This window comes from Vibrio sp. ED004, assembly GCF_023206395.1.
Classification (GTDB): domain Bacteria; phylum Pseudomonadota; class Gammaproteobacteria; order Enterobacterales; family Vibrionaceae; genus Vibrio.
In genome coordinates this window covers 2422024-2537366 of the sequence record NZ_CP066149.1, presented here as the reverse complement: position 1 = coordinate 2537366, position 115343 = coordinate 2422024, and the positions used below count along the sequence as shown (strand labels likewise).

Genomic DNA, 115343 nt, shown 5'->3' with positions numbered 1-115343 from the left:
GTCTCCTAAACCACACGTTGGCTCTAACCCATATTTACTTAGCGCCACATGAAGGAAGTCACAGCCAGAACCATTGATTACATGCGTTTTGATTCCACTTGCTTTTACAGATCGCATTAGATTTGTTAGCAATACAGCATGGCCCGGCGCCCATGGTCGTAAACCTGTTCCTACAGGATTTGGATCATAAATCGTCTTGGCTATATCCACAGGTAAGCGCTCACGAATTTTTTGGGCGGCGAGTAAGCTTGCTAAATGAATAATGACATCTGGACGAATCTCTTCTAACTGTTTAGTTGTTTCTTCTACATCCATTAAGTTCATTTTTACTGGTTCAACGACCGGATACGTTGAACCGTCATTTGAATAAAACGCGTTATCTTTAACGCTATTCGCTTTAAATGTGATGTAGTCTTCACGAATGTCGCCGAGATATAACTCTACACCAGGTAACGCACCAACTAAATGAGAAGCAAAAACACCAACACCACCAACACCTGTAATCAATACTCTTTTATTGCTCATAACTTATTCCTCAGTAGCTAAATTGGATAGCGAGATCCTTATCCATAGAAAAAATGACGATCCATATCGACGTAATCATTGTCTTAATATCTTCGAGTCATAGCGACTAAATGCAAGATTTCTAACTAGGAAATCCAACCCGTCAGCAACAAAAAAAGCAGGCTATGACAGCCTGCTTTTTAAAAAGTACAGAATTCGTTACGCTGGATTATTTGCGTGATAATCTTCAACGAAACGATTGAATGCTGTATTGATCTCTTTAAATGCTTCAAAAGCATTGTCTGGTGTGAATGCTTTGTATTTCCATTCAATACCGAACGTTCTTTCGATGATCTCTACCGTCAAATCCGTCGCAACCATAGTGCCATCTTCACGAATTTCTTTGAAACCTTCAGCAACATTACCAGCTCGGTTTACTTCAACCATCTCTTCAAGGCTGGTCCCTTCTGGAACAATCACCTCAACACCGTTTGCATTAACCCTTGCTGGGTAGCAGCCCGGTAAACCTTGTGGTGCTGGGACATTCATGACTTCATTAGTATCAAACAAAATAGCTCGAGCTATCGCTACGCCATGTGCTGCAGTCTGCTCTTGATCTGAAAGCCCAACTTCCGCAGGCCACGTATTCTCATCAATCATCAGTGGGAAGATATCGTTTTCAAAATCAAGCTCTGCCGTGACATTACGGCCTAGCACAGCCACATCAATGTAATAAGGGATATTTTGATTCGTACCCACAAACATTAACGGCATAATCAATGAATGATGCCCTGCTAAATGGATACGAACATCACTTTGTTCAACGCCGTATTTTCGAGAGATGATACGCTTTAACGCTGGCTCACCTAAAGCAAAATCACCGAGGCCACAAGTAGGGGCAAGGCCACGAGACTTTAGCGCTACATGTAAGAAATCACAGCCAGAACCGTTGATAACTTTTGTCTCTTCTAAGCCTGCAGCATGAAGTGATTTCATCAGGTTTACGAGCAACACGGCATGTCCAGGAGCCCATGGACGTAACCCAGTACCGACAGGGTTGGCATCATAAATAGTTTTTGCTATCTCAAGAGGAACAGCTGTTCGAATCTTTCCTGCCGCCAATAAGCTAGCAAGATGAATCACTACATCAGGTTTGATCTCATGCAATTGTGACGTTGTCGACTCCACATCCATTAGATCCATCACGACAGGAGTCACGTTAGGGTATGGTTTTTCAGGATTAGACCACATCGCATTATCTTTAATGCAGCAAGCCTTATGCTTAATGAAATTCTCGCGAATATCTCCCAAGAACAAATCAACACCCGGCAATGCAGCCACCAAATGCGCAGCAAATACACCTACGCCACCAACACCTGTAATTAGTACTCTTTTATTGCTCATAGGAACCTCTCTAACCTGGAACTCTAACGTTATGCAATCGACACCAAATCGGTGTATTTCGCGTTGGATTCAATCTATAAACTTATGATGGATTTAGCGACTAAAGGCGACGTTTCCAAATTGGAAATTGCGTTGAATTATAATATTTGTCGCTTCTATCTCATTGTTTAAATTTTATTTATTTCAAATGAAGAATAGCGCTATGATGAAACAGTCGAATTTGGAGAAGTTTAAAATGAACCTCAACTTAGATCTTCAAAACATCATCGTACTAAAAAAAATGTATGAGCTGCGCAACGTAAAACTGGTTGCTGAAGAGCTTGGAAAAACATCAGGGGCAATCAGCAAAAACCTAACAAAACTAAAGTCTCAGCTTGATGACCCTTTATTTATCCAAACAAAACAAGGCTTTGAACCCACAGCGTTTGTTGAAGCAAACATGGATAACTTTGAGAATATTTTGAGTTATGCGGATTCTATTAAACACCGTGAATTCGCTCCTCAATCATTACGAGAGCCGGTCCATATTTATGCCAATACACTGTTTTGGGATAGGTTTGGCGACAAACTGTACCTGGCATTAATTCAAGACGCGCCGAATGCAAAGTTTTCTTTCCTTCGCTGGGACAACAGCGCCAAAAACAACATGATTGATGGAGAAAAATCTGTCGCGATCCATAGCTTCGATGACGCACTTCCTCAATCTATTGCCCAAAGAGAAATCGGCGAAGATAAAGCGGTATTTTTCGTTAGAGAAGATCACCCCGCGCAAGATATAAAAGCGCTAGTCAAATATCCAATGGTCGTACTAAAGACACCTGGATGGAACGATCATAGATACCATATGCTAGAGAGACTCAGCAATGTTGGCTACCACATTGAGCCGAAGGTTGAAGTTGAACACCCAGTAATGAGTCATAAAATCGTTCTCCAATCCGATCATTTCGGGTTAACCATGACTGACAACGTTCCAAAAGGCTGCCGAGTTATCGACTTACCTAACGTTCAAGGGTTTGATATCACCTATGTTATGAGCTGTAGGCGTGCACAGAAAAACGATCCTCTAAACCAATGGTTGTTTAACACCATATCGTCGGTTTTAAAATAAGCCGATCTTCCCGAAAACCTAAGAAACCAGAATGGTAAATCTTGGGTTTCCTGTTTCTAAACCGAACTCTTCCCTTAATCTTGGTGCGCTGAAAATCCATTTCTGTATATCAACACCAAAGATTAAGAGGAAGTTTCGATGAAGATCTCCAAGACAGCTCTCATTATGTCCACTTTTTTTACGGGTAGCGTAGTTGCTGGCGCAATTGCACTTCCCGAAGTGGCAACGTTTGATAGTGTTTCTTCGGCAGGGATTGCCAACTCAACGAATCGCACGGATGCCTCTGCCATGATCACCAGCCCTGCAGGTTTATCTGCCATAGAAGACCTAAGCCTATCTATTGGTATCCAGTACCTTGATGCAGCTTCTGCGCATGATGGTGACCTTTATGGTGAACATACGACAACTCGAGGGAAAAAACGCACGGTACTACCCAGTGCAGCCATAGCTCAGCGCCTAACAGACAAGATTGTATTAGGTGCGTCATTGCACGGTGAAGGCGGCCTTGGAATGAAATACAACAATGGCTTAATGGGAGGGGGAATATATAGGGAACAATCTGTAGAGATCGCAAACTTACATCTAGGTGCAGCCTATCAACTGAATGAAAAGCTGTCTTTAGGTGGAGCTCTCATTGTACAAAACTTAAGTGCAGAACTTGATATTCCATTAATCATGAACAGCGACGACGATTCAACACGCGCCTCCTTTATGCTGTCTGCAATGTACGATTTCAGCCCTTCCACGTACTTAGCTATCAATTACAAACACGCCACAGAGCACAAACTAAAGCTCAATATTGATGACTACAGATTCAATAAAGAATTCAAATGGCCAAGTATATTAACGGTTGGATTAAGTCATCAAATTGATGAGCAATGGGGAGTAAAATTGCAGACTGGCTTTGAAGAGTGGAAAGCGTACGGCAAGGCTGATGACCGTACCATGAAGAATACCTACCATTTAGGTGGCGCGGTAAACTACACCCAAGGCTCATGGAAGTATCAAGTGGGTGCTCGATACGATAGTAAAGCGATGAATGACTACGATGCAAAACCAGACCTACCACTGGTAGACCAATGGGCTATTGGAGCTGGCTTGGAATACACTCTCACAAACAAACATAGAATTGGCCTAGCCTATGAGTATCGTGATTTGGGAACCCCTGATGTGACTTACTCATTTACTGGTGGCAACGATTACGTGGGCAAAATGACCACACATAGACTGCACTTCCTTAGCCTGTCTTACGCATTTTAAACAAGTCAAAAGGCAAACTAATAAGCATTAACCCGCCAGGAATATTTGAGCAACGCCGATTCTATTCACAGAGATAGGCGCATGCCATTTCTTCTTCAGAGCACAACAGCAACTGTTGTGCTCAAAGAAAAACTTTACTCCATTTTCCCTAATACGTAATCTTCATCGCTACTTACTACCGCGCCGTGCTTCAGGAAGTTCTTACCCAGAATCATGCTGTACTCGAAGCGTGAACGATCTTGAAGGTTAACTCTCACCTTCTTCTCTAGGTCGCCTAGCTTAACGTTCATTTCGACGACAGGGCGAATGTTCACCTTTTCGCCTTTCTTCGCTTTAATACGCATCACATCAATCACTGGCTTGGTAAACTCTTGTTTATCGCCTTGATTGTTTTGATAAGTAAAGGTCACCATGTCTTGGCCATCTTTCTTGAATCGCTTGATGTTCACCGCGTTCATAGAGCTAACGTCAGCACCGGTATCTAGCTTGGCAGGGAATGTCATGCCGTTCACTTCAACCACTTCAATGTGCCCGACTTTAAACAAAGGCTCGGCTTTCAATAGATAATCAGAACGCGTGTTCACGTAAACACCCTCTTTCGCCATCTTCTTACCAAGGATGAAGTAGGCCTCTTTTTCATTGCTGTCTAACACATCAATCGCGAAGTCTTGTTGGCGAACTTTGCCAGAAACCGAGAACTCACCGCTTACAACCGGGCGAGTATCTTCCCCTACTTTCAGCTTTTTAATAATTGGCTTGGTCACCTTCTGCTTTTCGCCATTGACGTCAGTTAGGTAGAACTCAACAGATTCATCTTTGCCCTTGCCAATAATCTCAAAACTATCGACCTTCAACAGAGGTGTATTTACCGTGAAAGAAGCCACAGCCTTAAGTGGGAAGTTGTCGATGGTAATATCTTCTTCCGGCGAAATGATCAACGGTTCACTGGCCTCAGCCACATCACTAAAGCTCTCTGAGCCTTCTGAAAGAATATTCTCAGCATTGGTATCAATCATGAAGAGTTCGCTGGCGGTGTTGGTTCCCAACCTAAGCTGTGAGCTACTGCTTGAACGGTCACGTAAGTACACGAGAACATCTTTAGTCGTATTCTCATCAAGTTGAACAGGTACATACACTAATGGTCTCTTGTTTCCACTTACGCTTAACATGCGCACCAATGGCAATGTCATCTCTTTCTGCTTGCCATCGTTATCGAACATATCAAACGTCACTTCGTTGTTCTTTTTGTCTACGTCGATATTTTTTGCATGCAAAATACTGTAGCGGTTCTTTAAAGAGAAAGTCGCGTTCATCGCCATACCCGAGATAGACACTACCTCTTTACGGCCAACCACTGTTGCGTTCTCTTGCTCTTGCAAATAGTCGTAGCCAGCAAACACTAACGCGTTATCTGCAAGGAAGGTTTTGCCGATCAATACAGGCGCAGAGAAGTGGCTTCTGTCTGTCAGGTTAACGTCGGTTTTTAGCTCTTGGTCTGCAATGGTCAGAGACATTTTAATCGTCGGGCGAAGCAAAGGCGTGCTGCTGGTACGGCTGCGAATCATGCTGACACGCTCTAATGGCGCCTCAATCAATACCATCTCACCCGTACGTGGGTTTTGAACCTTGAAAGAGACCACCGCTTCATATTTTGCAAAGGTGCTGCCTTCCCAATCATCGTAATCAACATCGCTATTGTTCAACACATCTTCGGTTAACGCCGCCATCAACTCTTTGTCTTTAAGATTCTTATAATTGGCATTCGTGCTCTTCACATGAATGTCTTCCGCATGCATAGAGGTGGTTTCTGCACCGGTGTCGATTTTGCCAATGAAAGGAACGTCTTTTAGCCCTTGAACGCTCGATAGGTACACATTCTCAGTGCGGCCTAATACCGCCTTACCATCGAGTTCATAAGTCGGATTTTGCGTGGTGTGTGAAGTATCTGTAGCCAAAGAATATTGTGAAAAAAGTAGAGTGCTTAAAAGAGTTAGAGCCAAAGGTATCTTTTTCATTAGTTGGTCCGTTGTGATCAGTTCACTAATAATACTGGCGAATAGGCAAGAAGTTCCCCACCAGCGATGGTTCTCACATAACGTTTACGCTATGACTTTTTCAATGACAAACCGATGACTTTGCGCTGCATTCGCTTATCGATTATTGACTAATGGATACCCAATAACCTTTCAATACTCGGCGTTCTATTGAAGAAATGAATACAAAAAAGACCAACGACGAGCGCTGACCTTAGCTATTCAAAACACACCTGAAGCGAGTTTAACTTGCTAAAACACAAACGGTTCTAGATAAACATAGCACTAAAAAGTCCCGACCGTTTTCTTTGCACAGACAGCACGAGCTTTTTCTGCACCCTCACCTTTATTTTTATTAAAACATTGGCGGTAAGATTCGACGTATCGCTCAAATAGTACTTTGGCTTCAGGTTGTGGTTTAGAGAGCAGTTGATTAACGAACTTTCTCGAACCGACCTCGAAATGCTGAGTATCGATTGGGGTATTCCAGTCTCCTCCCCAGATCATGAAACCATGATGTGCAAAAAGCTCGACCACATCTTCCGCCATGCCTCGGCGCTCAATGTCATTGCGAGCACGAAAGCGAGTTCTGTTTACATAGCTGGTTGCCGATTGTGGTGGCTTGACCGTAATGGTCCCGTTGCTATCGAACGCTAAGAAAGGGTTTTGAACTGGATTGATGTCGATTGCCACACCGTAAGCATGCTTCGACCAACCTCCTCCGCCTGTGATAGGCCGAGCATTAAACGCACTGCTGTTGTTCGCTTCCATCGAGGCGTTATCATCACCGTTGAACTCTCGCATTAGGCGCGCAGAATGCAGTGGGAAGTTACGCTGTTTGAGTTCTAAAAAGATTTGTTCAACAGAAGGGGCGATAACATCAAGCACGATCATGCTCCCCTGTTGCGTTTCGCCCTTAAAGTTAACGAAATCAAAGTCCACTTTGGATAGTCGGTCACAGCCAACAGGCGCTCCACTATTCAATACCTTGTTCTTTTTCATCATGTCGCATTGCCACTGAGAAACAGGCGCAACTTGGCCGTAACTCGCCGCACTGATCAAGGTTGCCAGCAAACCAACAATTAAACGTTTCATATCAAGGCTCAAAAACAGTAAGAGTAAAAAAACAAGAGATGGAAAGTAACACACTCAACCTAACAGAGCGCATACTTTGCTAATGCATTTTCTTCCAATAAACGATTTCGCGAATTCGACCATTCTGATCCTTATCAGCTTTTCCGCCAATCTCAGTAAGTTCAGGCAAGCACGACAATATTGGAGCGTGATACGCAATCAACATCAATATGAATGCGTCATAAATATCATCTATCGCGACATCTTTACGCTTGGTGTTTGAGATAGCTAACGCCACAACCTCACCCCATTGCGGGGCGAGTTGCTGAATAATCGAAAGCCTTTCCTCTTTGCCCTCTTGAGTTCGCTTAGAAAACGTAAGCGGTTCCCCTTTCAAGGCCGCGAACACCACCTCAGGGTGGGACTCTCTGATCGATAAGTTCGGGTGATCGTCGATGAGTTTATCTAGCTCTCGGATTTTAGGAACAATCCCCCAAGTTTGCTTAGAGAACTTCTTACCAAGCCGCTGCACATTGGCATTACACGCCGCAATGTAATCGGTTTGGTAAACCGCCTCGCGACACGGCACAGGAAACACCGAAGAACCGCGTTTGCTGGTTAGAAAACGCCTTGCTGCTTTGTCGCATAAACGATCTGGAGTTTGCGCGTCACTGAAACCAATCGGCATATCAATAAGTGCCGTAGAACCGACAAGATCACTCGCTAGCTCATCAAGCGCCTTTACCACTTTAAACACAGGGGCCTGATTATCAGAGACAATCCAAGCGATCCATCCCGCCTTACAGCCATCAATTCCGATGTATTTCATTGTTTACTCTACCGTTGTTTAAAGGATTAAATTTGCGGGTAAACCTGGCGCTCAATGCCACTCATTGATTAACAGTCGACTTTTCACACCACGTACCTGCAGACCCATTGCGTCAAACACCTCTTCGAAATCTCGACACTGTGGTGGAATATTGGGTAAAGAAAGTGCTGCTTCAGAAAAGAACTGCTGTTCAAAATGAGCCGAATCACTCCACGCCAATTGCCACCATTCGAGAATACGAGGTTTAGACGCGCGAAGTTTTTCAGCGGTAGGCACTTTGTCACTTTTGCTTAAGTTCTCTTTGCTTGTGGTTGGAAAAAGGTTCCACTTATCGTTATTCGGCCAGTGAGCAAAAGGCAGGCAATGATCAACGTGATACTCATTTTTAAACGACTTTCCACTCCAAACGCTGACAATGTCTGCATGTTCGGCTCTAAGTTGCTCAACTCTTTTGCGTACGTCACGAGTATCGTGGTTTCGGTCAATCCAGACTAAGCAGTCATGATAGGTCTGTAGTGAAATGTTGCGCTGTCGATTTAACTCAAAACGCTGCATCTCCATCACCCATTGATTCACGACTAACGGCTCAATCCAAGAGTGATAGATTCTGAAACATTCCCATAAGCTTTCATCCAGTGTGAAGTAACCAAAGCTTGCTAAGAACTCGCTGTCGATAACTAGTGATTCTCGACTCTTTCGTCGCTGTTGAGGTGGGAGTATCTCAAACAACTTATTCTCTTTGGAACCTTGATAAATAAAGGTCACTGGGCCCGATTTAATGGTGCTGATCGTCTGTGAAAACAACTTCTGCAGTGCTTTGGCTTCATCACCAATAAACAGCGTGCCTATCGCTAAATCATCAGCACTGAGATGCTTTAGCTTGTTCCAGCCATCGTCTTTTACAAAGCCTAGGCCTTTACTCGTGTTGCTATTTTGCTGAATCCCAACGCCTTCTATATCGATATCAATTAGACGCTTAAATTGCCTAACCCAATACAGAGCAACCAAGCCCACTGGTAGAGATATTTTGCCATCGGTTCGATCAATCACAGCACCTGAATGGGCATCTGCGATTCGTAGTAAGGTTCTTAACAATGCCAATTTGTACGTGGCCGACTTATTGTCATTCACAATAATGTGGCGCACCTTGTTTAAGTCACCCGAACCATCATCTTGCAACGTCATCACTACGGTTTGCCACCAAACCTCACTGCGCTTCAATGTGTCTTGGCTGTCATCAACATGACGCACCAATAAAGCACTGTTCTTCGATAAACGCTCAAGCTCTTCAACCGAGACCTCATAGCCCTCTCGGTCGTCATGAAACTCTCCGTGACGTAGCGTAATCACCAACTTGCCATTTGGAGCGAGTAAGTTAGATAACTTTCTGAATGCTCGCTCTCGATATGATGGTGCAAGGTGCATCCACACCGCACTCACCAGTATCAGGTCAAAACGCATTCCGAGGTTTTCAGTACGGCTCAATGATGGGAGTGAATCATCTAACCATGTAACACTTGGCCCAGTATATTCAGAGCCTTGCTCACGTAATGACACACTAGGTTCTATCGCGATGACTTCAGCGCCAGCCTTTTGCATCCATAACGCATCACGACCACTTCCCGCCCCCACATCTAGCACCTTATCGCCCTCTAAAGGCCAATAGGCTTGCCAACTTTTATGCACTGCTTCGAAATCCACAGAGTTGTACTGCTGACATAGTGTGTGAGCATTTTTATCGTAAAAAGGAATCGATGAGGACATATGCGCTAATGGAGTAAGGAGACTAACCCTATAGTAATAGTGACCTTACAGGATTACTAGCGGCACATATCGGTTCAGCCACTCACATCAACATTCACTATTAGTGGCTGTTTTATATCAACATATCTCTACCTAACCATCCCCGAGATAAGTACCTAAAACCAAGTACCAAAAACCAAAAACCATGTTCAAAGGAAAAGTGAAACAAACCAGGTGCAAGGCGACACTCGAACAGAGATAATTACTTTTACAATAATACCCCTAACCTCAATACCCAGCCGATAGACGTTCAATGACTCAATACTTATACATAGACATCCCATTCAACCTACGCCACACCTGTTGGTTTTGTGGTGAACCTTCTAATCACAGCGTTGAGTTTCCTAAAACCGCTTCGCTTTTTGCCAAGGTTGGTCATGCACCGATAGCATTACCAGCGTGTAAAGAGTGCGCGAGTGTGAAATATGCGAAAGACCTAACTTCGATTTGGGCGGTGCGCGACCAGATAAAGCATGCGCTCATTGATAAGTATGCCAAGCACCTAGGTATTGGTGAGAACTGGACTGAGCAAGAGCTGATAGACAGCGAGTTTACAGGCTCGACACTTGGCGGCTTTGGGCGCAGCGCTTGGAAGATGTATCAAATCGCCAAGCAACGAGTCGAGTATCAAGGCTGGCCTTTGTCGGTTGATACCACCGCCATTGAGGCATATGACGAAACCAGTGGCTTTGAATTTGAAGGCACTCGTTATGCTTCAATCCACTCTTGTATCGACTATTTCACCAAGGCTGCAGGCGTAGACAAAGAACTGCTATCGGAGCTGGTCAATATTATTTCATCAGAAAGGTTTAGCTACGCACTGAGAATTGCGAAGCTGAATAAGAATGTCTCTAATACCAAGCGCTTGGCGATCATCGACGAGGTGTTGCAGCAAGAGTCTGAACAACAAGAGATTTTGCTGGAACAGGCTAATGCGATGTTCAATCCAGATATCGAAGAAGTCTCGGTTGCAGGTTCAACAGCTCCAGTGTTTGCGATTCAATGGGCAATCGTAAACAAGGTGGAAGACTTAGCTCTCCTATGTGCGCTTGAAGATGACTATTTTGACTATTTCGAGCACCTTGGTGGCCCTGCGGCTTTCATGTCTTATAATGGTCTGCAACTCTATTTAGAGGCGCGCCAAGATCCTGAATGGGTAGAACAATCCGACCCAAATAAACAGTTTTGGTTACCATGAACCATTACTGGTGAACACGTGTAAGCTCGATATGCGCGTCTAATACCTATTGTTAGTCATTGTTTTATATAAAGATCTAAAAAAAGGCCTCTAGCACAGTTAATTGTTGCAATTCGGTTAAATAGAGTGAAAACTTCAACTATCTAAAACTATTTAATCGCTGCCTCCTTGCAGTGAGTAAGGAGTGAGTTGTGCTTGCTGTTCTTCGTATTATCTTGGCTACGGTGTTTATTATTTTCACCACTCTATGTGCTTTTGTTTACTGCTTGTTTAGCCCCAAGAACCCTAAGCATGTGTACGTTTTCTGTCGCTGGTTCAATCAACTACAAAAGATAGTTGGTGTAAAACTGGTTCAGCGCGGCCTAGAGAATGCGCCAACACCAGAAAAAAGCGTGTATATCTCTAACCACCAAAGCATATTGGACTTTGTCACCGACCCTGGAATGCTAAGACCACGCACCGTTTCTTTAGGAAAGCGCGATTTGTTAGTGGTGCCGTTTTTTGGGCTTCTGTATTGGATCACGGGGAACATTTTGATCAACCGTGAAGACAAGTCGAAAGCGCGCGATACCATTAAACAAGTGGCAGAAGCGATTCATCAACGAGATCTGTCTGTGTGGGTTTACCCTGAAGGAACTCGTAGTAAAGGCCGCGGGCTATTGCCTTTCAAAACGGGCGCTTTCCGAATGGCAATTGAGGCAGGTGTGCCTATCACCCCTATGTGCACGAGCACCACTCACAACAAAATCGACTTTAACCGATTAAACAACGGCATTGTGATTACCGAGATGCTTGAACCTATTGATGTATCTGACTACAAGCTGAGTGAAGCAAGAGAACTGGCGAATCACTGCCATACTTTAATGGCTGAGAAGATTGCGGAGCTTGATGTCGAAGTTGCTAGATTGGAATCACAGCAAAACCCAGAGCTTGATTCTGATCGTTCTTCTACGAGCTAACTCGCAGCGAAAACATTGAGTTATCGCTCAGTTACCCAAAAAGAGACCTTACGATCGCAACTCTCATTGTTCTTGTTTTACTTGCCGACGGTTATCCGCAAAATAAAACGCGGGATACGGCAAAGAACAATGGGAGTAAACGATGGAAGTGATTCACCATGGCGGTAAACATACGGTCACAGGATCTTGTCACGAGCTAAGAGATTCCGGCCAAGCCGTACTTATCGATTGTGGCTTATTTCAAGGTAAAGAGGTTCAAGGTAGAGACAGTCGCCCTCTTGATATCGATTTCGAAACATCCCACCTCAATGCCCTACTGTTAACTCATACTCACATAGACCATATCGGGCGACTGCCTTGGTTGCTTGCCACCGGGTTCAACCAACCGATTTATTGCACTCAAGCCACCGCTGAACTTGCCCCTTTAATGATTGAAGATGGCTTAAAGCTGCAAGGACTAAGCCATAAACAAGCAAAGCTAATACTGAAAAAGCTCCACTCATTGATTGTTCCCAAGCCTTATGGAGAGTGGTTTCCTATCGCTGCCAAACAGCAAAATAACGGAAAGGATCATAGTAGGCCAAATACTCTGTATGTTCGTTTTCAACCTGCTGGGCATATCTTAGGCTCTGCCTATATCGAGATAAAGTTACCTAATTAGCAAGTGGTGGTGTTTTCTGGGGACTTAGGGCCAAGTAATACACCGTTACTGCCTGACCCTATGCCTCCTCAAAAGGCCGACTACCTGTTTATCGAATCGACCTATGGCACTAGCATCCACGATGATATTGCGACACGAGCCGAGCGCCTTAAAGCGATCATCGATCGTTCGCTACTCGATGGTGGTGTCATCTTGATCCCGGCATTCAGTATTGGCCGCACACAAGAACTCCTGTTTGATATTGAGCAATTGATCTTTGAGCATCAACTCAGTGCCAACATTCCTATCATTCTTGATTCACCGATGGCTCTGAAAGTCACCCGATCTTATCGGCGCTTTAAGGAACTCTGGGGCCAAGAGGCAAAACAACGGCTTGAACTGAAACGTCATCCACTGGCATTTGAGCAATGCATAACTGTCGACGGGCATAGGATGCATAAGAAAATCGTCAATAGACTGCGTTCAACTGGTGAGCCTGCCATTGTGGTCGCGGCTTCCGGTATGTGTCAGGGAGGCAGAATCATGAACTACTTATCCGCCTTACTGCCAGATAAACGAACCGATGTGATTTTAGCGGGCTACCAAGCGCACGGCACGCTAGGGAGAGAGCTTCAACAAGGTGAAATGCAGGTATCAATCGACAACAAACAAGTGGAGGTGAATGCTCAAATTCATGGCATGTCTGGCTACTCTGCTCACGCCGACCAAGAAGATCTCAAGCGCTTTATTGCTGGCATTCCTGTGGTACCCAAAGAAGTACATTTGATTCATGGCGAACCAGATACCCAGTCTGAATTCGCTCAAGAGTTGGTAAAACAGGGATTCAATGTTGTTTAAAACAGGCTTTTAACTGGGCACAGCTGCGGATGTCGCGTGCCCTCTTGCTATATCCTTCCTTTAAAGAAGACCTCCTCTTAAAGCTACCAGAACTCTAAATGGAGGTGATATATTCTAACCTACTTATAACATCCACCTAGTTACAGCCATTACTTCCAATCGGCTAAATGAGCAATTTTCGGTCTCTGCCCATTCTTTATCCTTCAAGCAATTCACACTTTTGTATTAATCACTATTTATGCACTTTGCAAAACCCAACCAAAAGCAACCAGTTGCATTTAATTTTAAATAGAACAATTATCGAAATAGCACTAAGCGTTAACAATTCGCTCCCATAACATGCTTTATGTCACAGTAATCCGAATGCGCAGTTAAATAATTTAACACTCAGGTTACAAGTGAAGTATTGTGTTGTTCGAAAAACAATCACAAGTAAAACTAACAGGGAAAATACTCATGCAGTCATTCGTTGATTTTTTGAATGGAATAATCTGGAGTCCAGTACTTATCTATCTATGTTTAGGTGCTGGTTTGTTCTACTCGGTCATGACTCGATTTGTACAAATTCGTCACTTTTTTGAAATGTGGCGTTTGTTACTATCTGGTAAAAGTTCGAATAAAGGTATCTCATCTTTCCAAGCACTTGCTGTTTCGCTATCTGGCCGTGTAGGTACAGGTAACATTGCAGGTGTTGCTGCTGCTATCGGTTTCGGTGGCCCTGGTGCAGTATTCTGGATGTGGGTTGTAGCCTTCTTTGGTGCAGCAACTGCGTTTGCAGAATCTACGCTAGCGCAAATCTACAAAGAAGAAGACGAAGGCCAGTTCCGTGGTGGTCCGGCTTACTACATCGAAAAAGCGATGGGTCAGAAGTGGTACGCATGGATCTTTGCAATCGCGACGATTTTTGCTTGTGGTATTTTACTTCCAGGTGTTCAGTCAAACAGTATCGGTAACGCTGTAGAAGCTGCATTTGGCTCAGGTGCAATGATCGAAACAGCTGTCGGTACATTCAGTTTCGCTAAAATTTTCACTGGTACTGTTGTCGCTATCATCCTTGGTTTCATCATCTTCGGTGGTGTTAAACGTATTGCGAACTTCACGCAAATCGTTGTTCCATTCATGGCATTGGCTTACATCATCATCGCGTTCGTTATCATCCTACTAAACATCAGCCAAGTTCCTGTTGTGTTCTCTATGATTGTTGGTGATGCATTCACACCTATGGCAGGCTTCGGCGCTGCGATTGGTTGGGGTGTTAAACGTGGTGTTTACTCAAACGAAGCGGGTCAAGGTACTGGTCCTCACGCAGCTGCGGCAGCAAGTGTTGATCACCCAGCTCAGCAAGGTTTGGTTCAATCATTCTCTATCTACATCGATACACTGCTAGTTTGTTCTGCTACGGCGTTCATGATCATCATCACTGGTGCTTACAACGTTCACGGTGGCGCAGAAGGCGTATTCCTTGTACAAAACCTAGCAGCAAACGTTGGTGCAAACGGCCCTGTATTTACACAGCTAGCGATTGAAAGCGCACTACCAGGTGTTGGTAAGCCATTCATCGCATTTGCTCTGTTCTTCTTCGCATTTACAACGATTCTTGCTTACTACTACATTGCAGAAACGAATATTGCTTACCTACGTCGTACCATCAAGATCCCTGGCATGATGTTCGTACTTAAGCTTGTTCTTATCACTGCGGTTTTCTATGGCACAGTTAAAACAGCGAACCTTGCATGGGCAATGGGTGACGTTGGTGTTGGCTTGATGGCATGGTTAAACATCGTTGGTATTCTGATCATCTTCTTCATGTCTAAGCCTGCGCTTAAAGCTTTGGCTGACTACGAAGAGCAACAGAGTAAAGGCGTAACCGAGTACACGTTCAACCCTGTAAAACTAGGCATCAAAGGTGCAACTTACTGGGAAGAGAAGTACAAGCGTAAGACGGGTAAGTCGCCAGAAGCTGAAGTGGCAAATAGCAAGCCAGTAGAACAGCCTTCAGCGTAAGGCCTTCAATTACAGCTTTTGAACGATAAGTTGCTCTAGATTCTGTTTTTCTTTAGAGCAAATGCCAAAAAGGGTTAGCCATGGCTAACCCTTTTTTTATATTTCTAAGAAACGCGAGATTATGCAGCGATTTCTTGTGTTGCCATTTGAGGTGCTTTCTTCTCACCGATTGGCAGTACTGTGCGGCCGTATTCGTTGTTGATTACTTGTGCCATTGCGAAGTAAATAGCAGAAGCACCACAGAAGATGCCTTCGAAACCAGCGATAGTGCCGATCAATTGGCTACCTGTGAAATCACGAGCTGCAAGTAGGAAGAACAAGATAGTTAGTGAGCCGAATACTACTTGCTTCGCTACTGGGTAGCATAGAGAACCGATGAACATGAAGCCTGTGAAGATGCCCCATAGAAGTAGGTACCAACCCATGAATGCTGCTGGGCTTGCTGGTAGGCCCATGTAAGGCATTACGATTAGACCAACTAGAGACAACCAGAATAGGCCGTAAGAGGTAAATGCAGTTGTACCGAACGTGTCACCACGTTTGAAACACATTGTGCCAACGATAACTTGGCTTAAACCACCGTAAAAAATACCCATTGCAAGGATCATTGAATCTAGTGGAAAGAAACCTGCGTTGTGGATATTAAGAAGAATAGTGGTCATACCGAAACCCATTAAGCCTAACGGCGCTGGGTTAGCTAGTTTGGTCGACATTGCGAATTTACCTTTATCAAATAGGGGGTTAAAAAAAACCAATAAAAATTGTAAGAAAATTTTAATTGATAAATCGCTTTTGGGGTAATCCAGTTATCGAAAACTAAGGTTGTTGAAATGATCACATGGAAAATTAGTTTCATAACAAGCTGTATTGATTCACAGAAACTATCAATGAGCAGATTCCCTATCACGCTATAAAAAAGATGTGAGTAACGAGATGCGGGATGAGAAAAGCGTCTTTAGATTCAAGTAAGCGGGATACGAGGAGCAGGTCTCGATTGAATCGTCATTCCAGAATCGAGGAACGAGGTATCTGGAATCTCCTCTCAGATATAAACACTTTCGACACACTAGAGAGATTCCCTATCACGTTCAATGGTATGGACTCCCCACCTTAACTGACAGTGTCAGCTAAAGTTACAGGTGCGAACCAAAACAGGAGCCCATACTATGAATAAATTTAACACAATCTCGATTGATTTAGCCAAATCCGTCTTTCAAGTCGCGGTATTTAACCGCCATGGAAAGCGTAAGTTGAACCAAGCTATGTCTAAAAGAAAATGCTAACGGTCATCAGCCAACACCTGGCGCGACCATTTGCATAGAGGCCTGTGCGGCATCTCATTATTGGGGACGAACGTTTCAAAGCCGTGGTCATACCGTCAAAATGATACCTCCCAAAAAGTGAAGCCATATCGCTGTGGTAATAAGAACGATGCTAATGATGCTATCGCGATTTACGAAGCTTCCTTACGCTCCGATATTCATGCGGTACCAGTAAAAACACCTGAGCAGCAAGATATCGCTATGCTGCTGAGTTTAAGACAAAGCTATATAAAACAACGCACAGCAGTAAGTCTACGGATCCGTGGCTATGCAGCGGAATGTGGAATTACCTTCCCACAAGGAGCCAATAAACTGCGAGAACTGCTCCCTCTCGTTATCGAAGATGCAGAGAATGAATTAACACTGACAACTCGATTCGTTTCTCCGAGAATTACATGCTCAGCTACTAAGTCTTGATGAGCCTATCGAGAGAGTTGAATCGCAACTTATAGACTTTGCAAAGCAAATACCCGCTTGCCAGTTATTAATCACTTTACGAGGTGTACGTTGGGTGATTGCAAGTGCCATTTTTCCCGCCTAGGTGACGCTTCGGCCTATAGAAATGGGCGAGGGGCTAGTGCGAGCTTAGGTTTAGTTCCGGCTCATACTGGCAGTGGTGGTAAGAACAAAAACCACGGAATAAGTAAATCAGGTGATAAAACCTTACGCTCTCTTGTCGTTCATGGAGCAAGAGCAGTGGTAGCGAATATCCGAGATAAAGAAGATCGCTTAAGTTGCTGGATACGAAACTTGTTAGAAAGAAAGTCGTTTAACCAAGTAGTTGTCGCCCTTGCTAACAAAACGATCAGAATGGCTTGTGCCATGCTGAAGAGCAATCGGTCTTATAATGAAACGTTACTCGCTTAACAATTGATTTTATAAGGTTAAGGGAGACATCAATCCCCCATGTAAGCAAGTAAATTATGGTAAAGAGTGAGCATAGCAAGCAAGAGAAACTCTGAGAGGGACGAAGGTGATAATACACCACACGCTCGATAAGAACTTTTGCTGAGTGGATTAAGCCATAGAGGTTCGGGGTAGCTCCCCATAAAGAAACCGAATATACGTGCACTTGCGTACCTTTACTCGTTTCCTTGCAATACTAGGGGAGTCCATATACGTTCCTCACTGTAGGGAATGACGGTGGTGTATGTAGATGCGGGTAACGAGATGCGGGATGCGAACAGCGCGTTCAGGTTGAGTAAGCGAGAAAATAAATAGCAAACACGAGTAATAATAGGGCGATCTTTTCGTTACTCGATTACTCGCATCCCGTATCCCGTATCCCGTATCCCGTATCCCGTATCTAGTCTCTCGCTCCTCATCCCTCATTTGTCATCTTAAATTACGCTTGTTGAGCTTTAGAGTCAGACACTTGAGACTGAACTTCTGAAGTAGCGTTTTTACTCTCATCACGCTTGGCTAGCAGTGTTACCACAACCAACTGAGCAACAAGCGCACCTAACACAACCAACGAGCTGCCAGTAAAACCAGCCACTACAAAACTCACTAAAGCTATAGAGCCGTTCATCAATGCGTAAGGCAGCTGTGTCTTAAAGTGCTCAAACTGGTCACACCCGGCACCTGTCGAAGAGAGAATAGTGGTTTCAGAGATCGGTGAGCAGTGATCACCAAACAAGCCACCAGAAAGTACAGCGCCAATCGCTACCAGAAGCGGCGCATCAATCGCGATCGCGGTTGGGATAACCAATGGCATCATGATAGCGAAGGTTCCCCATGAAGAGCCCGTTGCGAATGAGATGATAGCCGACAGTAAAAAGGCTACGGCAGGCACTAACCAGTAAGGGAAACCGCTCTGCGCTTGCTCTGCAATATAAGCGGCCGCACCTAACTCTTTACCAATCGTGCTTAATGCCCACGCCAGTACCAAGATAATCGCTACTGGCATCATGTTACCCATGCCTTTTAGGTATACAGAAACACCATCCGACAGTTTTCTCACACCGTAGTAAGCCATCAACGAGATCAAGGTAATCGCAGCAAAGAAGTAAGCCGAAGATAAAGCCGCTCTGAATGAAGAGCCTGCAACCTTTTGGAATGGGAAGCCTTGTGGGACTAACATGGCACACAGTACCACCAACATCACTAACAACGGAGCCCAAACAAAAGAGGCCTTTGCATTTTTATGCGAGAACGGATTGAGTGATTCGCTATTCACGCCAGAGTTGATTCCCGCCTGGCAATCACGCTCGGCTTTTGCCATCGGGCCGAAATCTAAGCCTTTAAATGAAACCAAAGGAACGATGAAAATCGCTAGGAATGCGTAGAACTGAAAAGGAATCGCACCGATGAAGGCATCCCAGTCAGACATATTGACATTCAAGGCCGTGAACTCTTTTTGAATTAGGCTCATGATGTAAACGCCCCATCCAATGAAAGGAATCAGGATCGCAACTGGCGATGAGGTTGAATCAATAATGAATGCTAGCTTCTGTCTCGAAAGTTTCAGTTTATCGAAAAGAGGACGAAAAACAGGGCCAACGATTAAAGGAGTGCCTAAGTCTGAGAAAAATATAACGATTCCACCAAACCATGCAGAGATTTGAGCTTGGCATTTATTACTTACCCACTGGGTAACACGCTTGGCAAACGCAACGCCACCGCCCGATTTCTCCATCAAGGCAACAAAGCCTCCGATGAACACCAACAGCATAATCACGCCAGCGTTATAGCTGTCGGTAAGTTGAGGGACTAAGTAGCCTTTGACCATGGTTCCAAAGGTATCAAGAGGGTTTAGTTCACTAAACATTCCGGTGAGCATAGCCACACCACTGAGTAAGCCAGCAAAAAGGCCAATCACAACATTCCTTGTCGCCAACGACAACACCAAAGTAATCACAATGGGGATGAGTGACGTGATATCTGTCTGTTCCATAGGTAACCCTTAACCCTAAAATAAAGAATAAGTATAATTTAAAAGTGAATATAAATTCACAATAAACATTTGTACAGGACTTTATTCTCTAAATGAAAAATTAGCATTCAGCTAAGAAGTTTCGCGTTAGATCATCGAGGAGCGCAGAGCAGAAACGCAAAAGCCGAAAGCAATCACTTTCGGCTTTGATTTATCAGTTAAAACACTGAATTATATAATTAATTATTTACAACTGATTTCATCCCAGAACCAATTCGACTGAACAGGACTCTCCCAAACACCTGGACCATTTTTAGCCACGAAGCACTTGCCGTTATGTGTCACTTTGTCACCGTTACTTACTTGGCTAACGCCCGCTTCCCATGTGATAAACACCGATGGGTCAACAACAACAGGTGGCTCAGTTACTGGCGGCTCGGTAACAGGTGGCTCAGTTACTGGCGGCTCGGTAACAGGTGGTTCAACTGGTGTAGGGTCTACCGGAGCAGGATCAGTCATTACGGGTGGTGTTGGCTCACCCGCCACTAATTTCCAAGGGCCGCCATTGGCAGGGTCATCCCCTTGTGTCCACCATTTCGCTTCGTAGGTTGCACCGTTGTGGGTCACTTGATCACCAGCGTTGTAAACCTTAATCGCGTTCCAACCGTTGCCACCAGGATCGGTTCCTGGGTCTACCGGATCAAGCTTATCGACTACCTTTACTTCAGGCCAACTCGCATGAGAGCCATAGAAGTTGGTCACACACTTCTCGTAATCGCCCGACACTAGCGCGGAATAAGCCGTTTGGAACCCAACAAGCTCACATTCAAATGAATAGCCTTCAGGGCGATCTGCGTAGTATTTCCAGTTACCATCCCAGTTGGTGTACAGCACGTCAGTTGTGCCATTGAGGTTCAAGCTTCCGTAAGGTGTTTGCTGCCAACAGGTATTCGCTTCATCTGCCTCTACAGGAATTTCATAGTGCGCCGCTAGCCCTTCCCAGTAACGAATGCGGTTAACTGGTTGGCCTTTGTCTTTATTCTGTTCACCACACTCAATACCACCGTTGATCACGTTGATTGTGGTACCAAAGCCATAGCCAATACCCGCCTCCAGTTCACGTTGAGAAGGCGTCCATGTACGGTCGATAACATGCAGCATGGCAGGTTTAGGCGCTTGCGGTGTTAAGAAGAACCAGATAGCTGAAGCTAAGTTCAACCATGAATCAGCCACTAAGCCCGGATTATTCAATAGTACCGTCGCGTCACCATCGAACATCACCTCAGAGAAGGCACCGTAGTTAAAGTGGTAAGAAAGCTGTTTAGCACCACGACCGAAGTAGCCATGCCCCGCGGCACATGGCCAGCGTGCATTTTGCCAATCGTTCTGACCACAACCAGTGGTGTAGCCTTCTTGCCCTTCTGACCACCCCATTTCACGAACATGCACCAGCGCTTGCTGCCACTCTTCGAGAGCTAATGGGTTATCAGAGGTGTTATCTATCGCGATGTGACCGCCTGTTTCTTGAGAGAAATGAGCAAAAGCGGTGATTATGGATTTCTTACAGATGGCATCAGAATCACGGCCATCAGTGTACTCTCCACAGAACGCAGGGAATTTACCAATCGCAAGTAAGAAACGAGTGTAAGTGTATTCTGGTGCCGCCATCTGAGTAAGGAAATCCCATTCAGATTGAGGGAATACACGCTCAACCCGTTTTACGTTTTCAGGGTTGGAAGGTGAACCGGGTTCAATCGCTTCAACGATGGTGTTCGAACGAGTTTGTAGAGCCTGTGACCAGATCGCGTAAATAGGATCCGAGGTTTTTGCTTGTTCAGCGGCTTGTAATGCCGACTTTTCAACAAGGTAACCATTCGGGTTTTGCGGATCAGGTTGAATGTTCAAAGACGCATGACTTTGTGCTGCCAAAGTGCAGCCCAGTACTGTCGCCAAATATTTGATTTTTAACATGATGGATTCTCTTATCTGTCCTTAATAAGTCCATCAAAGAGTATGTGGCACGTGGGAAATAGCCTAGCTGTTGCGGTATGAATTTATAAAAAGTGCGAGTGATAGTTTTATGTATAGTTAAACGTAACAACACGTCTCATACTTTCTTGAGCTGATATCTAGTTTCCAACCGATTTGGTTTCTAGGTGTTGCTCACAGGCCTTTAATCCAATGGTTCAATGTAATGAAGCTAAAAGAAAAAGCCCCGAACTGAGTTCGAGGCTTAAGATCTTAATCAAAGCTGGTTAAATCTCTAAAAGATTATTCCCACTCGATAGTTGCTGGTGGCTTACCAGAAATATCGTAAACAACACGTGAAATGCCGTTAACTTCGTTGATAATACGGTTAGATACCTTACCTAGGAAGTCGTATGGTAGGTGTGCCCAGTGAGCGGTCATGAAGTCGATAGTTTCTACAGCACGTAGAGATACAACCCAATCGTACTTACGGCCATCGCCCATTACGCCAACTGAACGTACTGGTAGGAAAACCGTGAATGCTTGAGATACTTTGTGGTAAAGGTCAGCAGCGTGAAGCTCTTCAATGAAGATAGCATCTGCGCGACGCAGTAGATCACAGTACTCTTTCTTGATTTCGCCAAGAACACGAACACCTAGACCTGGACCCGGGAATGGGTGGCGGTAAAGCATGTTGTATGGAAGACCAAGCTCTAGACCGATCTTACGTACTTCATCTTTAAACAGCTCACGTAGAGGCTCAACAAGACCCATTTCCATATCATCAGGAAGGCCACCAACGTTGTGGTGAGATTTAATTACGTGTGCTTTACCTGTCTTAGATGCTGCAGACTCGATTACGTCTGGGTAGATAGTACCCTGAGCAAGCCATTTAGCATTAGACAGTTTCTTAGACTCTTCATCGAAGATATCTACGAATACGTGACCGATGATCTTACGCTTAGCTTCTGGTTCAGCTTCGCCTTCCAGAGCTTTAAGGAAACGATCTTCTGCATCTACTTTGATGATGTTTAGGCCGAACTGGTCACCAAACATATCCATAACCTGCTCAGCTTCGTTTAGACGAAGAAGGCCGTTATCAACAAATACACATGTTAGTTTGTCGCCGATAGCGCGGTGAGCAAGCATCGCTACTACAGATGAATCAACACCACCAGAAAGGCCAAGGATAACTTCGTCGTCACCTACTTGTTCTTTAATACGTGCAACTGCATCTTCAATGATTGAAGCTGAAGTCCACAGACCTTCACAACCACATACGTTAAGAACGAAGTTCTCAAGCATTTTCAGGCCGTTTTTAGTGTGCGTTACTTCTGGGTGGAATTGAACACCGAAGTACTTCTTCTCTTCGTTTGCCATTGCAGCGTATGGGCAAGTGTCTGTTTCAGCGATCTTTGTGAAATCAGCTGGAATCTCAACTACTTTGTCGCCGTGGCTCATCCAAACATCTTGAGTAGACTCAAGGTCAGCGAAAAGTGCAGACTCACCAGTAACTTGTACAGCAGCGTAGCCGAACTCACGCTCAGTAGACGTTGCTACTTTACCGCCAAGTTGTTCAGCCATAGTTTGCATGCCGTAGCAGATACCGAATACAGGAACACCTGAATCAAATACGTACTGAGGTGCACGTGGAGAGTTCTCTTCCGTTACACTTTCAGGGCCACCAGATAGGATGATACCGTCTGGATTGAATTCACGAATATCCGCTTCTTCTACGTCCCAGCTCCAAAGTTCACAGTAAACACCGATCTCACGAATACGACGAGCTACTAGCTGTGTGTATTGAGAACCGAAGTCCAGAATGAGAATACGTTGGTCATGAATATTTTTAGTCATTGTAAGCAGTCTTATTGGCTATGTGATAAAACGGAGGCGAGTTTACTCACCTCTGATTAACTCTTCAAGAAATAAAGCAAACGTTTTCGTTGGTTATCTGTAAGTCGATGTTTTGCAAAAATCATACGTTCATCAAAACAGACGGTAGATAGAATACCAATCACAGTAAGTAAGTGTTCAGGAATAGCGTAGGAAAAAAGCTTGAGAACAAGGCAGAATTTTCTGATAAGTAGTTATTCTACAATCAAAAATTCTAACGAAGTTATCGAGTTTTTTAACAAGCTAGGATGACCAGTTATTTACTACGATTGGTATAGTAATGTGCCGACTAAATCAGCACATTATTCAAACGTTTGGACGTATTATTAACCTAAACGGTAGTTAGGTGCTTCTTTCGTGATTTGAACATCGTGTACGTGAGATTCTTTCATGCCCGCACCAGAGATACGAACAAACTCAGCTTTAGTACGCATGTCTTCAACAGTTGCAGAACCCGTTAGGCCCATGCTTGAGCGTAGACCGCCCATCTGTTGGTGAACGATCTCTTTTAGACGACCTTTATATGCGATACGACCTTCAATACCTTCTGGAACAAGCTTGTCTGCAGCGTTGTCAGATTGGAAGTAACGGTCAGAAGAACCTTGAGACATAGCGCCAAGAGAACCCATACCACGGTAAGACTTGTAAGAACGACCGTTGTAAAGAATAACTTCACCCGGTGCTTCTTCAGTACCAGCGAACATTGAACCAACCATCACACAAGACGCGCCAGCAACGATAGCTTTACAGATATCGCCAGAGAAACGGATGCCGCCATCTGCGATTACTGGAATACCGTATTCGTTTGCAACTTCAGCTGCGTCTGCGATTGCTGTTACTTGAGGAACACCAACACCAGTAACGATACGAGTCGTACAGATTGAACCAGGGCCGATACCCACTTTAACTGCACTAACACCTGCTTCGATAAGAGCACGAGCGCCAGCACCCGTTGCTACGTTACCACCGATGATTTGTAGATCAGGGTATGCAGCGCGAGTTTCGCGGATACGGTTAAGTACGCCTTCAGAGTGACCGTGTGAAGAGTCGATAAGTAGAACGTCTACGCCAGCTTCAACAAGAGCAGCAACGCGCTCTTCGTTACCAGCACCAGCACCAACAGCTGCACCTACACGTAGGCTGCCGCGCTCATCTTTACAAGCGTTTGGTTTGCGTTCTGCTTTGTGGAAATCTTTTGCAGTGATCATTCCAGTCAGTTGGAAGTCATCATTTACAACAAGAACTTTTTCAACACGCGCTTCGTGCATTTTCTCTTGAACTTCTTCACGAGTTGCACCTTCTTTAACAGAAGCAAGGCGAGCTTTAGGCGTCATTACTACATCAACTTTCTTAGAAAGGTCAGTAACAAAGCGAACGTCACGGCCAGTAATGATACCAACCAATTCGTTTGTTTCAGTAACAACAGGGAAACCGGCAAAGCCGTGTTTTTGAGTAAGGGCTACAACATCAGCGATTGTCGCGTCAGGGCTTACAGTTACTGGGTGAGAAACCACACCAGCTTCGTAAATTTTAACCTGGCGAACCATTTCAGCTTGCTGCTCGATTGACATATTCTTGTGAATAAAGCCAATACCACCTTCTTGCGCAAGGGCAATTGCTAGGCGTGCTTCCGTAACAGTATCCATCGATGCAGAGATCATTGGGATGTTTAAAGAAATGTTTTTCGTTAACTGAGTGCGAAGATCAGCTGTGTTCGGAAGAACGGTTGAGTGTGCTGGGACGAGTAAAACGTCATCAAAAGTTAAAGCTTCTTTTGCGATTCGTAGCATTTGCAATATCTCACAACAAAGGTGTTAAAAGGAGTAAACCCAACTTTATCGTTTCGCATAATAAAGTGATTTGGATTTGATATTGCAGACGGATTATACGCACGGCGAAATCGCTTGGCTACACATTTTTGTATTTTTAATTTGCATTTACCCCCTTGATATGTATTATATTGCCGCTATCTTCCATACTCACGCCCTGTGAGATTCCAAGAAAGACCTTCCTTGAAGGAAAGATAGTGCTTCTATGACCAATCCAAACATCTTTACTGTTTCTCGCCTCAACTCAGAGGTTCGTCTCCTATTAGAAAACGAAATGGGAATAGTCTGGCTCGTTGGTGAAATCTCAAACTTCTCTTCACCTGTCTCTGGTCACTGGTACCTCACGCTTAAAGACTCTCGCGCTCAAGTCAAGTGCGCCATGTTTCGTGGCAATAACCGACGAGTCACCTTTAAGCCTCAAAACGGCAATCAAGTTTTAGTCAAAGCTCGCCTATCTCTTTATGAGCCACGCGGTGACTACCAACTGATCATCGAAAGCATGCAGCCAGAAGGTGACGGTAAGCTTCAGCAAGAGTTCGAAAAGCTGAAGATGAACCTCGCCGCAGAAGGGCTGTTTGCTCAATCGAGTAAGCAACCGCTTCCTGAGCACCCAAAACGCGTTGGCGTTATCACATCTAAAACCGGTGCGGCGCTGTTTGATATTCTTGATGTCCTGAAAAGACGCGATCCTTCACTGCCTGTGGTGGTTTACCCGACCATGGTTCAAGGGGAGGAAGCGGCTATTCAGATTGCTCAAGCGATTGGCCGTGCCAATGAGCGCAATGAGTGTGATGTGTTGATCGTGGGTCGTGGCGGCGGTTCGTTAGAAGACCTATGGTGCTTCAATAACGAGATCGTAGCTCGCACAATCGCAGCAAGCCAAATCCCGATTATCAGTGCAGTTGGCCACGAGGTTGACGTCACTATCGCCGATTTCGTCGCAGATATGCGCGCTCCAACGCCATCAGCAGCCGCTGAATTGGTTAGCCGTGACAACAGTCATAAAGAGCAAGCTTTTGCCTCTAAACGTGCTCGCTTGGTCAGTGCAATTCGTCATGTGTTAATCAAACAAGCGCAATCAACTCAAACGTTGAAATACCGCTTAGAGAAACAACACCCGAGCTACCAACTGCAAAAACAGAGTCAGCAGCTTGATGACCTAGATATGCGTTTGCGTCGTGGTATGACTCAATACCTAAAGCAGCATGCACAGCGTGTCGAACGCAAGCAGCACCAGCTTCAATTGAACTTACCAGTGAAGCGCCTTAACGAACAGAAACTGCATCTGCAACGTTCAGAGCAAAAGCTATTAGATGCGATGGATAAAACCCTGCTAACCACTCGTCACCAGCTCGCGATGGCTGCCGAGAAATTAGAGACAGTGAGCCCACTGGCAACCCTAAAGCGCGGCTACAGCATTACTCATTCCGCATCGAGCAAAACTGTGTCATCAATTAACGATGTCGAGGTGGGCGAAGTGATTACCACTCAAGTTGAAGATGGTGTGATTGAGTCGCAAGTGACCACAAGAGTTGCTAAGAGCGAGCTTTAAGTTCGACTCGCACGTTTCAAACCAGAAAGCCCTATCAATAATCGACAGGGCTTTTTAGTATCTAACGCTTTCAAAAAACTAACTTATTCCAACCCTACTCAGCAGTAGAAGGTTCCTTCATGGTTAGCATCCCTTCCGTCAAAATAAAGTTGATAATGAAGTCTAAGCCTTGGCTCTCTTTGAGATTGGTGAACACGTAAGGCTTAGTTGGACGCATACGCTGTGTGTCTTGCTCCATCACCTCAAGTGACGCGCCAACATACGGTGCCAAATCGATTTTATTGATAACCAACAGATCAGAGCGTGTAATACCCGGACCACCTTTGCGTGGGATCTTCTCCCCTTCCGCTACATCAATCACATAGATGGTCAGGTCTGCAAGCTCTGGGCTGAAGGTCGCACTCAGGTTATCACCACCACTTTCAACGAATACCACATCAAGGTTCTTGTGTTGTTTTGCTAGCTCTTCGACTGCCGCAAGGTTCATCGACGCATCTTCACGAATCGCAGTATGTGGGCAACCGCCTGTTTCTACACCAATGATGCGATCCGGTTCCAGAGCTTCAGCTCGCGTGAGTATCTTGGCGTCTTCTTGGGTGTAGATGTCGTTGGTTACTACGGCAATGTTTAGCTTGTCGCGAATCGCCTTACACAACACTTCCAAGAGTGCAGTTTTACCAGACCCAACCGGGCCACCGATACCAATTCGAAGTGGTTGCTTATAACTTTCCATTGTCTACTTCCTTATATTCTTTTCTTGCTACCTCGTTCGCGCTGATCGCTACGAACGAAATAGTCTCGTGTATTGTGTTTCGTGCAGTGAGCTCGCTAATGCCATCGAAGGCGAAAAGCTGCCTATCATCCAATCTTCTATCGTGTTTGCTTTCTCAATCACCTCGGGAAAGGTGTTAGTGATATTAATCAGCGCCAACTGCCCATCGGTTTGGCCTAAAGGCACCAGCTTTACACCTGCAGTAACGATATTTTCAAGCCAGCTCCATAGGTAGCCCTGCTTGAGGCTTTCTAAATCAATGTCCCAATGTTGAGCTGCGATACACATACCCAACAATTGGTTTGGGTGACTATCAACAGAATCCACCAGCGAAATATCGATATCTAAGCGCTTCAACAAAGTATTCAATGCATGCCCGCGTTGCTTCTCTTCTGCTCGTAATTCACTGGTTTCACGGCTCGAGTACAAGTAATTACACCAATGCTCAATCTCATCGAGTTCACCTTTTTCTAGAGCATGATAAAGACGCTCTAAGATAGGTAATTCCAAGGTCGCGACACTGGAACTAACAATGGTATTGAGCCACTGTTCCATGCTATCGCGATTGGTCACCCACCCAGCCTCAACCGCCAGCTCTAGCCCTTGCGAATAAGTGAAACCACCAATCGGCAACGACGGGCTGATCAATTGGAACAGACGATAAATCGCGACATTTCCTGTTTTGGTCATACTCTTGCTCTCTGTCTTCTAAAATCGAAAGCTCGAGAGCTTACGCGCCTAACAGTAATAATGCGCTTGCTGAAGCCACGCCTACTGACAACCATTTAGAGTAAACTGCGCGCCCAACAAACGTACCGAAAACCATTAATGCCACAGCAGTGATGCTCATGCCTGTTGCAAATTGAGTTAGGTTATTTGCAGCTTCAACGCCGTGTGCATAACCATGGAAAAACAACATAGCAATAGAAGCGACTAATACGCTGTTTACACGCTTAGTTGAAGGTGAGAATACGTGCCATAGACATAAACTGACGACGAACAGAGAAGCGATGATTGCTGGTTCAACAATCACAGAGAAACCCAAGGCTTGGCCTGCGATAAGCCCAACGACCAATGAAGCCAATCCACCACCAATCAAAGCGGCTTTTATCTTGGTTGAAAACGACAGTGCGCCAATTAATAAGCCGAAAGCGATCAACATGATCAGATGATCCATGCCTGTCACTGGGTGAGTTAAGCCAGACATAAATGAGTGAGACTCATGAACCGAATGCGAACCGTGCCCCGGGTGAGCTAAAGCCAATGTCGATGTTGTTAGAGAAGCTAGTGTGAAAGTGCATAAGCCTGCAGCTGTTTTAAAGTTCATCGCGAGTTCCTTGCGTTTATAGCTATTAATATCGTTGTTATATAAATCTAATATCGTTGTTATATAAATCGTTTAGTGAGCCATCAATGACTCGATTAATGATGGTGATGATGACCGCCCGAGCGACCGCCATAAGCGCCACCTTCAGGTTCAAAAGGTTGTTTTTCGGTCGTCACTGTCGCGCCTAAACCTTCAACCATTTCATCCAAAACATGGTCGTGTTGATAGCGCACCCAGCCAGCTTCGACTTGCAGCGGAACATGTCGATTACCAAGGTGGTAAGCAACACGAGTTAACAGATGCGAGTCATCACAGTAAACAGTCGACACGGTTTCCGGTGCTGCTTTCACTTCAACAGTTAAGCCACACTCACTAGTTAATTGTTCTCCGCCACGCAAGATATGACCTCGTGGTAGAAACAGCCCTGCATCTCGACCATCATCCAATGTCACTTTAAGACGGCTTTTGATGCGGCTATCGATCGGTAGGCTTAGGAAGCCATCTGGAGCCGTGTTCAATTCGGCTTGAATTTGAGTAAGTTCAATCATGCTATTACCTCAATCTCCTTGTGAGATTTATAACTTTCAAAATAAGAGCCTTCAGCCAAGATCTAAAATTGGAGCTTCAGCTAAAGGACTAAAATAAGAGTCTTCAGCCGAGCTATTAAAATAGAAAATACCTTTGAGCCATTGGCAGTTCTTCAGCAGGCTCACACGTAAGCAGTTCACCATCAGCACGCACTTGATAAGTCTGAGAATCGACCTCGATCTTTGGCATCCAGTCGTTAAGCTTCATGTCGGCTTTGCTGATGTTTCGGCAGTTGCTGACTACGCCAATCAAACTCTGTAAGCCCAATTGTTTATCGATGTTCTGTGCTTTGGCTTCCTTGGAAACAAACAACATCGATGTGTTTTGGCACGCCTTGCCATAGCTACCAAACATAGAACGATAGTGAACGGGCTGAGGTGTTGGAATTGAAGCGTTTGGATCACCCATTGGCGCCATAGCGATCATACCGCCTTTTAAAATCACACTCGGTTTCACACCAAAGAAGGCTGGTTTCCACAGCACTAGATCCGCGAGCTTTCCAGCTTCGATGGAGCCGATTTCATGTGCCATGCCGTGCGTAATCGCAGGATTGATGGTGTACTTAGCGACATAACGTCTTAGGCGGAAGTTATCGCTATAGTCGGAATCTTCTTTTAGGCTGCCACGCTGCACTTTCATCTTGTGTGCGGTTTGCCAAGTGCGTGTTACTACCTCGCCTACGCGACCCATTGCTTGTGAATCCGAAGCGATCATCGAGAATGCGCCTAAGTCATGAAGAATGTCTTCTGCGGCAATGGTTTCACGACGAATACGCGATTCAGCGAACGCGACATCTTCAGCAATCGATGGGGACAGGTGATGACACACCATCAACATATCCAAGTGCTCATCGACCGTATTGACGGTGTAAGGTCGTGTCGGGTTGGTAGAAGAAGGCAGAACGTTCGGCTCACCTGCAGCACGAATAATATCCGGAGCATGACCTCCGCCCGCACCTTCGGTGTGGTAGGTATGAATAACACGATCACCGATGGCGCCAAGTGTAGATTCAACAAAACCCGATTCATTTAGCGTATCGGTGTGAATCGCAACTTGTACGTCCATCTCATCGGCAACACTCAAGCAAGTATCAATTGATGCAGGTGTTGTTCCCCAGTCTTCATGCAACTTCAAGCCAACGGCTCCGGCTGCTACTTGCTCACGCAATGCTTCAGGTTGACTCGCATTACCCTTGCCTAGCAAACCAAAGTTCATTGGGAATTGATCGAGTGATTCCAACATACGGTGCATGTTCCACGGACCCGGTGTACATGTGGTTGCGTTAGTCCCCGTATTTGGCCCCGTGCCACCACCTATCATGGTCGTCACACCCGACGCCAACGCTTCTTCAATCTGTTGCGGGCAGATGAAATGAATGTGTGAATCGATACCACCCGCCGTGAGGATCGAACCTTCGCCGGCCAAAATTTCCGTGCCCGGACCGATCACAATATCGACACCTGGTTGAACGTCTGGGTTACCCGCTTTACCCAACGCTTGAACTCGGCCGTCTTTGATGGCGACGTCGGCTTTTACAATTCCCCAGTAGTCCAAAACAATCGCGTTGGTGATCACCAAATCTGGAGTTTCGGCACTTGGACGCTGGCTTTGCCCTTGCCCATCACGAATCACTTTACCGCCGCCGAATTTCACTTCGTCACCGTATTCGGTGTAATCCTTTTCAACTTCTAGCCACAAATCGGTGTCAGCAAGACGCACTCGGTCACCGACTGTTGGCCCAAACATTTCGGCATAAGCCTGTCTGGATATCTTCGCCATGTTCAATCCTTTGTTATTTTATTATTCCGTGAGAGCGCTTAGAGCTTGCCCATCACTTTCCCTTGGAAGCCGTAGATCTCTAACTTACCTGCGTAACGCACCAACTCGACGCTGCGAGACTGACCCGGTTCAAAACGAGTAGCGGTGCCTGCTGGGATATTGAGTCGAAAACCTTTAGTGGCTTCACGGTCAAAGAGCAGCGAAGGGTTTGCTTCATAGAAGTGGTAATGAGAGCCAATTTGAACAGGACGATCGCCAATGTTTTGAACTTTTACGGACGTCGTGTCTCGGCCTTCGTTTAGAGTGATGTCACCGGGAGCGGTTTCTACTTTTCCGGGAACTAAGCCTGAATATTGTTTGGTGGAACCAGCCATATTTCTTCTCCCTACACGATAGGTTCATGAACGGTCACCAACTTGGTGCCATCAGGAAAAGTAGCTTCGACTTGTACATCTGGGATCATGGAAGGAATCCCCTCCATAACGTCATCGACGGTAAGCAGTGTTCGTCCAAAATCCATCAATTCCGAAACGGTTTTACCCTCACGGGCACCTTCAAGAATGGCACTGCTGATCAGCGCAATAGATTCTGGATAGTTGAGTTTTAAGCCTTTCTGTTTACGCTGCTGTGCCAGCATTCCTGCGCAGAAGATAAGTAGCTTATCTTTTTCTCTTGGTGTTAATTCCATTTAGCCGCCCGCTGTTAGTGTTGTTTTCTTATTACTCAGAAACGCATGAGCAATAAGTGGGATTCAATCACAGCAAGCTTGAAAAAATGTACCGAGGGCCGGAAGTCGCCCTCGGTACAAATAGGGCTAATCGCTAAGTCGCCCAAATCCTTGGTAAATCAGGAGTCGTACCACATAAATGAGAGCGAGTTGCTTGCCATATCTGACCAAAGGCTTGGAGGATGTCTTCACTCCAATAACCCAAGGCTCGCACCACAATCAATCCTTCTATCTGCGTCGCACCCAATATTAATGTGGGTTCACTCGACGTTTTTGATGTAACTGATTGCTGTGAAGCTTGCTGTGTAATAGATAAGAGCAAGCTCTGTACCAACTCTAAATCTTGCTTCTCATTTGAGGTGAGATAAAAGGTACCCATCATTGAAAAATCAAGTAACCCCATATTTATCATCAACTTATCACCACCGTGAAAATTAAAACCTTCAGTCAGAAGCCTTTGATTATCAAGGTAGATTTCCGTCTTCCCAACCAGGTGACCACGCTCAAATCCCTCATTCTGTGCAGGCCGCCCAAAACAGTGCATCTCCCAACCCCAAAACTGTGCACCCTTTTCAAGGCGAATTTCAGTGTCTAAACGAACGTGTGCATTGGGGAAAAAGATGTTCTCTTGTGGCATCCATTCCAAGCGCGCACCTTTCTTCACTCGAAGGGTCTGCTTTTGCTTGGCGTACTTGTTGTTAGAACGATAAAACTTGGTCGCACCGGGTGTGGTGATCAGCGTATGAGCACCGCTTTCTACGGTTGCCTCAATATTGAGAGTGTCACCACCCACCACTCCGCCGGGGGGATGGAGTAAGTAGGTGTGACACGTTTCCCCATCAGGATACAGGGGGCGTTGCACCGCAAGCGGACCAGACTGCTGACGATTCTTTAATACGGTTTTGTCACCACGGTCGACAAAAGTGAGGTTTAAGCTCGCTTGCCAACCGTTTCGAATATCTTGTTCGATGGTCTCATTCAGAGATAATGCTTCGACTAAAGAAGCGTTCCTTACTTCATTCGGAGAAAAGAGAGAATTCATACGGTTAGGTACTCCTTAATCAAGGACTCATCGAGCCCCGTCATTTCACCTTCTGCTACCTGACGACCACGGTCGAGAATGCAAAATCGGTCACCGACCTTTCTTGCAAACGGCAGCTTCTGTTCAACAAGCAGAACGGTGAGTCCCATCTTCTCGTTAAGCATACGAATGATGTCACCAATCTCTTGCACGATATTGGGCTGAATACCTTCAGTCGGTTCATCCAAGATCAATAGCTTGGGATTGACTACCAGCGCACGCCCAATCGCGAGTTGCTGCTGTTGACCACCGGATAAGTCGCCACCGCGACGATGCAGCATCTCTTTTAACACTGGGAATATATCGAAGATGAATTCGGGGATCTTTCGGTCGCCCTTTTCGCGAATAGGTAAACCTACTTCTAGATTTTCTTGAACGGTGAGCATTGGGAATATCTGACGACCTTGCGGCACATAACCGATCCCTTGGCGAGAACGATCTTCGGCATCGGTTTTCAGTAGCGACTCGCCCGATAAAGAGATGTCACCACTTTCAACCTTAACCAGCCCCATGATGCATTGCAGCAGGGTAGTTTTACCGACGCCATTGCGCCCCATTAATACCGTGCATTTACCCTCAGGGATCTGCATATCTAAGTCCCACAAGGTGTGGCTCTCACCGTAATATTGATTAACTGATTTAACCTCTAACATCCTATTCTCCGAGATAAACTTGTTTAACTTCAGGGTGAGCCTGCACTTGGTCCATGGTGCCTTCTGCCAACACGTGACCTTGATGGAGCACAGTGACATGGCTAGCAATCGAACGAACGAAATCCATATCGTGTTCAACCACGACCACCGAGTGCTTACCTGCCAATGAATTGAGTAGTTCAGAGGTACGGTCCATCTCTTGGTGAGTCATACCTGCAACGGGCTCATCCACCAGCAACAGCTTGGGGTTTTGCATCAATAACATGCCGATCTCTAACCACTGCTTTTGTCCGTGAGAGAGATTGCCAGCCAAGTTGGCGGCTTCGTCTTTGAGGTGAATCAGCTCTAGTACCGAGGTCAGTTTGTCTTTCTGCTCGTCAGACATCACAGCTGTGAAAGTTGCCCACACCGAGCGATCACCCGCCATCGCTAATTCAAGATTCTGCCACACGGTTAAACATTCAATTACGGTCGGCTTTTGGAACTTACGCCCAACACCTGCATTAGCAATTTCAGCTTCATTCATCTTAAGTAGATTGATGTTCGAACCTAGCCACACTTCACCAGTGTCTGGCTTAGTCTTCCCGGTGATGATGTCCATCATGGTCGTTTTACCGGCACCATTAGGACCAATGATGCATCGCAGTTCGCCCTCTTTGATATAGAGATTGAGATCGTTTATCGCTTGGAAACCATCGAAGCTTTTATTAACGCCTTCTATATACAACAAAACGTTATGACGGGTATCGATGGCGGGATGAACATCGGGTTTAAGGTAATCGAAAACTTCGTCTCGACGAGTGAACGACTGAACCGATTCCTTTACGCTATTGAATGTGGTCATGCGATTACCTCCTTGGCTTTATGCTGATCATCCTTATCTTGTCCTTCGCCTTTTGAAGTCGATGCCTTACGCAGCTGTTGCCATTTTTCGCTAACAAAGCCAATCACACCTTGTGGGAAGTACATAGTCGAGAGAACAAATAGACCACCCAAAGCAAATAACCACACCTCAGGGAACTCAACGGTAAACCAACTCTTGGCGTAGTTGATGATCAGCGCCCCGACAATAGCACCAAACAGAGTGGCACGACCGCCCAAGGCAACCCAAACCACAATCTCAATCGAGTTAAGAGGAGCAAACTCTCCCGGATTAATAATGCCGACTTGGGGAACATATAAAGCACCAGCAATACCCGCGATCACTGCAGACAGAACAAAGACCCACAGCTTGATACCATCGACGTCGTAACCCATAAAGCGTGTGCGTGACTCGGTATCACGAATCGCTAGTGCCACACGCCCTAATCGACTGGTCACTACCATTCGACACGCGATGTAGCTTAGGATGAGCGAGATACCCGTCGCGACAAACAGACCAATCTTGACCGCATCACTCTGCAAGCTCAGGCCGATGATATCTTTAAAATCCGTCAGTCCGTTGTTACCACCAAAGCCCATTTCGTTGCGGAAGAATGCCAACATCAAGGCGTAAGTTAGCGCTTGAGTCATGATCGAAAGGTAAACCCCTGACACACGAGAGCGAAAAGCCAGATAACCGAACAAATAAGCCAATGCGCCCGGCACCAACACCACCATCAGACAAGCAAACCAGAACTGATCAAAGCCCTGCCAGAACCACGGCAATGCTGACCAATCAAGGAACACCATTAAGTCAGGCAGGATTGGATCACCATAAACCCCACGGTCACCGATCTGACGCATCAGATACATGCCCATGGCATAACCGCCAAGCGCAAAGAAAGCTCCGTGGCCTAGGCTCAGTATTCCGAGATAGCCCCATACAAGATCGAGTGCCAGCGCCAACATTGCGTAGCTCAGGTATTTGCCCATCAGTGAGATAGTGAAAGTCTCAACATGAAGCGGATGCCCACTTGGCAACATAGTATTAGCCAGTGGGATAAGAATCACGGCCGCAAGAATGGCAAGGATGGTCAGTTGCCCCCCCTTATCACCACGCATCGCCGAAAGTACAAATGATTTAGACTGCATGATGTTGTCCTTAACCTTCAGCCGCACGACCACGTTGCGGGAACAGTCCGCGTGGGCGTTTTTGAATAAATAGAATGATGAAAACCAGCACTAGAATCTTGGCGAGTACTGCGCCAGCCCATGGCTCTAAGATCTTATTGAACAAGCCAAGACTCAGACCTGCGACTAATGTTCCCCACAAGTTGCCGACTCCGCCGAACACCACCACCATGAAAGAATCGATGATGTACGCTTGCCCCATATTAGGGCCAACGTTAGTCAATTGAGACAGTGCCACACCTGCGACACCCGCCACGCCAGAACCTAAACCAAAGGTCATCGCATCAACTCGTTCAGATCGAATACCCATCGCACGCGCCATGCCACGGTTTTGAGAAACGGCACGAACCTGTAAACCTAGTGGTGTCTTTTTCAAAACCATCAACAAGCCCATAAACACCAAACCACAGAACAAGATGATGTATAAGCGGTTGTAGGTCAGAGACAACATTGGGTTCAATTGAAGTGCGCCAGACATCCATTCAGGTGTGCTTACTGAACGGTTAAGTGGAGAGAAGATAGAGCGAACGGCTTGTTGCAAGATCAAGCTGATACCGAAGGTCGCGAGCAAGGTTTCCAGTGGGCGGCCATAAAGGTGACGAATTACGCTTCGCTCTATCGCAATGCCCACTAAGCCAGACACAATAAATGCCGCCGGAATAGAGAGAATCAACGCTAAACCGATGTGGTTCGGCATTAACAGTTGCAATACATAGGTGGTGTAAGCGCCAATCATGATCAGCTCGCCATGGGCCATGTTGATTACGCCCATCACACCAAAAGTGATCGCCAAGCCTATGCCTGCCAACACCAAGACAGAGCCTAAGCTCAAGCCAAAGAACACAGTCTCAACACCCGAGTAAAGTGCTTGGCTCTGTTGATAATCGTCCATCGCACGCTCTGCCGCTGCCAATATTTTTGGGTCTTGTTCGCTGTTGAGCAATTGATTTAAGGTTTTGAGTACCACTGAATGTTTGAAGTCACCAACTCGGTCAATCGAAGCCACACGATCTTCAACCGTGGCACTCTTATCAAGAGAGGTGAAAATGGCTAGCGACAAGTCCATCAACTCAGCGACTTTGCTCTCTGATTCACTGGTTCTGAGTACAGCTAAACGATCGATAATGTCAGAATCTTTGGTACCGAGCAGATCCACAACCGCTTTATAACGCACGTCTGGGTTACTGCTGTTCAGGCCAATCGAGGCAATTTCTCCACGCAAGATCCCGCGAAGCTTGTTATTCACGCGAACTTTTTTGAACTGTCTAGCATTCTCGATACTGAGACTTGATTCATCCCAAACCGACTGAGCCAAGGTTGCCGTTTTAATGCTTTGAATCAGGTAGAGCTGTTTGTATTGCTCGCTTTGTTTGTCATTAAAGTAATAGAGATTTCCGTTTAACCAGCCATCCAAAATAGGTTTCGACACGTCTCCCGTTTGCGCCTCAATAACCCAATCGATAGCCAATTCTTTATCCGATGTTTTCTTACCAACTAGCGCCTTGGTAAAGCTAGCTTCATCCGTTATTCCAGCAAAAGCCAACTGAGCACTGACTGCCATAAGCAATAGCGCCTTAAATACGTTCAATACGTTTTTCATCCCTGCTTCCTTAATCCACCTAACTAGATATTGTTATTTTTGCTCAGTGGACATGTGGAGAATTATTGTTAGTTGAAACGATGAGCCTTCCGCTTGCTTCACCTCTTAAACAGAGGCGATCTTCCCAAACAAGAAGGCTCAATATTCCTAAATTAACGTTCTAGTTACCGCCAGAACACTTCTTGGTTTCGACGTTAAACGCACCACATGAGAATGGCTTAGACCAACTAGAGAACAGCTTCGCTGATTCAGGTAAATAGCTCGACCAAGCATCACCCGCAACAAGACCCGTGGTTTCCCAAACGATATCGAATTGACCATCGTCTTGGATTTCACCGATCAGGACAGGTTTAGTGATGTGGTGGTTTGGCAGCATGGTTGAGTAACCGCCAGAAAGGTTAGGAACAGACACGCCGATCAAGGCATCTTGTACAGATTCAGGATCGGTTGTGCCCGCGTTGGTTACCGCTTGCGCCCACATGTTGAAGCCAACATAGTGCGCTTCCATTGGATCGTTGGTGACACGCTTTTCACTCTTGATGAATGACTGCCACGTTTCAACAAACTCTTCATTGGCTTCGGTATCAACACTCATGAAGTAGTTCCAAGCCGCTAGATGACCAACCAGTGGTTCAGTATCCATACCTGACAGTTCTTCTTCACCAACAGAGAATGCAATAACTGGAATGTCTTCAGATGAAATGCCTTGAGCGCCAAGCTCTTTGTAGAAAGGTACGTTCGCATCGCCGTTCACAGTAGAAACCACTGCGGTTTTCTTACCTGCTTCGCCGAACTTTTTGATGTCTGAAACAATAGACTGCCAATCAGAGTGACCAAATGGTGTGTAGTTGATCATGATGTCTTCTTCTGCGACACCTTTATCTTTTAGGTAAGCCTCAAGGATCTTGTTGGTCGTGCGTGGGTAAACGTAATCGGTGCCTGCTAGTACCCAACGTTCCACTTCAAGCTCTTCCATCAAGTAATCCACTGCAGGAATCGCCTGTTGGTTTGGCGCAGCGCCAGTGTAGAAAACGTTTTTCGACGACTCTTCACCTTCATACTGAACTGGGTAGAAGAGGATGCTGTTGAGCTCTTCAAATACTGGCAACATGGATTTACGCGATACCGATGTCCAACCACCGAAGACCACATCGACCTTCTCTTTTTCGATCAGCTCACGCGCTTTTTCTGCAAACAGCGGCCAGTTAGATGCTGGGTCAACAACCACAGGCTCTAGCTTTTTACCTAGCAAACCGCCCTTTTTATTCTGCTCTTCGATGAGCATTAGCACGGTATCTTTTAGCGTGGTTTCACTGATCGCCATGGTGCCAGACAGTGAATGTAAAACGCCGACCTTAATGGTCTCGTCAGCCGCAAGCACTGATGCAGAAGAAAATGAAAGTGTTGTACACAGTGCAGCTAGCGATAAATTGAACACCTTGTTCATGATAGTACTCCATAATTGTATTTTTGTTATTCAATTACAGAGTTACAAGAAGAGTGCCAAACTTAAAAATTAACCATTAAAATTGTAAGTTATTGTTTTAATGGAACTAAAAAACCATTCACACCAATAGCGTGCATAGCAATCATGTAACTATGTTTCATACTGGTGCAGCGACGATAAGAATGAACCAAGATGAGACATAACCGAACAATGGATACAAAAAAGGCCCAATACATAGGTATTAAGCCTCTATTAAATAGTATAGATTTCGATACTGAATCTTATCGCTTTCAAGCTAGTCCGCAGCTTGGAATTCGAATTTTACTCTCGACTTAGATTTAAGCTCGTTACAGCCACCATTACAAAAATAGCTCGCAGCACCACAGGCTTGAAGCTTCTCTAACTGACTGTTGCACTCTGGGCAGAACCCAACTTTGGTAAAATGAGCCCGACAACTTTCACAGTGATACTTACCATCCCAGCCTAGCTCTGACTGGCACTTAGGGCAGATATTTTCACTCATTAGCATTTCCTAATTCACTACTATTTTTACAATCTACTACTGCTGAGACTTAGCTTGCTTGATTTGGTACATGTTCTTATCAGCTTGTGCGATCAAAGCTTCTAACGACTCAGGATCTTTTTCGTAAGAAAGCCCTACACTGACCGCAAATTGAGTGTCGTTGATATAAAGAGCCTGTTCCAAGGTTCTTTCTAAGCTTCGATAAAAATTAAGCACGCTTTCTTGATCGTCAAAGCAAGAGAACACCACAAATTCATCACCACCATAACGCCCTATCTTGGCACAGGCTGTTGTCGCCTCATCAAGCACTTTGGCAACCGCTAACAGCACATCATCACCAAAGCTATGACCATAGGTATCGTTGATTGATTTGAATTTATCGACATCAACAAACAAGCACGCCATCACCTTTTGCCCAAAACAGCGCTTGGTTAACACTTGCTCGGCTTCTCTCAATAAGGCTCGACGATTCAAACAGTGTGTCAGAGAGTCGCGGTTGGCAAAGAAGTTGAGTTGATTCTCCAACTCATACTTTTCTAGTGCGACTGAATACAGAGACGCTAATAGCTCTAAGATCTCTAGTTCAAACTCATGCGGCTCAGAAACATATTGGCTGTAAATCGCGAAGGTACCTAGCACATGACCATGTGAAGAGATGATTGGCACTGACCAGCACGCATGAAGATTGGCTTGATTGGTTAAGGCTAAGAAAGGTGCCCAGTTTGGGTGTGTATTAATATTGGAGATCATAACGGCTTTTTTGAGTGCCGCCGCCTCACCACAAGAACCAATCCCGGCACCAATGCCGACTCCTTCTATCTGTTGATTATAAAAATCAGGTAGATTTGGGGCATATTCAAGATGCAGAGTATTTGACTCGGAGTTGAGCAGTAAGATTGAAGCCATACGCTGACCAAAAAGCTGCTCAGTAAGCTGAATGATCTTGTGGTTTAAGTCCTTGCGATCCATCCCAAGGGCAAGCTTCCGAAGCAAACTATTGACTGCTCGGTGGCCTTCTAATAAAAATTGTTGTTCCATTCACTAAAGCTTTCAATTATGTAATTGGGTACAGCCTGTTCTTATGCAAGCTTGTTATTGGTTAATAATAACACACTAAGTTAGTACCACACACAACCGAAGATCATAGGTTGATCTTTCGCTTTATCTATTTTGATCAGCGATCTACCCCAAAAAGAATATTTATATCACCACACACCGAAAGCATAAGTTACATGTGCTGCATTTCAATTTTAAATAGTCATTTGTATTGAAAGTGACATCAAAAAACAAAATAAACAGCACAAGTCATTTCGATCTGTAACCTAAATCATCGAATTACATGCGTCAGCATTTCAATGTGTTGGTCATCTAACTGGGTTAATTTAACCGATAATGCATTAAGCTCTGAGGTGTTATCGATGTGAGTACCACCACACGGAATCGACACCAACGTCTCAGCATCCAGTTGCCATTCCCAGTAACGAGAGTCAGTGAGTGCCTCACCTTCCAGTCTCATTGCGACTGGAGTCGACTGTGCTAGCCAGCCTGAAATCATCTGGTTAATGTCGGCTTCGATACCTTCAAGGTTTGCAAGCATATCTGCAACGTTCAAGCCGCGCTTCTTCAGAGTTTTACCCAAACGATACTTATCAGTACATAGCTCAGGAGTCACAAAGCTGGTCACTTGTGCGTAGCTATTAAAGTCGTAACTTCCGAGCGGATCTTTTCTGTCGGCATCTTTGCGCCAGTAGCTCTCAGCCAATACTTTATTCAACGCTAAGAAAGCAATGTGACCCGCACTGTGACCACGACTCAAGCTTGCTTGATACTCTTTATCTACCGACAACACCACTTCGTCGTTAACATTAATCATAGAAGCAGATACAGGTAGTTGGTGGACAACCACAAACGCCCAACCTTCCGTATCACGCTTAACAGGAATATCTGCTGCGATATGAAGCTTGCCAGTAGATTGTTCTATTGCACCAACAAGGCACTCTTCCACTGAATATTGAACGTCACCAACAGTCACAAAACCTTGGTCTGCCGGGTGATCAGGCCAAATATGACTTACAGGGTGAAAAGGTGTCACATCAGTGATCAGGTAGGTTTTACTGCTGTCGCTTTCTACATACAACGCTTTCGCCGTCAGTTGCCACGCTTGATGACAGAATTGAGTAATGGTTGGCGTGATTGCTTCAGCTTGTGTAATCAAATCGCTAGTGGTCATATTGTTCTTCTTTTGAAATCTAGTCTGATTCGTTAAGCCACAGCGAAACAAAAATGTGTCGTGATGGATTAACGTGAATTTTGCTTAAAAAAATACCCGAGACAGGCTCGGGTATCAAATCTATTGGAAAGGACTATTTACGGCCTTTAACCATGCTCATCATACGCTTACGTTTACGCTCTTGAGAGATTGTCAGCTTGTTAGTCTTAGCTTCAAATGGGTTCTCGCTGTTCTGGAATTGAATGCGAATTGGTGTACCCATAATCTCTAGTGAACGACGGTAGTAGTTCATCAAGAATCGTTTGTATGAATCTGGCAAGTTACGTACTTGGTTACCGTGGATAACGATAATCGGTGGGTTGTAGCCACCAGCGTGCGCGTATTTCAGTTTCACACGACGGCCACGAACCATAGGCGGTTGGTGATCATCAGTTGCCATCTTCATGATACGAGTTAGAACAGAAGTACCAACACGAGTCGTCGCTGACTTGTAAGCTTCTTGAACAGACTCAAACAAGTGGCCAACACCTGTACCGTGAAGTGCAGAGATGAAGTGAATACGTGCGAAATCAACGAAACCTAAACGACGGTCTAGCTCTTTCTTAACGCGCTCTTTAACGTCGTTATCTAGGCCATCCCACTTGTTTACCGCAATCACGATTGAACGACCTGCGTTCAACGCAAAGCCTAACAAGCTTAGATCTTGATCAGAGATGTTTTCACGAGCATCAATAAGCAGTAATACAACGTTCGCATCTTCAATCGCTTTCAGTGTTTTAACTACTGAGAATTTCTCTACTGTTTCGTTGATGTTCTTACGACGACGAACACCCGCAGTATCGATTAGAACGTATTCACGCTCGTCACGCTGCATTGGAATGTAGATAGAGTCACGAGTCGTACCAGGCATATCGTAAACAACCACACGCTCTTCACCAAGAATACGGTTAGTTAGTGTTGATTTGCCTACGTTAGGACGACCAATGATCGCTAGCTTGATTGGTTGATCTTGAAGACGCTTGAATTCTTCTTCAGCTTCTTCTTCTGTAAATTCAACCTGCTCTTCTTCTTCGTCTTCAAACTCAGTTAAATCGCTTACTTCGCCATTTTCCGCTTTTAGCGCTTCTGCGAACGGGTTAAGAGCAAGATCAATCAGCGCTGTTACACCACGACCGTGCGCAGCTGCGATTTGATACATGTCTTCTACGCCTAGTTGCCAGAAGTCAGCACTTGCAGCATCAGGGTCGATACCGTCAACCTTATTTACTACTAGCATTGAAGGCTTTTCTAGCTGACGAAGGTGCTTAGCAATCGCTACGTCAGATGGTGTTAGACCAGCACGGCCATCTACCATAAATAGAACAACATCAGCTTCATCAATCGCCGCTAGCGACTGTTCAGCCATTTTAGTTTCAACACCTTCTTCAGTACCATCGATACCACCAGTGTCAATAACAATAAAGTCATGCTCGCTAAAATGAGCATGGCCGTATTTACGGTCACGCGTTAAGCCAGGGAAATCCGCAACCAATGCATCACGAGTTCGAGTCAATCGGTTAAATAACGTAGATTTACCTACGTTCGGACGCCCTACTAGAGCAACAACAGGTACCATAACAACCTCTACAATTTCTTCTCTAAATGTAGTTATAGGTAAGCACTTGTTCGCAAGTTTAAACTCTTACCTATAACCACACGGTTTATTAATTTTTAACAACAAAACGGCTCCTGGCTGTTACCAACCAGGAGCCGACTGTGAATTATATCACGCTTTTATTGGCTAATCGTCAGTTTCTTTACATCGCCATTGCGAGTCGTCACTAAGTAGCCTTCAGGTAATTCAATTGGTGCAACCGCAAAGCCGCTATCATCGACCAGCTGTTGAGCAACAAACTCACCCGATGAACGATCTAACCAGTGCAGATAACCTTCGGTGTCACCCACGACTACATAACCATTAATAATAGCAGGTGCTGTCAGTAAGCGGTTTTCTAACAATGGAGTGCTCCAAAGTTCAGTACCACTACGCGCATCAACCGCTACCACATGGTCTTTGTCGGTAACAACGAACAAACGACTACCGTCACTTGCTAAATCAATCGCAGACGAGTAGTTACGCTTCCAAACTGGCTTACCAGAACGAAGATCGATAGCGATAAGCTGACCATTGATACCTACGGTATACAGTGTGCCGCCAAGAACAATTGGAGATGCATCAACATCAACCAAGCGATCAATTTCCGTAGCACCTTTTGGCGTACCTACTGGCTGTTGCCAAATAAGCTGACCACGGTCTACGATAGCTGCTGCTAGACGACCATTTGCTGTGCCCCAGAATACACCACCAGAAACCGCAACAGGTGTGCTGTCGCCACGCAGTGTTAGGCTTGGAACTTCAGTGCTGATTGTCCACTTCTGTTCACCGCTTTCTTGGTCTAGTGCGATCATCATGCCGCGACTGGTGTGAATCAGCACCATGTTGCTTTCAGTCGCAGGAGATGCAAGCACCTCACCGTTCACTGATACACGCCACAGTTCTTCACCTGTCGATTCGTCCATCGCGATCACTTCGCCATTTTCAGAACCAACAAACACCTTGCCGTAAGCAGCAGTTAAGCCGCCAGACAAACGAGCCAGTACTTCTTTCTCAAGATCTACTTTCCACAGCTCTTTACCTGTTTCAGGATCAAGCGCCTTAACGAGACCTTCGCGGCTTGCAACAAACACTTTGTCGTAAGCCAATTCAGGCGTTAGTTTTGAAAAGTAGTGACCAACACCATCACCAACCGACGTAGACCATTCCTGTTTAGGAGTGAACTCGCTGTTTACTGTTGGTACTGGAGCCATGATTACGGTGTCTTCTTCACCTGCACAGCCAGCTAGTAGGCCAAGAGCAATCGCACATAACGCCGCTTTTGGAAACATCTTCTTCATTCAAAGCGCCTTATTTAGCTAGGTCGTCAAGTTTGATTTGAAGCGTTTGGCTAGCATCAACAGCTTGCTGTGCTTCTGTATAAGCACTGTATGCTGCGTCAGTGTCGCCTTTACGAAGTGAAATATCACCGCGTAGTTCAGCAACACGGCCTTTCCAAGATTCGTCGGTCATTGCCGCAAGGTCAGTCAATGCTGCGTCAAATTCACCTTGTTCAGCTTTGATGCGTGCAACACGGTAAGTAAGTAGTGGCGCAAGTGCCGCGTCCTTAGTTGCCGATTTTGCCCACTCGAGCTGTTCAAGTGCCGCCGCTAGATCGCCTGCTTGTACTTGTACTTTTGCTAGTTGCATAGCAGCAAGTACTGAGTACTCAGCATCTTTGTTTGCGTCGATGAAAGCTTGAATATCAGATTGAGCATCAACACCCTTAACATCAAGAGCTGAAATTACAGAAGTGTAGCTTTCTGAAGCGGCTTCACGCGCTTCAACTACTGAATCTTGGTAATAGCGCCAGCCAAATAGACCACCTAAACCAATAACCGCACCAAAGATTACGGCTTTACCGTTCTCTTTCCACCAATCTTTAATGGCTTCAACCTGTTGCTCTTCGCTATCGTAAAGTTCCACTTCCTGTCCTCTTTAAATTCTTTAAACGCCAGCATAGTGCTGACGTTAGTATTCATTATGAGCGTTTGCTCAAGGGCTAATTAGATTAGTGCAGCAACTTTCTCTGCAACTTCCGTTTGAGACACGGTTTCTTGCTCGCCGCCAACCAAATCTTTTAGCACTACGGTATTGTCAGCAACTTCGTTCTCACCAAGTACAAGCGCTACAACAGCACCTACTTTGTCAGCACGTTTGAATTGCTTCTTGAAGTTACCACCACCGAAGTGGTTCATCACACGCACGCCTTCAACGGTGTCGCGTAATTGATTCGCTAACTGCATGCCCGCGATCATAGTACCTTCGCCAGCAGCAACTACGTAAACATCAACGCTACGGCGAACTTCTGTTAGCTCTAGCGTTTCCATCATCAGAACCAGACGCTCTAGACCCATTGCGAAACCAACCGCATTGGTTGCTTTGCCGCCTAGTTGCTCAACAAGACCATCGTAACGGCCACCGCCACATACTGTACCTTGTGCACCAAGGCTGTCAGTGATCCACTCAAATACTGTGCGGTTGTAGTAATCTAGGCCGCGTACTAGACGCTCATTAACTTGGTATTCGATACCAACTGCGTCAAGAAGTTCACACAAACCAGCAAAATGTTGCTTCGACTCTTCACCTAAATATTCAGATAGTCGAGGTGCGTCACCTAAGATAGCTTGAACGTCTGGGTTCTTAGTATCTAGTACACGAAGCGGGTTGGTGTGCATGCGACGTTTGCAGTCTTCATCTAGCACATCGATGTGTTGCTCAAGAAATGCCACTAACGCAGTGCGGTAGCTTACGCGATCTTCTTGAGAACCGATTGAGTTCAGCTCTAGGCGAACGTGCTTATCGATACCTAGCTCACGCCATAGACGTGCTGTCATCATGATAAGTTCTGCGTCTACGTCTGGACCGTCTAGGCCAAACACTTCCACACCACATTGGTGGAATTGACGGTAACGACCTTTTTGAGGACGCTCGTGACGGAACATTGGACCCATGTACCATAGGCGCTGTTCATCACGGTTGATAAGGCTGTTTTGAATACATGAACGTACACAACCTGCTGTGCCTTCTGGACGTAGCGTTAGGCTATCGCCATTACGGTCATCAAAGGTGTACATTTCTTTAGAAACAACATCAGTTTCTTCACCAACCGCACGGCTAAATAGGTTCGTTTCTTCAACGATTGGCATACGTACTTCGTTGTAACCGTATGCGCTCACCACGTTTTTAACTGCGCTTTCTACTTTTTGCCACAGTGGTGATTGAGTTGGAAGGCAGTCGTTCATGCCTCGAATTGCTTGGATATTTTTAGCCACAGTATTTATTCCGTAATTTCTCACGACCAGGTGTTAGTGCGAATAGACAATCACACCTCATCGCGTTGTATTAATCTTCTAAGTTTTCTACATCAATGCGATTTGCTTTATCAAGCACTGACGCTTTTGCTCGGATCTTTGCTTCAAGCTTGTCGACAAGGTCATCGTTGTCAAAACGCTCTTTCTGACGCTTACCGTCTTCGTAGAAGGCACTCTTTCGTGCACTACCCGCTAGGCCTAAGTGAGACACTTCAGCTTCACCAGGGCCGTTAACCACACAACCGATGATTGATACATCCATTGGGGTGATAACGTCTTCTAGGCGCTCTTCAAGGGCATTAACAGTGTTAATAACATCGAACTCTTGACGTGAACAGCTCGGGCAAGCAATGAAGTTGATGCCACGCGAGCGAATGCGCAAAGATTTAAGAATATCAAAACCAACTTTGATCTCTTCAACTGGATCAGCGGCTAGTGAGATACGTAGCGTATCGCCGATACCTTCAGAAAGAAGCATACCTAAACCAACAGAAGACTTAACTGCACCAGCACGTGCACCACCAGCTTCGGTAATACCAAGGTGAAGCGGCTGATCAATCTGCTTAGCCAGCAAACGGTAAGAACCGACGGCTAGGAATACGTCAGACGCCTTAACGCTGACTTTAAATTGATCAAAGTTCAGACGGTCTAGGATATCTACGTGACGCATTGCAGATTCAACAAGTGCTTCTGCTGTAGGTTCTGTGTATTTCTCTTGGATCTCTTTTTCAAGAGAGCCGCCGTTAACACCAATACGAATCGGAATATTCATATCGCGTGCACAATCAACAACAGAACGGATACGGCTTTCGTTACCGATGTTACCTGGGTTGATACGCAGACAGTCAACGCCGTACTCTGCCACTTTAAGAGCAATACGGTAGTCGAAGTGAATGTCAGCAACCAAAGGAACAGAAACCTGCTGCTTGATTAGCTTAAAGGCTTCAGCGGCATCCATAGTCGGTACAGATACGCGAACGATATCAGCGCCAACTTTTTCCAAAGCTCGAATTTGAGCAACGGTCGCGGCTACATCTGTTGTTCTTGTGTTGGTCATGGATTGCACAGCAATTGGTGCACCATCACCGATCGGCACATCACCCACATAAATACGGGTTGATTTGCGACGAATAATAGGAGATTCGTGTTGCATATTAACTCTAAGGTAAGGTTATTCTGGCTACTTTGCCTGAAGTATACCCAGAAAGGTCGACAGGTTCACTTGCAAATGTCATTGATACGCCCTCTGGCGCACCTAGAATCACTTTATATGGCGCAGTTCCTGATAGATTTAATGACTGACCTGCTTTTTTGATGCCAGTCGACAGGGTTTTACCTGTTGCATCTTTTACTTGGATCCAGCAATCAGCAGAGAACTGCATCACTAACTCGTTCGCTATAACTTCAGGAGCAGCGTCTGCTTCAACCGCTTCTGGCTCAGCAGCAACTACAGCTGCGGTTTCAGACTCTGTTGCTGAATGTGCGTCAGTCTCATCAGTTTGCGTTAAAGCCTCTGAAGTATCTGCCGCATCACTGATTGCAGTAAGGCCTTCAGTGTCTTCAATAGCAGAAGCAGCGTCGTTTTGTTCCGCTTCAATCACTTCTAAAGAAGCGAATTCAGGATCAAGTGACTCTTCTACGGTAAGCTCTTCTGAGCTTTCAGTATTCACTAGAGATTGAGATAGGGTGTCTTGTTGTTGGTTCTGCCACCACCAAAGTGAAGAGATACCAGCAATCACAGCAAAAATGCTCCAAGTAAGGATCATAATGCGGCTGTTGTGCTTCTCGGTTTTTGTTTTACGAGAGAAGCTCAGCATTTCTTGTTCTTGATGTTGAGCATCACCAGCATGATGAAGCGCGTTCAGTACCACTTTTTCATCAAGATTGACGTATTTCGCGTATGAACGAATGTAGCCACGCATGAACGTTGCGACTTGGTCTGATTCGAATTGGTTTTCTTCAATTTGCTGGATCAACGTAATACGAAGTTTCAGGCGATCTGAAATCTGCTTTTGCGTTAAACCAAGAGATTCGCGCTTATTCTTAAGCAGCGTTCCAGCTTCTAAAGCAGGAGCAATCGTTTCTTGCGTTTGTGTTTCGTGTTCTGTGTTCATAGAGAGTGAACTTCTAAAGTATTATCGCAGGTTGACGAGAGCGGTTTTTATTGTCGTTTAAGCTCAATCTAACAACCCACTTTATGTGGAATTTTTCCTGTTACCTAAATCATCAACCCTTAAAGACGAACGTCACGCATAGTGTTATGGATGACCTTCTCAGGAAGCTAGTTTATCAAGTAGCCAACCTAAATAGACATATTGATGATCAGTAGCAAGCGAGCACTTAAATTAATTTAAGATTAGTTAATCATAAGCTAATGCCATTACAAGGCAAAAACACTTTAAACAAAATTTACCGTCAGCTCATGGTTTTGTCCAAAATTTGACGAAAAATGTAAGAAAGCGTGGGCAAGAAGTCCAAAAATAGAAAAACCATACCCCAGAAAAGCAACAAGCCAGAAGTAAGACTTCTGGCTTGTTTAGGTTCAATTCGCGTTTTATACCGCTTTTACTTCAATCACACCACCGGCAATCAAGTTCGCTTCTGAGGCTGCTTTGATCATTTTGGTACGTTTGGTTCTATCAATCACATCACCGACTAACTGACCACATGCGGCATCAATATCATCACCACGAGTCTTACGAACGGTTACTGTGTAGTTGTATTCCATCAGTGTTTTTTGGAAGCGGTCAATACGAGAGTTGCTTGGCTTCTTGTATGGCGAACCCGGGTAAGGGTTAAATGGAATCAGGTTGATCTTACATGGCGTATCTTTCATTAGCTCAGCAAGTTCACGAGCGTGGTCCATATCGTCATTCACATGATCCAATAGAACGTACTCAACTGTCACTTTACCGCGGTTAGCATTTGAAGATGCAATGTAACGACGAACAGACGCTAGGAAGTCTTGAATATCCCAACGATCGTTGATCGGCATGATTTGGCTACGAAGTTCATCGTTTGGCGCGTGTAGAGAAATAGCCAGTGCCACATCGATGTTGTCAGTCATTTGGTCAAGGCCAGAAACAACACCAGAAGTTGATACGGTTACACGACGCTTAGACAGTGCGAAGCCTAGGTCATCAAGCATGATTTCTAATGATGGCATTAGGTTCTTCATGTTCAATAGAGGCTCGCCCATACCCATCATTACGACGTTAGTAATTGGACGACGACCAGTTTCTTTCTCTAGGCCGATTTCGCGAGATGCACGCCAGATTTGGCCAACAATCTCTGAAACTTTTAGGTTACGGTTAAAGCCTTGTTGAGCTGTAGAGCAGAACTTACATTCAAGTGCACAACCAACCTGTGAAGATACACACAGCGTCGCACGGTCGCCATCTGGGATGTATACCGTTTCAACGTCTTGGTCGCCAACGCTCATCGCCCATTTAATTGTGCCATCTGAAGAGTGTTGAGCTTCAGAAACAACAGGTGCAACAATCTCACAACGACGTTGAAGTTTTTCACGCAGTTTTTTGTTGATGTTGTTCATCTGTTCGAAGTCATCGACACCGAAGTGATAAATCCACTTCATCACTTGCTCTGCTCGAAACGCTTTCTCATTCAGTTCTTCTGTGAAAAATTTACGAAGACCTTTACGATCAAAATCGAGTAGATTGACTTTAGCTGTGGTCATGATGCCTCTCAATGACGGAACAATAATTAAGGGCGCGAATTGTACAGGCTTTACGCAACTTCAACAAGCACTGTAAAACCCTGTGTTTATTAAGACATTCAAACTTAAGCGATTAAAAATTGCACAACTGTATTTATCGACTTGAGATTACCCAATTTAAAGAAAAGATTCCCGATTACTCTCCTCCGTCGCTTTCGGGAATGACGTAAATAATCTCCAACAGCTCGGTAAGATTTACTACGAGATTGTAGCCCCCGCAATTCATCGTCACCAGGTCACTAGCTCCTCAAATCCCGTCATTCCAGAACTGAGGAACGAAGTATCTGGAATCTCCAATAACAAACTCAGATTCCGACTACGCTCCTTCGTCGCTATCGAGAATGACGTAAAAATTTACCCAGTAACTTTCCATTCATAGCCATCAGGTCATGAACTCCTCAAAGCCCGTCATTCCAGAACCGAGGGACGAGGTATCTGGAATCTCCAATAACAAACAGAGATTCCCGATTACGCTCCTTCGTCACTATCGGGAATGACGACTAGGTAAACTGTCTCTAACGTAAAATCCACATACAAAAAAGGCCTCACCGAAGTGAAGCCTTTAGAATGATTTGCTGTGCCGATTATTGAGCTGGACGCGGACAAATTTCAGATTCTGGGAAGAAGAATTCGATTTCGCGAGCTGCAGATTCAGGGCTGTCGCTACCGTGTACTGAGTTGTAACGCATGCTGATTGCGTAATCAGCGCGGATCGTGCCGCACGCCGCTTCTTCTGGGTTAGTTTTACCCATAAGTTCGCGGTAACGAGCGATTGCGTTTTCGCCTTCAAGTACTTGAACCATGATAGGACCAGAAGTCATGAACTCTTTTAACGGACCAAAGAATTCTTTACCTTCATGTTCTGCGTAGAAGCCACTCGCTTGCTCTTCAGTAAGGCGAACCATCTTAGCAGCAATAATTTCTAGGCCTGCTTTTTCGATACGGTGGTAGATTTCACCAACAAGGTTACGCTTAACTGCATCTGGCTTAACAATTGAGAACGTTCTTTCTAGAGCCATAGGGATTCCTTCACTTCATTTTTTTGTTATTAAATACTGAAATTACTGAGATCTTTCGATCTGAGTTTTAGGAATGAGCGACACCGAAATACCGCTCACTCTTATTATTATTTTGCTTGGTCAACAAGAAGACGAGCTAGTGTACGAACGCCCATACCGGTTGCGCCTGCAGCCCATTTGTCACTTGCTGATTTACGGTAAGTACCTGCGCAATCCATGTGAATCCAACCTTTTTTGTAGTCATCTACAAAGTAAGAAAGGAACGCAGCCGCTGTACTTGCACCCGGCGTGTAATCGCCCGTGCTGATGTTTGAAAGATCAGCAAAGTTTGAAGGCAACATGCCACGGTGGAAATCAGCAAGAGGCAGTGGCCATAGGCCTTCTTTCTCTTGGTTTGCCGCCGTTAGCGCTTGGTGAGACAGCTCATCGTCGAAGCTTAATAGTGCGTGGTAGTCGTTACCTAATGCATTTTTAGCGGCGCCAGTTAGCGTTGCACAGTCGATGATAAGCTCAGGGTTTTGTGCACTTGCGTACATCAGACCATCAGCAAGCACCAAGCGGCCTTCCGCATCGGTGTTCATGATTTCAACTGTCTTACCATTTTTGTAAGTAATGATGTCGCCAAGCTTCAATGCACGACCAGAGATCATGTTCTCTGCACAACATAGGATAAGCTTGATGCGCTTGTTCAGACCACGTTCAATCGCAAGACCCAAACCACCAGTGATGGTTGCTGCGCCGCCCATGTCAGCCTTCATCGCTGTCATGAATTGACCTGGTTTGATGCTGTAACCGCCTGAGTCAAACGTAATACCTTTACCGACTAGACAAGCAAACACTGGTGCGTTTTCGTCACCTGTTGGGTTGAAGTCCAGTTGCAGCATTGCTGATGTACGCTCAGAGCCACGACCTACTGCGTAGATGCCTTCCCAACCTTCAGTTAGGAGATCTTTGTCTTTAACGATTTTTGCTTTTACTGTGCCGGCTGGCGCCACTGATTTGATGTATTCAGCTGCCATCGTCGCTAATTGACGAGGAGCCACTTCTTCAGCCGTTTTGTTGATAATGTCACGCGTCCAATCAGTAGCACGGATGCGAGCTTCTAGCTCAGCTTGGTCGGCTTCTGAAAGTGCATCCCATTCCAATGCATTCTTTTTCTTTGGTCCACGGTAGCCTTGGTAAAAAGCCCAAACGCTTTCTAGATCCCAACCTTCACCACGAAGTGAAACGAATGCGATACCTTGTCCGTCAAGCGTACGACCAGCACGTTGAACCGCGCCTAGATCGTGGCCTTCACCAATGTGAATTGTCGCTCCCGCTTCTGAGAACGATAAAATAGCTCTTGCTCCCCACTGAGGCTGGGCAGCTTCTTGACTTAAAAATACTGACATCTGTGTAGACATGATTTCTCCTTGTCACGAACCACTTTGAGTGTGTGATTCTGATTATTTTTTATTAGCGCACTGATGTTAGCATTATGTAGGAGGAAAATGTCATTTTGATAAAAAAACGGACCATAAGGTCCGCTTTTTTTGGTAAGAATTGTTAACTTGGCTGCGTTTTATATTGGAGTGGTTCCAACCCGCGACCAAATCATTAGATGAGAGGATTAATCCATCTCATCCATCCAGCACAAAATAATAGCCTCTAAGATTTTTTCATTCGAGTGGTTAGGCTCGTCATCAAACTCTTCAAGGTCTAGCACCCATTGATGCAGATCGGTAAAACGTACCGTTTTAGGATCAGTATCAGGGTACAAATCACATAGCTCAATTGCGATGTCTCGCGAATCAATCCACTTCAAGCTCATAACACTTCCTTATATTTATTAGCGACGCTTGGTCACCTTTATGATCTATATTCTAGGCCAGTTTTGTTAAACCGTTATATCAGTCATGGCGAAACCACCATGACTGTAGAGAAGTTCTTAGTGATCTTCAGACGCTAGGTTCAATGTGTACTTTGGAATCTCTACTACAAGATCTTCATTAGCCACTTTCGCTTGGCAACCAAGGCGAGATTCCATCTCTAAGCCCCACGCCTTATCTAGCATGTCGTCTTCTAGGTCATCACTCTCTTCTAAAGAATCGAAGCCTTCACGAATCACAACGTGACATGTTGTACATGCACACGATTTTTCACATGCGTGTTCAATACCAATACCGGCCTTCAATGCAACATCAAGAACCGTCTCACCAGTTTTTGCTTCTAAAACAGCGCCTTCTGGACATAGATCTTCGTGAGGTAAAACAATAATCTTTGGCATGTTTATCTATTCTCTAACTATTAAATATTATCGACTGACTGACCTGACAGTGCAGCACGAATTGATTTATCCATACGACGAGAAGCAAAGTCTTGGCTCGCTTTGTCGGTATTCTTAATTTCTACTTCAATGGCATCAGCGCTGTCGCCATTGCGCACTTCGATAAGTGTTTCAATCGCTTGTAGCAGCTGCTGCTTTTCTTGTTCGTTAAGCAGTTCGTCGCCGTCAGCTTGCATCGCAGCAATAAGGCCTTCGATCACGCGATCCGCTTCTACACGCTGTTCAGCAAGAGCACGTGCTTGCATGTCTTCTTTTGCGAACGTCATCGAGTCTTTCAGCATGTTCGCAACTTCATCATCGCTTAGGCCGTAAGAAGGCTTAACTTGGATTTCAGCTTGAACACCCGTGCTCTTCTCCATCGCCGTAACTGATAGCAAGCCATCAGCATCAACTTGGTAAGTCACTCGAATATGCGCCGCGCCAGCAGCCATTGGTGGAATGCCTTTTAGAGCAAAACGAGCCAGTGAACGACAGTCGTCAACCATTTCACGTTCGCCTTGAACGGTATGCACTGTCATTGCAGTTTGACCATCTTTGAACGTGGTAAATTCTTGCGCGCGAGCGACAGGGATCGTGGTATTACGAGGGATGATCTTTTCGACCAAGCCACCCATAGTTTCGATACCGAGCGATAAAGGAATAACGTCCAGAAGTAGCATTTCAGAGTCTGGCTTGTTGCCAACTAGAATGTCCGCTTGAATTGATGCGCCAATCGCAACCACTTCATCAGGGTTAATGCTGGTTAACGGCGTGCGACCAAAGAAGTCACCGACCATTTCACGTACAAGCAATGTACGAGTAGAACCACCCACCATCACGACTTCTAGCACTTCGTCAGCGTCAACTTCTGCATCTTTCAAAGCACGACGGCATGAAAGCAATGTTTTCTTTACAAGTGGCTTTATGATGTCTTCAAACTCTTCACGAGTTAATGAACCAGACCAACCCAGCACGTCAACATCAACACTTTCCGCTTCAGACAAGCCAATCTTTGCTTCTGTTGCTGCATCAAGAAGAATACGGTTCTGTTCTGCCGTAAGCTCTGATAAGCCGATTTGCTCTTGGAAGTGATCAGCGACTAGATGGTCAAAGTCGTCGCCGCCTAGTGCAGAGTCACCGCCTGTTGCTAGAACTTCAAAAACACCTTTAGATAGGCGCAAGATTGAGATATCAAACGTACCGCCACCTAAGTCGTAAACCGCGATAACACCTTCTTTACCTGAATCCAAACCGTAGGCAATCGCTGCCGCAGTGGGTTCATTAAGAAGACGTAACACGTGAAGACCAGCAAGTTGCGCCGCGTCTTTCGTACCTGCACGCTGTGCATCATCAAAGTACGCAGGAACGGTAATCACAGCACCAGATAGTTCGCCACCTAGTGTAGACTCAGCACGTTGACCTAGCGCTCGCAGAATGTCTGCAGATACTTGAATTGGGTTCTTGTTGCCTTGTTCTGTGCGAATCACAGGCAGACCATTATCACTTTCTTCAAACTGATATGGCAGAGACGGGTATCGCTGTTGGATATCTGACAATGAACGACCGATTAATCGCTTCACCGAGATAATGGTATTTTTAGGATCTGTCTGTGCATTTGCACGAGCTTCATCACCAGTCGTATACGACTCTGACGTATAGTGAACAACGGAAGGCAGAATACTGCGACCTTGTTGATCAACGAGCGTGCTCGCCTCACCACTGCGCACTGCCGCAACCAATGAGTTTGTTGTACCTAAATCAATACCCACAGCAAGCTTGTGCTGGTGAGGAGCGGCGCTTTGCCCTGGTTCTGCAATCTGAAGTAGTGCCATGGATGTGTCCTTGTTATACGAACTAGCCGATCAGACGATCTTCAACTAACTCGATTTCATTCTTTAATTTTGCAATAAACTTAAGCTTTCTTACTCGGTCTGCAGCTTCTAACCAAGCTTCGCTGTCGAGTTCTTGTTGGATAGCGCTTAATTGTTGTTTATACATTTTGCTAACCTTTCCTTCAAATGCAAACAATGCATCTTCTGGATCAGAACTGTCGGCGATGTCTTCTAGCTCTTCACGCAATTCCATTTGCTCCATCAGGAACATAGGATCTTGCATGGTCTGCTGCTCGCCGCGAATATCCTCACCATGTTGTACTAACAGGTATTCAGCTCGGCTGATTGGATTCTTCAACACCTGGTACGCATCGTTAATTTGCGCAGCTTTTTGCACGGCTAATAGGCGATCTCGCTCAGAAGCTGTGGCAAATTTATCAGGGTGGAATTGGCGTTGCAGATCTCTAAACTGAGAAGAAAGAAGGCTACCATCCAGTTGAAACTGAAGTGGTAGCCCAAATAATTCGAAATGATTCATCTAACGGTGGTCCTAAGTTTAGGCTCTTTAAATAGAGCCTAATTTTATTCTTCGCTCACTATAAACGCTCAACGATTGAGGCGTTTATACATTGAAGCTCTCACCACAACCACATTCGCCTTTCGCGTTCGGGTTGTTGAATTCAAAACCTTCGTTTAGGCCTTCTTTTACGTAATCAAGCTCAGTACCGTCTAGGTAAACTAGGCTCTTTGGATCAATGATGACCTTAACACCTGAATGCTCGAACACTTCGTCTTCTTCGTTAAGCTCGTCAACGAATTCCAGTACATACGCCATACCCGAACAGCCAGTAGTTTTTACCGCTAAGCGCAACCCGATACCTTTACCTCGGTTATCTAGGAAAGCTTGAACTCGGCTTGCTGCCGTATCTGTCATGGTGATGGCCATACTACAACCTTGTGTTTTATATAAATTGAGAACTCAGGGGGAGCACAAAGGATGCTCCCAAATATTACTTTTTTGAAGTGATTACCTTGTAGAAGCGATTAGTGCTTCTTTTTGTAATCCGCAACTGCTGCTTTGATTGCATCTTCAGCAAGAATTGAACAGTGAACTTTCACTGGTGGCAATTCTAATTCTTCTGCAATTTCAGAGTTTTTGATAGCCGCTGCTTCATCAATGCTTTTACCTTTAACCCACTCAGTTACTAGTGAGCTAGAAGCGATTGCGCTACCGCAACCGTAAGTCTTGAATTTTGCGTCTTCAATAATACCTTCTGCAGATACTTTGATTTGCAGTTTCATTACGTCACCACAAGCCGGTGCGCCAACCATGCCGCTACCTACACTTGGGTCTTCTTTATCAAACGAACCTACGTTACGTGGGTTTTCGTAGTGATCAATTACTTTTTCGCTATATGCCATGATAGTTACCTCGAATCCTCTATTTCCGTGAGATTAGTGATGAGCCCACTCAACAGTGTTCAAATCAATCCCTTCTTTATACATATCCCATAGAGGAGACATGTCGCGTAATTTGTTTACCGCTACACGGATTTGTGCAATCGCGTAGTCGATTTCTTCTTCCGTTGTGAAACGGCCGAATGAGAAACGTACTGAGCTGTGTGCCAGTTCATCGTTCAGACCAAGAGCACGTAGAACGTATGAAGGTTCTAGGCTTGCTGATGTACATGCAGAACCTGATGATACCGCTAGGTCTTTTAGAGACATAAGCAGAGATTCACCTTCAACGAAAGCAAAGCTAACGTTTAGGTTGTGTGGTACACGTTGGTCTAAGTCACCGTTTACTGTTACCGCTTCTAGATCTTGAACACCTTTCAATAGGCGCTCACGAAGTGCTAGTGCGTGATCGTAATCTTTCTGCATGTCTTGCTTAGCAACAGCACAAGCTTCACCCATACCCACGATTTGGTGAGTAGCAAGCGTACCTGAACGGAAACCACGCTCGTGACCGCCGCCGTGCATTTGTGCTTCAAGACGAATACGTGGCTTACGACGAACGTAAAGTGCACCGATACCTTTAGGACCATACATTTTGTGAGCTGAAAGTGAGATTAGGTCAACTTTCATCTCTTGTACGTCTAGTGGGATTTTACCCGCAGACTGAGCCGCATCAACGTGGAAGATGATCTTGCGTGAACGACATAGTTCGCCGATTGCAGAGATATCTTGGATTACACCAATCTCGTTGTTAACGTGCATGATAGAAACTAGAACAGTGTCTTCACGCATTGCAGCTTGTAGCTTGTCTAGATCGATGATGCCGTTTGCTTCTGGCTCAAGGTAAGTTACCTCAAAACCTTCACGCTCTAGTTGGCGACATGGATCAAGAACCGCTTTATGTTCTGTTTTGCACGTAATTACGTGCTTACCTTTCTTCTCGTAAAAGTGCGCTGCACCTTTAATAGCAAGGTTATCTGACTCTGTAGCACCTGAAGTGAAAACAATTTCACGTGGGTCTGCATTTAGTAGGTCAGCGATTTGCTCACGAGCATTATCTACTGCTTCTTCTGCCTGCCAGCCGTAACGGTGTGAACGAGATGCAGGGTTACCGAAGTTACCGTCCATCGTCATGCACTGAACCATTTTCTCAGCAACTCGTGGATCGACTGGGCATGTAGCTGAATAGTCAAAGTAAATAGGCAGTTTCATTTTCTACTCCAATGTAAAAACTGACCGCTAAGAGCGGGCATTAACACCGTGAGGTGCTGCACTAATCGTTGTAGTGCTCGTATTTTTATGTGCAAAACCATTATTAACCGCAAGATCGATATCTTGACGATCAGAAATTTCTAAAACTTCGTTATCTTTCATTAGCTCTCCGAGCGTAATGTCGTTTAAGAAGCTGCTGATTCGGGAGCTTAAATCACGCCATAGAGTGTGAGTTAAACAACGACTACCACCTTGGCAATCTGCTCGACCGTGACACTTAGTCGCATCCACTGATTCATCTACTGCTGCAATCACAGTTCCGACAGCGATATCGCTCGCTTCAGCACCTAAACGGTAACCACCACCAGGGCCGCGAACACTAGCAACTAAGCCAGCTTTACGTAACTTAGAAAAAAGTTGCTCTAAGTAAGATAACGAGATGCCTTGTCGCTCTGAAATGTCAGCCAGAGGAACTGGGCTTTTTTGCGAATGCAGTGCTACATCTAGCATAGCTGTTACCGCATATCTTCCTTTAGATGTAAGTTTCATATCACACCGTATCCACATTGTTTATGTGGTTGGAATCTTCCCATACCCGACTAAATTGGTCAAGTATTTAGTTGACTATTTTAGTCAGGTATTCACCCTTAACTATTGTATGGGCTTTATTTGTCGTTTTTGCTCTTCTCAATCGAAGTCAAAATACCACGAAGTGTGTTGATTTCTTGCAGTTCTGGGCGAGCACGGCTAAATAGACGACGTAACTTGTTCATCACCTGACCCGGCTTATCCTTAGAGATAAATTGGGTATCGATGATCACTTTTTCAAGGTGTTCATAGAACATTTCTAGTTCGTCGTGACGTGGGTATTCATCTTGTTGCTGTGGCTGATATTGGCTAGCCACCATATCAAGGTGTGCAACACGTACTTCGTAGCTTAGTGTCTGTACTGCCATTGCTAGGTTTAGCGAGCTGTATTCTGGGTTAGCTGGAATACATACATGGTAGTGACACTTCTGCAGTTCATCATTAGTTAAGCCAGTGCGCTCACGGCCAAATACTAATGCTACCGGGTGCTTCTGACCTTCAACCGCAAACTTTTCACCACATTCACGAGGCTCAAGCATTGGCCATTCAAGCGTACGAGAACGAGCACTTGAACCCACAACCAAACCACAGTCTCTTACTGCTTCTTCAAGAGTAGAAACAATCGTCGCGTTTTCTGCGATGTCACCTGCACCAGCAGCCAGTGCTAAGGTCTGCTCGTCAACTTCACATTGAGGGTCTACAAGAACTAATTGACTCAAACCCATCACTTTCATTGCGCGAGCTGCTGATCCGATATTTCCCGAATGAGACGTACCAACCAGAACGACTTTTACATTGTCTAACATGCTATATGACACCACTTTAAAAATAATCGCGAGATATTAACACATAGCAAAGTAAAATGGTCAGACCCTTCGCGGAATGTGAAACCAAGAGTTCAAAAAATAACCACTTCCCTTTTGGTAAAACTTTGGTATACTCGCCGCCGCTTTAAATTGTTCTTTAACATCTTGTGGGAAAAACCATATGCATCCAATGCTAAACATTGCGATACGCGCTGCGCGTAAAGCTGGCAACCATATTGCTAAATCTCTAGAAACAACTGATAAGATCGAAACGTCTCTAAAAGGTAACAACGATTACGTTACTAACATTGCTCAAGAAGCTGAGTACATGATCATTGAGACAATCAAAGCATCTTACCCAGAGCACAGCATTATTTCTGAAGAGAAAGGCCTGACTGAAGGTAAAGACTCTGACGTACAATGGATCGTTGACCCACTAGATGGCACCAACAACTTTGTAAAAGGTTTCCCTCACTTCTCTGTATCTATCGCTGTTCGCATGAACGGTCGTACAGAAGTTGCTTGTGTTTATGACCCAATGCTAAACGAGCTATTCACAGCTCAACGTGGCGCTGGCGCTCAACTTAACAACGCTCGTATGCGTGTTACTCAACTTAAAGACCTTCAAGGTACTGTTCTAGCGACTGGTTTCCCATTCAAGCAAAAACAACACTCTGAATCTTTCATGAAGATCATCTCTGGTCTATTCATCGATTGTGCTGACTTCCGTCGTACTGGTTCTCCTGCTCTTGACCTATGTTACCTAGCAGCTGGCCGTGTTGATGGTTACCTAGAACTAGGCCTTAAGCCATGGGATCTAGCAGCTGGCGACCTAATCGCTCGTGAAGCTGGTGCTATCATGACTGACTTTGCTGGCGGTACTGATTACATGACTTCTGGTAATGTTGTTGCTTCAAGCGCACGTGGTGTTAAGTCTATTCTTAAGCACGTTCGTGAAAACGCTAACGAAGGTATGCTGAAGTAATTCAGGCCTTACGTTAAAGCTCCCTGTTTCAAGGGAGAATAGAAATTCCAAAGCCTCGCAATTGCGAGGTTTTTTTGTATCTGCGATACGAGATACGAGATACGAGATACGAGATACGAGATACGAGATACGAGATACGAGATACGAGATACGAGATACGAGATACGAGATACGAGATACGAGATACGAGATACGATCAGAATGTCTCTTATTGAAATGAAGTACAACTCACTTCAACGTTAAATTGTATTGAGCTTCACCATAGAATGCAGACGTAAAAAAACCGCTAGTTGCCTAGCGGTTTTTTTGGTTTAGCGAAAATGGTTAAGCCAAGGCCTAAGGCATTTCGTCAAACTCTTCACCTTCTTTTTCCACTTGTGGTGGCATTAGGTGCTCACGCGTAATACCCAACTTCATAGCCAGTGCAGATGCAACGTAGATAGAAGAGTAAGTACCAACCGTAATACCCAATAGAAGTGCGGTTGCGAAACCGTGAATCATAGCGCCGCCCTGAACGAACAGTGCGATAACTACGAACAACGTAGTACCAGAAGTGATCAATGTACGGCTCAATGTCTGTGTGATTGAGCTGTTCAGTACTTCAGGTGCTTCACCCTTACGCATCTTACGGAAGTTCTCACGGATACGGTCGAATACAACGATGGTATCGTTGAGGGAGTAACCGACGACCGTTAGCAAGGCTGCTACGATGGTAAGGTCTACCTCAATTTGCATTAGAGAGAACACACCAAGTGTGATGATAACATCGTGCGCAAGTGCTAATACCGCACCCGCTGCCAAACGCCATTCAAATCGCACTGATACGTAGATCAAGATACAAATAAGAGAAACTAGGATAGCAAGGCCACCAGCTTCTGTTAATTCGTCACCCACGTTAGGACCAACGAACTCGATACGACGCATTTCAACTTGCTCACCAGTACCGCTCTCAATAGCAGAAAGGATCTGGTTACCAAGTGTTTCGCCCGCTACGCCATCACGTGGACGTAGACGAACCATTACATCACGAGCTGAACCGAAGTTCTGTACCGTTGCATCACCAAAGCCTTCGGCTTCTAGTGCACTACGGATATCAGGAAGGTGTGCTGGTTGTTCAAAGCCAACTTCAATCAGAGTACCGCCAGTAAAATCTAGACCCCAGTTCAACGATTTCGTTGTTAGGGTGAAGATAGCAGTACCAATCATCAAGATAGAAAAAACAAAGGCAACCTTTGACCAACGCATAAAGTCGATCATTTTGTCTGCTTTTAGAATCTGAAACATATTAATTCCTAGCCTTAGATCGACAGTTTTTTAACGCGTTTGCCGCCATACATCAGGTTCACGATACAACGTGTTCCGACAATAGCTGTAAACATTGAAGTCAAGATACCGATAGACAGCGTTACCGCGAAGCCTTTAATCGCACCAGTACCCACAGCAAATAGAATGATTGCTGTCAGTAGTGTGGTGATGTTGGCATCGGCGATTGTGCTGAATGCGTTAGCGTAACCTTGGTGAATCGCTTGTTGTGGACTGCGTCCATCTCGAAGCTCTTCACGTATACGCTCAAAGATAAGTACGTTCGCATCGACCGCCATACCGACCGTTAATACGATACCGGCAATACCCGGCAGGGTCATGGTTGCCCCCGGAATCATCGACATCACACCGATAATCAACACCAAGTTCGCCATTAGCGCAACGTTAGCAATCAGACCAAAGCTACGGTAGTAAAGCAGAGTAAATAGCATTACTGCAGCCATACCCCAAACCATCGCCATGATACCCATATCGATGTTTTGTTGACCCATAGATGGACCAATCGTACGTTCTTCTACAATCGAGATAGGTGCAATTAGAGCACCAGCACGCAGTAGAAGTGCCAAGTTATGAGCTTCAGCCGTTGAGTCGATACCAGTAATACGGAAGTTACGACCAAGTGCAGATTGAATCGTAGCTTGGTTAATAACTTCTTCGTGCTTACTTAAGATCACTCGGCCTTCAGGTGTTTTACGACCGCTGTCTTTGTACTCTGCAAATACCGTTGCCATTAGCTTACCGATATTCTGACGAGAGAACGCTGACATCTTGCTACCACCTTCGCTATCTAGCGAGATGTTAACTTGAGGACGACCATATTCATCAACACTTGAACTTGCATCCGTAATACTTGAACCGCCTAGGATAACGCGCTTCTTAAGTACCACAGGACGACCATCACGATCTTGCTTGATTTCACTACCTGCAGGGGAACGACCAGAAGCGGCAGCGGCTAAATCAGCACTGCTATCTACTTCACGGAACTCAAGTGTCGCCGTCGCACCAAGAATTTCTTTAGCACGAGCCGTGTCTTGAACACCAGGCAATTCCACTACGATACGGCTAGCGCCTTGACGTTGAACCAAAGGCTCAGCAACACCAAGTTCGTTCACACGGTTACGTAGAATGGTAATGTTTTGCTCTACCGCATAGTTGCGGATTTCTTGAAGACGAGTCTCGGTGAAGCTAGCAACCAAAGAGAAACGACCGTTAGATTCAGAATCTACAAACGTCATGTCTTGGTGCTTAGATTGCAGTAGCGATTTCGCTTCAGCAAGCTGCTCGGCGTTACGTAGAATCACTTCAACCGCATCTTTACCCGATGGGCGAATTGCACGGTAACGGATTTTCTCTTCACGAAGTTCGCTACGGAACGCTTCTTCTTGTTGGCCAACCAGCTTTTGCATCGCAGCGTCCATATCCACTTCCATCAAGAAGTGAACACCACCACGTAGGTCAAGACCAAGCTTCATTGGTGCAGCACCAATAGATTCAAGCCAATCAGGAGTTGAAGCCGCTAAGTTTAAAGCAACGATTACATCTTCATCTAATGCTTCAGTGATGACATCACGAGCACTAATTTGAGAGTCTGTATCGTTAAAGCGAACAAGAATGGAACCGTTTTCTAGAGCAACGGATTTAGTAGAAAGGTTTTCAGCTTCAAGAGCATTGGTGACAGCATCCAGCGTAGACATATCTACAGAGGCGCCACGCGCCCCTGTAACTTGAACTGCCGGATCTTCACCGTATATATTCGGAAGTGCGTACAACGCAGCGATGGCGATAGTAAACACCACCATCAGGTACTTCCATAACGGGTAACGGTTTAGCACAGCGAGGATCCTCTAGCTGTTTATAGAGATTTCAGAGTACCTTTTGGTAGCACTGCTGTAACGAAGTCTTTCTTGATAACTACTTCGTTGTTTGCATTCAGTTCGATAGCAACGTAGTCGCTGTCTTCTGCAATCTTAGTGATCTTACCGATTAGGCCGCCGCTTGTAAGAACTTCATCGCCTTTGCCCATAGAAGACATAAGGTTCTTGTGCTCTTTAACACGCTTAGCTTGTGGACGGTAGATCATGAAGTAGAAGATCACAGCGAACATACCTAGCATGATAAGCATTTCGAAACCGCCGCCTGCTGGTGCACCTTCTGCTGCTGCGTGAGCTTGAGAAATAAACATTTAAAACATCCTCTATTTATATTTTCGTAATTGTTTGTCTAATTGGGTTGTATCCCTTTATTTTCAAGCCCCATCACTCGGAAGAGAGATAGGGCTCGCAAAAAAAGAAATACTAAGATTCTTTACCTAGTGGTGGCACTTCACGCCCCATTCTTGCGTAGAACTCTGCAACGAACTCTTCAAAGCGGTCTTCATCGATAGACTGACGAATGTCTGACATTACTCGTTGGTAGAAACGCAGGTTATGAATCGTGTTCAGTCGAGCACCTAGGATTTCGTTACAACGATCCAAATGGTGTAAGTACGACTTGCTGTAGTTCTTACAAGTGTAACAGTCACACTCTGAATCTAGTGGTGTTGTATCGGTTTTATGCTTCGCATTACGGATCTTGATCACACCTTCAGTCACAAACAGGTGGCCGTTACGTGCATTTCGCGTTGGCATTACACAGTCAAACATGTCGATACCACGACGAACACCTTCAACTAGGTCTTCTGGTTTGCCTACGCCCATTAGGTAACGTGGCTTATCTTCAGGTAGTTGAGGACATGTGTGCTCAAGAATACGGTGCATGTCTTCTTTTGGTTCGCCTACTGCTAGGCCGCCAACTGCGTAACCGTCAAAACCAATTTCAGTTAGGCCTTTAACAGATACATCACGAAGGTCTTCGTACACACCACCTTGAACGATACCGAATAGTGAGTTCGGGTTTTCAAGCTTGTCGAAGTGGTTGCGTGAACGCTCAGCCCAACGAAGAGACATCTCCATTGAGTCTTTTGCTTCTTTGTGTGTCGCAGGGTAAGGAGTACACTCGTCAAAGATCATTACGATGTCTGAACCTAAGTCTTTTTGGATTTCCATAGACTTCTCAGCGTCCATGAAGATCTTGTCACCGTTTACAGGGTTACGGAAGTGAACACCCTCTTCAGTAATCTTACGCATTGCACCTAGGCTGAATACTTGGAAGCCGCCTGAATCAGTCAGGATAGGACCGTGCCAGTTCATGAAATCGTGCAAGTCACCATGCATCTTCATGATTTCTTGACCAGGACGTAGCCATAGGTGGAATGTGTTACCTAATAGGATTTCAGCGCCTGTGTCTTTCACTTCTTCAGGTGTCATGCCCTTTACAGTACCGTAAGTACCTACAGGCATGAATGCTGGGGTTTCAACGGTACCGCGTTCAAACTGAAGTTGACCACGACGTGCGCCGCTATTAGTTTTTTTAAGTTCGTATTTTAATTTCACGAAGCCTCCAATATGCCAGAGAAACAATCTGACTGTTAATTCAGAACCTTAAGCCAAACAAAAGTTCAGTCCAGTGGGTTCTATGAGGAGCGGTCGCGTATTCCTTGCGAGAGATTAGACAGACACCCTGCCCGACTCCTAGCTTACTGCTAGCACCCGTAAATTCTTATGTATATCGTTTATAACTAGCTTAAATTAGCTTGTTTTCTTATTGATGAACATGGCATCACCGTAGCTGAAGAAACGATATTCGCTCTTCACTGCGTGATCGTATGCACCCATCACGTTGTCGTAACCTGCAAATGCACTTACCAACATAATCAGCGTTGATTCTGGTAAGTGGAAATTGGTAATCAAGCAATCCACCAACTGGTATTCGTAACCAGGGAAGATGAAGATTTCAGTGTCACCAAAGAACGGAACTAACTCTGTACCTTTCTTCAATGCATCTTGCGCAGCACTTTCTAGTGAGCGAACCGATGTTGTACCAACCGCAATAATGCGTCCGCCACGCGCTTTTGCAGCCGCTACGGCATCAACCACTTCTTGCGGTACTTCAACGTACTCAGCATGCATGTGGTGGTCATTGATGTTGTCTACTTTAACGGGCTGGAATGTGCCAGCACCAACGTGAAGCGTCACGTAAGCAAACTCAACACCTTTCTCTTTCATGTCAGCCATTAGCTTATCATCAAAATGAAGACCCGCTGTTGGAGCTGCAACCGCACCCGGCTTCTCATTATAGACCGTCTGGTAACGCTCTTTATCTGCGTCTTCATCTGGACGATCAATATAAGGAGGTAACGGCATATGCCCAACGCTGTTCAGAATCTCTAAAACGCTTTGGTCAGATGTGAAATGGATTTCAAATAACGCGTCATGTCGCGCCACCATTTCAGCTTCATACTCATCGTTCTCACCAAGGAACAACTTAGTGCCCGGCTTAGGTGATTTAGAACAACGAACATGCGCTAGAATACTTTTCTCATCAAGCATACGCTCAACTAGCACTTCAAGCTTACCGCCTGATGCCTTGCGGCCGAATACACGAGCAGGAATCACGCGCGTATTATTGAAAACAACAAGATCGCCTGGCTCAACCAAGTCTAAAACGTCTTTAAACGAACCATCTGTCAGGTTGCCATTATTGCCGTCTAATTTAAGTAGGCGGCTTGCTGTACGCTCTTCTTGAGGGTAGCGAGCAATAAGTTCATCTGGTAGGTCAAAGTGAAAATCTGAAACTTGCATGTGTCTAGTCTTGTCTTAGTTGATGAGATTTGTGCTGTTGACGAATAATAAATCGTTGCCGCTAATCAATCGTTACAGTAAGTAAACCGTTACCGTAAACAAAGCGCAAACACGACTAAAAATTTCGCAGTGGGCTAGTATAGGCACACGAGCCGCAATAGCAAGGTTTACAGCTATGGATTATTGTAAAGAGGCGTAAAATAATGCTACCGATTCACCGCTTCAAGTTAGAGAATTAGTTGCATAAAACTCCCTCAAAAATGCGCCAGCTCTCAGTTATTTTTTGGATAAAAAACTATAGTAATAGCAACAAATAAAAAATAAGGAGGTTCGTATGATCAAGGTTGAAGATATGATGACTCGCAACCCTCATACTCTATTGCGCTCACACTCACTGGCCGATGCAAAGCACATGATGGAAGCGCTTGATATCCGCCATATCCCAGTCGTCGATGCCGACCGAAAGCTGCTTGGTGTGGTTACTCAGCGAGATGTTCTCGCAGCCCAAGAATCCAGCCTACAAAACATCCCTCAAGCTCAATCTTTTACTCTCTCAACACCACTCAACGACATCATGCACAAAAGCGTTATGTCGGTAGAACCACGTGCAGGATTAAAAGAGTCAGCTATTTATATGCAGAAACACAAGGTGGGCTGTTTACCAGTCGTCGATAACCACGAATTGGTCGGCATTATCACTGACAGCGACTTCGTAACCATCGCGATAAACTTGCTAGAACTACAGGAAGAAGTAGAGCCAGAAGAAGCTGAAGTAGAGTGACATGACAATAAGAAGAGCCTCATAAAACTATGAGGCTCAATATTAGGTAACTTTAATCGATAGAAATGCACTGCCGCTTACCCCGTAACTCATTACAATAAACAACCAATCCGCACACCATATCAAATATAAAACTAGTTGAATAATATATTGATGAGGTTTATATTACCCGCCATATACAACCACCTCCGTAATAAAGTAAAAAAATCATATTTATCAATAGGCTTGATGTAGAGGTTATAACGAATTCAGCTCCTGTCATTGCTTGTATCACTGTTGTTACATTCACAGTAGAGGGTGTAGCTGCTTCTTCCGGAGTGTTGGAAACTTATATAAAAGCAATTGACGACTATTCATTTGGTCCACTTAATGGTTCGGAGAATATACTGGCATCTCATAATGAGGTGCCCAAAAAGTTACGGTTCTTGAGAGGACAAATGAACATATCAAAATATAAGTACTCAATAATATGCTTAGCAACCATTACTGTATGCAGTTACCCGTTCATATATTTCCCTTCAGGAGAGTATGACTCAGATAGAATTTACTTTTTTTCTGTAATAAGCTCATTTATTTCATTTTTTTATTAACATACACTATCGTACAGCTAGTACTAATAATAAAAATAGAGATGACAAATACCAATTTGAAAATCATCGTATCGGTACTTATTTTATTATCGCCATATCACTATCTGCTCTTTATTATTTTAAAGTTGAAGATTACAAGGATAATAGCGCTGGCTACGTATATTGTGGCTCAATAATGAAAATGAAACTGAGAGGTTCTGTGGGGCTCTTAGAGAAGTTTGCGCTTTCAAAAGAAAAATGTGGTAGCGGTTTATGAATAAATCATTCCCATATTTAAAGTTTTCTTTTTTTATCTTAGGCTATACTTTCTTATCTTTTTTAGTTTATGGACTTGCAGTAGATACCCACCAATTTTGGGTGTCCGGTATAGAAAAGCAAGCCAGAGTCGTAAGCCTTGATCATGTTCAAATTCATACTAAAGGGTCTAAAAGTTATTATTATAAACTAGAGGTAGATAGCAACTTATCAATTCATGGGTTTGATTTTGAATTAATTAAAAATGAGAAATATAATATTTTAACTATTAAAGATGGCAAAAAAATCATACTCGGAAGTAAAAATAGCAGCCTATTCCATATATTTAAATCTGTATTTGGTTTTACTATCACTTATAGTATCATCGCATTCATAACTTATATGTCATATAAACTCGTAAAGTACTATTTCACAAGACCTAGAAATCCATACAACTAGAAAACTCAGGTTTATCTATCGAATAAATCATCTAGGTTGAATAAGATTTACAGCAGGTCATAACTTCCGATAAAAATTAGGTTAAATAAAATTAAAAATATAAATTCCAATGACTTACTAGCAATTAAACAGTGCCACAGAAGAATGAATACAGGGAAAAATATGAAACTACGCAAGCACAAACAAGCTATTAGATTTACGATTATATTATTAATCAGTTCTTACCCTATATTATACTTCCCAATAGAATCTTATAGAACCGATAAAATATATCTATTATCAATACTACTTACTCCTGCTTTCTTTTGGGGTTTTTTAATAAGTATAGTTCAATTAAAGTTAATATTTAAAACAAAGAAAGATCATATTAGAATGAAAGATAAAACTTCATATGTTTTACTTGCTATATCGTTCATGCTTTCTTTTCCATATTATTTAAAAATGGAAGATTATAAAACAAACAGCCCAACTCACGTATACTGCAGCCCAGAGCTAGAAGCAAAAAGCTCGCGTGGTATATTTGAAAAATTCGCTATCACTGAAGAAATGTGTAATGAATAAAAATACCATTAAATACTAAGGTTATATAAATCAATGGATCCTTTAAATATAATGCTTAGATTTATTGCATTAAAATGTTTATATGGCGTATTAAAATACCACCAGTTTACAAAAAATAGTTAAGTACGAACCTTACCCTGCCACTATGCATGGTAAGGTTGAATACATCTAAAATGACGGCAGTCTTTTAAAGCAATTCAGAAACCACATCTGCTAACTGATGAAATGTTTCGCGGCGTGATGAGCTTGGACGCCAAACCAGGCCGATGTCTCGGTATGCTTGCTGGCCTGGTGGATCGATAACCACTAGGTTTTGATTTTCAAGCAAGCCGTGATCGATCGCCATTTGCGGAATAAAGGTGGTTCCTAAACCATTTGCTACCATTTGCACTAATGTATGAAGACTCGTCGCTGTAAACGGGTTTATCTTCTCTTTATCTGTTAGCTTACAGGCTGATACTGCGTGCTCGGTTAAACAGTGTTCATTTTCCAATAAGAATACAGACTCGTCTGGCAGGTCGTCATATTTAATAGGGACACGAATACCGTCTGCTTGGTTACGACTGATCACCATTCTAAAAGGGTCTTGCCCAACCACTTTGCTTTCCATGTTGTCGATATCAACAGGCAGAGCCAGAATCAGCACATCTAACTCACCATGGCGCAGTGCTGCGAGTAAGTTCGTTGTGGTGTCTTCGCGCAACAGGAGATTTAGCTGAGGAAAGCGTTGGTTGGCTTCTTGTACTAAATCACACAAAAGAAATGGTGCAATGGTAGGAATACATCCAACTCTGAGCTGACCTTGCATCGCGTCGCCATTACATAGGTTTCCGAGTTCAACCAAGTCTTGCCCTTTGGCCAATAACTCTCGACCATGCTTCACCACCAGCTCTCCCGCTTGAGTGAAAACGAGTGGGCTCTTTTTATCTTTCTTTTCATACAGAGGACAACCAATCAGCTCTTCTAGATTTTGGATACCTTTACTTAGCGTCGATTGGCTAACAAAACAGCGATCAGCGGCGTCGCTAAAGTGGCGTGTTTCGTGAAGAGTAACAAGATAGTGAAGTTGCTTAAGACTTGGCCATTTATTCATGAAATTACTTTGTAATATGAGTAGGATAAGTTACACGAAGGTCATAAGACCTAAGAAAAGGACAAAGAATAAACTCATCGCTTTTTTCGATGAACTTAATCTATTTAATTCGCTTTTTTCTATAGTACCGATTGTACTATAGTTTGTCGCGTAGAAACGGAGCCCAAACAAAGATGTGTTGGGCCAACTAATTTTTTAGGAGATTCCAAAATGGTACTAGTAGGTCGTCAAGCCCCTGACTTTACTGCAGCAGCTGTTCTAGGTAACGGTGAGATCGTTGATAACTTCAACTTCGCAGAATTCACTAAAGGTAAGAAAGCGGTTGTTTTCTTCTACCCACTAGACTTCACTTTCGTTTGTCCTTCAGAGCTAATCGCTTTCGACAACCGTCTTGAAGATTTCCAAGCTAAAGGCGTTGAAGTAATCGGTGTTTCTATCGATTCTCAATTCTCTCACAACGCATGGCGTAACACTGCTATCGCTGACGGCGGTATCGGTCAAGTTAAATACCCACTAGTTGCTGACGTTAAACACGAAATCTGCAAAGCATACGATGTTGAGCACCCAGAAGCAGGCGTTGCTTTCCGTGGTTCTTTCCTAATCGACGCTGACGGTCTTGTACGTCACCAAGTAGTTAACGATCTTCCACTAGGTCGTAACATCGATGAAATGCTACGCATGGTAGACGCACTAAACTTCCACGAAAAGAACGGTGAAGTTTGTCCTGCACAATGGGAAGAAGGTAAATCAGGTATGGACGCATCTCCAAAAGGTGTTGCAGCATTCCTATCTGAGCACGCTGACGACCTAAGCAAGTAATTACCTCTTAAGCCCGCCTCAACACGGGTTAATGGTTGGATGAATCTCTTTAAAGAGAAATAAAGCATAAGCTAACAGCGCAAAGCGCACCGCCAATCAGTTAAGAAGTAAAGTCTTATTCAAAGCCCGAAGTTAACGCTTCGGGCTTTTTGTTTTTACGCACTTTAGCAACAATTAAATCTATACTCTTTTTCACAATAAATAGAGGTAACCGCAAAGCCAAACTTTACCCCTATTTTCCTCTACTGCTACCTATTCAGAATCGTCTCAAGATTGCTATGATTTCCTCAGTCTCAATTTGAACGAGTAAAGTATCATGAACATCGAAATTGAAGTTTGTATCGATAACCTAGAATCCCTACACAATGCCCTAGCAGGCGGAGCTAATCGTATTGAGCTCTGCTCTTCACTAGCACTTGGTGGATTGACTCCGAGCTTCGGAATGATGAAGCAAGCCGCTCGTATCTCGTCGGTTCCCGTGTATGCAATGATTCGCCCAAGACAAGGTGACTTCATCTTCGATAATGACGATATGATGTGCATGCTTGATGATATCCAAGCCGCAGCTGATGCTGGCTTAGATGGTGTGGTGTTAGGTGTGCTTACCGCTCAAGGTGAAATAGACATGGTTGCGATGAACACACTAACCTCAAAAGCCCACCAGCTAAAGCTTGGCGTAACCTTTCATCGTGCTATCGACCAACTTAAGGATTACCAAAAGGCTCTAGAACAGATTATCGAGCTAGGTTGTGAACGTGTTTTAACTTCAGGCTTAGCAAGTAACGCAGAGCAAGGAAAAGACATTCTCAAGAAAATGGTTACGCTCACTCAAAGCCGCTTAGATATTATGGCTGGGGCAGGCGTTACCGCTGAAAATGGCCGAGAAATTCTCAAGCACACTAACGTTCAAGCGCTGCACCTCTCCGGTAAGTCGACAAGACCAAGCCTCATGACACAAGCTTCTCAAGCTCAAATGGGGCACGACGACGTAGACGACTACTTAATCCCAGTAACGAGCACAGCAAAGATTCAAGACCTGATAGCATCCCTCAACAAATAGATAAGCACCGAGAGCTGACGAAATCCCAACACAACATGGCTAGTAAAAGCCTAGAAGTCACGTATATTAATAGACTCGATATGGCGACTCATGGAATGTTATGGCTAAGGATCTATTCAGCTCTCTCGACTTAAACTTGTTACGTACCTTTCTGATTGTTTACCAAGAGAAAAACACCAGAAAAGCAGCGGAACGTTTGTTCGTATCTCAGCCAGCGGTGAGCCAAGCCTTACAGAAACTTCGCCATCATTTCTCCGATGATCTGTTTGTCAAAGTTCATGGCGGTTTACAAGCCACAGCATTTTGCGAGCAATTAGCGAATGAAATCACCCCTCACTTAGACGGCTTAATGAATGCAGTTAACTCCTCAAGCGTATTCGATCCAAAAGCCATCGATTACCCTATAAAAATAGCACTATCTCCAGTCGTACTGTCTTGCTTATCAGGAGCCTTGTACAAAGAAATTATGACCCAAGCTCCAAACTCACAGCTTGAGTTAATGAGTTGGACTTCATCATCAGCAAACGATATTCAAAAAGGGGAAGTTTTACTCGGGGTAGCTTATCAACTGCCAAACCATTCGAAAGAGATCTATGCCAAGCAATTGGTAGAGGTGACTGGACGCCTGATTGTTAGAAAAGATCATCCGATACAAAAGACTTTAGTAACTCCACAAGAGTTAGCGGGGTACGATATCGCATCATTAATATCCCCAGGTTGGAACGACAACTTCAGTCGAGCCTCCCAAATTCTAGGCGACCTTTCCATCCCACATAAGATAGGGTTTCGCTCTGAAATCATCATGGCTATTATCGACGTATTAGACAACTCGGATATGTACTTACCACATTCAAACTTATTCCCTGTCGACAACTACCCTAGCCTAAGAGCCATCGATGTATTGATTTCAGATGATTACAAGAAGGTTGCTGTCTACAGTCATATCCATACCAAGAACCGGAACAACCCTCTTTTACTCTGGTTATTCGATGTAATTCAAAATGCATTGAAGATGCAGCTTAATAAGAATAGCTTATCATAGGTATATAAATACCTACTTAGAATAACAATAAAACACTGTTTAATATTAGCTCTATCAAACGGATACTGAACTACGAAGGATCGTGCAGTTAAAGTTAACCCTAAATAGAGACTAATATGAAAATTGCACTTACTACCCTAATTTCAGCTTCACTACTTTCTGTACCTGCTCTTGCAAACAGTTTCGAAAGCCAACACCGCGTAGGTCTCGGTTACAGCCAAACCCAAGTTGCCGACTGGATTAGCGACGATACTGTTGATTGGGGTAACGGCATCAAGCTTGAATATGGTTACGAGTTTAACCGTATTGTCGGCATCAACGTTTCTTACGCCACTAATAGTGACGATGAAAATGTCGGAGGCGTAAAAGCCGATATCGATGGTTCTAAGTTTCAAGTTGATGCGGACATCGGTTACAAATTTGACTTAGATGGCTTCTCTTTGAAACCTTATGGTGTTCTCGGATTAGCTCGTCAAAGCGAAGATAATTCTATTAGCTATTCAGGTGAAAAGTGGACGGAATCATACAACGATACCAGCTTCGTCGTTGGTCTAGGTGGTCGCGCTGAATTTGGTCAACACCTATACACTGATATGCGTTTTGAGTTCGCTAGTTACGACAGCATGGATTACGACACATTCTCATGGACTGTCGGTTACCGCTTTTAAAAATTGAAAAGTCAGCATTACGCTGGCTTTTTTACGATCAATTCACAAATAAATATTAGCAGCCACGGACGGCTATATGCTCTAGGTATTGTTATGAAAATAAAAACTCCCTTGCTTTTGTTAACCCTTCTTTCAACTTCAGTTTCAGCAAGCGGACTACACCTATCCCCAGAAATAAAAATCGGGGCCTATCATGGCTTTGGTATTCAAGCAGGAATTACTGAGGTTGCTGATCTTGGAGCTATCTATTTAAGTTATTCAGATATTTGGTATGAAAGCGACCGCTATGATGAAACGGTAAAGTCATATCGAGTTGGTATCCAAAATATGTTTGGTTCAAAACAGACACATGGATTTCAAGCTGAGATTGGATTCGCTGACTATGATGGTGAGAAGACACGCTCAGGTGTCACTGAAAGGAAAACGGCGACAGGCTTAAGTTTAGGTGGTGCTTACGTGTATCAAGCTAATTCAGTATTGGCCTTGAGAGCCGGGGCGGACTTAAATATTTTTGATCACAATAAGACTTTCGTGCCTTATAACACCACCATCAACCTCAACCTAGGGGCAATCATACGCTTCTAGATTGATTAGATTTTAAGACAGGACAGCTATCGCAAAACGTCATCTAGGCTTTGCTCTCCTAGGTGACGAACATCTTTGCCTTTTACAAAGTAGATGATGTATTCACAAATATTCTGACAACGATCCCCTACACGCTCAATAGCTCGCGCAGACCACATCACTTGCAAAATGTTAGGAATGTTCTTCGGGTCTTCCATCATGTAAGTCATTAACTGGCGAATTACAGCTTCGTACTCAGCATCAAGCTTGTCATCGAGTTTATGCACTTCAGCCGCCGCATCTACATCCATTCGTGCAAATGCATCCAAAACTTGATGCAGCATGGTGATCGCTTGTCGACACAGTGGTTCTAGAGATACATGGAATTTTTGTTCTTTAGTCGAAGGGATCTCGATAGCACCTTGCGCTATTTTAGAAGCAACATCGCCAATACGTTCAAGATCAGTAATGGTCTTGATGATCGCCATAATCAAACGCAGGTCTTTCGCTGTAGGCTGACGCTTGGCAATGATTCGCGTACATGCCTCATCAATCGACACTTCCATCGCATTTACTTTATGGTCATCACGAATGACTTTTTTAGCTAACTCCACATCATCTTTGTGAAGCGCTTGCATCGCAAAAGAAAGCTGCTGCTCCACTAACCCGCCCATAGTAAGTACATGAGTACGGATAGACTCTAATTCAACATTGAATTGTCCTGAGATGTGGCGACCAAAATGCATGTCAGCTCCTTAAAAGAAATGGATTAAGCCGTTTACATAAGAGTGGCTCAGCTCTATATGGCGTGAACAATCACGTTAGCCATACCTACCAGTAATGTAGTCTTCCGTTTGATTTTTCAATGGCGACGTGAATATTGAATCCGTATCTGAGTACTCGATCAATTTTCCCATATGAATAAACGCAGTGTGGTCACTTACGCGAGCGGCCTGTTGCATGTTATGGGTCACGATCACCACGGTGTATTGCGTTTTTAGATCGTTGATCAACTCTTCAATCGTCAGAGTAGAAATCGGATCCAAGGCTGATGTCGGCTCATCAAGCAAAAGTACTTCCGGCTCTATTGCCACCGCGCGAGCGATGACCAAACGCTGCTGCTGACCACCCGATAAACCAAAGGCGTTTTCATGTAAGCGATCTTTTACTTCATCCCAAAGCGCCGCGGCACGTAATGAGCGCTCAACAGCATCATCTAAATCGCGACTGTTGCTCACGCCTTGTAGCCTCAACCCATAAACCACATTTTCATAAATTGATTTAGGAAAAGGGTTCGGGCGTTGGAATACCATGCCAACACGACGTCGTAAGGTCGCGACATCAACTTTCGGGTGATAAACATTATTGCCGTACAACTTCACCTTGCCTGAGACTCTACAACCTTCGACAAGATCGTTCATACGATTAATACAGCGAAGTAGTGTCGACTTCCCGCAACCAGAAGGACCGATAAAAGCCGTCACCTGCCCTTTCGGTATCGTCATTGAGATATCATCAAGCGCCTGAGCTTCTTTATAGTATAGGTTCAGCCCCTCAATCGAGATGGCTGTTTGCTCTTCGGTTAGGTTGTGCACATCTAAAGGTGCTTGATAACCCAAGGTTTCATTAATTGAAAACATCTTAATCTTGTCCTAAGGTTCGGTACTTTTCACGCAGGTTATTTCGAATGTTAATTGCCGTTAAGTTCAACCCAACAATCACGGTAACCAGCAAAAATGACGTTGCGTAAACTAGAGGTCTTGCTGCTTCTATGTTTGATGTTTGGAAGCCCACATCATAGATGTGAAAACCTAAATGCATAAATTTTCTATCTAGGTGTACATACGGGAACTGCGCATCAACAGGTAGGCTCGACGCTAACTTCACTACACCCACCAGCATTAATGGTGCAACTTCTCCTGCAGCACGGGCCACAGCCAGAATAAGCCCGGTAATAATCGCAGGGCTCGCCATAGGTAAAACGATTCGCCACAAGGTCTCTGACTGGGTTGCGCCCAAAGCTAAAGAGCCGTGTCTCACAGAGCTAGGGATTCGAGTTAAGCCTTCTTCGGCAGTCACAATCACGACAGGCAATGTTAAAACAGCCAGCGTTAATGCCGACCACAACAGGCCTGGCGTACCAAACGTCGGAGCAGGTAAACGCTCTGCATAGAATAATGAGTCGATCGAGCCACCAATGGTATAAACAAAAAAGCCTAAGCCAAATACACCATAAACGATGGATGGCACACCCGCTAAGTTTATGACTGCTATGCGAATCAAGCGAGTTAGCGCATTGTTTTTTGCGTATTCATGCAGATAAATCGCGGCAATGACACCAAGCGGCATCACTACAATCGACATGATAAGCACTAAGAGTACCGTACCGAAAATTGCAGGGAACACGCCACCTTCAGAGTTAGATTCTCTAGGATTTTCAGATAAGAACTTCCAGACCTGCTCGCACCAATGCAGAACTTTCTCTGGATAAGTCATCTGGTTAGGAAACCAGAAGTCTAAGATCTCACTCAGTGGAACCTCGACCACTTTACCCGTCATATCTTCAACAATCAGAGCATCAAGGTTGAGCTGTTGCCTAAGAGAATCAAGTTGATACTCTCCAGAGGCTAACTCTCGACTTAAAGCCAAACGTTTAGATTCTAGCTCTTGTCGCTCTTGCTCGGATAGGTTGTCATTGAGTTCTTTTTTACGCATTTCTAAACGTAATTGCTCCAACGACCAACTAGTCGTTCGAACCGTTTGGTTAACGATCTTTTGAATTTCATCACGTAACGTATCAGCGTGAGTTAAACCTTTGACCAATTCTTTCTCGATGTCATCGGTTAGAACACCGTCTGCACTTCTAAAGCCAACCGGTTTTCCGAAAAAGTAACCACCACGGCTTCGCTCGATCACAGCCCACTCTTTTGGTGTGGTCGGTTCTTTAAGGTTCACCTCAAGAATTGACACAAAGTCCGCAGGGTACAATTCACGGTTAGCGATCTTGATGCTCAGACGTCGAACTAACCCTTTATCGATAATCTCTTGCGGCAGTTTTTTATCCTGCACATTCGACAGTTGTTCAACTGGAATGTACTTACGTTCGTAAAGTTGACCAATTAAACGGTTCTTCGCCATCTCTTGATGTTGAAATGGAACATTGGCAAGGCTTTCTGTTTCATTTACTTGCCACTGATAAAGAGGCGCAGGCCAGAAATAGGTCAACCCTTTCCAACCAATAAACAAAATCAGGCCAAGTACCGACAGCATACTAATACTAACGGCACCACCAGTTAGCCATATCCAAGGAGATCCCGATTTAATCCACTTAAACATGAAGAGGCTCTCTTACTGGTTGCGATTGACGATTCAGATAAAAATTATAAAGCACGGTATTTATCTCGCAGCCTTTGTCTTACCCATTCCGCAATCGAGTTCACGGCGAAGGTAAAGACGAATAGAAGTAACGCAGCTAAGAACAGCAATCTAAAGTGAGGGCTGCCAACCTCGGATTCAGGAAGCTCAACCGCAATCGTCGCAGAGAGCGTTCGCATCCCCTCAAGAATATTCCAATCCATGATAGGCGTATTACCGGTCGCCATTAACACAATCATGGTCTCACCAACCGCTCTACCCAAGCCCATCATAATTGCTGAGAAAATACCGGGGCTCGCAGTAAGCAGAACAACATAAATCAGTGTTTGCCAAGGCGTGGCGCCTAGTGCCAAAGAACCGTCCGACAGGTGTTTAGGCACTGAGAAAATAGCATCTTCTGCGATAGTGAAAATGGTCGGGATAACCGCGAAGCCCATCGCGAAACCAATCACGAGTGCGTTACGCTGGTCAAAATCGATTCCATGGTGATTTAAGAAAAGTTTGATATCACCAGCAAACAGTAATGATTCAATTTTCCCACCAAAGTTAAGCACGACCACTGTAGTCACAATCAACACCGGAACCAGAATAAGTGCGTGCCAACCATTAGGGAAACGGCTCACCCAGTCCTGTGGTAAGCAATACCAAATTAAGCCAACAACCAGAGTACTAAGAGGCAACACCAATAGCAGTGACACAATGGCGGTTAAATGCGTCTCCACGATAGGAGCAAACCATAAGCCCGCGATAAATCCGATGATAACGGTCGGCAATGCTTCCATTAATTCAATCGAAGGTTTTACCACTCGACGCATCTTAGGTGTCATAAAGTAAGCGGTATAAATGGCACCAAGTACCGCAATAGGCACGGCGAACATCATTGCAAACAACGCCGCTTTAAGCGTACCAAAAGTCAAAGGCACTAAGCTGAACTTACCTTCAAAATCATCATTCGCAGAAGTGGATTGCCACACATACTGAGGCTCTGGGTAGCTCTCGTACCACACCTTTTTCCATAACGATGAAAACGATATTTCAGGATATGGATTATCAACCAATGCAAGACTAATAACGCCATCACTCAGCGTTGCGAGATGAAGCTCGTTGGCAGACATAGCCGCAAGTTGTGGCGACTTCTTATAAGCTTTCTCAAACAGAGATAACTTTTCACTGGTCGTATAGTGACTCTGAATCGTTCCATTCTTATAGAAGCTGTAAAAGCCTTTGCGATAGGTATCAGGCAATAAGAACTGAACTTCAGAAGGCAATTTAAAATCACGAATGTGAGTCAGGTTACGCTGCTCTTTGCTCAATACATCAAACCATTGAGAGACTCGCCCATCAAAATGACTCACGAGCAGAGAATAAGCACCTGACAGCAAGTCAATATTCTTAACGGCATGCTGCTCATCACCTAAACTTAAATCGATCACTTCTCGAACCGAGAACTTGTTCGCTTCCGCAGTTAGAACCGTAAGGTCAGAGGCGTTTCGAAGATACAAAGTATGCCCGTTGGGTGTCATTAACAACTGGTCTTGCTGGCCAAACTCTTTCGATAACCATTGAGAATTAATCTCTGAGTATTCACCTGTTAGCGACGCTTGATACCATTTCACCAAAATGCGTTTATTAGATAACTGAGCCACCAGCGTCAAATGATGATTGTCAGTCGCAAATGTTAGCTTCTCAATGCTCAAGCCATCACTCAATGCAATGTCATCTAAAAATTCAAATGGTTGGCTTTTGGGTTGAAGGTAATTAATTCGAGGGCTAGCGGCTTGCCCTTTTACGGCAAGAGGCTTTGAAAATTCAGGTTGAAACAACTGTACTTGGCCTTGGTGGTTGGCAAAGGCAAACCAATTGTCTGCTGGTGTGCTTCGAGCAAACGCGACCGAGTCTTGAATAATGGATTCAGAAAAGTATGGCGTAGATTGGGAGTTATTGAGAGTCCAATAATCGACAGAACCATTACGGTCGATCACTAATGCATGTTGGCCATACTCATCGACCGTCATTGCGATCGGATCTTGTACGATCACGGGTTGGACTTTTTGATCGGTCTCTAAACTTGAGTCAGCGAAGATCGGAAGAATGACCATCGCTAGGTAAATAAAGATCAGAACAAGTGCTGCCAGCACACTCACACCGCCTAATGTCACCGCAAAACGCATAAGACGGTCTTTCAACCATCTTTTTTTATCTCGTTTTTTCAATGAAAGTTCGGCTGCGGCCATCTGTCTATCTACCTTTTTTGAGCTAATATCATAATATTTCGTTTACATGACAATTATATTACAACTCACATTAAACAACTGAAAATAATAGTAAGTTTTATTGAAACTGTAGAGTGAAATAATACCGTAACAAAAACAGCATACTCTGCTCATTTTTTACAATTTGAGTAATCTCACACTCTTTAAGATGTCTAGGATTGATTATGAACGCTGAAAAGCTCTATATAGAAAAAGAACTCAGTTGGCTCTCTTTTAACGAAAGAGTCTTACAGGAATCAGCGGACAAAACAGTACCTTTGATCGAAAGAGTACGCTTTCTCGGGATCTTTTCTAACAATCTAGACGAGTTTTACAAGGTTCGATTCTCGGATGTGAAACGTCGCATTTTGATCAACCAAGAGCGTGGGATCCATGACAACTCAAAGCATCTGCTCACTAAGATGCAAAACAAGGCGTTTAAGTTAAACCAACGTTTTGATGAACTCTACAATGATCTCATTCTAGAGATGGCAAGACGACGTATTTTCCTAGTTAACGAGACACAGTTGAATGACGCTCAAAAGAAATGGGTAAAGAAATACTTTAAGAAAGAAGTACTTCCTCACATCACGCCCCTTCTAATGAACAACGAAATGAATGTGCTTCAGTTCTTAAAAGATGAGTATGCCTATCTGACCGTCGAGCTTCAAAAAGAGCAGCAATCCAAATACGCTGTCATTGAGATACCGACCGATCACCTTCCGCGCTTTGTCATGGTTCCAGAGCAGAAAGGAAAACGCCGCAAGACCATCATCTTACTTGATAACATTATCCGATACTGCATCGATGATCTATTTAAAGGCTTTTTCGAATACGACCAGCTCAACTGCCATGCGATGAAAATGACTCGTGATGCTGAATACGACCTAAGCCACGAAGTCGAACACAGCTTGCTAGAACAGATGTCTGAAGGTGTGGCTCAGAGGCTCAGTGCCCTACCTGTGCGTTTTGTTTATGAACACACAATGCCTCAAAACATGCTGGATTTCTTGTGCGGAAAATTAGGCATCTCTAACTACGACAACCTGATACCTGGTGGTCGTTACCATAACTTTAAAGATTTCATCGGTTTCCCGAACGTAGGTCGTGAATACTTAGAAAACAAACCTTTACCACCAATGTCATGTGCAGACTTTGATGGGTTTGATAACAGCTTTGATGCAATCAAGAATCAAGACATCTTGCTGTACTATCCATATCATACCTTTGATCACATGACAGAGTTGGTTCGTCAGGCTTCATTTGATCCAAAAGTCATCAGTATCAAGATCAATATCTATCGCGTAGCGAAAAACTCTCGATTAATGAATTCGTTGATCGATGCCGTTCATAATGGCAAAAACGTAACGGTAGTAGTTGAGCTTCAAGCTCGATTCGACGAAGAAGCCAATATCGAATGGTCAAAGATCCTAACTGAAGCTGGCGTTCAAGTGATCTTTGGTGCTCCGGGTCTAAAAATACACTCTAAGTTACTTCTGATCAGCCGCCGTGAAGGTGAAGAAATCACTCGCTACGCACATATCGGCACAGGAAATTTCCACGAAAAGACCGCACGAATCTACACCGACTTCTCGCTGCTTACCGCCGACCAAGAACTGACTAATGAGGTGCGTAATGTCTTTGGGTATATTGAGAACCCTTATCGCCCTGTAAAGTTTGACCACTTAATTGTGTCGCCACGAAACTCACGTAAGAAACTTTACCGTCTTATCGATACAGAAATAGCTAGTGCTAAAGCGGGTAGAAAAGCGCAGATCACCTTAAAAGTGAACAACTTGGTTGATAAAGGGCTTATCAATAAGCTTTATGGCGCAAGCAATGCGGGTGTCAAAATTCGCATGATAATCCGAGGTATGTGCTCACTGGTTCCGGGAGTCGAAGGCGTTAGTGAGAACATTGAAATCATCAGTATCATCGACCGATTCCTAGAGCACCCACGCGTTTTGATTACACACAACGCTGGTGACCCGAAAGTATTTATCTCATCGGCAGATTGGATGACGCGAAACATCGATCACCGCATTGAAGTCGCGGCGCCAATCCGTGATGAACGTTTGAAACAACGCATCATCGACATTGTAAATATTCATTTTACCGATACAGTTAAGGCAAGGTGGATAGATAAAGAGATGAGCAACGCTTACGTTCCTCGCGGTAACCGTAAAAAACGCCGCTCTCAAGTCGCCATCTATGATTACCTCAAGCAGGTAGAGAAACAGACTCGAAAAGCTAGGGAACAACAATCTCACGATGAGCCAAGCTAAAAACACTAAGGCCAATACGCCAGAAGATTCCAATAATACCGCCTCACTTGAGGCGGTATCTCCACCTATCAAAAACGTTGCTGCCATCGATTTAGGCTCTAATAGCTTTCACATGGTTGTGGCAAAAGTCATCGGGCAAGAATTGCAACTTGTCAGCCGACACAAGCAAAGAGTCAGGCTTGGTTCTGGCCTCGATGACCAATCAAACCTGAACAATGCAGCCATCGAGCGTGGTTTAGAGTGTCTCTCAATGTTTGCCGAGCGCTTACAAGGCTTTGAAGTCGAAAATGTTCGTATTGCAGCCACCCACACTCTCCGCCAAGCAAACAACGCTCATATCTTTATCCAGCGTGCTCGTGAGGTGCTTACTTTTCCTATCGAAGTGATTCCCGGTGAGGAAGAAGCGCGACTTATCTATTTAGGCGTGGCTCACACACAGCCCGAATCTGACTCCAAGTTAGTTGTCGATATTGGGGGGGGTAGTACCGAGTTGATTATCGGCAAAGGATTTGAGGCGAAGCTCGTCAACAGTAAACAGATGGGCTGCGTAAGTTTTACACAGAGATATTTCTCGAATGGAAAACTCTCTCGCAAGAACTTCTCCAAGGCCATCATTGCGGCTCAACAACGTCTAGAGCCTCTAGCCGCTAAATACAAAAAGAAAGGCTGGGATGCTGCTCTTGGCTCTTCAGGAACCATCAAAGCAATCAAAGAAGTCTTGGTCGGAATGGGCTATGAAGATGCCATTATTACCGAAAAGCGATTAGGCCATTTAATTGATGTATTGTGCGAACACGACACCGTTGAAGAGATAAAACTCAAAGGGCTCACTGAAGAGCGCCAACCCGTCTTTGCTGGCGGAGTGGCTATTCTCACTGCGATATTCATGGCTCTTTCAGTCAAAGAGATGCACTTTTCTGACGGCGCGCTTCGTGAAGGCTTGCTCTATGAGATGGAAGATCGCTTTCAGCGTTCGGACATTCGTATGCGAACCACAGAGAATCTCGCAACCAAACACTCGGTTGATTTCGACCACGCAACTCGCGTAAAAGAGCAAGCAAGCGAGTTCTTACATCAGATATGCGATGAGCTATGCATTAAGAAAAAAAGTCAGCTGTTTGAACTTCTTGAATGGAGTGCTCTATTACACGAGGTCGGGCTGAGTATCAGCTTTTCAGGCTTCCATAAGCATTCTGCGTATCTTCTGCAACATACCAATATGCCGGGCTTTAATAGCGAGCAACAGATGGTCATGTCGATTTTGGCTCGCTTCCAACGTAAAGCACTCAAACTTCAAGAGATGCCCAAACTGAATTTGTTTAAGAGTAAGCACTTGATCAGCTTGATTCGCATATTACGTCTATCCATCATTCTCAATGGTCAACGCAACGACTCTCCACGTCTAAAAACACGCATTGAGGTCATCGAGAAAGATCATTGGAAGATTTGTGGTGCCGATGGTGATTGGCTTGATGAAAATAAACTATTGGCAGCGGACTTACTCGCAGAGCAGGAACTGTGGAGTAATGCTGAATGGCAACTAAGCTTCGATGAGAATCAAAAACCGTAATTGCCAATCGGGGGAATTAGAGTCCTACTTTGGCAAGCTCTTGTTTTGCGTATTCGTGAGGAATAGAAACGTAGCCGTCTTTTTCCACCAACTCTTGGCCTTGTTTAGAGAAGATAAAAGTTAGGAACTCTTGCTCTACCGGAGAAAGCGGCTTGTTTGGGTGTTTATTCACGTAAACGTACAAGAAGCGTGAAAGTGGGTAAGCGCCGCTTAGAATATTTTCTCTTGTGGCGTGTACATATTGCTCCCCCGTCTTAACCACCGGGACCTGTCTTACACCCGCAACGCGATAGCCAATGCCTGTGTATCCAATGCCGCTGATCGACAAAGCCACAGATTGAACAACAGAGGCTGAACCCGGCTGCTCATTGACTCGATTCTTGAAATCACCGCCACACAAAGCATTCTGCTTAAAGTAACCATAGGTACCGGATACGGAGTTTCGGCCAAACAGTTGGAAACGATGTTTTGCCCAAGGTTGTTTAATCCCTAGCTCTTGCCAGCTCTCGATATTTTTAACACCGCCACAGCGCAACGTTTCAGAAAAGATGCCATCTATCTGACGAAAGTTGAGCCCTTTGATCGGGTTATCTTTGTGTACAAATACGCCAATCGCATCGATCGCGACTCTAAGCGCAGTGGGCTTGTAGCCATGCTCTCTTTCGAATGCCTCAATCTCACGTAATCGCATTGGTCGGCTCATTGGCCCCAAATGCGCAGTGCCCTCAGTAAGCGCGGGAGGCGCAGTCGCAGAGCCAGAAGCCTGAACCTGAGCATTCACATTCGGGTAGTAAGATTTAAACTCTTCAACCCACAATGTCGTCATACCCGCCAAAGTATCTGAACCTACCGATAACAAGCTGCCAGAAATCCCCGGCACCTTGGAATAATCAGGAAGCGATTCAACAGTCAGCTCTGCATGAACTGGAGAAATTAAAGCACACGCTAACAACGAACTGATGGGTAAACGCATCCTGCGTATTAAAGCAATCATGAAACGGTCAATCGGTTTGGTAACGTGAAATGGAAACGACTGCCGACACCTAGCTCACTCTGGATTTCCAAATGAGAATCATGGTGAGTCAAAGCATGCTTCACGATAGCCAGCCCAAGACCACTACCACCAGTATCACGTGAGCGCGCCTTATCGACACGATAGAATCGTTCTGTAAGTCGATGTAAGTGTTGGGGCTCGATGCCGTCTCCGGTGTCTGATACATCCAAACAGGCACCTTGGCTTGTTTGATACCAGCGAACCTTAACCGTAGCACCCGGAGGTGTGTATTTGACTGCGTTGTAAACCAGATTCGATATAGCACTTCGCAACTGATCTTCATCAGCTAATACACGTAAGCTCTTATCAATATCAAATTCAAGCTTATGTTCGCGATCACCACTTAAACTCGCGGCTTCTTTCTCAAGAACCTCAAGCATAGCGGGAACGTTCACCACTTCATCCAATTCGTGCATTGGCGCTGCTTCAATTTTTGAAAGTGTAAGCAGTTGATTGACCAGACTGTTCATACGATTCAATTGCTCAGTCATTACACCATGAGCCTTGGTCCACATAGGGCCAACGATCATGTCTGGGTCTTCCGTCATTTCAAGGTAGCCCTGAAGTACGGTCATTGGAGTACGTAGCTCATGAGATACGTTAGCGAAGAAGTTACGACGCATGCCCTCTAGCTGCTTAAGCTGGGTCACATCACGCACAACCATCAGATGTTCACCCTCGGTATACGGCACAATACGCAGTTCAAGCATACGCTCCACATTCAGAGGAGAAGGCATCTCTAATGGCTCAGAGAAATCTTGCTTATTGAGATACTTGATAAAATCCGGAGTTCGGATCAAATTCGAGATCGGTTGACCTGAATCGTCTGGCCAGCGGAAACCTAGTAAATACTGAGCAAGCTTGTTACACCAAACAATATTGCCTTCACCGCGAAACACCACAACGGCATCGGGAAGGGACTCAGCACCGTTACGGAAACGACGGATAAGGTTGGTCAATTCTTTACGTTTGCGACGCTGTCTCTGCTGCATACGATAGATACCGTTGAACAGAGATTCCCAGTTTCCTGAGCCTGAAGGTGGTGTTAGACGCTTCTCATCCCACAACCATGCGGACAAACGCATTTGGTTGTGTAGATGCCAGCCGAGCTGCAATACCGTAGCAGCCAGCAGTAACCAAGGTAGGTAACCGAATATCCATCCGACTAAAACCCATGGTGCGTAAAAAAAAGCCAGCTCCCAAGTCAGCTTTTTCCAGGTTAACTTTTCAACCATTCAGGACTCCGTAAACTGGGCAGCGAAGCCATATTAAGCCTTTGTAGAAAAACGGTAGCCCGCGCCGCGAACCGTTTGGATTAGCTTATCGTGACCTGCAGATTCAAGCGCTTTACGTAGGCGTCGAATATGTACATCAACGGTGCGGTCTTCAACGTAAACGTTGGTACCCCAAACGTTGTTAAGCAACTGCTCTCGGCTGTACACACGCTCTTGGTGCGTCATAAAGAAATGCAGCATTTTGAATTCTGTTGGTCCCATATCAACTGGACCTTCACTCGCGGTAACACGGTGTGATACAGGGTCTAATTTAAGACCTTGAACATCAATCACATCTTCCAATGCAGTTGGTGTTACTCGGCGAATAACCGCTTTCAGGCGAGCCACTAGCTCTTTTGGCGAAAATGGTTTGGTAATGTAGTCGTCAGCGCCAACTTCTAAACCGCGAACCTTATCTTCTTCTTCACCACGAGCCGTCAGCATCACCACTGGGATGTTGCGAGTTAACTCTTCACGCTTCATGTGCTTGATAAAGTTTATCCCGCTACCACCAGGTAGCATCCAATCTAGTAATACTAGATCTGGGAAAGGTTCACATAGCTTGTTTACCGCTGTATCGTAATCTTCAGCCTCTACTGCTTGGTAGCCTTTTTGTTCAAGTACAAAACACAGCATCTCACGAATAGGTGCTTCATCTTCAACGACCAGAATCCTTCTCGACATAATTGAATAGCCTTTGTATTTAATCAACGCATTGCATTATCTGAGTTAATTATGACACTTTTGTGACCTTTGAAAACAAATTTTCATATAACTGTCTCAAACGTTTCACTTTACAACTTTTGATACAGAGCTAGGGACAAATCGAATTAGATCTCATATCATGAAGCACTTCTAAAAAGGTATGAGAAAAATTTATGTGGTTTAAAAATTGCCTAGTCTATCGCTTCAACCGTGATATTGATTTCAACGCAGATCAGCTAGAGAAACAACTTGAAGAATTCCGCTTTACTCCTTGTGGTAGCCAAGACAAACAGAAGTTTGGTTGGGTACATGCGATGGGTAGACACGGCGATATGATGACGCACGTATCAGAAAACCGCATTCTAATCTGTGCAAAGAAAGAAGAGAAAATGCTACCTGCTTCTGTGATCAAAGAATCACTGAACGCAAAAGTAGAAACGCTTGAAGCTGAATCTGGCACTCCTCTTAAAAAGAAAGAGAAAGACAGCCTAAAAGAAGACATCATTATTGATCTGCTTCCTCGTGCATTCAGCCGCAGTAACTTCACTTACGCGCTGATCATGCCAAAAGAAGGTTTCATCGTGGTTGATGCTAGCAGCTACAAAAAAGCAGAAGACGTATTGGCGTTACTACGTAAAACAATGGGTAGCCTACCAGTCGTGCCCGCGATTCCAGAGCAAGCGATTGAAACGACTCTAACCGAGTGGGTCAAATCAGGTGATACACCTCAAGGTATCACAATGCTTGATGAAGCTGAGCTTAAGTCGATTCAAGAAGACGGCGGTATTGTTCGAGTTAAGAAACAAGAGCTAGAAACAGATGAGATTAAGAACCACATCGAAGCCAATAAGATGGTGACTAAGCTTCTTATCAACTGGCAAGATCGTATTGAATTCATTCTGGCAGAAGACGGCAGCATCAAGCGCCTAAAATTCAGTGATGAACTCAAAGATGAAAACGACGATATCCCGCGTGAAGATCAAGCAGCACGCTTTGATGCTGACTTCTCACTTCTATGTGGTGAGTTCAGTGTGTTCCTTCCGAACCTGTTCGAATCACTAGGCGGATTAACTCAACCAAACGCTTAATCTGTGATATTTAGGCTCAGATGTCGATGGCATCTGGGCTTATTTCCTCCCAAACTCCTGCTTATATTTATCTCTCCACTCTCTTCTTAATGTCATTGCTATCTTTAGGGCTATCAACCAAACTCGTTTTAGCGTAAAATTTGCGCCCCTTTGATATCACTTGGTGGTATCAACCTGACTTGAGATCAGATTAGAGAACGAAGCAATGACTACACAAAAACCATTTGTACCTGAACTATTATCACCGGCAGGAAGCCTTAAAAACATGCGTTATGCATTCGCCTACGGCGCAGATGCAGTTTACGCAGGCCAGCCACGTTACAGCCTTCGTGTTCGTAACAACGAGTTCAATCACGAAAACCTACAAATCGGTATCGATGAAGCTCATGCTCAAGGCAAAAAGTTATATGTTGTATGTAACATTCAGCCACACAACTCTAAATTAAAAACATTCATTCGCGACCTTAAGCCAGTTGTCGATATGGGCCCAGACGCTCTTATCATGTCAGATCCTGGTCTTATCATGATGGTTCGCGAAGCATTCCCTGAGATGCCAATCCACCTTTCTGTTCAAGCAAACGCAGTAAACTGGGCGACCGTTAAGTTCTGGTCAACTCAAGGCGTTGAGCGTGTGATCCTATCTCGTGAGTTGTCTCTTGAAGAGATCGAAGAGATTCGCGAACACTGCCCAGAAACAGAACTAGAGATCTTTGTTCACGGTGCACTTTGCATGGCGTACTCTGGTCGTTGTCTACTTTCGGGCTACATGAACAAGCGCGATCCAAACCAAGGTACTTGCACTAACGCTTGTCGCTGGGAATACAAAACAGAAGCAGCAAAAGAAGACGAAAACGGTCAAATCGTTGAAGCAAACCCTACTGGTGTTGAGATTCAGGATGTTGAAGTTCAAGACGAACGTCCAGACAACACACTAGGTCTAGGTAAACCAACAGACGAAGTGGTTCTACTTTCTGAGTCACACAAGCCAGAAGAGAAAATGGCTGCATTTGAAGATGAGCATGGTACTTACATCATGAACTCGAAAGATCTTCGTGCAATCCAACACGTTGAGCGACTAACGAAGATGGGCGTTCACTCTCTGAAGATTGAAGGTCGTACTAAGTCTTTCTACTACTGCGCACGTACAGCTCAGGTTTACCGTAAAGCTATCGATGACGCTGTAGCAGGTAAGCCGTTCGATGAAAGCCTAATGGGTACACTAGAGAGCCTAGCTCACCGTGGTTACACTGAAGGCTTCCTACGTCGCCATACTCACGACACTTACCAAAACTACGAGTACGGTTACTCTATCTCTGATACTCAACAATTTGTTGGTGAATTCACAGGTAAGCGCCGTGGTGACCTAGCGGAAGTAGAAGTGAAGAACAAATTCCTAGTTGGTGATAGCTTAGAAATGATGACACCGAAAGGTAACGTTGTTTTCAAACTAGAGATGATGGAAAACCGTAAGTCTGAAGCAGTAGAAGACGCAAAAGGTAACGGTCACTTTGTATTTATTCCTGTACCAGCCGATCTAAACTTAGAGTACGGCTTGCTGATGCGTAACTTGAGCGAAGGCCAAGACACACGCAATGCATCAGGTAAGTAACTTTACTTAGAAAACTGAGAAGTAAGCAATGGCTCTGTTAATCACTGACAAGTGCATCAACTGCGATATGTGTGACCCTGAATGCCCAAATGGCGCAATCACTATGGGTGACAGCATCTTTGAAATCGATCCTGATTTATGTACTGAGTGTAAAGGTCACTATGAAAAGCCAACGTGTCAGTCTGTATGCCCAATTACCAAGTGCATCATCACTGATCCAAACCACATTGAAACTGAAGATGAGCTACTAGAGAAGTTTGTCATCATTCAAGGCTTGACCTAAAAGAGAAAAGGTTCAACTTACTGTAAGTTGAACCTTTTTTTTAGAGACTGTCCTAAATTCTGTGTAACTGTCTAGACTTAAGCCTTAAAGGCTAAGGATGGATAGTATGGATAAGAAAGCACTTGAAGCTTTTGCTCGTGAAGCAGCTAAATCAATTAAGACAGAATCTGATCTTGATGACTTCCGAAAAATGTTAACCAAGGTGACTGTTGAGACAGCATTGAATGTTGAGCTTGATGAGCACCTTGGCTACGAAAACACTCCCCAAAACCCAGCTCCAACTCACGTAATGGGTATACCAGCAAGTCTATTATCACTGATGATGGTGAAGTGCCGATAGACGTTCCTCGTGACCGTGAGTCAAGCTTTGAACCAAAGCTGGTTCGCAAGCACCAAACTCGTTTCCAGTCGATGGATGACAAAATCTTAAGCCTCTATACTAAAGGCATGACGACCCGAGAAATCGTAGCCACATTCAAGGAAATGTACGATGCGGATGCCTCACCAACCCTTATATCTAAGGTGACGGACTCTGTTCTAGAGCAGGTTGTTGAATGGCAATCTCGCCCATTAGATGAAGTCTACCCAATCGTTTATCTCGACTGCATTGTCGTTAAAATCAGGCAAGATAAACAAGTCATCAACAAAGCTGTTTATCTTGCGCTAGGCGTGAACATGGAGGGTCAAAAAGAGCTGCTTGGCATGTGGTTGTCAGAGACGGAAGGTGCTAAGTTCTGGCTTGCTGTGCTAACAGAGCTACAAAACCGCGGAGTAAAAGACATTTTCATTGCTTGTGTCGATGGTCTGAAGGGCTTTCCTGATGCCATTAATGCCGCATTCCCAAATACTCAGATCCAGCTCTGTATCGTCCATATGGTGAGAAACTCAGTTAGGTATGTACCTTGGAAAGATTATAAAGCTGTGGCTGCCGATCTTAAGAAGATCTATCAGTCGAAGACAGAAGATGAAGCCTTGCTAGCGCTAGAGCAGTTTCTCAGATAAATGGGATGGCAAATACCCTCAGATCAGCCGCTCTTGGACAGCACATTGGAATAACCTGAACACGCTCTTCAACTACCCAGAAGATATTAGGCGAGCAATTTATACGACTAATGCCATAGAATCACTTAATAGTGTTATTAGAAAAGCGATTAAAAAGCGTAAGCTGTTCCCGACTGATGAATCGGCAAGGAAGGTGATCTTCTTAGCGATCCAGGATGCCTCCAAAAGATGGACGATGCCAATTAGAAACTGGCGACAAGCCCTGAACCGCTTTATGATTATGTTCGAAGACCGATTAACTGAATATATGTAACCCCGACAGTTACACAGAATTATTTACAGGGTCTTTTTTTATCCTGACTTTTCTATTGGATAAATATTACAGAAGAGCTCTTTTTCAAATTGATATTCGAGTCGCTCTCGCCAATTGATTGAGCTATAGGGACGAGTAAAAGTTTTCCCTGCTGGTATCAGTCACAAACGCCATTCCATATTGCATCAACTCATAGTGGACATCATTTACAAAGCTAGGGGCTAGTCGTTGTCTGCCCGTCAATTGGTTGATGTCATCTCTTGAAATAGAAATACCCGAGTTTTCTGTACTGAACCTATGTCTTAACCATTCTGAAAATTCCTTTGCACAAATCATAGTCATAGTCTTACCCTTGAATTATCTATCGACGGGTATCAGACTCTGATTTCGCATACTGCACATAAGCCGCATCTTTCACCCCAAAAACACTCTATCCCTGACCAAACCTTGTCAAATTCGTCATTGTTCTTGCTGTTGTCGTTATTGGTTTTGTTAATATCAAACGATGTTCTTAATCTCGTGTTTATAAACTCTAGACAAAAGTGTGACATTCCTCAACTTTCAGAGACGAGAAAGCCAGTGGCATTACCACTGTAATTAACCTCGATAGATGTGATTACTTATTGGATATCAAGGCTAAACACTGACTTGGCATCACTTTAACTTTCTTCTTTTTCTTACTTTTTGCGACTTTTTTAGGAGGAGGTACAGGTATGGTTTTCGGAGCCCAACTTGCAAGTTCTTCGCCACAGCCATCACCTTTTGGAGGGCTAGCTTGAGCAATGCAGTTAGCACTCCCTTCTGGGCACTTCAAGCGAACATGAAAATGAGAATGATGCCCCCACCAAGGCCTGATTTTCCCGAGCCAAGCTCTATCATCTGCATCAGAGTTTTCTTGCTCACAAAGGGTTTGCTTAATCACGGGGTGAACAAAAATACGCACTACTTTTTCATCTTTCGCGGCGTAACGGATCACTTGAAAATGATCATCTGTCCAATTTGATTTGCGAAGCTTGTAGTTAGTAAGATCAACGACACTCACAGGATTAGGAACAGCAAGTTCGTTCACTGAAAGTCTCTCACTTGTCAGTCTTAACCATATATCGATATCTAGCCCTGTTTGATGACTTGAATGACCAGATGAAAAGCGCCCGCCACGGGGCAATGAAATATCTCCTACCAGTAAGTTGGTGTCGAGTTGCTCGCTTGTAGTTACACCTAACCTTTCAATAAACTGAATAGCCTCTGTATGACCATAATAACGCCCTCTCTGAGGGCGAATAATCTGATAGCCTACTCCGTCGATTGGCAAGGCCTGTGCTCCATCAAGGCAACCGTTGGCATAGCTTCCTATTGATGAAGTTGAGTTTACCGTGGGAGTCTTCTCTTTTTCCCAAGTCGTTGCAGACACTAAAAAAGAACAAAAAGTCCCAACTAATACAAAAAATAACCTCATACCAAACCCAAGTAAGCGATGCATATTATTTATACTAGTCGTCATTAGAGAATAGTTGACGATTATTGGTAACTTTTCGGGAATAAACAAAGAGGTATTTGAGATGGAAGAATCTGAAAGAGGGCTATGAAGTATTTCGACGCCAGAAAGCAAAAAGGCTCTAGTCTTTCGACTAGAGCCTTAAATATGGCAGGGGTGGAGAGATTCGAACTCCCAACACGCGGATTTGGAATCCGCTGCTCTGCCAATTGGAGCTACACCCCTATTTTCAGTTTTAAAGAGCTGAAACTCTGAATAAGTGGCGGAGTGGACGGGACTCGAACCCGCGACCCCCGGCGTGACAGGCCGGTATTCTAACCAACTGAACTACCACTCCGCAGTGGACTACTTGTCGTCGCTGACAAGTCGTTCATAACACTTTTTTCTTCACTTTGGAAAAGTGAAAATAAATTTGGAGCCTGGCGATGTCCTACTCTCACATGGGGAAGCCCCACACTACCATCGGCGCTATTGTGTTTCACTTCTGAGTTCGGCATGGAATCAGGTGGGTCCACAATGCTATGGTCGCCAAGCAAATTTTAAAATTCGGAAAACTGTATTTAAAAGTCTCTATTCAAACTCATTCAAGGTCTTATCTTGAGTCCACAAAACCCCTTGGGTGTTGTATGGTTAAGCCTCACGGGCAATTAGTACAGGTTAGCTCAATGCCTCGCAGCACTTACACACCCTGCCTATCAACGTTCTAGTCTTGAACAACCCTTAAGGACGCTTATAGCGTCAGGGAAAACTCATCTCAGGGCTCGCTTCCCGCTTAGATGCTTTCAGCGGTTATCGATTCCGAACTTAGCTACCGGGCAATGCCATTGGCATGACAACCCGAACACCAGAGGTTCGTCCACTCCGGTCCTCTCGTACTAGGAGCAGCCCCTTCAATTTTCCAACGCCCACGGCAGATAGGGACCGAACTGTCTCACGACGTTCTAAACCCAGCTCGCGTACCACTTTAAATGGCGAACAGCCATACCCTTGGGACCGACTTCAGCCCCAGGATGTGATGAGCCGACATCGAGGTGCCAAACACCGCCGTCGATATGAACTCTTGGGCGGTATCAGCCTGTTATCCCCGGAGTACCTTTTATCCGTTGAGCGATGGCCCTTCCATTCAGAACCACCGGATCACTATGACCTGCTTTCGCACCTGCTCGAATTGTCATTCTCGCAGTCAAGCGGGCTTATGCCATTGCACTAACCACACGATGTCCAACCGTGTTTAGCCCACCTTCGTGCTCCTCCGTTACTCTTTGGGAGGAGACCGCCCCAGTCAAACTACCCACCAGGCACTGTCCGTAATCCCGATTCAGGGACCAACGTTAGAACATCAAAACTACAAGGGTGGTATTTCAAGGACGACTCCACCACATCTAGCGACGCGGTTTCAAAGTCTCCCACCTATCCTACACATGTAGGTTCAATGTTCAGTGCCAAGCTGTAGTAAAGGTTCACGGGGTCTTTCCGTCTAGCCGCGGGTACACTGCATCTTCACAGCGATTTCAATTTCACTGAGTCTCGGGTGGAGACAGCGTGGCCATCATTACGCCATTCGTGCAGGTCGGAACTTACCCGACAAGGAATTTCGCTACCTTAGGACCGTTATAGTTACGGCCGCCGTTTACCGGGGCTTCGATCAAGAGCTTCGACCGAAGTCTAACCCCATCAATTAACCTTCCGGCACCGGGCAGGCGTCACACCGTATACGTCATCTTACGATTTTGCACAGTGCTGTGTTTTTAATAAACAGTTGCAGCCACCTGGTATCTGCGACTCTCGTCTGCTCCATCCGCAAGGGACTTCACTGATAAGAGCGTACCTTCTCCCGAAGTTACGGTACCATTTTGCCTAGTTCCTTCACCCGAGTTCTCTCAAGCGCCTTGGTATTCTCTACCCGACCACCTGTGTCGGTTTGGGGTACGATTCCTTACAATCTGAAGCTTAGAGGCTTTTCCTGGAAGCATGGCATCAATGACTTCACTACCGTAGTAGCTCGACATCGTATCTCAGCGTTAGTAGCGGTCCGGATTTACCTAAACCACCCCGCCTACGTACTTGAACCTGGACAACCGTCGCCAGGCCCACCTAGCCTTCTCCGTCCCCCATCGCAATTGTAAGAAGTACGGGAATATTAACCCGTTTCCCATCGACTACGCCTTTCGGCCTCGCCTTAGGAGTCGACTTACCCTGCCCCGATTAACGTTGGACAGGAACCCTTGGTCTTCCGGCGAGGGAGTTTTTCACTCCCTTTATCGTTACTCATGTCAGCATTCGCACTTCTGATACCTCCAGCAGCCCTTACAGACCACCTTCAACGGCTTACAGAACGCTCCCCTACCCCACATACCCTAAGGTACGTAGCCGCAGCTTCGGTGTATAGCTTAGCCCCGTTACATCTTCCGCGCAGGCCGACTCGACCAGTGAGCTATTACGCTTTCTTTAAATGATGGCTGCTTCTAAGCCAACATCCTGGCTGTCTGAGCCTTCCCACATCGTTTCCCACTTAGCTATACTTTGGGACCTTAGCTGGCGGTCTGGGTTGTTTCCCTCTCCACGACGGACGTTAGCACCCGCCGTGTGTCTCCCGGATAGTACTTACTGGTATTCGGGTTTGCAAAGGGTTGGTAAGTCGGGATGACCCCTAGCCTTAACAGTGCTCTACCCCCAGTAGTATTCGTCCGAGGCGCTACCTAAATAGCTTTCGGGGAGAACCAGCTATCTCCAGGTTTGATTGGCCTTTCACCCCTAGCCACAAGTCATCCGCTAATTTTTCAACATTAGTCGGTTCGGTCCTCCAGTTGATGTTACTCAACCTTCAACCTGCCCATGGCTAGATCACCTGGTTTCGGGTCTAATCCTAGCAACTGTACGCCCAGTTAAGACTCGGTTTCCCTACGGCTCCCTAAACGGTTAACCTTGCTACTAAAATTAAGTCGCTGACCCATTATACAAAGGTACGCAGTCACACCACGAAGGTGCTCCTACTGCTTGTACGTACACGGTTTCAGGTTCTATTTCACTCCCCTCACAGGGTTCTTTTCGCCTTTCCCTCACGGTACTGGTTCACTATCGGTCAGTCAGTAGTATTTAGCCTTGGAGGATGGTCCCCCATATTCAGACAGGATATCACGTGTCCCGCCCTACTCGTTTTCACTGATGATGAGATGTCGATTACGGGACTATCACCGCTATTGCGGCACTTTCCAGAGCCTTCATCTGTCTCATTAAAAGCTTAAGGGCTAATCAATTTCGCTCGCCGCTACTTTCGGAATCTCGGTTGATTTCTCTTCCTCGGGTACTTAGATGTTTCGGTTCCCCCCGGTTTGCCTCCTGTTGCTATGTATTCACAACAGGATACTTACTTATGTAAGTGGGTTTCCCCATTCAGGAATCCCAGACTTAAAGGTTATTACTACCTAATCTGAGCTTATCGCAAGTTATTACGCCTTTCATCGCCTCTGACTGCCAAGGCATCCACCGTGTACGCTTAGTCACTTAACCATACAACCCGAAAGGGTCTTAATGTATGGCAACTAACCAAGGTTTTTGGTTGTCATTAAGAAGGGTTAATTCTCAATGACTGTTTGCCGGACTCAATGTGAATCAAACTAGGTTTGATTCGAATACAAGACACTTGAATGTGTTTGTTGTGTTTACCTAAAAGGTAAACATTGAGAACTTTTAAATTTGATTGAATTACTCGTAAGTAAATCAATCAGTCAGCTTTCCAAATTGTTAAAGAGCTAGATATTTCAAAAGAAATAACCATTTTTAAAGATTCTTAAGGAAGAACACTTAAAGATGGTGGAGCTATGCGGGATCGAACCGCAGACCTCCTCGCTGCCAGCGAGGCGCTCTCCCAGCTGAGCTATAACCCCATCTGGAAAAGTATTTCTACTCTTAACTTATTAAACCATCAATCTGTGTGGACACTTATCGTGAACATCTTCGTATAAGGAGGTGATCCAGCCCCAGGTTCCCCTAAGGCTACCTTGTTACGACTTCACCCCAGTCATGAACCACAAAGTGGTGAGCGTCCTCCCCGAAAGGTTAAACTACCCACTTCTTTTGCAGCCCACTCCCATGGTGTGACGGGCGGTGTGTACAAGGCCCGGGAACGTATTCACCGTAGCATTCTGATCTACGATTACTAGCGATTCCGACTTCATGGAGTCGAGTTGCAGACTCCAATCCGGACTACGACGCACTTTTTGGGATTCGCTCACTATCGCTAGCTTGCTGCCCTCTGTATGCGCCATTGTAGCACGTGTGTAGCCCTACTCGTAAGGGCCATGATGACTTGACGTCGTCCCCACCTTCCTCCGGTTTATCACCGGCAGTCTCCCTGGAGTTCCCGACATTACTCGCTGGCAAACAAAGATAAGGGTTGCGCTCGTTGCGGGACTTAACCCAACATTTCACAACACGAGCTGACGACAGCCATGCAGCACCTGTCTCAGAGCTCCCGAAGGCACACCTGCGTCTCCGCTGGCTTCTCTGGATGTCAAGAGTAGGTAAGGTTCTTCGCGTTGCATCGAATTAAACCACATGCTCCACCGCTTGTGCGGGCCCCGTCAATTCATTTGAGTTTTAATCTTGCGACCGTACTCCCCAGGCGGTCTACTTAACGCGTTAGCTCCGAAAGCCACGGCTCAAGGCCACAACCTCCAAGTAGACATCGTTTACGGCGTGGACTACCAGGGTATCTAATCCTGTTTGCTCCCCACGCTTTCGCATCTGAGTGTCAGTATCTGTCCAGGGGCCGCCTTCGCCACTGGTATTCCTTCAGATCTCTACGCATTTCACCGCTACACCTGAAATTCTACCCCCCCCTCTACAGTACTCTAGTTCACCAGTTTCAAATGCAGTTCCGAGGTTGAGCCCCGGGCTTTCACATCTGACTTAATGAACCACCTGCATGCGCTTTACGCCCAGTAATTCCGATTAACGCTCGCACCCTCCGTATTACCGCGGCTGCTGGCACGGAGTTAGCCGGTGCTTCTTCTGTTGCTAACGTCAAGAGATAACGCTATTAACGCTACCCCCTTCCTCACAACTGAAAGTACTTTACAACCCGAAGGCCTTCTTCATACACGCGGCATGGCTGCATCAGGCTTTCGCCCATTGTGCAATATTCCCCACTGCTGCCTCCCGTAGGAGTCTGGACCGTGTCTCAGTTCCAGTGTGGCTGATCATCCCTCTCAGACCAGCTAGGGATCGTCGCCTTGGTGAGCCATTACCTCACCAACTAGCTAATCCCACCTAGGCATATCTTGACGCGAGAGGCCCGAAGGTCCCCCTCTTTGGCCCGTAGGCATTATGCGGTATTAGCCATCGTTTCCAATGGTTATCCCCCACATCAAGGCAATTTCCTAGGCATTACTCACCCGTCCGCCGCTCGACGCCCATTAACGCACCCGAAGGATTGTTAATGTCGTTTCCGCTCGACTTGCATGTGTTAGGCCTGCCGCCAGCGTTCAATCTGAGCCATGATCAAACTCTTCAATTTAAAGTTTTGATTACCTAAATTAATAGGTGTGACTCAACGAATACTGACTTCAAAACTACTATGTAATTCTAAAGCTATTATCTTTCCAACAGAAAGATAATGAATTGACTGTGCCAAGTCCTAAGACTTGATTGGTCACTCAGTTCATTGAAATCAATTTGTTACCGAAGTAACTGCCATTCCTGAGAATGACGTTTTGATATTCATCAACGAGTGCCCACACAGATTGATAGGTTTAAATTGTTAAAGAGCTTTACTTGTTGAGCGTTCCTTTCAGTAAGGAGCCTCTCGAAGTGGACGGCCATTCTAGCGAATTGGGTTCCAGTGTCAAACACTTTTTCCAGCTAATTTTTCAAAGCATCTTAAATGCTTAGTTCCGTCTTGTTACTCAGTTCAAACCGCTTGGTTATCCTTGGCAACGGAGGCGCATTATAGAGAGAATAATCCTTTACACAAGGCCAAAAACAAAAAAAAGCCGCCACCGGCGACCGTTCGAACACTATTCAAACAAAGCGTTCAAAATAGGTACGATTACGCCTTAATTTCAGCTAATCGTACCTACCGTTCGTGCTTTAATTATTGGTGAGCAATAATTCTGTCGTTATTTACTAATAGTTGTACTTTCTTCTCAGGATTTATTTTTCCAGCCAGTATCGCTTTCGCTAGCGGGTTCTCGACACTCTGTTGAATCGCTCTTTTCAACGGTCGAGCACCATATACCGGGTCGAAACCAACTTGAGAAATCAACTTAAGCGCTTTTTCCGATACCTCAAGTTCATATCCATTATCTTCCATACGCTTTTTCAGATGCTCGAGCTGGATAGAAGCAATAGATTGAATGTGTTCTTGGCCTAATGGGTGGAACACAACACTTTCATCAACACGGTTTAAAAACTCAGGACGGAAATGCTTACCAACAACTTCCATCACCTCATTCTTTATCCCTTGATAGTCGAGTGTGTTGAAATTCTCTTGGATTCTTGAAGAACCAAGGTTAGATGTCATGATCACTACCGTATTTCTAAAGTCGACTGTACGACCTTGTCCATCGGTTAAGCGGCCGTCGTCAAGAACCTGCAACAAAATATTGAAAACATCCGGGTGTGCTTTCTCTACTTCATCCAACAAGATCACTGAATAAGGCTTACGACGTACAGCTTCTGTTAAGTAACCACCTTCTTCATACCCAACATAACCTGGAGGCGCGCCAACCAAACGAGCGACTGAATGCTTCTCCATGAATTCAGACATGTCGATACGAACCATCGCATCATCACTATCAAACATAAAGTTAGCGAGTGTTTTACACAGTTCGGTTTTACCTACCCCAGTAGGACCGAGGAATAGGAAGGAACCAATCGGCTTGTTCGGATCAGACAAACCTGCACGGCTACGGCGAATCGCATTCGAAACCACTTCCACCGCTTCTGCTTGACCAATCACGCGCTTATGCAGAACACCTTCCATTTTAAGAAGCTTCTCTTTCTCCGCTTCTAACATTTTTGAAACCGGGATTCCCGTTTGCTTTGACAAGACATCTGCGATTTCTGCATCGGTAACCTTATTACGTAATAAGGTCATTTCTTGCATTTCAGCTTGAGTCGCAAGGTCTAACTGCTTCTCTAATTCAGGAATTCGGCCGTATTGCAATTCAGACATTCGGTTAAGATCACCAGCACGTCTTGCAAAATCCATATCCATACGAGCTTGTTCTAACTCTGACTTGATATGTTGCGTGCCAGACAATGCGGCTTTCTCTGCATTCCACACTTCTTCAAGCTCTGCAAAATCTCTTTCTTTATCTGAAAGCTCAGCTTGTAATGTACGAAGGCGTTTTTCACTGGCTTCGTCATTTTCGTTAGTCAGAGCTTGCTGCTCAATCTTCAGTTGAATGATCTTACGCTCAAGCTTATCCAAAGATTCCGGTTTTGAATCGATCTGCATACGGATACTTGATGCCGCTTCATCAATCAGGTCAATCGCCTTGTCCGGTAATTGACGATCAGAAACGTATCGATGAGATAACGTTGCCGCTGCCACAATTGCAGGGTCAGTAATTTCAACGTGATGGTGAAGTTCGTAGCGCTCTTTCAGGCCACGAAGGATTGCTACCGTGTCTTCAACCGTTGGCTCATCGACTAATACTTTCTGGAATCGACGCTCCAATGCAGGGTCTTTCTCTATATATTGGCGATATTCATCGAGGGTCGTCGCGCCTACACAATGTAATTCACCACGAGCCAATGCTGGCTTCAGCATGTTACCCGCATCCATAGAGCCTTCACCTTTACCGGCACCGACCATGGTGTGAATTTCATCGATAAAGAGAATGATGTTGCCTTCCTCTTTAGACAATTCATTGAGAACCGATTTCAAGCGTTCTTCAAATTCGCCCCGGTATTTAGCACCCGCAACCAAAGAGCCCATATCCAACGAGAGTACACGTCGGCCTCTTAGACCTTCTGGTACTTCATTATTGATAATGCGTTGAGCCAAACCTTCAACAATCGCGGTTTTACCAACACCAGGTTCGCCAATAATGACAGGGTTGTTCTTGGTACGACGCTGAAGTACTTGGATAGTGCGACGAATTTCATCATCACGGCCAATTACAGGATCAAGTTTGCCTTGCTCTGCTCTTTCAGTCAGATCAATGGTGAACTTCTCTAATGCTTGTCGTCTGTCTTCGGCATTTGGATCATCAACCTTTTGGCCACCGCGAACTTGCTCAATAGCTTGAGATAATTTCTGTTCAGTAAGACCAAGCTCTTTAAGTAAGTTACCTAAAGGGCCTTTGTCTTCAACCGCAGCAAGTAGGAAGACTTCTGAAGATATGTAACTGTCTTGACGCTTTTGCGCGACTTTGTCACATAGGTTGAATAACGTGCCCATTGCATTCGACAGCTGAACATCACCACCGATACCACTTACTTTTGGTACACGGTCTAATATTTCGCTTAGCTTTGAACGCAATTGAACCACATCAATATTCAACATGGTCAGCAATGGGCGAATTGCACTGCCATCTTGATTAAGCAAAGACACCATTAGGTGTACAGGTTCTATATATTGGTGATCACGACCTAATGCGAGCGACTGAGCATCAGATATCGCAATTTGGAATTTACTAGTGAATCGATCGAGACGCATGCCCACCTTCCTACTCTTAGATATGTTTATCTTATGGTTAGAAGATGGATACGGTAACGCAGATTTTCAAGGGATAAGAATGAAGAATAGAGCTTATCTAAAAATATAAATGAGCCGGATGAGTAGTAGCACTAGTTAGAGATTACTCTAACCAAATAAAAGTAGCCTGGCGCCCTGTAATGCCATCACGACGATAAGAATAGAAAGCGTCTGAATCTGCGAATGTACATAGATTCGAATCTGTCACTTGTGACACGCCCACTTTCGCGAGTCTTTGTGTTGCAAGTTGAGACATGTTCGCTAGCCATTTTCCTGGTTCAGCTTTGGCTTGAAATGCTGATTGAGCTTGAGGGTCAAAATTAACAAAAACTTCTAGCACGTCATCACCAACCTCAAACACATCTTTACCAATGGCAGGACCAAGCCAAGCCATAATTTGGTTATCTGAATCTAGGTTTGAAAACTTCGCGACTGCATTTTCAAGAATACCACCAGCAAGACCACGCCAACCTGCATGAACCGCAGCGACTTGAGTACCTTTGGTATCAGTAAGAATGACTGGCAAACAGTCGGCCGTCATTGCAGAACAGACAACACCGGTAGCCGTGGTAAATGCACCATCAGCATCGAGAACATCCGTCGTTGGCTCTAAAACCGTAACAACATCCGTTGAGTGAGTTTGATTTAACCAGACTGGTGAAGTAGGCATATTCGCTTGTTGCTTAAGCCATGCTCGGTTTTTTTCGACAAGCGAAGCATCATCCCCAACATGCGTACCTAGGTTTAATCCTTGGTACGCACCCGTCGAAAAGCCCTCGAAACGTGTCGAGGCAAATGCCTTCACGTTTTTAGGCGCATTCCAGTTAGGGATGATCTTTGACATGATTAAATGTCGTCTTCTAGATTTTCGCGAGCATCAACACGTAACGCTTCAGCCATTACAACCATGTCATTTGGTACTGGAGCGTGGAACTCAACTTCTTCACCTGTAATTGGGTGAACAAATTTAAGCATAACCGCGTGCAGTGCCTGGCGGTCAAAAGAACGAATCATTGTCGTTAGTTCTTCAGATGCACCTTTTGGAATGCGTGCACGACCACCGTATGCCACATCACCTAGAAGCGGGTGCTGAAGGTATGACATGTGAACACGGATTTGGTGAGTACGGCCAGTTTCTAGACGCAGACGAATACGCGTATGTTCACGGAAATGCTCAGCAACACGGTAGTGAGTTACCGCAGGCTTACCAACTTCATTTACCGCCATTAAGGTACGCTTAGTTGCATGACGGCTAATGCCTTTTTCTACCACACCACCAGCAGTCATTTTACCGATAGCAATCGCTTCGTACTCACGAGTAATACGACGCTTAGCCAATGCACGTACAAGACGAGTTTGAGCTGGAACCGTTTTAGCCACAACCATAAGACCAGTTGTGTCTTTATCAAGACGGTGCACAATACCTGCACGAGGTACTTCAGCAATTTGTGGGTAGTGGTGCAGTAACGCGTTTAGCACGGTTCCATCCGGCGTACCTGCTCCAGGGTGAACAACAAAGTCGCGAGGCTTGTTGATAACCAATAAATCGTCATCTTCGTAGACAATGTCTAGAGGAATGTCTTGTGCTTCCCAGCGCTCTTCATCTGCAAGTTCAGCTTGCAAGATGATCTCTTCACCGCCCATAACCTTAACGCGCGGCTTAGTGATAACTTCGCCATCCACTTGGATTTTGCCGTCAAGAAGCCACTCTTTAATACGAGAGCGAGAAAAATCGGTAAATAGTTCAGCGACAGCTTGGTCTAAACGTTGACCTAACTGGCTGCTTTTTACTGTGTCTGTTAATGTGATCTGCTGAGCCATATCGAACTTTTTTAAAAACCGTGAGACTAATACCCATTAGTATGGATAAAATAGAATAATTGCATCATTGTATCTGTTACTGGTTAGAAAGTAACGGAAGCTTACGAAATATTTAATTCAAGGAATCGACGCCTGACATGAAACACCTTACTTTATCGGGTCTATTGGCCGTATCACTCTTGGTTGGTTGTTCAAGTAGTGAAGAGATAGTGCCAGATGTACCACCATCGGTTCTCTACTCTGACGCTCAAGAATCACTGCAGAGCGGTAGCTGGCTTTCTGCAATCGAAAAGCTAGAAGCCCTAGACTCTCGTTACCCATTCGGCGCCTATTCTGAACAAGTACAGCTCGATCTGATTTACGCTTACTACAAAAATGATGACTTGGCTCTTGGCCTTGCGACCATTTCACGATTCCTGCGTTTAAACCCAACTCACGAGAAACAAGACTGGGTTCTTTACATGCGCGGCCTAACGCACATGGCACAAGATCGAAACTTCATGCACGATATTTTTAATATCGATCGTAGTGACCGAGATCCAGAACCAGTGAAGCTTGCTTTTGCTGACTTCAAGCGATTACTTGAGCGTTTCCCGGCAAGTCCATATGCGGAAGATGCACAAAAACGCATGTTCGCACTAAAGAACCGCCTAGCAGAATACGACTTAGCAACAGCAGATTTCTACCTACGCCGTGAAGCTTGGATTGCTGCAGTAAACAGAACTCAAGAACTGCAAAAGACTTACCCTGACACCATTGCAGCGCGTAAATCTTTGAAAATACAGCTCGAAGCCTACAAACAACTAGGCCTAGAAGATGCAGTTTCAAGAACAGAAAAGTTGATTGAGTTAAACCCACTCCCTTAATCAACGTTTACACCTCAAGACCAAAAGCGCGCTAATTTATTAGCGCGCTTTTTTAGATCCCCATCCGGTAAACTTGATGGCTATCATTATCCACACTATCATTCAATAAATGACGTTTAACAAAATATCAACATGGGGTGTGGTGTGAGCAGATTGTTATTATTTATTGGGATCACTTTATTTAGTCAATTGTCATACTCATTAGAGCTCTCACCATTGAGAAACAAACCGTATGTAGGCGACTTAGATGTGCTTGAAACCAAAGGAATGGTTAGAGTGCTTGTGTCGGCCGATCTTGGTTTCTACTATATAGAAGATGGTAAACCAAAGGGTATTGTGGCAGAGATGCTTTATCATTTTGAAAACATTCTTCGTAAAAAGAACCCATTTGTGAATGTACAAGTCATCCCTGTTCAAAGAGATGAACTTATTACGTCGTTGGAAAAAGGGTATGGAGATATTGCTGTCGCTAATCTAACTATAACTGATAAAAGGCTACAGATAGTCGATTTCTCAGAGCCGATAATTAAGAACACTAAAGAGTTGATAATTACAAATAGAAGCATTGAACCTATTACAGGAATAAAGCAGCTAAGTGGCAAAGAGGTCTGGGTTCGAGCAAGTTCGAGTTACTTTGAAAGTGTGCAGAGAGTAAACAAAGAACTTGATGAGTTGGGTCTTCCTCCATTGCATGTTAATTTTGTCGAAGAATCCCTTCAAGATTATGAACTAATGGAGCTTGTAAACCAAGGATATATCCAAGGTACGATACTCGATAGTCACAAAGCAAAAATATGGATTGATGTAATGACAAATATTCAAATACATACCACTTTCCCTCTTCGTGAAAATAGCCGTATTGCTTGGGCGTTGAGAAAAAACAGCCCCAAACTTAAAAAAGAGATAAATCAATACGTTAAGATAGCACGAACTGGTACCTTGCTCGGTAACGTGATCTACCAAAAGTACATTGATAATACTCGTTGGTTAGGTCGAGCTCTCAATCCCAACAAAGTTGACAGAGCGGCTAAACTTGCTGGTGTGTTTGAAAAATACTCAAGCAAATATGAATTTGACCCTTTAATGATGTCAGCTCAAGGCTTTCAAGAATCAGGGCTTGATCAGAGCAGAGTTTCTCACCGAGGTGCCGTTGGTATAATGCAGGTGCTCCCGAGTACAGCTAGAGACAAAAACGTCAATATTAAAAACATTCACAAAGTCGATAATAATATCCACGCGGGTGTAAAATATATGCGATTTATCAAAGATCGGTATTTTAATGACCCTGCCATAACGGCTGACAACCAGATCTATTTTACGTTGGCTTCTTACAACGCCGGACCCGCTAAGATTAGAAGGATGAGAACTCTCGCCAAGGAAAAAGGTTATAACCCCAACATCTGGTTCAAGAATGTAGAAATCATCACTCGTAAGTATGTGAGTAAAGAACCAGTAATCTACGTAGCCAACATCAATCGCTACTTCGTTATTTACAAACAATTAAAGGTAATTAATACCATCCGAGATAACAGTAAAACGAAAGTACTACGAACCAATGATTAACGTTCAAACTCAAAAATTCATATTGAGTCCATACGAAACTTTCCGATTGCGAAATCGCGAAGCAACGAAAAACTAAAATCCCGCAACAAGGAAACCTGTGCGGGCTCTCAATATTCAATTAAAGCAGAAGCTAAATGTGCGTTATTTCACATAATCTTATTGAGTGAATTTTCATCACGCACTTTAAAAAGGCTGTAAAACTCCCCTAAAAACTGATTTAATTTTTAGCGAAGCCTTGCCTTCAAGTTATCGTTTTTCATAGGGATAACAAGCATTTTTCGACAAAAAGATACCAAGACTTGCGTGAGATCACATTTGATTTTAATGATCATAACACCCGACCAAAACAAGATCTATATCACGTTCTTTATTCCTAAAAGTCGTAATCTGAAGTTAACCCATGAGGGATACAACAGAGGAAAACTTCTATGAAAATGAACATCACTGGTAAAAACATCGACATTACCTCTGCAATCCGTGATCACATAGAAAGCAAATTTAAGAAGCTGGATAAATGGCAAGTAGACATCATTGGCTGCCAAGCGAGCTTTAGTGAAGAACCAAACAAGAAGAAGAAATTTGAAGCGGTACTAACCGTACCAAAAGGCCAACTTGTTGCTTCATCAATCCATAACGACCTCTACGTTGCCATTAACGAAGTAGAACAAAAACTAGAGCGTCAACTCAACAAGCTGCGTCATAAACCAGAAGCGCGCCGCGCTGAAAAGCCTGAAATCGAAGAGCTAGAAGCTGAAGTAGAATAAGGAAAGATAACAGATTAAAAAATAGCGCCTCAGGGCGCTATTTTTTTGCTTGACGCTCGTAGCTCGCTTGCTTATTGTGTTTAAACATTCATAAAACAATCACTTTTTATGCACACTCAATCTTTGTTTATTTTTGACTTCTTTTTTCTTCCGTAAATCGGAGGCTAAGTCGTTTTAGAAAAACAAGTCAAAAACGAACAAGAAGCCTCCCACACTAGGGAGGCTTTTTTATAAGGACACATTTATGACTGACCGCTCAATCTCACTGGATGATATCCGCCTTCGTCTTAATGACTTAGACGACGAATTACTGAACCTACTTTCAGAGCGTCGCAAGCTAAGTATCGAAGTTGCGAAAAGCAAGGTAGAAACATCAAAGCCAGTTCGTGATGCAGTAAGAGAACAACAACTATTAGTAAAGCTGATCAACAACGGCAAAGATAAATACGAACTTGATGCGCAGTACATTACTAAGCTGTTTCACACCATCATCGAAGATTCTGTTTTACTGCAACAGTCATATTTACAAAACCTAGCGAATCCGCAAAGCCGCAAGCCATTGGCTCGTGTTGCATTCTTAGGTTCTAAGGGATCTTATTCTCACCTTGCGAGTCGTGAATACTTCAGCCGCAAGAATATGGAATTGATTGAGCTAAACTGTAATCACTTCAAGGAAGTAGCCTCGACAGTAGAATCAGGCCATGCCGACTACGGTGTTCTGCCTATTGAGAACACCAGCTCTGGTTCGATTAACGAAGTCTACGACCTACTGCAACACACCACGCTTTACATCGTTGGTGAGCTTTCTCAGCCAATCGAACACTGCCTAGTGGCGAAAAGTGATATCCGTCTAGAAGATATCAAAACACTTTACTCGCATCCACAACCACATCAGCAGTGCAGTGAGTTCTTGAGCCGCCTCAAAGGTGTGACTCTTGAGTCTTGCGCGAGCACAGCCGACGCAATGAAAAAGGTTAAAGATCTGGACGGTGATGATATGGCTGCGATTGGTAATGCGTCTAGCGGCAAGCTTTACGGACTTCAGCCAATCCAAGGCAACATTGCGAACCAAACAGAAAACCACACACGTTTCATCGTGGTCGCTCGTAAACCTGTTGAGGTATCGACTCAGATCCCTGCGAAAACGACACTGATCATGTCTACTTCTCAAGAGGCGGGTTCTTTGGTTGAGACGCTACTTATCCTGCAACGCTTGGGCATCAACATGACTAAGCTAGAGTCTCGTCCTATTATGGGCAACCCTTGGGAAGAGATGTTTTATGTCGATCTAGAAGCCCACCTAGATTCAGACAATATGCAGCAAGCAATCACTGAATTAACAGCGATTACTCGTCATCTGAAGGTTCTGGGCTGCTACCCAAGTGAGAACATCAAAGCCACTCAAGTTAAGTTGTCATAGCTTTGAACTAGTCTGAATTTCAGCTTGACAAGCATTTGGCCTACAGTAGGCCAAATGCTTTATTCACTAGCTAGTAAATACAATTCAAACCAAAAACAGCTAACCTGACACGCCTTAGACACAATTTATTTGTTTCTCAGACCCTGCATATCTACGACCACTATCGTTTTATGTCCTTCTACAATAAAACTCACTAGTGCCTTTTTATCAATTAAGACAAAACCTTACTCCCTTCACAGGAAATCACCGAACATCGTCTAAAAAATAGCGAGCTCATGCCAAGTAACATAAACTGACGCGCTAAAATTTATAAACAATGTTGTGAATAGCCATGAAGCTAAGTACGAAAATATTACTTCTGATTGCCCCTGTAATACTGTTCAGTACGGCGACTTCTAGCTATATCATCTACTCCACGCAAAAAAGCAGCTTCATCAAACGTGAAGACAATGCACTGCAGTTAAGCATGGAAAAGCTAGCTGGTTACTTTCGTCAGTCTCGAGCTTTCCTAAACAGTTATTCTTATACCCTTACCAAAAGTGACATGGTTAAGAACTACTTTATGGTTGATGATAATCCCAACCGTGAGCTTGATTGATTGATAACCTTCACGAGACGATTCAGCTACTGCAAGATGGCGACGGCAGCTTTACAGGGCTTGCCCTTCTCGATGGAGATCGAACCCTCAGTTATTACGCTGAAAATAGCAGTGATCCTTTCGCCAAGATGGATCCCAAAGTGTTGGAATTCATCGACCATCAATATCAAGCTACCTTAGCTACTTCGAGCACCAACTACATACAAAACTCCCAAGGCGAAGGGATGTTGGTTCACTATGAGGTGCTTGATAAAAAACGGTTTCGACACCCATAAGCTATCAACTCAACAATGTGTTTTTTGTGGTGGTGTCAGTCTCACTCGATAAATTTAATTCACTGCGGAAACAGATAGAGTTCGACTACCAAACCAGCTTGTTCTTTACCCCAGCACCAGTAACTCTAGGGCATGAATTAACCCAAACCGTAAAACTTGCACCAGAGCTTTACGCCACACTCGATCCTGCACAGTTCTTGTTAGACAACAAACTCAAATCTATCTGGAATGAACTCAACCTGTCTTTTGCCTTATCTGCATTTGTTTCGGTTACCTTGTTACTGATTCTTCTGTCTCGTTGTGTGATAAGCCCAATCACACGCTTAGACAGACAGCTTCAACAAGTCGAGAAGAAACAGAGAAAGAACATTGAACGCTTGGGGACAAATGATGAGTTAGGCCGCTTATCACAACGTTTTTACGATATGTACCAAGAGTTGGATAACACCTATCAACAGACAAAGGTGTTGGCAGAGAACGACAAGTATGGCCATCAGATCGGTGATTCGATTCTGGTGTCCTTCGCCCAGCGTATCACGGACATTTGTGCTCTTTATCAAGAGAAGTACCGTGCTCACTGCATGCCTGCACGCTTGTCTGGTGATGAGTTTGTTGTGTATATCAATGCGCCCGCTCATTCGGGTAACGTGGCACATGGCTTCTCTGAAAAACTATTAGAGCCGCTGCAAAAAGGGTTTATTACCGAATCTGGTAGCTTTCCGATCACCGTCAGCATTGGCATCGCCACTTATCCTAATGATGGGCACTCCATTGAGAAGTTGTTGTCGAATGCCGATACTGCGATGTATCAAGCAAAACGGGCAGGTAAGAACCAGTTTGCGGATTACTCGTTAGACTTAGACAAAACCATTCAACGCCAAGCCAGCATCGAGCAAGCGTTAAGAGAGAAGAACTTTGATGAAGAGTTTAAGCTTGTTTATATGCCTTATATGGACTCTAGTGGCAGCGAGGTTATTGGCGTAGAGGTACTGCTGCGTTGGGAATCAAGTCACCTTGGATTGGTTCCGCCGAATGAGTTTATCCCGATAGCCGAACAAACCGGTTTGTATGAGCTTGTCGACCGCTGGGTGATTAAGAATGCGTTCGCCTCATTTCATCAACTGCAGGCTCAATTTGATTACTCCATTCAACTATCAATCAACTTATCTTCAGCCGGGATAGAAACCACGCACCTCGCTGAATTTATTGACCAACATGCTGGGATTCAAAACATCCCGCCAAGTTTGATTGATTTTGAGATCACCGAGACTTTCTATTCAAAACTCACAAGGCTTCCCGCTGCTCAACGAACTGTCTAGAATGGGCTACCGATTAGCAATTGATGATTTTGGTTCGGGGTACACATCCATAACCCAATTAGTTGAATATCCAACTCAGAAAATTAAATTGGATAAAGGCTTTTTAGAGACCTTGATCGAAACAGACAATCAGAACATAGTTAAACCCGTGATAGAACTGTGTCATGCACAGGGCAAAACCGTTACGGCTGAAGGCATCGAAACCAAAGAGATGCACAAATGGCTGCAAGACGCCCAGTGCGACATGCTACAAGGTTATTACTTTGGTAAACCTATGCCACTGCAAGAGCTCAACGAATGGTATCGTGCGCATCAACTTCGCTTTAATCAGCTTCGATTTAATCAACAACAAGAAGAATCCAATACATGAAGAACGTCATCATTGCTTCGCTAAACCCTGCAAAAATAAATGCTGTTAAAAGCGCGTTTCAGTCGGCTTTTCCAGGTACCGATTTTGAGTTCACAGGCGTCAGTGTGCCAAGTGGCGTAGCAGATCAACCGATGAGCAATGATGAAACCTATCAAGGTACGGTGAACCGTGTGCATAACGCTACTCAAGCGCAGCCCAATGCTGACTTTTATGTTGGTCTAGAAGCAGGAATAGAAAGAAACGTCACCTTTGCATGGATGGTGATTGAATCTAACGGACAACGAGGCGAGTCGCGTTCAGCAAGTCTGATGCTGCCACCAGCCGTACTTGAAAAGCTAGAGCATGCAAACGAGCTCGGAGATGTAATGGATGAAGTGTTTGGTACTGACAATATCAAACAGAAAGGCGGTGCAATTGGCTTACTGACACATAACCAACTGTCTCGCAGTTCGGTGTATCACCAAGCTTTAATCCTAGCTCTGATCCCATTTGTGAACCCTGAGCACTTTCCTATTTAGTGTTTAGCTAGAGCTCAAAAACATCTGAAGTGAATGAGCCAAAACGAATGCTCAAAAACAAAAAAACGCTAACAGTCAGTTAGCGTTTTTTATCGAATTCTTACTCTCACAACTTAGTGACTATTTGAGTAGTAGATCCGCAATCACGGCTTTCTCTTGTTCCGATTTTGCTTTTAGCTCATTCGAGCCTCGAGTAATTGTCGCCACACCTACTCCTAACATTTGACTTACTTGTCTTTGAGACATCTCGCCTTTCATCAACTCACAAAAGATATTAATTCGTGCAACCAGAGCATCTCGCTCATCGGGTGTCATCATCATAGTCAGCAACAGCTCATGCTGATCTTTTTCGACAGCCGTCTTTACCAAATCCATTAGTTGTTGCCAATTATCATATTCAGGTTGTGATGCCATATCTCTACACTTACTTTTAAATTCAGACTTTAAAGAGTCGCTTAACGATTGAAAGCGTTTAACACTTTATACCGCAACACTTGCTGCAATCCAATGTAAAAAGGCAGTAAGTGGAAATGGTTCGCACTCACTGCCTTTAATATTTACTCAGTTTCGGACAAAGCGCCGAGACCTTAGTATTTCGTTTTTGCCTCATGGGGTGCTAAAAACGTGCCCTTCTCGCCTAAGAGATCTCGATAGTAAGTCTCAAACATCAAGATGTTCTGAACATAGCCACGTGTCTCTTTGAAAGGGATCATTTCAATAAAGGCATACGCATCAAGCTTTTCGTCACTGCGTGAACGCCACTGCTTCACACGGCTTGGCCCTGCGTTGTATGCAGCAAAAGCAAAAATACGGTTGTTGTCGTATTGAGAAAGCAAGCCATCCAGATAGTGACTACCAATCTCTATGTTCTTGCCAACATCATAAAGATCATCGCTGCCCTTATACTTAATCTGATGCTTGTTAGCTGTGTATTGCGCCGTCTTCGGCATAATTTGCATGATGCCACGCGCGCCAACAGGAGAGCGAGCTTCCGAATCCATCGCACTCTCTTGTCTTGCTAAAGACATCAAGGTGATTGGGTCGATATCGTGCTTTTCAGCGTAGAAGTTAAACCACCACTTATGAGCAACAGGGAAACGTAATGCAATGTTATCCCACATCTTCGCTGAGATACTCGCCGTCACCGTAAAGTGATTCCATCGTTGTGTCGCAGCGTGGGCAGCAAGCATCGCCTTTTGGTCTTTGTCTGCATTGGTTAATAACCAACGCCACTCACTCTTCGCAGCCGCAATTTTATCTCGGTCAATCAGCTCACCAATACGAACTAAAGAGGTATCGAACGGCTTCACCATTTCAGCATTATATTCAATAGTCGATGTTGGGTATTGAACTGGCTTTCCTAATTGCTTCGCCGCCGCAACGCTGTAGAAATTACGTTGCCCCAAAATATCTGACAATCGCTTGTTACCTTCCGCGGTATCACCCAGCGCAATTTCTGCTCTGCCCTGCCAATACTGCCAGCGAAGCGAAGCTTGATGCTTGTCATCCAAGCGCGCGATCCACTGTTGTAGACCAGTCCAATCGGCATGTTGGATCGCTAAACGAGCACGTCGCTCAAGCAACACTTGCTTTGATGAGCTCGCGAGCATTTTGTCTCGCCACACCATCAACTCTTCAGAATCGGTGTTAATCAAACGGAACGTTAGATAATCCGCAAGTTCTTGAGATTTCTCTTTCGAAAACTTCTGAGCCTTGATGACATCATCAAACACCGCTTGAGCACTGCTTGATGACTTCCTTGCTAGCTTCTCGAAACCAAACTCCGTTTGAGCTTGATAGAATTCATTAGCAGGATGTTTCTTAGCAAATGCGAGCACGTTTTCAGGCTTGTTGTACAACGCCTTCATCTGCTTAGCTTGAGCAATTGACTCATCATGATCCAATTGCTTGATCAGGTAGCTCATCAGCTTGCCGTTACGGCCTTCAAACGCTAATAACATTCTATCTAGAATGAGTTCATCCGTTCTTAAACCGGCTTGATCCCAACTTTTAAACAGAGGGTCACAGGCATCATCAACACCACTGCCACTCAACCAAAGCTGTTTCGCCCCTTTAAAGGCGAGGTCTTTGTTACCTTGCTCGTAATTCGCTCGATAATAGATGCATTGATATTTTTCACCGACAGGCTCTTTGGTTTGAAACTCAAGGATGGTCTTCCACTGCTTTTGAGAAGCCAATGAATCCAGATAAGGTGCGCGCATTCGATTAGAAAATGGCAGTGCCTTGTTCTCTTCAATAAAAGCATCGACCTCAGCAGGAGTGCGATCACCTAAGCCAATCAGAAAGGCTCGATAATCGGTGTAAGGTGTTAAAGGGTATGTTTGAATTTTGTTACGCAGCGCGGAGTAGGCTTTTAGATCACGGTTGTCTAAAACCTCTTGCGCTCTATCATAAACATCACGCTGCATTTCAAGCTCGGAGGCGTTGCTAGCCATAGCCACCGGAGCCAGTGAAAATGAAGACAAAATTGCTGATGCAGCCACAGCAATTTTCGTATTACCAATGCGGAAAAACATTCGCTCTTTCCTTAGTGCGTGTATGAATACGTGAAGTCTATTTACGCCCGACATCACATCAAATGTAAAGAGTTTGAGTGTAAATATTATTAATATTTAACACTTCGCCTCAGAAGCTCATTAAATATAGTTTTAATGACCAATGTGACAATAATAGGTAAGGATTAGTTCAAGAATGGCTTTTCTGACCTAGGAGTAACATCTTTAGGGATATTGGTATAAAATAGCAGACAATTTTGAACAATAATTAGGATCGATCGGCAATGGCTGAATACGTATATACCATGTCTCGGGTGAGCAAAACTGTTCCACCTAAGCGTCAAATTCTTAAAGACATTTCTCTTAGCTTTTTTCCTGGCGCTAAAATCGGTGTTTTGGGTCTAAATGGTTCAGGTAAATCTACCCTACTACGTATCATGGCTGGTATTGATACTGATATTGACGGTGAAGCTCGTGCACAGCAAGGCCTTAAAGTAGGTTACCTACCGCAAGAACCTGTACTAGACGAATCAAAAACGGTTCGTGAGATCGTAGAAGAAGCGGTTTCTGACGTTGCTGACGCACTTAAGCGTATCGATGCAGTTTACGCAGCTTACGCAGAACCAGATGCAGACTTCGATGCTCTTGCTAAAGAGCAAGGCGAACTAGAAGCGCTGATTCAAGCAAAAGACGGTCACAACCTAGAAACAGCTCTAGAGCGCGCTGCTGATGCACTTCGTCTTCCTGAGTGGGATGCGAAAATTGAATTCCTATCTGGTGGTGAGCGTCGTCGTGTTGCTATCTGTCGTCTACTTCTTGAAAAGCCAGACATGCTGCTTCTTGATGAACCTACCAACCACTTGGATGCAGAATCAGTAGCATGGCTCGAGCACTTCCTAGTTGATTACAGTGGTACTGTTGTGGCGATTACCCACGACCGTTACTTCCTAGACAACGCAGCTGGCTGGATTCTAGAACTTGACCGTGGTGAAGGTATCCCATGGGAAGGTAACTACACATCTTGGCTAGAGCAAAAAGATGAGCGTCTTAAGCAAGAAAAAGCGGGCGAAAGCGCACGTCAAAAGACTATCGAGAAAGAACTTGAGTGGGTTCGTCAAAACCCTAAAGGCCGTCAAGCTAAGTCTAAAGCTCGTATGGCTCGCTTTGAAGAACTGACTACTGGTCAATACCAGAAACGTAACGAAACCAACGAACTGTTCATCCCGCCAGGTGAGCGTCTAGGTGACAAAGTTCTTGAAGTGAACAACCTAACTAAATCGTTTGGTGACCGCGTTCTTATCGACGACCTATCGTTCAGCATGCCTAAGGGTGCGATCGTAGGTATCGTTGGTGCCAACGGTGCAGGTAAATCAACACTATTCAAGATGCTAAGCGGCGCAGAACAGCCAGATTCAGGTACAGTTGAACTAGGCGAAACCGTTAAGCTTGCTTCTGTTGATCAGTTCCGTGACAGCATGGACGACACGAAGACTGTATTCCAAGAGATCTCTGAAGGCGCTGATATCATTAAGATCAACAACTTCGAAATCCCTGCGCGTGCATACTGTTCTCGTTTCAACTTTAAAGGCAACGACCAACAGAAGATCATCGGTGAGCTTTCTGGTGGTGAACGTAACCGTGTTCA

At 44.7% G+C, this 115343-nt stretch carries 92 protein-coding genes, 3 tRNA genes, 3 rRNA genes, 5 pseudogenes and 1 other annotated feature (2 of these 104 only partly in view); of the genes and pseudogenes, 32 read left to right on the top strand and 71 right to left on the bottom strand.

The features are described from left to right. Together ITG10_RS11430 and ITG10_RS11425 are read right to left on the bottom strand one after the other, a co-directional pair. On the bottom strand, nt 1-525 hold the 5' portion of the coding sequence (locus ITG10_RS11430; RefSeq protein ID WP_017632213.1) for a hypothetical protein. The gene continues 672 nt to the left of window position 1, outside the view; 525 of the gene's 1197 nt are visible here — the first part of the coding sequence; its start codon is at nt 523-525; its stop codon lies off the left edge, out of view. 198 nt (nt 526-723) lie between these two features. Further along, the gene (locus ITG10_RS11425) at nt 724-1908 is read right to left on the bottom strand and encodes a hypothetical protein (protein WP_017632214.1); all 1185 of its coding nucleotides are present in this window, start codon (nt 1906-1908) and stop codon (nt 724-726) included. 235 nt (nt 1909-2143) lie between these two features. On the opposite strand from ITG10_RS11425, the gene ITG10_RS11420 reads away from it, so the two are divergent. Both ITG10_RS11420 and ITG10_RS11415 read left to right on the top strand, forming a co-directional pair. Further along, nucleotides 2144-3016, top strand: coding sequence for a LysR family transcriptional regulator (locus ITG10_RS11420; RefSeq protein ID WP_017632215.1), 873 nt, complete (start codon nt 2144-2146; stop codon nt 3014-3016). A 165-nt stretch (nt 3017-3181) separates the two neighbouring features. Further along, entirely contained in the window at nt 3182-4276 is a 1095-nt protein-coding gene (locus tag ITG10_RS11415) for an outer membrane protein transport protein (RefSeq protein ID WP_164913312.1), read from the top strand. A 134-nt stretch (nt 4277-4410) separates the two neighbouring features. On the opposite strand, the gene ITG10_RS11410 is transcribed toward ITG10_RS11415, so the two are convergent. The 4 genes from ITG10_RS11410 to ITG10_RS11395 form a co-directional block, all read right to left on the bottom strand. After that, nucleotides 4411-6291, bottom strand: a complete 1881-nt coding sequence (locus ITG10_RS11410; RefSeq protein WP_017632217.1) for a RimK/LysX family protein — start codon at nt 6289-6291, stop codon at nt 4411-4413. Nucleotides 6292-6594: 303 nt separating this feature from the next. Next, complete coding sequence (locus tag ITG10_RS11405) at nt 6595-7404, bottom strand: M15 family metallopeptidase (RefSeq protein WP_017632218.1); 810 nt, start codon at nt 7402-7404, stop codon at nt 6595-6597. A gap of 79 nt (nt 7405-7483) precedes the next feature. Beyond that, a complete protein-coding gene (locus tag ITG10_RS11400) occupies nt 7484-8212 on the bottom strand; it encodes a DUF429 domain-containing protein (RefSeq protein WP_017632219.1) in 729 nt (242 codons plus the stop codon). Between the two features lie 51 nt (nt 8213-8263). Further along, complete coding sequence (locus tag ITG10_RS11395; RefSeq protein ID WP_017632220.1) at nt 8264-9976, bottom strand: class I SAM-dependent methyltransferase; 1713 nt, start codon at nt 9974-9976, stop codon at nt 8264-8266. 292 nt (nt 9977-10268) lie between these two features. Between ITG10_RS11395 and ITG10_RS11390 the strand changes: the two genes are divergently transcribed. The 4 genes and pseudogenes from ITG10_RS11390 (at nt 10269) to ITG10_RS11375 (ending at nt 15674) form a co-directional block, all read left to right on the top strand. Continuing rightward, the gene (locus ITG10_RS11390) at nt 10269-11213 is read left to right on the top strand and encodes a hypothetical protein (protein ID WP_017632221.1); all 945 of its coding nucleotides are present in this window, start codon (nt 10269-10271) and stop codon (nt 11211-11213) included. Nucleotides 11214-11404: 191 nt separating this feature from the next. Further along, nucleotides 11405-12172 (top strand): 1-acylglycerol-3-phosphate O-acyltransferase, encoded by a 768-nt coding sequence (locus ITG10_RS11385; RefSeq protein WP_248386399.1) that lies wholly within the window; start codon nt 11405-11407, stop codon nt 12170-12172. 142 nt (nt 12173-12314) lie between these two features. Continuing rightward, nucleotides 12315-13670 (top strand): annotated as a pseudogene (locus tag ITG10_RS11380) (MBL fold metallo-hydrolase). Between the two features lie 456 nt (nt 13671-14126). Then, nucleotides 14127-15674, top strand: coding sequence for an alanine/glycine:cation symporter family protein (locus tag ITG10_RS11375; protein ID WP_017629963.1), 1548 nt, complete (start codon nt 14127-14129; stop codon nt 15672-15674). A gap of 119 nt (nt 15675-15793) precedes the next feature. Here ITG10_RS11375 and ITG10_RS11370 read toward each other — a convergent pair whose 3' ends face one another. Beyond that, nucleotides 15794-16387, bottom strand: coding sequence for a GPR1/FUN34/YaaH family transporter (locus tag ITG10_RS11370; protein ID WP_004737553.1), 594 nt, complete (start codon nt 16385-16387; stop codon nt 15794-15796). A gap of 687 nt (nt 16388-17074) precedes the next feature. Here ITG10_RS11370 and ITG10_RS11365 point away from each other — a divergent pair. After that, nucleotides 17075-17413: a transposase gene (locus tag ITG10_RS11365; protein ID WP_248386398.1), complete on the top strand. Its 339-nt coding sequence runs from the start codon at nt 17075-17077 to the stop codon at nt 17411-17413. Nucleotides 17414-17470: 57 nt separating this feature from the next. Beyond that, nucleotides 17471-17863, top strand: a complete 393-nt coding sequence (locus tag ITG10_RS11360) for a transposase (protein WP_348983555.1) — start codon at nt 17471-17473, stop codon at nt 17861-17863. Nucleotides 17864-18341: 478 nt separating this feature from the next. Here ITG10_RS11360 and ITG10_RS11355 read toward each other — a convergent pair whose 3' ends face one another. The 4 genes from ITG10_RS11355 to guaB form a co-directional block, all read right to left on the bottom strand. Continuing rightward, on the bottom strand, nt 18342-19892 hold the full coding sequence (locus ITG10_RS11355; RefSeq protein ID WP_017629840.1) for a Na+/H+ antiporter NhaC family protein: 1551 nt from the start codon (nt 19890-19892) through the stop codon (nt 18342-18344). 222 nt (nt 19893-20114) lie between these two features. Then, complete coding sequence (locus tag ITG10_RS11350) at nt 20115-21842, bottom strand: chitinase (protein WP_017629841.1); 1728 nt, start codon at nt 21840-21842, stop codon at nt 20115-20117. Between the two features lie 300 nt (nt 21843-22142). Further along, nucleotides 22143-23696 (bottom strand): glutamine-hydrolyzing GMP synthase, encoded by a 1554-nt coding sequence (gene guaA, locus ITG10_RS11345; RefSeq protein WP_017059729.1) that lies wholly within the window; start codon nt 23694-23696, stop codon nt 22143-22145. Between the two features lie 365 nt (nt 23697-24061). Then, a complete protein-coding gene (gene guaB, locus ITG10_RS11340; RefSeq protein ID WP_017062496.1) occupies nt 24062-25525 on the bottom strand; it encodes an IMP dehydrogenase in 1464 nt (487 codons plus the stop codon). 244 nt (nt 25526-25769) lie between these two features. Here guaB and xseA point away from each other — a divergent pair, with 244 nt between their 5' ends. After that, nucleotides 25770-27116 (top strand): exodeoxyribonuclease VII large subunit, encoded by a 1347-nt coding sequence (gene xseA, locus ITG10_RS11335; RefSeq protein ID WP_017629842.1) that lies wholly within the window; start codon nt 25770-25772, stop codon nt 27114-27116. 94 nt (nt 27117-27210) lie between these two features. On the opposite strand, the gene ureG is transcribed toward xseA, so the two are convergent. The 34 genes from ureG to trmJ all read right to left on the bottom strand — a co-directional run bounded on the left by ureG (nt 27211) and on the right by trmJ (nt 59798). Beyond that, on the bottom strand, nt 27211-27849 hold the full coding sequence (gene ureG / locus ITG10_RS11330; RefSeq protein ID WP_017629843.1) for an urease accessory protein UreG: 639 nt from the start codon (nt 27847-27849) through the stop codon (nt 27211-27213). Nucleotides 27850-27897: 48 nt separating this feature from the next. After that, nucleotides 27898-28578, bottom strand: a complete 681-nt coding sequence (locus tag ITG10_RS11325) for an urease accessory UreF family protein (RefSeq protein WP_017629844.1) — start codon at nt 28576-28578, stop codon at nt 27898-27900. A 40-nt stretch (nt 28579-28618) separates the two neighbouring features. Beyond that, nucleotides 28619-29215: a HupE/UreJ family protein gene (locus ITG10_RS11320; RefSeq protein ID WP_017629845.1), complete on the bottom strand. Its 597-nt coding sequence runs from the start codon at nt 29213-29215 to the stop codon at nt 28619-28621. A 95-nt stretch (nt 29216-29310) separates the two neighbouring features. Continuing rightward, on the bottom strand, nt 29311-29763 hold the full coding sequence (gene ureE / locus ITG10_RS11315) for an urease accessory protein UreE (protein ID WP_017629846.1): 453 nt from the start codon (nt 29761-29763) through the stop codon (nt 29311-29313). A gap of 115 nt (nt 29764-29878) precedes the next feature. Beyond that, nucleotides 29879-31582: an urease subunit alpha gene (gene ureC, locus ITG10_RS11310; protein WP_017629847.1), complete on the bottom strand. Its 1704-nt coding sequence runs from the start codon at nt 31580-31582 to the stop codon at nt 29879-29881. Between the two features lie 38 nt (nt 31583-31620). Next, nucleotides 31621-31956, bottom strand: coding sequence for an urease subunit beta (locus ITG10_RS11305; RefSeq protein ID WP_017629848.1), 336 nt, complete (start codon nt 31954-31956; stop codon nt 31621-31623). Nucleotides 31957-31967: 11 nt separating this feature from the next. After that, nucleotides 31968-32270, bottom strand: coding sequence for an urease subunit gamma (gene ureA / locus ITG10_RS11300; RefSeq protein ID WP_004735119.1), 303 nt, complete (start codon nt 32268-32270; stop codon nt 31968-31970). Nucleotides 32271-32403: 133 nt separating this feature from the next. Then, the gene (locus ITG10_RS11295; protein WP_248386396.1) at nt 32404-33351 is read right to left on the bottom strand and encodes an urease accessory protein UreD; all 948 of its coding nucleotides are present in this window, start codon (nt 33349-33351) and stop codon (nt 32404-32406) included. Beyond that, nucleotides 33348-34043, bottom strand: coding sequence for an urea ABC transporter ATP-binding subunit UrtE (urtE, locus tag ITG10_RS11290; RefSeq protein WP_017629849.1), 696 nt, complete (start codon nt 34041-34043; stop codon nt 33348-33350). Before urtE ends, ITG10_RS11295 begins: the two co-directional genes overlap by 4 nt. Nucleotide 34044: 1 nt before the next feature. Further along, complete coding sequence (urtD, locus tag ITG10_RS11285; RefSeq protein WP_017629850.1) at nt 34045-34887, bottom strand: urea ABC transporter ATP-binding protein UrtD; 843 nt, start codon at nt 34885-34887, stop codon at nt 34045-34047. Further along, on the bottom strand, nt 34884-36056 hold the full coding sequence (urtC, locus tag ITG10_RS11280) for an urea ABC transporter permease subunit UrtC (RefSeq protein ID WP_017629851.1): 1173 nt from the start codon (nt 36054-36056) through the stop codon (nt 34884-34886). The genes urtD and urtC overlap by 4 nt, the downstream gene beginning before the upstream one ends. Nucleotides 36057-36066: 10 nt before the next feature. Beyond that, a complete protein-coding gene (gene urtB, locus ITG10_RS11275) occupies nt 36067-37695 on the bottom strand; it encodes an urea ABC transporter permease subunit UrtB (RefSeq protein ID WP_017629852.1) in 1629 nt (542 codons plus the stop codon). Nucleotides 37696-37855: 160 nt separating this feature from the next. After that, complete coding sequence (gene urtA, locus ITG10_RS11270; RefSeq protein ID WP_017629853.1) at nt 37856-39142, bottom strand: urea ABC transporter substrate-binding protein; 1287 nt, start codon at nt 39140-39142, stop codon at nt 37856-37858. Between the two features lie 295 nt (nt 39143-39437). Then, nucleotides 39438-39665, bottom strand: coding sequence for a zinc ribbon domain-containing protein (locus ITG10_RS11265; protein WP_017629854.1), 228 nt, complete (start codon nt 39663-39665; stop codon nt 39438-39440). A 36-nt stretch (nt 39666-39701) separates the two neighbouring features. Further along, nucleotides 39702-40703, bottom strand: a complete 1002-nt coding sequence (locus ITG10_RS11260) for a sensor domain-containing diguanylate cyclase (RefSeq protein ID WP_026084134.1) — start codon at nt 40701-40703, stop codon at nt 39702-39704. A 289-nt stretch (nt 40704-40992) separates the two neighbouring features. Next, the gene (locus ITG10_RS11255) at nt 40993-41895 is read right to left on the bottom strand and encodes a hypothetical protein (RefSeq protein ID WP_017629856.1); all 903 of its coding nucleotides are present in this window, start codon (nt 41893-41895) and stop codon (nt 40993-40995) included. A gap of 133 nt (nt 41896-42028) precedes the next feature. Then, nucleotides 42029-43510 carry a ribosome biogenesis GTPase Der gene (gene der, locus ITG10_RS11250; RefSeq protein ID WP_017629857.1) on the bottom strand — a complete coding sequence of 494 codons (1482 nt, stop codon included), beginning with the start codon at nt 43508-43510 and terminating at the stop codon, nt 42029-42031. A 158-nt stretch (nt 43511-43668) separates the two neighbouring features. Next, nucleotides 43669-44829, bottom strand: coding sequence for an outer membrane protein assembly factor BamB (gene bamB, locus ITG10_RS11245; protein ID WP_017629858.1), 1161 nt, complete (start codon nt 44827-44829; stop codon nt 43669-43671). A gap of 10 nt (nt 44830-44839) precedes the next feature. After that, a complete protein-coding gene (locus ITG10_RS11240) occupies nt 44840-45454 on the bottom strand; it encodes a YfgM family protein (protein ID WP_017062513.1) in 615 nt (204 codons plus the stop codon). 80 nt (nt 45455-45534) lie between these two features. Further along, nucleotides 45535-46803, bottom strand: coding sequence for a histidine--tRNA ligase (hisS, locus tag ITG10_RS11235; protein ID WP_017062514.1), 1269 nt, complete (start codon nt 46801-46803; stop codon nt 45535-45537). Nucleotides 46804-46873: 70 nt separating this feature from the next. Continuing rightward, complete coding sequence (ispG, locus tag ITG10_RS11230) at nt 46874-47995, bottom strand: flavodoxin-dependent (E)-4-hydroxy-3-methylbut-2-enyl-diphosphate synthase (RefSeq protein WP_017629859.1); 1122 nt, start codon at nt 47993-47995, stop codon at nt 46874-46876. A 7-nt stretch (nt 47996-48002) separates the two neighbouring features. Continuing rightward, on the bottom strand, nt 48003-48956 hold the full coding sequence (rodZ, locus tag ITG10_RS11225) for a cytoskeleton protein RodZ (protein ID WP_017629860.1): 954 nt from the start codon (nt 48954-48956) through the stop codon (nt 48003-48005). 440 nt (nt 48957-49396) lie between these two features. Beyond that, nucleotides 49397-50539: a bifunctional tRNA (adenosine(37)-C2)-methyltransferase TrmG/ribosomal RNA large subunit methyltransferase RlmN gene (locus ITG10_RS11220; protein ID WP_017629861.1), complete on the bottom strand. Its 1143-nt coding sequence runs from the start codon at nt 50537-50539 to the stop codon at nt 49397-49399. Between the two features lie 623 nt (nt 50540-51162). Further along, complete coding sequence (gene ndk / locus ITG10_RS11215) at nt 51163-51597, bottom strand: nucleoside-diphosphate kinase (RefSeq protein WP_008222758.1); 435 nt, start codon at nt 51595-51597, stop codon at nt 51163-51165. Nucleotides 51598-51704: 107 nt separating this feature from the next. Further along, the gene (gene pepB, locus ITG10_RS11210) at nt 51705-53000 is read right to left on the bottom strand and encodes an aminopeptidase PepB (RefSeq protein WP_017629862.1); all 1296 of its coding nucleotides are present in this window, start codon (nt 52998-53000) and stop codon (nt 51705-51707) included. A 206-nt stretch (nt 53001-53206) separates the two neighbouring features. Beyond that, a complete protein-coding gene (gene iscX / locus ITG10_RS11205) occupies nt 53207-53407 on the bottom strand; it encodes a Fe-S cluster assembly protein IscX (protein WP_004740335.1) in 201 nt (66 codons plus the stop codon). Nucleotides 53408-53524: 117 nt separating this feature from the next. Continuing rightward, nucleotides 53525-53863 carry an ISC system 2Fe-2S type ferredoxin gene (fdx, locus tag ITG10_RS11200; RefSeq protein ID WP_017629863.1) on the bottom strand — a complete coding sequence of 113 codons (339 nt, stop codon included), beginning with the start codon at nt 53861-53863 and terminating at the stop codon, nt 53525-53527. 20 nt (nt 53864-53883) lie between these two features. After that, complete coding sequence (gene hscA / locus ITG10_RS11195; RefSeq protein WP_017629864.1) at nt 53884-55734, bottom strand: Fe-S protein assembly chaperone HscA; 1851 nt, start codon at nt 55732-55734, stop codon at nt 53884-53886. Between the two features lie 22 nt (nt 55735-55756). After that, on the bottom strand, nt 55757-56272 hold the full coding sequence (gene hscB, locus ITG10_RS11190; protein WP_017629865.1) for a co-chaperone HscB: 516 nt from the start codon (nt 56270-56272) through the stop codon (nt 55757-55759). A gap of 84 nt (nt 56273-56356) precedes the next feature. Beyond that, the gene (gene iscA, locus ITG10_RS11185; protein WP_010440519.1) at nt 56357-56680 is read right to left on the bottom strand and encodes an iron-sulfur cluster assembly protein IscA; all 324 of its coding nucleotides are present in this window, start codon (nt 56678-56680) and stop codon (nt 56357-56359) included. 98 nt (nt 56681-56778) lie between these two features. Continuing rightward, nucleotides 56779-57156: a Fe-S cluster assembly scaffold IscU gene (gene iscU, locus ITG10_RS11180; RefSeq protein ID WP_004735094.1), complete on the bottom strand. Its 378-nt coding sequence runs from the start codon at nt 57154-57156 to the stop codon at nt 56779-56781. 33 nt (nt 57157-57189) lie between these two features. Beyond that, complete coding sequence (locus ITG10_RS11175; protein WP_017629866.1) at nt 57190-58404, bottom strand: IscS subfamily cysteine desulfurase; 1215 nt, start codon at nt 58402-58404, stop codon at nt 57190-57192. A gap of 27 nt (nt 58405-58431) precedes the next feature. After that, the gene (gene iscR / locus ITG10_RS11170) at nt 58432-58953 is read right to left on the bottom strand and encodes a Fe-S cluster assembly transcriptional regulator IscR (protein ID WP_010440512.1); all 522 of its coding nucleotides are present in this window, start codon (nt 58951-58953) and stop codon (nt 58432-58434) included. Between the two features lie 116 nt (nt 58954-59069). Next, a complete protein-coding gene (gene trmJ / locus ITG10_RS11165; RefSeq protein ID WP_017629867.1) occupies nt 59070-59798 on the bottom strand; it encodes a tRNA (cytosine(32)/uridine(32)-2'-O)-methyltransferase TrmJ in 729 nt (242 codons plus the stop codon). 181 nt (nt 59799-59979) lie between these two features. On the opposite strand from trmJ, the gene suhB reads away from it, so the two are divergent. Further along, the gene (gene suhB, locus ITG10_RS11160; protein WP_017062520.1) at nt 59980-60783 is read left to right on the top strand and encodes an inositol-1-monophosphatase; all 804 of its coding nucleotides are present in this window, start codon (nt 59980-59982) and stop codon (nt 60781-60783) included. 336 nt (nt 60784-61119) lie between these two features. On the opposite strand, the gene secF is transcribed toward suhB, so the two are convergent. The 5 genes from secF to queA all read right to left on the bottom strand — a co-directional run bounded on the left by secF (nt 61120) and on the right by queA (nt 66785). Then, nucleotides 61120-62067 carry a protein translocase subunit SecF gene (gene secF, locus ITG10_RS11155; RefSeq protein ID WP_086716169.1) on the bottom strand — a complete coding sequence of 316 codons (948 nt, stop codon included), beginning with the start codon at nt 62065-62067 and terminating at the stop codon, nt 61120-61122. A 14-nt stretch (nt 62068-62081) separates the two neighbouring features. Further along, a complete protein-coding gene (gene secD, locus ITG10_RS11150; protein ID WP_128644335.1) occupies nt 62082-63938 on the bottom strand; it encodes a protein translocase subunit SecD in 1857 nt (618 codons plus the stop codon). A gap of 20 nt (nt 63939-63958) precedes the next feature. Beyond that, nucleotides 63959-64288 carry a preprotein translocase subunit YajC gene (yajC, locus tag ITG10_RS11145; protein WP_010440492.1) on the bottom strand — a complete coding sequence of 110 codons (330 nt, stop codon included), beginning with the start codon at nt 64286-64288 and terminating at the stop codon, nt 63959-63961. Nucleotides 64289-64400: 112 nt separating this feature from the next. Then, nucleotides 64401-65537 (bottom strand): tRNA guanosine(34) transglycosylase Tgt, encoded by a 1137-nt coding sequence (gene tgt / locus ITG10_RS11140; RefSeq protein ID WP_017056177.1) that lies wholly within the window; start codon nt 65535-65537, stop codon nt 64401-64403. 195 nt (nt 65538-65732) lie between these two features. Then, nucleotides 65733-66785 (bottom strand): tRNA preQ1(34) S-adenosylmethionine ribosyltransferase-isomerase QueA, encoded by a 1053-nt coding sequence (gene queA / locus ITG10_RS11135; protein WP_017629870.1) that lies wholly within the window; start codon nt 66783-66785, stop codon nt 65733-65735. Nucleotides 66786-67119: 334 nt separating this feature from the next. Here queA and ITG10_RS11130 point away from each other — a divergent pair, with 334 nt between their 5' ends. The 4 genes and pseudogenes from ITG10_RS11130 to ITG10_RS11115 all read left to right on the top strand — a co-directional run bounded on the left by ITG10_RS11130 (nt 67120) and on the right by ITG10_RS11115 (nt 69410). Continuing rightward, a complete protein-coding gene (locus tag ITG10_RS11130; protein WP_017629871.1) occupies nt 67120-67566 on the top strand; it encodes a CBS domain-containing protein in 447 nt (148 codons plus the stop codon). A gap of 437 nt (nt 67567-68003) precedes the next feature. After that, a pseudogene (locus tag ITG10_RS11125) lies at nt 68004-68412 on the top strand (hypothetical protein). Beyond that, nucleotides 68409-68849 (top strand): hypothetical protein, encoded by a 441-nt coding sequence (locus tag ITG10_RS11120; protein ID WP_248386395.1) that lies wholly within the window; start codon nt 68409-68411, stop codon nt 68847-68849. Before ITG10_RS11125 ends, ITG10_RS11120 begins: the two are co-directional and overlap by 4 nt. 162 nt (nt 68850-69011) lie before the next feature. After that, nucleotides 69012-69410 carry a hypothetical protein gene (locus ITG10_RS11115; RefSeq protein WP_248386394.1) on the top strand — a complete coding sequence of 133 codons (399 nt, stop codon included), beginning with the start codon at nt 69012-69014 and terminating at the stop codon, nt 69408-69410. A gap of 187 nt (nt 69411-69597) precedes the next feature. Here ITG10_RS11115 and ITG10_RS11110 read toward each other — a convergent pair whose 3' ends face one another. Next, nucleotides 69598-70503, bottom strand: coding sequence for a hydrogen peroxide-inducible genes activator (locus ITG10_RS11110; protein ID WP_017632986.1), 906 nt, complete (start codon nt 70501-70503; stop codon nt 69598-69600). 210 nt (nt 70504-70713) lie between these two features. Between ITG10_RS11110 and ITG10_RS11105 the strand changes: the two genes are divergently transcribed. The 5 genes from ITG10_RS11105 (at nt 70714) to ITG10_RS11085 (ending at nt 74677) form a co-directional block, all read left to right on the top strand. Continuing rightward, the gene (locus ITG10_RS11105; RefSeq protein ID WP_004740353.1) at nt 70714-71322 is read left to right on the top strand and encodes a peroxiredoxin C; all 609 of its coding nucleotides are present in this window, start codon (nt 70714-70716) and stop codon (nt 71320-71322) included. A gap of 316 nt (nt 71323-71638) precedes the next feature. Continuing rightward, nucleotides 71639-72382, top strand: a complete 744-nt coding sequence (locus ITG10_RS11100) for a copper homeostasis protein CutC (RefSeq protein WP_017632985.1) — start codon at nt 71639-71641, stop codon at nt 72380-72382. 100 nt (nt 72383-72482) lie between these two features. Then, entirely contained in the window at nt 72483-73424 is a 942-nt protein-coding gene (locus ITG10_RS11095) for a LysR family transcriptional regulator (protein WP_017632984.1), read from the top strand. Nucleotides 73425-73540: 116 nt separating this feature from the next. Further along, the gene (locus ITG10_RS11090) at nt 73541-74092 is read left to right on the top strand and encodes a porin family protein (RefSeq protein WP_017632983.1); all 552 of its coding nucleotides are present in this window, start codon (nt 73541-73543) and stop codon (nt 74090-74092) included. 93 nt (nt 74093-74185) lie between these two features. After that, a complete protein-coding gene (locus ITG10_RS11085) occupies nt 74186-74677 on the top strand; it encodes a hypothetical protein (RefSeq protein WP_017632982.1) in 492 nt (163 codons plus the stop codon). A gap of 26 nt (nt 74678-74703) precedes the next feature. On the opposite strand, the gene phoU is transcribed toward ITG10_RS11085, so the two are convergent. The 4 genes from phoU to ITG10_RS11065 all read right to left on the bottom strand — a co-directional run bounded on the left by phoU (nt 74704) and on the right by ITG10_RS11065 (nt 80265). Further along, nucleotides 74704-75402 carry a phosphate signaling complex protein PhoU gene (phoU, locus tag ITG10_RS11080; protein WP_017632981.1) on the bottom strand — a complete coding sequence of 233 codons (699 nt, stop codon included), beginning with the start codon at nt 75400-75402 and terminating at the stop codon, nt 74704-74706. Between the two features lie 75 nt (nt 75403-75477). Next, a complete protein-coding gene (gene pstB, locus ITG10_RS11075; RefSeq protein WP_017632980.1) occupies nt 75478-76296 on the bottom strand; it encodes a phosphate ABC transporter ATP-binding protein PstB in 819 nt (272 codons plus the stop codon). 1 nt (nt 76297) lies between these two features. Continuing rightward, nucleotides 76298-77992, bottom strand: a complete 1695-nt coding sequence (gene pstA, locus ITG10_RS11070; RefSeq protein ID WP_248386393.1) for a phosphate ABC transporter permease PstA — start codon at nt 77990-77992, stop codon at nt 76298-76300. 44 nt (nt 77993-78036) lie between these two features. Further along, complete coding sequence (locus ITG10_RS11065) at nt 78037-80265, bottom strand: ABC transporter permease subunit (RefSeq protein WP_248386392.1); 2229 nt, start codon at nt 80263-80265, stop codon at nt 78037-78039. A gap of 203 nt (nt 80266-80468) precedes the next feature. Between ITG10_RS11065 and ppk1 the strand changes: the two genes are divergently transcribed. Then, nucleotides 80469-82568, top strand: a complete 2100-nt coding sequence (gene ppk1 / locus ITG10_RS11060) for a polyphosphate kinase 1 (RefSeq protein WP_248386391.1) — start codon at nt 80469-80471, stop codon at nt 82566-82568. Then, entirely contained in the window at nt 82555-84138 is a 1584-nt protein-coding gene (ppx, locus tag ITG10_RS11055; RefSeq protein ID WP_282575735.1) for an exopolyphosphatase, read from the top strand. Before ppk1 ends, ppx begins: the two co-directional genes overlap by 14 nt. Before the next feature lie 16 nt (nt 84139-84154). On the opposite strand, the gene ITG10_RS11050 is transcribed toward ppx, so the two are convergent. From ITG10_RS11050 to phoB, 3 genes are read right to left on the bottom strand one after another with little or no spacing between them, the layout of a single operon-like run. Continuing rightward, entirely contained in the window at nt 84155-85111 is a 957-nt protein-coding gene (locus ITG10_RS11050; protein WP_026084462.1) for a phosphate ABC transporter substrate-binding protein PstS family protein, read from the bottom strand. Nucleotides 85112-85128: 17 nt separating this feature from the next. Then, the gene (gene phoR / locus ITG10_RS11045) at nt 85129-86427 is read right to left on the bottom strand and encodes a phosphate regulon sensor histidine kinase PhoR (RefSeq protein WP_017632976.1); all 1299 of its coding nucleotides are present in this window, start codon (nt 86425-86427) and stop codon (nt 85129-85131) included. Between the two features lie 33 nt (nt 86428-86460). Next, nucleotides 86461-87150, bottom strand: a complete 690-nt coding sequence (gene phoB / locus ITG10_RS11040) for a phosphate regulon transcriptional regulator PhoB (RefSeq protein ID WP_004735064.1) — start codon at nt 87148-87150, stop codon at nt 86461-86463. A gap of 194 nt (nt 87151-87344) precedes the next feature. On the opposite strand from phoB, the gene rdgC reads away from it, so the two are divergent. The 4 genes and pseudogenes from rdgC (at nt 87345) to ITG10_RS11020 (ending at nt 91466) form a co-directional block, all read left to right on the top strand. Further along, complete coding sequence (gene rdgC, locus ITG10_RS11035; RefSeq protein WP_048669223.1) at nt 87345-88259, top strand: recombination-associated protein RdgC; 915 nt, start codon at nt 87345-87347, stop codon at nt 88257-88259. A 205-nt stretch (nt 88260-88464) separates the two neighbouring features. Next, a complete protein-coding gene (yegQ, locus tag ITG10_RS11030) occupies nt 88465-89868 on the top strand; it encodes a tRNA 5-hydroxyuridine modification protein YegQ (protein ID WP_017632975.1) in 1404 nt (467 codons plus the stop codon). 28 nt (nt 89869-89896) lie between these two features. After that, nucleotides 89897-90151, top strand: coding sequence for a YfhL family 4Fe-4S dicluster ferredoxin (locus tag ITG10_RS11025; RefSeq protein ID WP_004740368.1), 255 nt, complete (start codon nt 89897-89899; stop codon nt 90149-90151). Between the two features lie 106 nt (nt 90152-90257). Next, nucleotides 90258-91466 (top strand): annotated as a pseudogene (locus ITG10_RS11020) (IS256 family transposase). Nucleotides 91467-91504: 38 nt separating this feature from the next. On the opposite strand, the pseudogene ITG10_RS11015 reads toward ITG10_RS11020, so the two are convergent. From ITG10_RS11015 to rluD, 11 genes and pseudogenes are all read right to left on the bottom strand, one after another. Beyond that, nucleotides 91505-91808 (bottom strand): annotated as a pseudogene (locus ITG10_RS11015) (hypothetical protein). A gap of 274 nt (nt 91809-92082) precedes the next feature. Further along, nucleotides 92083-92922, bottom strand: coding sequence for a penicillin-insensitive murein endopeptidase (gene mepA / locus ITG10_RS11010; RefSeq protein WP_248386833.1), 840 nt, complete (start codon nt 92920-92922; stop codon nt 92083-92085). Between the two features lie 187 nt (nt 92923-93109). Beyond that, nucleotides 93110-93186: transfer RNA gene (locus ITG10_RS11005), tRNA-Trp, on the bottom strand. Nucleotides 93187-93221: 35 nt separating this feature from the next. After that, nucleotides 93222-93298: transfer RNA gene (locus ITG10_RS11000), tRNA-Asp, on the bottom strand. Nucleotides 93299-93378: 80 nt separating this feature from the next. Further along, nucleotides 93379-93494, bottom strand: a 5S ribosomal RNA gene (gene rrf / locus ITG10_RS10995). Between the two features lie 93 nt (nt 93495-93587). Beyond that, nucleotides 93588-96471, bottom strand: a 23S ribosomal RNA gene (locus ITG10_RS10990). Nucleotides 96472-96772: 301 nt separating this feature from the next. Then, nucleotides 96773-96848, bottom strand: a tRNA-Ala gene (locus ITG10_RS10985). 75 nt (nt 96849-96923) lie between these two features. After that, nucleotides 96924-98479, bottom strand: a 16S ribosomal RNA gene (locus tag ITG10_RS10980). The 16S, 23S and 5S rRNA genes sit together here with 3 tRNA genes alongside, the layout of an rRNA operon. A gap of 576 nt (nt 98480-99055) precedes the next feature. Continuing rightward, on the bottom strand, nt 99056-101629 hold the full coding sequence (clpB, locus tag ITG10_RS10975; RefSeq protein WP_017629771.1) for an ATP-dependent chaperone ClpB: 2574 nt from the start codon (nt 101627-101629) through the stop codon (nt 99056-99058). Between the two features lie 142 nt (nt 101630-101771). After that, on the bottom strand, nt 101772-102512 hold the full coding sequence (gene pgeF, locus ITG10_RS10970) for a peptidoglycan editing factor PgeF (protein ID WP_248386390.1): 741 nt from the start codon (nt 102510-102512) through the stop codon (nt 101772-101774). Between the two features lie 2 nt (nt 102513-102514). Further along, nucleotides 102515-103489 carry a 23S rRNA pseudouridine(1911/1915/1917) synthase RluD gene (rluD, locus tag ITG10_RS10965; protein ID WP_017629774.1) on the bottom strand — a complete coding sequence of 325 codons (975 nt, stop codon included), beginning with the start codon at nt 103487-103489 and terminating at the stop codon, nt 102515-102517. A 137-nt stretch (nt 103490-103626) separates the two neighbouring features. Here rluD and bamD point away from each other — a divergent pair, with 137 nt between their 5' ends. The 6 genes and pseudogenes from bamD (at nt 103627) to yjjX (ending at nt 111182) form a co-directional block, all read left to right on the top strand. Further along, nucleotides 103627-104355 (top strand): outer membrane protein assembly factor BamD, encoded by a 729-nt coding sequence (gene bamD, locus ITG10_RS10960; protein WP_176682030.1) that lies wholly within the window; start codon nt 103627-103629, stop codon nt 104353-104355. A gap of 144 nt (nt 104356-104499) precedes the next feature. Next, nucleotides 104500-105918: a lytic transglycosylase F gene (locus tag ITG10_RS10955; protein WP_348983554.1), complete on the top strand. Its 1419-nt coding sequence runs from the start codon at nt 104500-104502 to the stop codon at nt 105916-105918. A 428-nt stretch (nt 105919-106346) separates the two neighbouring features. After that, nucleotides 106347-106682, top strand: a complete 336-nt coding sequence (gene raiA / locus ITG10_RS10950; RefSeq protein WP_017629775.1) for a ribosome-associated translation inhibitor RaiA — start codon at nt 106347-106349, stop codon at nt 106680-106682. A gap of 110 nt (nt 106683-106792) precedes the next feature. Further along, nucleotides 106793-106914, top strand: a sequence feature (Phe leader region). Between the two features lie 12 nt (nt 106915-106926). Further along, nucleotides 106927-108102, top strand: a complete 1176-nt coding sequence (pheA, locus tag ITG10_RS10945) for a prephenate dehydratase (RefSeq protein WP_017629776.1) — start codon at nt 106927-106929, stop codon at nt 108100-108102. A 331-nt stretch (nt 108103-108433) separates the two neighbouring features. Further along, a pseudogene (locus ITG10_RS10940) lies at nt 108434-110713 on the top strand (EAL domain-containing protein). Continuing rightward, a complete protein-coding gene (gene yjjX, locus ITG10_RS10935) occupies nt 110661-111182 on the top strand; it encodes an inosine/xanthosine triphosphatase (RefSeq protein WP_017629777.1) in 522 nt (173 codons plus the stop codon). Before ITG10_RS10940 ends, yjjX begins: the two are co-directional and overlap by 53 nt. Before the next feature lie 120 nt (nt 111183-111302). On the opposite strand, the gene trpR is transcribed toward yjjX, so the two are convergent. Then, nucleotides 111303-111596 (bottom strand): trp operon repressor, encoded by a 294-nt coding sequence (trpR, locus tag ITG10_RS10930; RefSeq protein ID WP_004739494.1) that lies wholly within the window; start codon nt 111594-111596, stop codon nt 111303-111305. Nucleotides 111597-111769: 173 nt separating this feature from the next. Next, the gene (sltY, locus tag ITG10_RS10925; RefSeq protein ID WP_017629778.1) at nt 111770-113719 is read right to left on the bottom strand and encodes a murein transglycosylase; all 1950 of its coding nucleotides are present in this window, start codon (nt 113717-113719) and stop codon (nt 111770-111772) included. Nucleotides 113720-113982: 263 nt separating this feature from the next. Here sltY and ettA point away from each other — a divergent pair, with 263 nt between their 5' ends. Beyond that, on the top strand, nt 113983-115343 hold the 5' portion of the coding sequence (gene ettA, locus ITG10_RS10920) for an energy-dependent translational throttle protein EttA (RefSeq protein ID WP_017629779.1). Its footprint extends 307 nt past the window's final position; the window shows 1361 of its 1668 coding nt (coding positions 1-1361); the start codon lies at nt 113983-113985; the stop codon falls past the right edge of the window.

Bases quoted from the DNA above. Each gene is read 5' to 3' on its own strand.
- ITG10_RS11425 (WP_017632214.1), bottom strand. From the start codon at position 1,908: ATGAGCAATAAAAGAGTACTAATTACAGGTGTTGGTGGCGTAGGTGTA.
- ITG10_RS11420 (WP_017632215.1), top strand. From the start codon at position 2,144: ATGAACCTCAACTTAGATCTTCAAAACATCATCGTACTAAAAAAAATG.
- ITG10_RS11415 (WP_164913312.1), top strand. From the start codon at position 3,182: ATGTCCACTTTTTTTACGGGTAGCGTAGTTGCTGGCGCAATTGCACTT.
- ITG10_RS11410 (WP_017632217.1), bottom strand. From the start codon at position 6,291: ATGAAAAAGATACCTTTGGCTCTAACTCTTTTAAGCACTCTACTTTTT.
- ITG10_RS11405 (WP_017632218.1), bottom strand. From the start codon at position 7,404: ATGAAACGTTTAATTGTTGGTTTGCTGGCAACCTTGATCAGTGCGGCG.
- ITG10_RS11400 (WP_017632219.1), bottom strand. From the start codon at position 8,212: ATGAAATACATCGGAATTGATGGCTGTAAGGCGGGATGGATCGCTTGG.
- ITG10_RS11395 (WP_017632220.1), bottom strand. From the start codon at position 9,976: ATGTCCTCATCGATTCCTTTTTACGATAAAAATGCTCACACACTATGT.
- ITG10_RS11390 (WP_017632221.1), top strand. From the start codon at position 10,269: ATGACTCAATACTTATACATAGACATCCCATTCAACCTACGCCACACC.
- ITG10_RS11375 (WP_017629963.1), top strand. From the start codon at position 14,127: ATGCAGTCATTCGTTGATTTTTTGAATGGAATAATCTGGAGTCCAGTA.
- ITG10_RS11370 (WP_004737553.1), bottom strand. From the start codon at position 16,387: ATGTCGACCAAACTAGCTAACCCAGCGCCGTTAGGCTTAATGGGTTTC.
- ITG10_RS11355 (WP_017629840.1), bottom strand. From the start codon at position 19,892: ATGGAACAGACAGATATCACGTCACTCATCCCCATTGTGATTACTTTG.
- ITG10_RS11350 (WP_017629841.1), bottom strand. From the start codon at position 21,842: ATGTTAAAAATCAAATATTTGGCGACAGTACTGGGCTGCACTTTGGCA.
- guaA (WP_017059729.1), bottom strand. From the start codon at position 23,696: ATGACTAAAAATATTCATGACCAACGTATTCTCATTCTGGACTTCGGT.
- guaB (WP_017062496.1), bottom strand. From the start codon at position 25,525: ATGCTACGAATCGCAAAAGAAGCTTTAACTTTTGATGACGTTTTACTC.
- xseA (WP_017629842.1), top strand. From the start codon at position 25,770: ATGACCAATCCAAACATCTTTACTGTTTCTCGCCTCAACTCAGAGGTT.
- ureG (WP_017629843.1), bottom strand. From the start codon at position 27,849: ATGGAAAGTTATAAGCAACCACTTCGAATTGGTATCGGTGGCCCGGTT.
- ITG10_RS11325 (WP_017629844.1), bottom strand. From the start codon at position 28,578: ATGACCAAAACAGGAAATGTCGCGATTTATCGTCTGTTCCAATTGATC.
- ITG10_RS11320 (WP_017629845.1), bottom strand. From the start codon at position 29,215: ATGAACTTTAAAACAGCTGCAGGCTTATGCACTTTCACACTAGCTTCT.
- ureE (WP_017629846.1), bottom strand. From the start codon at position 29,763: ATGATTGAACTTACTCAAATTCAAGCCGAATTGAACACGGCTCCAGAT.
- ureC (WP_017629847.1), bottom strand. From the start codon at position 31,582: ATGGCGAAGATATCCAGACAGGCTTATGCCGAAATGTTTGGGCCAACA.
- ITG10_RS11305 (WP_017629848.1), bottom strand. From the start codon at position 31,956: ATGGCTGGTTCCACCAAACAATATTCAGGCTTAGTTCCCGGAAAAGTA.
- ureA (WP_004735119.1), bottom strand. From the start codon at position 32,270: ATGGAATTAACACCAAGAGAAAAAGATAAGCTACTTATCTTCTGCGCA.
- ITG10_RS11295 (WP_248386396.1), bottom strand. From the start codon at position 33,351: ATGAATTCTCTCTTTTCTCCGAATGAAGTAAGGAACGCTTCTTTAGTC.
- urtE (WP_017629849.1), bottom strand. From the start codon at position 34,043: ATGTTAGAGGTTAAATCAGTTAATCAATATTACGGTGAGAGCCACACC.
- urtD (WP_017629850.1), bottom strand. From the start codon at position 34,887: ATGACCACATTCAATAGCGTAAAGGAATCGGTTCAGTCGTTCACTCGT.
- urtC (WP_017629851.1), bottom strand. From the start codon at position 36,056: ATGCAGTCTAAATCATTTGTACTTTCGGCGATGCGTGGTGATAAGGGG.
- urtB (WP_017629852.1), bottom strand. From the start codon at position 37,695: ATGAAAAACGTATTGAACGTATTTAAGGCGCTATTGCTTATGGCAGTC.
- urtA (WP_017629853.1), bottom strand. From the start codon at position 39,142: ATGAACAAGGTGTTCAATTTATCGCTAGCTGCACTGTGTACAACACTT.
- ITG10_RS11265 (WP_017629854.1), bottom strand. From the start codon at position 39,665: ATGAGTGAAAATATCTGCCCTAAGTGCCAGTCAGAGCTAGGCTGGGAT.
- ITG10_RS11260 (WP_026084134.1), bottom strand. From the start codon at position 40,703: ATGGAACAACAATTTTTATTAGAAGGCCACCGAGCAGTCAATAGTTTG.
- ITG10_RS11255 (WP_017629856.1), bottom strand. From the start codon at position 41,895: ATGACCACTAGCGATTTGATTACACAAGCTGAAGCAATCACGCCAACC.
- der (WP_017629857.1), bottom strand. From the start codon at position 43,510: ATGGTACCTGTTGTTGCTCTAGTAGGGCGTCCGAACGTAGGTAAATCT.
- bamB (WP_017629858.1), bottom strand. From the start codon at position 44,829: ATGAAGAAGATGTTTCCAAAAGCGGCGTTATGTGCGATTGCTCTTGGC.
- ispG (WP_017629859.1), bottom strand. From the start codon at position 47,995: ATGCAACACGAATCTCCTATTATTCGTCGCAAATCAACCCGTATTTAT.
- rodZ (WP_017629860.1), bottom strand. From the start codon at position 48,956: ATGAACACAGAACACGAAACACAAACGCAAGAAACGATTGCTCCTGCT.
- ITG10_RS11220 (WP_017629861.1), bottom strand. From the start codon at position 50,539: ATGACCACAGCTAAAGTCAATCTACTCGATTTTGATCGTAAAGGTCTT.
- ndk (WP_008222758.1), bottom strand. From the start codon at position 51,597: ATGGCTCTAGAAAGAACGTTCTCAATTGTTAAGCCAGATGCAGTTAAG.
- pepB (WP_017629862.1), bottom strand. From the start codon at position 53,000: ATGTCTACACAGATGTCAGTATTTTTAAGTCAAGAAGCTGCCCAGCCT.
- iscX (WP_004740335.1), bottom strand. From the start codon at position 53,407: ATGAGCTTGAAGTGGATTGATTCGCGAGACATCGCAATTGAGCTATGT.
- fdx (WP_017629863.1), bottom strand. From the start codon at position 53,863: ATGCCAAAGATTATTGTTTTACCTCACGAAGATCTATGTCCAGAAGGC.
- hscA (WP_017629864.1), bottom strand. From the start codon at position 55,734: ATGGCACTACTTCAGATTGCAGAACCAGGGCAAAGCGCCGCTCCTCAC.
- hscB (WP_017629865.1), bottom strand. From the start codon at position 56,272: ATGAATCATTTCGAATTATTTGGGCTACCACTTCAGTTTCAACTGGAT.
- iscA (WP_010440519.1), bottom strand. From the start codon at position 56,680: ATGGCCATCACCATGACAGATACGGCAGCAAGCCGAGTTCAAGCTTTC.
- iscU (WP_004735094.1), bottom strand. From the start codon at position 57,156: ATGGCATATAGCGAAAAAGTAATTGATCACTACGAAAACCCACGTAAC.
- ITG10_RS11175 (WP_017629866.1), bottom strand. From the start codon at position 58,404: ATGAAACTGCCTATTTACTTTGACTATTCAGCTACATGCCCAGTCGAT.
- iscR (WP_010440512.1), bottom strand. From the start codon at position 58,953: ATGAAACTTACATCTAAAGGAAGATATGCGGTAACAGCTATGCTAGAT.
- trmJ (WP_017629867.1), bottom strand. From the start codon at position 59,798: ATGTTAGACAATGTAAAAGTCGTTCTGGTTGGTACGTCTCATTCGGGA.
- suhB (WP_017062520.1), top strand. From the start codon at position 59,980: ATGCATCCAATGCTAAACATTGCGATACGCGCTGCGCGTAAAGCTGGC.
- secF (WP_086716169.1), bottom strand. From the start codon at position 62,067: ATGTTTCAGATTCTAAAAGCAGACAAAATGATCGACTTTATGCGTTGG.
- yajC (WP_010440492.1), bottom strand. From the start codon at position 64,288: ATGTTTATTTCTCAAGCTCACGCAGCAGCAGAAGGTGCACCAGCAGGC.
- queA (WP_017629870.1), bottom strand. From the start codon at position 66,785: ATGCAAGTTTCAGATTTTCACTTTGACCTACCAGATGAACTTATTGCT.
- ITG10_RS11130 (WP_017629871.1), top strand. From the start codon at position 67,120: ATGATCAAGGTTGAAGATATGATGACTCGCAACCCTCATACTCTATTG.
- ITG10_RS11120 (WP_248386395.1), top strand. From the start codon at position 68,409: ATGAATAAATCATTCCCATATTTAAAGTTTTCTTTTTTTATCTTAGGC.
- ITG10_RS11115 (WP_248386394.1), top strand. From the start codon at position 69,012: ATGAAACTACGCAAGCACAAACAAGCTATTAGATTTACGATTATATTA.
- ITG10_RS11110 (WP_017632986.1), bottom strand. From the start codon at position 70,503: ATGAATAAATGGCCAAGTCTTAAGCAACTTCACTATCTTGTTACTCTT.
- ITG10_RS11105 (WP_004740353.1), top strand. From the start codon at position 70,714: ATGGTACTAGTAGGTCGTCAAGCCCCTGACTTTACTGCAGCAGCTGTT.
- ITG10_RS11100 (WP_017632985.1), top strand. From the start codon at position 71,639: ATGAACATCGAAATTGAAGTTTGTATCGATAACCTAGAATCCCTACAC.
- ITG10_RS11095 (WP_017632984.1), top strand. From the start codon at position 72,483: ATGGCTAAGGATCTATTCAGCTCTCTCGACTTAAACTTGTTACGTACC.
- ITG10_RS11090 (WP_017632983.1), top strand. From the start codon at position 73,541: ATGAAAATTGCACTTACTACCCTAATTTCAGCTTCACTACTTTCTGTA.
- ITG10_RS11085 (WP_017632982.1), top strand. From the start codon at position 74,186: ATGAAAATAAAAACTCCCTTGCTTTTGTTAACCCTTCTTTCAACTTCA.
- phoU (WP_017632981.1), bottom strand. From the start codon at position 75,402: ATGCATTTTGGTCGCCACATCTCAGGACAATTCAATGTTGAATTAGAG.
- pstB (WP_017632980.1), bottom strand. From the start codon at position 76,296: ATGTTTTCAATTAATGAAACCTTGGGTTATCAAGCACCTTTAGATGTG.
- pstA (WP_248386393.1), bottom strand. From the start codon at position 77,992: ATGTTTAAGTGGATTAAATCGGGATCTCCTTGGATATGGCTAACTGGT.
- ITG10_RS11065 (WP_248386392.1), bottom strand. From the start codon at position 80,265: ATGGCCGCAGCCGAACTTTCATTGAAAAAACGAGATAAAAAAAGATGG.
- ppk1 (WP_248386391.1), top strand. From the start codon at position 80,469: ATGAACGCTGAAAAGCTCTATATAGAAAAAGAACTCAGTTGGCTCTCT.
- ppx (WP_282575735.1), top strand. From the start codon at position 82,555: ATGAGCCAAGCTAAAAACACTAAGGCCAATACGCCAGAAGATTCCAAT.
- ITG10_RS11050 (WP_026084462.1), bottom strand. From the start codon at position 85,111: ATGCGTTTACCCATCAGTTCGTTGTTAGCGTGTGCTTTAATTTCTCCA.
- phoR (WP_017632976.1), bottom strand. From the start codon at position 86,427: ATGGTTGAAAAGTTAACCTGGAAAAAGCTGACTTGGGAGCTGGCTTTT.
- phoB (WP_004735064.1), bottom strand. From the start codon at position 87,150: ATGTCGAGAAGGATTCTGGTCGTTGAAGATGAAGCACCTATTCGTGAG.
- rdgC (WP_048669223.1), top strand. From the start codon at position 87,345: ATGTGGTTTAAAAATTGCCTAGTCTATCGCTTCAACCGTGATATTGAT.
- yegQ (WP_017632975.1), top strand. From the start codon at position 88,465: ATGACTACACAAAAACCATTTGTACCTGAACTATTATCACCGGCAGGA.
- ITG10_RS11025 (WP_004740368.1), top strand. From the start codon at position 89,897: ATGGCTCTGTTAATCACTGACAAGTGCATCAACTGCGATATGTGTGAC.
- mepA (WP_248386833.1), bottom strand. From the start codon at position 92,922: ATGAGGTTATTTTTTGTATTAGTTGGGACTTTTTGTTCTTTTTTAGTG.
- clpB (WP_017629771.1), bottom strand. From the start codon at position 101,629: ATGCGTCTCGATCGATTCACTAGTAAATTCCAAATTGCGATATCTGAT.
- pgeF (WP_248386390.1), bottom strand. From the start codon at position 102,512: ATGTCAAAGATCATCCCTAACTGGAATGCGCCTAAAAACGTGAAGGCA.
- rluD (WP_017629774.1), bottom strand. From the start codon at position 103,489: ATGGCTCAGCAGATCACATTAACAGACACAGTAAAAAGCAGCCAGTTA.
- bamD (WP_176682030.1), top strand. From the start codon at position 103,627: ATGAAACACCTTACTTTATCGGGTCTATTGGCCGTATCACTCTTGGTT.
- raiA (WP_017629775.1), top strand. From the start codon at position 106,347: ATGAAAATGAACATCACTGGTAAAAACATCGACATTACCTCTGCAATC.
- pheA (WP_017629776.1), top strand. From the start codon at position 106,927: ATGACTGACCGCTCAATCTCACTGGATGATATCCGCCTTCGTCTTAAT.
- yjjX (WP_017629777.1), top strand. From the start codon at position 110,661: ATGAAGAACGTCATCATTGCTTCGCTAAACCCTGCAAAAATAAATGCT.
- trpR (WP_004739494.1), bottom strand. From the start codon at position 111,596: ATGGCATCACAACCTGAATATGATAATTGGCAACAACTAATGGATTTG.
- sltY (WP_017629778.1), bottom strand. From the start codon at position 113,719: ATGTTTTTCCGCATTGGTAATACGAAAATTGCTGTGGCTGCATCAGCA.